Below are 112,391 nucleotides of genomic sequence, written 5' to 3'. Positions count from 1 at the left end.
GCCGAACATATTGCCGACGCCGACGCATCCTGGTTCGGCCATCCGCGCCAGCTTGCCAGATTGTTTACCACCGAAATGTGGGAGCGATTCGGTTTCTACGGCATGCGGGCCTTGCTGGTCCTCTATCTGACGGACCATTTCCTGTTTTCCGACACCAGCGCCGGTGGAACCTATGGCGCTTACATGTCGTTGGTCTATCTGACCCCCTTCATCGGCGGCTTCATCGCCGACCGGTATCTGGGGTCAAAACGGTCGGTGAAGTTCGGCGCGATCATCATGGCGATCGGCTATTTCACGCTGTGTTTCGGCGGGGAGGCGGCCAAGCCCTATGCCCTTGTCGATGGCCAGCGCTATGAGGTGCAGGTCGCCAAACGAGGCGACGCACGCCAGCAATATCTGATCGACGGTGACGCGCGCCTTGCCATTCGCGGGCATGAGGATGGCTCGGTCGATCTGGTGAACGACGCGGGCGCTGTCGAGCGCAAAGTCGAAAAGGGCGGCTTTGTCGCGGGCGGCGAACGCAGCCCCTTCTTCACCATGCTGATGTTGATCGCCCTGTCGGCCATCGTCGTCGGCAATGGCTTCTTCAAACCCAATATCTCGACCATCGTGGGCGAACTTTATGCGGTCGGCGACCGTCGCCGCGATGCCGGCTTCACCATCTTCTACATGGGCATCAATCTGGGCAGCCTGTTTTCGCAGATACTCTGCCCCTGGCTCGCGACGTCGGTCGGCTGGTGGGCGGGCTTCCTGCTCGCGGCGATCGGCATGCTCTGTTCCTGGGCGCTGATCCAGTTCGATGGCGGAAAACTCGGCGGCTATGGCGAACGGCCCGAAGGGGCCAATCCGCGCAAGGACCTGCTGATCTACGCGCTGTCCATTGCGGCCATTCCCCTGATGTGGTTCCTGTTCGTCAATGTGATGGACGCTGCGCAGGCACAGGCGGGCGCTGGCATCATCGGTTATCTGATGGCGCTGCCGATCCTGGGCAAATTGCTGTTCATCACCTTCCTGATCGCCGTGCCCGCCATTCTCATCTGGTCCTGGCGCGCGGGCAGCAAGGTCGAATTTCAGATGATGCTGGCGGCGATGGTGATGATCGTCTTCAACGTCGTATTCTGGACCCTGTTCGAGCAGGCCGGATCGTCGCTGACGCTGTTTGCCGATCGCAATACCGACCTGTCGGTCTTCGGCCTGTTCAGCCTGTCGGCTGGCCAGACGCAGTTCTTCAATGCCTTCTTCATCGTGACGCTGGCGCCGCTGTTCAGCATCGGCTGGAACGCGCTGGGCCGGCGGGGGCTTGAGCCGTCCATCCCGGTCAAGTTCGCCATCGCGCTGGTGGGCGTAGGCCTCGGCTTCCTAGTCCTCGTCTGGGGCAGCGCCTTTGCCGGCGCGGATTTCAAGGTGTCGATCTGGTGGCTGGCCTTGCTTTACCTGATCCACTCCATGGCGGAGCTGTGCATTTCGCCGGTCGGCCTGTCGATGATCACCAAATTGTCGATCGTGCGGATCGTCGGTCTGATGATGGGCGTGTGGTTCATGTCGATTTCGGTCGCCCAATATGTCGGCGGCATGATCGCGCAGGTCGCCAGCGTCGAAACGGTGGGCGGGCAGGTGACGAACCTGGCCGTCAGCCTGCAAACCTATGTGGACGTGTTCCGCACGATCGGCCTTGCGTCGATTGGTCTTGGCGTCCTCCTTTTCATCCTCGCATTTCCGATCAAGAGGTGGATGCATGGCGTTCAGTAACAGGGGTGTTTCACTGACGGTCGCGGCCGTCCTGCTGGCGAGCGGCACCACGCCGCTGGCCGCGCGCAAGGGCAAGGAGGAGCGACCCGCCTCGCAAGGGGCGTCGGCGGAGCCCGAAAATCCCTATCCTTCGACCTATCGTCCCTATGGCGGCCGACCGACGGTGCTGCGCGGCGCGACCATCTTTGACGGGGAGGGCGGACGCATCGACAATGGCATCGTCTTCCTGTCCGACGGCAAGGTCACTGCGATCGGCGGGGCGGACACGCCGATTCCCGCCGATGTGGTCGTGATCGACGCGCAGGGCAAATATGTGACGCCCGGCGTCATCGATATTCACAGCCATCTGGGCGACTATCCCTCGCCCGGCGTTGATGCCTTGTCCGACGGCAATGAGGCGACGTCGCCGGTCACCCCGCATGTATGGGCCGAACATAGCGTTTGGCCGCAGGACCCCGGCTTTTCCCGCGCGCTCGCCAACGGCGGCGTGACCACGCTCCAGATTCTGCCCGGATCGGCAAACCTGTTTGGCGGGCGCAGCGTAACGCTCAAGAATGTACCGGCGCGCACGATGCAGGGGATGAAATTCCCCGGCGCGCCGCAGGGCCTCAAAATGGCGTGCGGCGAAAATCCCAAGCGCGTCTATGGCAGCAAGGGCCGCGAACCCAGCACCCGCATGGGCAATATGGCGGTCAATCGCCAGACGTGGATCAAGGCGCGCGAATATCAGCAGAAGCGCGCCGCCGGGAAGGATCAGACGCGCGACCTGGGCATGGAGACGCTTGCCGACGTACTTGAGGGCAAGATCATGGTCCACAACCATTGCTATCGCGCCGACGAAATGGCCAACGTCATCGATATGAGCAAGGAATTCGGCTACAAGGTGTCGACCTTCCACCATGCCGTCGAAAGCTACAAGATCGCGGACCTGTTGCGCGACAATGGCATTTGCTCGGCCCTGTGGGGCGACTGGTATGGCTTCAAGATGGAGGCCTATGACGGGATCAAGGAGAATATCCCGCTGGTCCACAAGGCCGGAGCCTGCGCCATCGTTCATAGCGACGATCAGGACGGTATCCAGCGGCTCAACCAGGAAGCGGCCAAGGCGCTGGGCGCGGGGCGGCGCATGGGCATTGACATCAGCGACGAGGTCGCCTGGACCTGGCTCGCCATCAATCCGGCGCGGGCGATGGGCGTTGCCGATCGCACCGGCAGCCTGAAGGTCGGCAAGATGGCTGACGTCGTGCTGTGGAACGGCAATCCGTTCAGCACCTATACCCGCCCGGAAAAGGTGTGGATCGACGGCGCGCTGCTCTATGACGCATTCGACCCCAAGCGCCGACCGGTGAGCGATTTCGAACTGGGCCAGATCGGCGCGGGAGACGTGAAATGACAAAGATATGTTCCGTTCGCGCCCGCGCATGCCGGATGGGGGCAGCGGCGCTGCTGGCCCTGATCGCGGCTGTCCCCGCGCTGGCCCAGCCGATCGCCATTACCGGCGCGACGCTGGCGATCGGCGACGGGTCGGAACCGATACAGAATGGCACGGTCGTGATCGACGCTGGCAAGATCGTGGCCGCCGGCGCGGGCATCGCCGTGCCCGCCGGTGCGAAGATCGTCGACGGATCGGGCAAATGGGTGACGCCCGGCCTGGTGTCGGGCTTTTCGCGCGTGGGGCTGGCCGAAGTGCCGGCGGTGCGCGAAACCAATGATATCAGCGCCAACTCTCCCTTTTCGGCCGCGATCGACGTTGCCCCCGCCATCAATCCGCTCGCCAACCCGGTCGCGATCAGCCGCAATGGCGGCGTGACCCGGGCAGTGGTCGCTCCCGCGGCCTCCAGCGGCATATTCGCCGGGCAGGGCGCGGTCATCGATCTGGGCGCGGACATGAGCCCAATCACCAAGGCGCGCGCCTTCGAATATGTCGAAATGGGGGAGGCCGGCGCGGCCGAGGCGGGCGGTAGCCGCGCCGCGATGATCCTGACGTTCAAGATGATGCTGCGGCAGGCGCAGGACTATGCCAGGGCGCCGGCTGCCTTTGACGGCAATTCCAAGGATTCGCTGCTGAACCGCGTCGACGCCGAGGCGCTGGTGCCGGTCGTCACCGGGGCGATGCCGCTGATGGTCCATGCCGAAAGCGCGCGCGATATTCTGGCCGCGCTTGCCCTGCGGCAGGATTTTCCGGCGCTGCGGCTGATCCTGGCTGGGGCTACCGAAGGCTGGATGGTCGCGCCGCAAATCGCGGCGGCCAAGGTGCCCGTCATTACCGCGGGGCTGGAGGATTTGCCGTCCGCCTTCGAAAAGCTCGCCGCGACGCAGAGCAATGTCGGGCGGATGGTGCAGGCGGGCGTTTCCGTCTCGATGGGCATGCTGACGGGAGACGACGCGCTCCAGTTGCGTGTCGCCAACCAGCAGGCGGGCAATATGGTGGCGCTGACGAAGGTGCCGGGCGCGACCGGCTTGAGCTGGGGGCAGGCGCTGCGCACCATCACGCTGGCACCGGCCGAGGCGATGGGGCTGGGGGACCGGCTCGGCTCGCTGCAATCGGGAAAAGCCGGCGACGTGGTGATATGGGATGGTGATCCGCTGGAAATGACGTCCGCGCCGGTGGCCGTCTGGATCGACGGCGTGGCCCAACCGATGACGGATCGCCAGACGCGTTTGCGTGATCGTTATGCAACGCCGGACGAGGGCAGCCTTCCCAAGGCCTATGAATGGTGAGAACCGGGGCGGAGCCTATGCTCCGCCTCACTATGCCAGCGCTCAGCCGTCGATATTGCCCCAGATATCGCTGGCCTTCACATAGCCGCGCCGGCCTTTGACGTCGAACGCGCACCAGCCGCCCGAACAGTCGGAAATCCGCCCCACGACTCCCCGTTCGGCGCGAAACAGCGTTGCCGATCCGTCACTGGGCGATCCATGCAGCGGCGCGATGGCCGATCGGACGATGGCGGTCGGCGTATCGCTGAGCAGGCGGACATGCATCCACCCCTGCGCGCCATCGGGGTCCTGCACCTTGCGCCACAGGCCGAGGACTTGCACCACTTTCACCGGCAGGTCGCGGCGGCGATAGACCCAGTTGGACGGGTAATCCAGGCTGGGGCCAACGCGCATGCGCGCTTCGTCATGCGACAGCGACGCCCAATAGGGGGTCTTCTTGCCGGGCGCGGCATTTGCGGGCGCAGCTGCAAGGCCCAGCATGGTCGCGCCGGCCACGGCCAAGGCGATGTGAATAGTCGAAATCCTGTTACCCATGGCCGATCCATAACCCGTTGATCGTCGGCGCGACAGTCTTTCCTCGCCTTGACAGGCCTTATCCGCTTGACCCGCACCCTGCCGCGCAATAGCGCCACCGTCATGGCCCAAGAACCGCGCAAGACTCCGCCGCGTCCCGCCAAGCCGCGCGTCATCGTCACGCGCCGCCTGCCGCCCGATGTGGAAGCGCGCATGGCGCAATTGTTCGACGCCAGTTTCAATGTCGCCGACGCGGCGATGGACCGGATAGCCATGGCGCGCGCCATGGCCGATTGCGACGTGCTGGTGCCCACCATCACCGATCAGATCGACGCGGACCTGATCGACGGCGCGCCGGACAGGCTGCGCCTCATCGCCAGCTTTGGCAGCGGCGTCGACCATATCGATCTTGTCGCCGCGCGGAAGAAGGGGATCATCGTCACCAATACGCCCGGCGTGTTGACCGAGGACACGGCCGATATGACGATGGCGCTGATCCTGTCGGTGCCACGCCGACTGGCCGAGGGCGAAAAGCTGGTGCGCTCCGGCGCGTGGCAGGGGTGGAGCCCGTCAGGCATGCTGGGCCACCGGATCGGCGGCAAGACGCTCGGCATCATCGGCATGGGACGTATCGGTCGCGCCGTGGCGCGCCGGGCGCGCGCCTTTGGCCTGTCCATCGCTTATCACAATCGCCATCGCCTGCCCTTCGAGGTCGAGCAGGAGCTTGAGGCGCGCTGGCAGGGCGATCTCGATGCCTTGCTGACGGACAGCGATATCCTGTCGATCCACTGCCCGCTCAATGCCGACAGCCGCGGGCTGGTGGACGCGCGCCGGATCGGCCTCCTGCGGTCCCACGCCTATGTCATCAACACATCCCGCGCGGAAATCATGGACGAGGGCGCGTTGATCGACGCGCTCGAGGAAAGCCGCATCGCGGGCGCGGGGCTGGACGTCTATGCCCATGAGCCGGCGGTCGATCCACGTCTGCTCGCCCTCTCCAATGTCGTGCTGCTGCCGCATATGGGGTCGGCCACGATAGAGGGGCGCCATGCCACCGGCGCCCGCGTCATCGCCAATATCCGCACCTGGGTGGACGGCCACCGGCCACCCAATCAGGTGCTGGAAGGCTGGGTATAAGGGTCAGGCGGCAACCTGCTGCTTCAACTGATCGACCAGGGTCAGCCCGTGGCGAACGGATTCATGTGCGCGGCGGACGATGGACTGCGTTTCCGCGTCGATCGCATCGTCCTTCAACACGCGCTCGAATTCTTCATTCAGATAATCCTCGCCCCGGTCGATCGCCTGGATGATCGCCTTGTCGCCGCCGCCCAGCGCGACATGGATATCCTCAATCCACCGGTGAACCGTTCCGGCCGCAGAGCCAAATTCATTGGGCTTGCCGCCAAGCTGCCGGCTGCGTTCCTGCAGCATCGCGACCGCCGCTTGCCGTTCGGTCGCGAGATCGCGGAACAAGGTTTCAAACGGCGCGGACTTGGCCTTCTCCGCACTATGCGTATATCCCTTCACGCTGTCGATCAGCGTGGTGATAAGGTCGTCCAGCTTGCTGATGGTATGATTGTGCATCACCGTCTCCATTCTGAGGCCCGTCGGGCAATCTGCCGTCCCAACGGTCCTACGTCGCTCACGGTTCAATCAACTATCTGATATTCAACCTTAATGTCTCGTTAGCGATGACAGATGGTCCGCTACGCATGTGGAACAAGCCAGCCGGTCATGGGTTTGAGACATATCTTTCTCTCGCATTTCAAGGATCCTGATCATGATCAAGCTCGCGATCATCTCGCTGGTCATCGCCGCCGTGCTGGCGCTGCTCGGCTTCGGCGGCGCCGCCGGCACCTTTGTCGGCATCGCCAAAATCCTGTTCTTCATCGCGCTTGCCGTGTTTGTCGTCTTTCTCGTTCTCGGCATTCTGGCGGGCAAGGGCGTCAAGGACGCTATTGACTGACCATCATGACCATGGTGGGCGCCACTGTCGATGAAACTGGGAGGCTGGTGCGCGACGCGGCCGGCTTCCTGCTTCGGCGCGACGATGGTGGCAGCTACAGGCTGGTCCTGCTGCGAGTCCCGGTCGACCTGGTGGAAAAGCAGGTCCGCGTACGCGGTATCCATGTGGGCGAAGACGTGGTCGAAGCCGAAGGCGTCGCGCCCGCCTGATTCCCCCGATCAACGCACTTCTGGCGAGACGATTTCACAATCGGGCTTGCCAAGAGCCCCTGCGCGCGCGAACCATCGCCGCTATGCGTAAGATACCCTGCACCGCCCTTATTCCGCTTTATCTCGCCATGATCCCTGCCGCCGCACAGGCGCAGGATGCCGGCGCATCTAGCCAGGCGGCGACGGCAGAAGCGCAACTCGCCCGCATCCTGGATGATCACTGGACCTGGTATCTGTCCGTCCACCCCGTCGAGGCAACCGCGCGCGGTGTGCGCGACTATGACGACCGCATCTACGACATGTCGCTCGCCGCGCGAGACGAGCAGATCAAGGCCCAACAGCAATTCGTCCGCCGACTGGAAGCCGTGCCCGAGGCAGAATTGAGCGCGGCGGACCGGGTCAATCGCAATGTCCTGCTCTGGATGCTGCGCGATGATATCGCCAGCAACAGCCATCAGGCGGAACGGCAGATGCTGTTCACCACCTATTATGGCTGGCATCAGGGCTTTTCGGGCATGGCCGACGGACTGCCATTCTACAATCGCGCCGACTATGAAAGCTATCTGGAGCGCCTTGCGCTTTACCCCAAACAAAATGGCGATGCGCTGGCCATCACGCGGCAGGCGATTGCGGGCGGTTATGTTCAGCCCTGTTCCGTCCTGCAAAACTACGCCGGCACGATCAGCGGGATCGTGGAAGGGCCTCCGCAGGAGACGCGTTTCTACGAACCGTTCACGCGCACCAAGCCGCGCGACATCAGCGACGCGGACTGGGCAGCGATGCAGGCGCGCGCGGTGACGCTGATCCGCGACGTCCTGACGCCTGAATATCGCAAATGGCATGACCTGTTCGTCGCGGACTATCTGCCCCATTGCCGCAAGAGCGACAGCGCCTCATCGCTGCCGGGCGGCGCCGCCTGGTATGCCAGCCGGGTGAAGGCGCACAGCACCACAGACCTTACGCCCGACCAGATCCACCAGATCGGTCTGGACGAGGTCGCCCGGATCGGCAAGCGTATGGACGATATTGCGACCCAGGCGGGCTACCCCAGTCGCGCCGCCTATATTGCCCATTTGCGCACCGACCCATCCTATTATGCCAAGACGCCGGAGGAATTGTTGCGCGTCGCAGCGCGGCAGGCCAAGACGATCGACGGTCTGTTGCCGCGCTATTTCGGCACGCTGCCCCGTCTGCCCTATGGCCTCAAGCCCATCCCGGCGGCAGAAGCCGAAGGCACCACGACGGCCTATTATGGGCCGGGCGCGCCGGAAGCCGGCATTTCGGGCACCTATTGGGTCAACACGTCCAAGCTGAATCAGCGCCCCTTCTGGGAAGTTCCGGCCTTGACCGCGCATGAGGCGGTGCCGGGTCATCACAACCAGATTGCGTTGCAACAGGAATTGCCGCTACCGCCATTCCGCAAATATCTCGCCGGGTTCACCGCCTATGTCGAGGGCTGGGCGCTCTATACCGAATATCTGGGCGAAGAAATGGGCCTGTATGACACGCCCGAGAAGATGATGGGCCGCTTGTCCTATGAAATGTGGCGCGCCTGCCGGCTTGTGGTCGATACCGGCATCCATGCGAAGGGCTGGGACAAGGCGCGAGCCGTCGCGTTCATGAAGACGAACAGTGCCCTGTCCGACGCCAATATTGATGCGGAAGTGAACCGCTATATCAGCTGGCCGGGCCAGGCGCTCGGCTACAAGCTGGGTGAAATCAAGATACGGGAATTGCGCACCAGAGCCGAAAAAGCCCTGGGGCCGAAATTTGACCTGCGCCGTTTCCATGACGCGGTGCTGGCGCAGGGGGCAGTGCCGCTGACCGTGCTGGAAAGCCAGATGGACGCCTGGATCGCGGCTGAAAAAACGCGAAAAGCCTGATCAGGCGATCGGCAACCGCTCTGGCCGACGGAAGGATGCGCCCCCGCCCGACCAGCCGCGATAGGCGCCATCGATCGGCATGGCTGCGTCGCAACAGGCGCATTGCGCCATGACCCGGCCGACCAGCCACTGGCTTTCGCCGCAAGATGGGCAGGGCATCGCCCGGCCCGGACGATAAAAGAGCAGGGACATGGCGGGGTCGTTCGCGCTGCTCGGCAAGGGCAATGGCATAGAGGCGGTTCCCTGTTGATCGCCATCCAAACGCCGTCCGACCTGCTTGTTTCCTGTTGCGAACCATTAGCAGTGAAAATCGCGGGAAAGCTGAATAATCCGCGATTTTGTCCATTTGACACCGCCGCCCCATTCTGTATGGCGCTGCACCATCGGGACATACCTGCTTCGACCACCGGTTGAGGCGCATCCCTGACCTTCGCCGTCCAGTCCGTTCGCTGTCCGGCGAGGCTCCGGTGGAATCGCGTCATCCTCTGGCGAAGCGCCATGCGAGGAGACGCACATCTTATGACCGCCATCGGACAGGACACGCTAGGCACGCGCGACATGATGAATGTCGGCGGCAAGGACATTGCCTATTATTCCTTCAAGAAGGCCGCTGCGAAACTTGGAGACGTTTCGCGCCTGCCTTTCTCGATGAAGGTGCTGCTCGAAAATCTCCTGCGCTTCGAAGATGGCGTGACCGTCACCACCGATGACATTCAGGCAATCGTCGACTGGCAGAAGGATCGCGGTCAGGCGCAGCGCGAAATCCAGTATCGTCCCGCGCGCGTGCTGATGCAGGATTTCACCGGCGTGCCCTGCGTCGTCGACCTTGCCGCGATGCGCGATGCGATGACTGCGCTGGGCGCCGACGCCGCCAAGATCAACCCGCAGGTTCCCGTTCACCTCGTCATCGACCATTCGGTCATGGTCGATGAATTCGGCACGCCCCAGGCGTTCGAGCAGAATGTCGAGATCGAATATCAGCGCAATATGGAGCGCTACGACTTCCTGAAATGGGGCAGCAAGAGCCTCGCCAATTTCTACGCCGTGCCTCCCGGCACCGGCATCTGCCACCAGGTGAATCTGGAAAATATCGCGCAGGCCGTCTGGTCGAGCGAAGGCCCTGACGGCGTGACCGTCGCCTATCCCGACACGTGCGTCGGCACCGACAGCCATACCACCATGGTCAACGGCCTTGGCGTGCTGGGCTGGGGCGTTGGCGGGATCGAGGCGGAAGCCGCGATGCTGGGCCAGCCCGTATCCATGCTAATCCCCGAAGTCGTCGGTTTCAAGTTCACCGGGACGCTCAAGGAAGGCGTGACCGCGACCGATCTGGTGCTCACCTGCACCCAGATGCTCCGTGCGCGCGGCGTCGTCGGCCGCTTCGTCGAATATTTCGGTCCCGGCCTTGCCACCCTGTCGCTCGCCGACCGCGCGACGCTCGCCAACATGGCGCCCGAATATGGCGCGACCTGCGGCTTCTTCGGCATTGACGACAAGACGCTGGACTATATGCGCCTGACCGGCCGCAGCGACGAGAATATCGCGCTGGTCGAAGCCTATGCCAAGGAACAGGGCTTCTGGATCGACCCGGCGGTCGAACCGGTCTTTACCGACACGCTGGAACTGGACCTGTCGACGGTCGTCCCCAGCCTGGCCGGTCCCAAGCGCCCGCAGGACCGCGTGTCGCTGCCCGACGTCGACGACGTGTTCAACGCCGACATGGAAAAGACCTACAAGAAGGCGCAGCAGCGCGTACCGGTCGACGGCAAGGATTTCGACATTGGCGACGGCGACGTCACCATCGCCGCGATCACCAGCTGCACCAACACGTCGAACCCCGGCGTGCTGGTCGCGGCCGGTCTGGTCGCCAAGAAGGCCAATGAACTCGGCCTCAAGCCCAAGCCTTGGGTCAAGACCTCGCTCGCTCCGGGCAGCCAGGTCGTGACCGATTATCTGGAAAAGGCCGGCCTCCAGTCGCATCTCGACGCCATCGGCTTCAACCTGGTGGGCTATGGCTGCACCACCTGCATCGGCAATTCCGGCCCGCTGGCCGAACCGATCAGCAAGGCGATCAACGACAATGGCTTGGTTGCCGCCGCCGTGATTTCGGGCAACCGCAACTTCGAAGGCCGCGTGTCGCCCGACGTGCGCGCCAACTTCCTCGCCAGCCCGCCGCTGGTCGTCGCCTATGCGCTCAAGGGCACCGTGGTGGAAGATTTCATCACGACCCCGATCGGCACCAGTAAGGATGGCGAAGCGGTGTATCTGAAGGACATCTGGCCCAGCAATGACGAGGTTTCGACCGTCATGGCCGGCTGCATGGACCGCCAGATGTTCCAGGCCCGCTACGCCAATGTCTACAAGGGCGATGCGCACTGGCAGGCGATCGAAGTCACCGGTTCGGACACCTATCAGTGGCGCGCCGGTTCGACCTATGTCGCCAACCCGCCCTATTTCGAGGGCATGTCGATGACGCCCGACGCCGTGACCGACATTCAGGGCGCCAAGCCGCTCGCCATCTTCGGCGACTCCATCACCACCGACCACATCTCGCCGGCCGGCTCGATCAAGGTCGACAGCCCGGCGGGCAAGTGGCTGATGGAGCATCAGGTGAGCAAGGCCGACTTCAACAGCTATGGCGCGCGCCGCGGCCATCATGAAGTGATGATGCGTGGCACCTTCGCCAATATCCGCATCAAGAACCAGATGCTGGACGGCGTCGAAGGCGGCATGACCAGCTACAATGGCGAAGTCATGCCGATCTATGACGCAGCGATGAAGCATAAGGCGGACGGCACGCCGCTGGTTGTCATCGGCGGCAAGGAATATGGCACCGGATCGTCGCGCGACTGGGCGGCCAAGGGCACCAACCTGCTGGGCGTGCGCGCGGTCATCGTCGAAAGCTTCGAGCGCATCCACCGCTCCAACCTGGTCGGCATGGGCGTGCTGCCCTTGCAGTTCAAGGACGGCGAAAGCCGCGAGACACTGGGCCTCAAGGGCGATGACAGCTTCACCATCGAAGGCGTCGCTGACTTGAAGCCCCGCCAGGATGTCGAGGTGAAGGTGACGCGCGCCGACGGCTCGACCTTCAGCTTCACCGCGCTTTGCCGCATCGATACCGTCAACGAACTGGAATATTTCCTGAACGGCGGCATCCTGCAATATGTGCTGCGTAAACTCGCCGCCTGATCGGCCGTCGCGCTAAAATAAGAGACAGGGCTTCTCCCCGGCGGGAGGAGCCCTTTTTCTTGGCATCGCTGATCGGCAGGCTGAGGCCTCAAGGGCGATAGGCGGTGGTGGAGAAGGGGCGCGCGCCCGGCTTCGTCGCCCATGACATGTTCGGCGTCGCCTGCATGGTGAAGCGCAATTCGCCGCCCGCCCGGATTTCCGCGTCTGTGATCGCGCTGCGTTCCAGCGGCTTGCCGTTCAAAGTCACGCCACCGACATAGCGGTTCGCGTCGGACAGGCCGTCAGCAATCACGATGAAGTGCTGCCCGTTCGGCAAGGTCATCTCCGCCCGCGCCACGAACGGCCGCCCGATCACATATTCGTTGCTGCCCGGCGCCACCGGATAGAAACCGAGCGCCGTGAACACCAGCCAGGCGGACATCTGCCCCAGGTCGTCATTGCCGGAAAGGCCATCGGGCGTGGGCTTATACTGGCTCTCGACAATCTGTTTCAGCCGTTCCTGGGTCCGCCATGGCTGTCCTGCATAATTATAGAGATAGGCGACATGGTGGCTGGGTTCGTTGCCATGGATATATTGGCCGATCAGGCCGGCAATATCCTCGGCATGGCTATAGTCGATCTTGCTGTTGTCATAATCGAACATCGCGTCCAGCTTCGCCACGGCCTGGGCGTCGCCGCCCAGCAGGCGGAACAGCCCGCCCTGATCGTGCGGCATGAACCAGCTATATTGCCAGGCATTGCCCTCCGTATAGTCGCTGCCATAGTTGATCGCGGTCGGATCGAACGGCGTGCGAAAGGACCCATCCGATTTTCGCGCGCGCAGGAATCCGGATTTCGGATCAAAGCTGTTGCGCCAATTTTGCGCCCGCTTTTCGAACCGCGCCGCGATCGCCGTTTCGCCGAGCTTGCGGGCGAGGCGCGCGATGGTCCAGTCGTCATAGGCATATTCGACCGTCTTGGACGCGGCTTCGGGTTTGCGATCGATGGGGACATAGCCGAGCGACATATAATCGCTAAGGCCGCCATAGGGCGCATAGTCGGCGCTGGCGACCATGGCCTTGAGCGCGCCCGCGCAGTCTATGCCCCTTATCCCCTTGAGGCAGGCGTCGGCGATGACCGGCACGGCATGATAGCCGATCATCGTCCAGGTTTCCTTGCCCGCAAACTCCCAGACGGGCAGGATACCGAACGGGCTGGCCTTCTGGCTGGCGACCAGCGAATTGACGAAGTCGGCGTTGCGCTCTTCGGGCTGGATGAGCGTCAGTAGCGGGTGTTCGGCGCGGAACGTGTCCCATAGCGAAAAGGTGGAATAGCGGGTGGTCCTGCCGCCGGCATGGACCTGATCGTCCGGCCCCCGCCAGCGTCCGTCGGCATCGCTCCACACGCTCGGCGCCATCAGGCTGTGATAGAGCGCGGTGTAGACATTGGTGCGCATCGGCTTTGGCGCATCGATCGTCACGCGGCCCAGCGCCTCGGCCCAGGCGGCACGGGTTCTGGCGCGGATCGCATCGAAATCGCCCGGCCCGCTGTCGAGGTTCGCAATCGCGCCATCCTCGTCCACGCCCGACAGCGCGACCTTCACCTCCAGCGGCTTACCCAGTGCGCCGAAGTCGAACTGCGCGATCAGCGCCCGGCCAGACAGGGAATCCAGCGTTTCGGGTCCGCGACCCGGCCCCTTGAACCCCTTATAGAGGATATTCTCCTCCGTGCTGATCAGTTTGTGGCCTGTCACCGGCGCGGAAAAGCGCATGGCGAAGAAGATGCGGCGCGGGCTCGCCCAGCCGCGCACCTCGCGCGATCCGGTGATCGTGCCGTCGGGCCGAATTCGCACCGACGACCACAGGATCTTGCCGGGATAATCATAGATGATGCTGCGCAGGTCGATGAGCAGATGTGCCGCCTTGCCGGCCGGAAAGGCGTAGCGATGAACGCCGACGCGCGTTCCTGCGGTCATTTCCGCCCGCACGCCGGGGTCTGTCAGCGTCACCGCATAATAGCCCGGCGTCGCCGTCTCATCGGCCTTGTGCGACCGAAAGCCCGGTGTGTCCGCGTCGCCCGCTTTGACAGGCACCGTGTCGCCGCTGACCGGCATGACCAGAAAATCACCAAGGTCGCTATGTCCTGCGCCCGAAAAATGGGTGTGGGAAAAGCCCAGTATGACGGGGTCTTCATGGCGATAGCCCGACGCCCAGTCATAGGTTTCGCGTGCAGGTCCTACATGGGTATCGGGCGACAATTGCACCATGCCGAAGGGTGCGACCGCGCCGGGGAAGGTGTGTCCCTGACCGCTTGTGCCGATGAACGGATCGACGGCTTCTACCGGATCGGATGCGGGCTGCTGGGCGGAAAGGGCGGTGCTGGCGAGCAGGCCGGCCGCGACGGCCAGACGGAGGAAGCGACAGGACATGAAGACAGTTAAACCATGGCTGTGACTGTCCGCCAAGCGCTTAGCGCTTGATCTGACAGGCTGGCTGCGGTTTACTCCTACAAATGAAGAGGATGCATTTGCAAACAAGCCGCCGCACGATGTTGGCGGGCAGCATGGCCGGGTTGACGGCGGCCGCAGTCGCGCAAGCCCCACAACGCCGCGCCGCCGATGGGGCATCGCTGCTGGCGCCCCGTCCGCCGATGGGCTGGAACAGCTGGAACAGCTTTGCCACCACCATCACTGAAGCGCAGGCGCGCGAAACCGCGCGGATCATGGCGGATAAGCTGCTGCCCTTCGGCTATGACATCTTCACGGTCGATATCCAGTGGTATGAACCCGAAGCATCCAGCTACAGCTATAACGCAAAGCCCAAACCAGCGATGGACGCCTATGGCCGGATGATCCCCGCGCCCAATCGCTTTCCCTCCAGCGCAGGCGGCAAGGGCTTCGCGCCGCTGGCGCAGGCAGTACATGCGCTGGGCCTCAAATTCGGCATTCATGTCATGCGCGGCATTCCGCGCGCGGCGGTGGAGGCAAACCTGCCGATCCTTGGCACCAAATATCGCGCCGCCGACATTGCCAACCGGACCAGCATCTGCTCCTGGAACCCGGACATGTATGGCGTGGACATGGCCCGTCCCGGCGCGCAGGCCTATTATGACAGCATCTTCCGCCTCTATGCCGACTGGGGCGTCGACTTCGTCAAGATGGACGATATGAGCCGCCCCTATGACGCGCATGCGGCGGAGATCGAGGCGGCGCACAAGGCGATCCAGGCGACTGGACGTCCCATCATCCTCAGCCTCTCCCCCGGCGAAACACCGGTGATCCGGGGCGGTCATGTCCGCAAATATGCGCAGATGTGGCGCATCTCCGATGATTTCTGGGATGAATGGCCGATGCTGGAGGCGCAGTTCACGCGCCTGGAAAACTGGACGCCCTGGCGTGGGCCGGACAGCTGGCCTGACGCCGACATGCTGCCGCTCGGCCGGCTGGCGCTGGGCGAACGCGATACCCGCTTCACGCCTGACGAGCAGCGCACGCTGATGACGCTCTGGGCGATTGCCCGTTCGCCGCTGATCATGGGCGGCGACCTGCGCCATCTCGACGCCGCGACCCTGGCGCTGCTCACCAATCGGGAGGTGATTGCGGTCAACCAGGCGAGCCGCGACAATCGCCCGCATTTCATCGAGGATGGCACGCGCATCTGGTCCGCCACGGCGGAGGATGGTGGCGGCCGCTATCTGGCGCTGTTCAACACCAGCGACAAGACGCGCGAGGTCGGCATCGACCTCAAAACTCTCGGCCTCAGCCAGCCCGTCGCCGTGCGCGACCTGTGGGCCGGAAAGGCGCTGGGGTCACAAGCAGAGCGCGTCGCCGCCGCTTTGCCGGCACATGGTGCGGCGCTCTATCTATTGCGTTGAACCGGCCCGACGCCGGTCACTGCCGGACAGCTGCGCTTTTGTCGCGGATGGCCTTGAACTCGGACCCCGGCTTCCATTCGGGCCAGCGGTCCGACGTGGCGAGCTCCCGGCCAATGTCGAGCATCAGGTCGATGTCCTGCGCCGCGCCGTCCAGGTTCCAGCTATCGTCCACCGCATCACAGGCCTGGTGATAGCATTTGCCGGTATAGGCATCGACCCAGGCCTGACCGGCGGTCCGGCCACCCTCAACCAGGTCCGACGCCCCGGCAATGCCCATCATCAGCAGCACAGGGACGCCGCGCTTGGCCATGGAGAAATGATCGGCGCGATAGAAAAGCCCGCGTTCGGGCAGGCTTTCCTGCGTCACGACGCGCCCCTGCTTCGCGGCGAAGCGGGCAAGGTCGTCCTCCAGCATATTCTGCCCCTTGCCGACCAGAATGACATCCTTCGCCTTGCCGGCGGTCTGAAGAATGTCGATGGTCAGGTTGGCGACCGTCTTGTCGAGCGGATAGACGGGATTGAGCGCATAATGTTCGGACCCCAGCAGGCCGCGTTCCTCGGCCGTCCAGGCGGCAAACAGGACCGAACGGTCTGGCCTCGGCCCGGCCTTGAACGCGCGGGCGATCTCGAACATGGCGGCGACGCCCAGCGCGTCGTCATTGGCCCCGGCGCGATAGATCCGGCCCTGCGCATCGGGTTCGCCCTTGCCATAAGCATCCCAATGCGCGCCATACATGACGGTTTCGTCAGGGCGCTTGGCCCCCGGAATGCGCGCGAGCACATTGGCGCTCTGCACGACATCCTGCGTTACCGGGAAGCTGGCTGAAAATGTCGTGCCCTTGAGTTCGACCGGCTTGAAAGCGGCGGATCGCGCCTGCCTGCGCAGCGCGGCCAGATCCTGACCCGCGCCGGCGAACAGCGCCTTGGCCGCATCACCTGCGATCCAGCCCTGTAACTGAAGGCTTGTCAGCCTGTCGGCGGGGCGCACCAGATCGTAATTTTCGCCGGCCGGACTTATCACCACATTCCAGCCATAGCCCGCACCGGGCGTATCATGCACGATCAGCGCGCCGATCGCACCGCGCCGCGCGGCTTCCTCGAACTTGTAGGTCCAGCGGCCATAATAGGTCATGGTCTTGCCGCCGAACTTGCCGACCGCATCCTCCCCCTTCACCGCTTCGAAATCGGGGTCATTGACCAGGAAGACCGCCACCTTGCCTTTGAGGTCGACGCCTTTGAAATCGTCCCAGCCCCGTTCCGGCGCGGACACGCCATAGCCGACAAAGACCATCGGCGCCTTGTCGATGCTGACTTCATTCCTGGGTTGCAGCGTCGATACATAGACATTCTCGCCAAAGGTCCAGGGCGTCGTTTCGGCGCCTTGCGTCACGGCCAGCCGCGACGGCTTGCCCAGGCGAGTGTGCAGCAACGGCACGGTCTGCACCCATTGGCCGTCAGGGCCGCCCGGCTCCAGACCCAGCGCCTCGAACCGGCCGATCAGATAGCCGATTGTCCGTTCCTCCCCGATCGTGCCGGGCGCACGGCCCTGAAACAGGTCTGACGCCAGCGTGCGGACGGACGATTCCAGCCGATCCGGCGCGATCGTCTGAGCCTGCACGATGGTGGGGAGGAGAGGGGCGGCGGACAGGCCTAGGGCCAGGATCAGTGTGCGAACAGTCATGGCCTTAGCCTTAACTGCCCAAAGACGAAGGCGAAAGGCCCTAGAACTCGGTTTCCAGCTCGATCATTTCGTCCGGTTCCTGGCGGGCGGCGTCGATCCATTCGCGCATCAGCGTCCATTCATTGACTGTCTCGCAATAAGCGGCGGACGTCGGATTGACGGCCACCGCATAGGTCAGGAACCGCTGCACAACCGGGGCGAACATGGCGTCGGCCACGGTGGGCGATGCGCCGAACAGCCAGGGGCCGCCATAGTCGCTCAGGCATTCCGCCCATATGGTTTCCACCCGCTCGATATCGGGGCGGGCGCCGGGGAAGATCGGGAAGCGGTCGTGCCGGACTTTCAGGTTCATCGGCAGCGCGGAGCGCAGATTGATGAAGCCCGAATGGATTTCGCCCGATACCGACCGGCAATGCGCGCGGGCGATACGGTCAGCGGGATACATGCCCCGGTCCGGATAGAGTTCGTGCAGATATTCCGCGATCGCCAGCGTGTCCCACACGCTTGCGCCCTCATGCGTCAGGCGCGGCACCAGAACAGAGGGGGAGAGCAGTAGCAACTCCGCGCGATTGTCGGGATCGTCCAGGGCAACCATCTTTTCCCGAACCGTCAGCCCCGCGAGTCGGCACAATAGCCAACCGCGCAGCGACCAGGACGAATAAGTGCGGCTGGAAAGAGTGAGTTGCGCATCGGCCATGGCTTTACCCCTCGCTATCGGCCATTAACTCCCATTTATGATGATGCAGTGCAATAGAAAATGCCTGTATAGCGTTTCAGGAAAGAACCGATTCGGGTCACAGGGTCAATATAAGGCAAAAGTGCGATCATGCGGATGCTCTACAGCGGCTATCAGGCCTGGAACGACATGCTGGCGCCCGCGCGCCTGGGCACGGAATGGGCGCTCAGCCTGCGCAAGACCATGGGACCGATGGCCGAATGGGCAATGCCGCGTCGCATGTTTGCGCTGATGGACGTGTTTCAGGGCGCGAAACTGACGCACAAGCGCCCGGCCTATGATATCCAGATGGTGCAAAGCGGCAATGCGGATGTCGCCGTGCGAGAGGAAATCGCGCTCGACCTGCCCTTTGGCGACCTGCTGCATTTCGTGAAGGATGATGTCTCGGTCGAGCAGCCGCGCGTGCTGGTCGTCGCGCCCATGTCCGGCCATTTCTCCACCTTGCTGCGCAGCACGGTCGCAACATTGCTGCGCGATCATGACGTCTACATCACCGACTGGAAAAATGCGCGCGACGTGCCGCTGTCTGCCGGCCGTTTCGGCTTTGACGACTATGTCGACTATGTGATCCGCTTTCTGCAGGAACTGGGGGAGGGCGCGCATCTTGTGTCCGTATGCCAGCCCTGCGTGCCGGCGATGGCGGCAGTTGCGCTGATGTCGGAAGATCAGGACAAGGCGACTCCGCGATCCATGACGCTGATGGGCGGGCCGATCGACCCCAATGCCGCGCCCACCGTCGTCAACGACCTCGCCAATGAAAAGCCGATTAAATGGTTTGAGGAAAATCTGATTTCGGTCGTCCCGTTTCGCTATGCCGGACGTGGGCGTGAAGTCTATCCCGGCTTTCTGCAATTGTCCGCCTTCATGTCCATGAACATGGATCGGCACGGGGCGCAGCATCGCGAACTCTACCAGTTGCTGGCTGACGGCAAGACGGAAGAAGCCGACAAGATCAAGACTTTCTACGAGGAATATTTCGCGGTCCTCGACATGACCAAGGAATTTTATCTCGAAACCGTCGACATGGTGTTCCAGCGCGCCCTGCTGGCTAAGGGGGAACTGACCGTGCGCGGCCGCAGGATCGATCCCGGCGCTATCCACAAGACGGCGCTGCTGACGGTCGAGGGGGAGCGCGATGACGTTTGTGCGGTCGGGCAGACATCTGCCGCGCATGCATTGTGCACCGGCCTGCGCCCACATCTCAAGCGCCATCATCTTCAGCCCGGGGTCGGCCATTATGGTGTCTTTTCCGGCAGCAAATGGGAAAAGCAGGTCTATCCCCAGGTTCGGAACATGATCCTGGCGATGAATTGACGCCGATCGCCTTTGGCCTCCTCATGGCCAGACTGTTTCTATTTAGCGACCTCTCGCTGATCCCCCTTGATGGCTGATCCGCTGTACATTGCCTGTGCGCTTGCTGCCGTCATCCTGTCGGGACTGGCGAAAGGGGGCTTTGCAGGCATTGGGGCGCTTGCCATGCCGGTGATGGCGCTCGCAATTGACCCGGTTCGCGGCGCGGCGATCCTGCTGCCGATCCTGATCTTGCAGGACGCTGTCGGCGTCTGGGCCTATCGTCGCAGTTGGGATGGTCATATTCTGGCCGTCATCCTGCCGGGTGCGGCCGTTGGCATCCTGCTGGGCTGGTTTTTTGCCGCTCAGGTGTCAGAGGTGGCGGTTCTGGGCGTACTGGGCGCCATTTCCGTCCTGTTCGGCCTGCAAAGATTATGGGTGGAACGCGGCGGGGCGATCACGCTGCCGTCCAACTCCCCTGCCTGGGTCGGTTTTTTGTTCGGCATCGCCAGCGGCTTTACCAGTCAGATCGCCCATGCCGGTTCGCCACCGTTCCAGATGTGGGTCCTGCCCAAGCGACTGACCCGCGACATGCTGGTTGGCACCACCGCCTTCGCCTTTGCGGCGATGAACTGGATGAAGGTGCCGGCCTATGCCGCGCTCGGCCAGTTCAGCCGCGACAATCTGATGGCCACCGCGATGCTGGCGCCGGTCGCGATCCTGTCGACATTTGCCGGCGTCGCGCTGGTGCGGCGGGTCGATCCGGCGCGTTTCTATACGCTCATCTATATTTTGATGATCCTGCTCGGCCTCAAGCTGATGGCCGACGCGTTGCTGGCGTGAGCCAGAAAAAAGGCCGGCGCTGTTGCCGGCCTTTGCCTTATTCCTTTTCGCGCTTCTTGCGATGCGTGTCGAGGTCGAGGACAGTGGTGTCCAGCCCCTCGGGTAGCAGCCCCAGCCGCCGCGCGACCTCCTGATAGGCTTCGACTTCGCCGCCCAGGTCGCGGCGGAACCGGTCCTTGTCCAGTTTCTCGTTGGTGGCCATGTCCCACAGGCGGCAACCGTCCGGGCTGATCTCGTCGGCCAGGATGATGCGGCTGTAATCGCCGTCATAAAGCCGTCCGAACTCCAGCTTGAAGTCAATGAGGCGGATGCCGATGCCCGCAAACAGGCCGCACAGGAAATCATTCACGCGGATCGCCATGTCGGCAATATCGTGCATTTCCTCCTGCGTCGCCCAGCCGAAGCAGGCGATATGTTCCTCGGACACGAGTGGATCGCCCAGCGCGTCGTCCTTGTAGCAATATTCGATCAGTGTGCGCGGCAGCTGCGTGCCTTCCTCGATCCCCAGCTTCTTGGAGAGCGACCCGGCGGCAACATTGCGCACGATCACCTCGATCGGCACGATTTCGACCTGGCGGATCAGTTGCTCGCGCATATTGAGGCGGCGGATGAAATGCGTCGGCACGCCGATCTGGCCGAGCAGGGTGAAGACATGCTCGGAAATGCGGTTGTTCAGCACGCCCTTCCCGGAAATCGTGCCCTTCTTCTGCGCGTTGAAGGCGGTGGCGTCATCCTTGAAATATTGGATGATCGTGCCCGGTTCGGGGCCTTCATAAAGGATCTTTGCCTTGCCTTCGTAAATCTGGCGGCGACGGGCCATGCGCGTTCCTGACCTTTTTTCTCAAAAACAATGCGCCCCGGCAATCGCGAATCGAAAAGGATCAGCGGGTGCCGGGGCTGTTCGCGCAGGCCCATAGAACAATCTCACCGCCGGTGCAATTGGCGGGCGGGAACGCTATCCCCCGGCTAGAGCACATCGCCAAACATGAACCAGAGCAGCGCGACCCAGGCAACCAGTCCCACTGCGGCGATGATGACGCCCGAGCGCGCCTGAATGGCGGCCCACGGCCCGCCCGCCTCCTTGTCATCATCCCGCTGCATCAACGCAGCCTAGCGAGCGCTGTGAAGGCGCTCAACCCTCCGCCCGTGCGATGGCGGCCTCCTTGGGAATCGGTTCGGCCGCCGTCAGCCGTTCCGTAAACGTCTGACGCCACCAGCTGATATCCTGTGTTTCCACGCTGTCCATCATCGAGCGCCAGCGGCGCTTGCGTTCGTCCAGCGGCATGGCCAGCGCGCGGTTGATCGCGTCCGACATTTCCTCGCTGCTATAGGGGTTGATGAGCAGCGCGTCGCGCAGCTGGATCGCCGCGCCCGCAAAGCGCGACAGCACCAACACGCCAGGATCTTCCGGGTCCTGCGCCGCGACATATTCCTTGGCGACCAGGTTCATGCCGTCGCGCAGCGGCGTCACCAGCCCGATCCGCGCCGCGCGGTAGATGCCCGCCAGCTTATCGCGCGGATAACCCTGGTTGACGTAGCGGATCGGCGTCCAGTCGACATCGCTATATTCGCCATTGATCCGCCCGGCGAGCGAATCCAGCGTCGCGCGAATGTCGCGATAGCTTTCGACTTCCCCGCGCGACGGCGGCGCGATCTGCGTCAGCACGACCTGGCGATGATGTTCGGGATGGTCTTTCAGGAACCGGGCATAGCCGTTGAAGCGCTCCTCCAGACCCTTGCTGTAATCCAGCCGGTCGACGCCCACGATCAGCGACCGATCCTGCAAGGACGCGCGGACCTGCCCGTACATATCCTTGGCGGCGTCGCTGACGGCGGCGTCGGCAAATTCCTCCGCGTTGATGCCGATGGGGCAGGCGATCGCCTGGATTGTCCGGTCGCCGACCGTGACGAAGTCGCCATCGACCTTGCCGCCCATTTCCTTCTCGACATAATGGCGGAAGGATTCGAGCCATTCCTCGGTATGAAATCCCACCACATCATAGGCGAAGAGCGAACTCACCAGCTTGGTGTGATGCGGCAGCGACACCAGAAGGCGCGTCGGCGGCCAGGGGATGTGGAGGAAGAAGCCCATCCGGTTTTTAAGGCCGCGGTCGCGCAGCATCTGGCCCAGCGGGATCATGTGATAATCATGGACCCAGATGATGTCGTCCGGTTCGATCAGCGGGCTGGTCGTCTCGGCAAAGCGCTTGTTGACGCGATTATAGCCCCCTTCGAAATCGCGCGCATATTCAGCGAGGTCGATGCGGAAGTGGAAAAGCGGCCACAGCGTCTTGTTGGCGTAGCCATTATAATATTCGTCGACATCCTGTTCTTCCAGGTCGATCGTCGCGGTCTTGACGCCGTCATATTCGGCAAAGCCGATATGCCCGGTAAAATTGTTCGTCACTTCGCCCGACCAGCCGACCCATATGCCCCGGCTCTCGCGCAGCGCTTGCGATAGCGCGACGGCCAGCCCGCCCTGATTGCCGTTCTTGCTGGGGCGACTGACCCGGTTGGAGATGATAATCAGGCGGCTCATCGCATCGCGCTCCAAGGTTTGCTCAGCAAGACGGCGCAATTGATGATGCCGACCAACGAGTAGGTTTGGGGATAATTGCCCCATAATTCCCCGGTCACGGGGTCGATATCCTCCGACAACAGGCCCGCGGCGGTGCGCCGCGACAGCATGACTTCAAACAATTCGCGCGCTTCTTCGGTGCGGCCGGTGCGATGCAGCGCCTCGATCAGCCAGAATGTGCAGACGTTGAACGCCGTCACCGGCTCGCCAAAATCATCGGGCGCGCTGTAGCGCAGCATGTCGTTGCCGCGCCGCAAATCGGCCTCCAGCGCCGCCAATGTACCGATGAATTTGGGATCATCGGCGCTCAGGAAGCGCAGGTCAAGCAGTTGCAGCAAGGACGCGTCGCGCGAATCATCCTCGAAATTGGCCGATATCGCATTGCTGTCGCTGCGCCAGGCTGCGTCCAGGATGCGCGCCCGCATCGTTTCCGCGCGATTTTCCCAATAGGCCGCCCGCATCTCCAACCCGATCGCCTTGGCCGCATGGGCCAGCCGATCGCACGCCGCCCAGCACATGACCGCGCTATAGCTGTGCACATGGGCGCGCGTGCGCAATTCCCACAGACCTGCGTCCGGCTTGTCATACACTTGCCAAGCGCGCTCGCCGACCGCCTCCAGCGCCTCGAAATCGGCGTGGCCCGCCATCCGCAGCAACCGCTGGTCGATAAAGCCCTGCACCGATGACAGGACGATCTGCCCATAGGCATCATGCTGTATCTGTTCATAGGCCGCGTTGCCGACGCGCACTGGCCCCATGCCGCGATAGCCCGGCAGGCCATCCGCCTCCCATTCGGTCAGCGTGGCGTTGCCGCGCACGTCATAGAGCGGCTGGATATGCCCGCCCTTGGCGCCATCGACGATGTTGCGCAGATAGACGAGGTAGGATTCCAGCACGTCGAGCGCGCCGAGCCGGTTGAGCGCTTCGACCGTATAATAGGCGTCGCGCACCCAGCAGTAGCGATAGTCCCAATTCCGGCCGCTATCGGCATGTTCGGGAATGGACGTGGTCAGCGCCGCGACGATCGCGCCGGTTTCCTCATGCTGGCACAGTTTCAGAGTGATGGCGGAACGGATGACCGCCTCCTGCCACTCGGCCGGGATCGCCAGCCCGCGCACCCACACCTGCCATTCCAGGATGGTGTCGTCCAGCATCCGCTCGATCGCGGGGCGCAGCGCGTCGGAAAAGCCTTCGTCCGGGCCCATGAAGAAATGCATGTCGGCTTCCAGCCGGAACCAGCTTTCCTGGCTGATGAGGCCGATGGGCGCATTGGTCGACACCCGCATCGCCATATAGGACAGCACCATGCGGATATGGTTGGAGCCGTAGCTGATCGGCACCTTTTCCGCGTTCCAGCTGGTCGTCGGGCGCAGCCGCACGCGAATGCGCGGGCTGCCCGCGACGGGGCGCACGATGCGTACAAAAGCGACCGGGCGATACATGCGCCCCTTGTGCCGATGGCGCGGGCAGAAATCATAGGTTTCGATGGCATTGCCCTGCGCGTCGCGCTGGCGCGTCACCAGGATCGGCGTGTTGCGGATATAATGTTGTTCGACCGCGACGACATTTTCCAGCTCGATCGCCCAGAAACCGCGCGCGTCCGGATCATCCCAGGCTTGGTCGTCGAGCAGGGCGGAAAAGACAGGGTCGCCGTCCACACGGGGCACGCAGCCCCAGACCATGCGCCCGGCGCGGTCGATCAGGGCCGACGCCTGGCAATTGCCGATGGGCCACAGGTCCAGCGTCTGTTCGTTCGCGTGCGTCTCGCCGTTGCTGTTGCTGATGTTTCTGCCCCCTTTTGACCGCAACCCAAGCCGATAGGCCGCCGTTCAGCCGAGCCGGGCAGCCCCTTCCGCCAGATAATGCCTGACGGCGGCAACCTGTTCCAATCCGAAGGCGGCAAAAGTCGATCGCGACGGGCCGACCAGGATGCCCGCGCCGCCTTGCTCGGCAGCGGCGGCGAAGCCCTCCTCGTCCGTCACATCGTCGCCGATGAAGACAGGAACGCCGCCGGCCATGGGCGCCTGCGTCATCAACCGGCGCACCGCGCTGCCCTTGTCCGCTCCGCCCGGTCGCAATTCGAACAGCATCTTGCCCGGTTGCACCGCCAGATCATGGTCGGCGGCCAGCGCCATGGCGAGCGCGCGAGCTTCATCGCCCCATTGCGGCGCACCGCGAAAATGCAGACCGACGCTGATGGTCTTGCGTTCGACGAGCATGCCGGGCTTGTCCGCGACAAAAGCGTTGAATGCGTCCTCAACCGCATCGATCGCCGGCAGGCGCGCGGGCCCATCGATGTCCGCGCCAGGCGCGGCAAATTCCAGCCCGTGCGTCCCGGCAATCAGGAAGTCGGTAAAGCCAAAATCCCGCAGCGTCGCGACCGACCGGCCGCTGACGATCGCCAGCCGCCCGTCCAGCGCATCGCGCAGCCGCAGCAGCGTCGCGATCAGATCGTCATCCACCTGAACCCCGCAGGGCGTATCGGCGATCGGCGCGAGCGTGCCGTCAAAATCCAGAAAAAGCGACGCGCCATCCAGCAGGCCGACGGACGGGGCGGGGAGCGGGGCGGGGTTTGGGGAGGAAGCAGAATCAGACACGGGGGCAAAGTGGCGCTTCCCGTTCAAACCGCAACCCCTCTTATGGTGCAGCGCACGCAAAAAATATCCTCAGATCACCATGGGGAATGGACGATGCCTGTGCGACGGACTGCCATCTTTGCCAAAGCGGCGGGCGCTGCTATCCCGGAGGGAATGACAGACTTTCGCGACCCGTTCGACGCCATCAAGGACCATCCTTTCGATGAAGCGCTCTCGCAGCGCTATCTCGTCTATGCGCTCTCGACCATCACCGCGCGGTCGCTGCCGGACCTGCGCGATGGGTTGAAGCCCGTGCATCGCCGCCTGCTCTGGGCGATGCGGCTGCTGCGGATGGAGCCGGGCGGGGCCAGCGCCGACATACTCTCGGCCAATCCTGCGCGGAACACCACCGCCTACAAGAAATGCGCTCGTGTCGTGGGCGACGTGATCGGCAAATATCACCCCCATGGCGACGCGTCGGTCTATGACGCCATGGTGCGGCTGGCGCAGGACTTTTCCCTGCGCACGCCGCTGATCGACGGGCAGGGGAATTTCGGCAATATCGACGGCGATAATGCCGCGGCCATGCGCTATACCGAAGCGCGGTTGACCCAGGCGGCGGCCGACCTGATGGCGGGGCTGGACGAAGGCACGGTCGATTTCCGACCGACCTATAATGGCGAGGACGAGGAGCCGGAGGTGTTTCCCGGCCTGTTCCCCAATCTGCTCGCCAATGGCGCCAGCGGCATCGCGGTCGGCATGGCGACCAGCATCCCGCCGCATAATGTCGCTGAACTGATCGACGCCGCCAATCTGCTGATCGACGACCCCGATGCCGATCATGCGGCGTTGATGCAGATCGTGCGGGGGCCTGACTTTCCGACCGGCGGCGTGCTGGTGGACAGCTCGTCGATCATTGCCGAAGCCTATGCCACCGGACGAGGCGCCTTCCGCACGCGCGCGCGCTGGCACAAGGAGGATCATGGCCGCGGCACCTGGATCGCGGTCGTCACCGAAATTCCTTATCAGGTGCAGAAGTCGAAGCTGATCGAGCAGATCGCGGCGCTGATCAATGACAAGAAGTTGCCGATCCTGGCCGACGTGCGCGACGAATCCGACGCCGAGATTCGCATCGTCATCGAACCGCGCGCCCGCACGGTCGACGATCAACTGCTGATGGACAGCCTGTTTCGCCTGACCGACCTGGAAAACCGCTTTCCGCTCAATCTGAACGTGCTCGACGCCACCCACACGCCACGGGTGCTGGGCTTGAAGCCGTTGCTGGTCGAATGGCTGCGGCATCAGATCGACGTGCTGGTCCGGCGCGCGCGTCACCGGCTCGACAAGATCGCGGCCCGGGTCGAACTGCTTGACGGCTATATCATCGCCTATCTGAACCTCGATCGGGTTATCGAGATCATCCGCACGGAGGATGAGCCAAAGGAGGTGATGATGGCCGAATTTAGCCTCACCGACCGCCAGGCCGAAGCGATCCTCAACATGCGGCTGCGCAGCTTGCGCAAGCTGGAGGAAATGGAGCTTCGCCGCGAACATGGCGAATTGCTGAAAGAGCGCGATGAGCTTGAAAAGCTGGTCGAAAGCCCGGCCCGGCAGCGCACCCGGCTCAAGAAGGACCTTGCCGCCCTGCGCAAGCGCTATGGTCCCGACACCGATCTGGGCCGCCGGCGCACCCTGGTCGAGGAAGCCGCGCCCGCGCGCGAAATTCCGCTGGAAGCGATGATCGAGCGTGAGCCGATCACCGTGATCCTCTCCGAACGCGGCTGGATACGCGCGATGAGCGGCCACCGCGACCTTGCCGCCGCCGATACGCTCAAGTTCAAGGAAGGCGACGGGCCGCAATTCGCCTTTCACGCCTATACGACCGACAAGCTGTTGCTGGCGACCTCCACCGGGCGCGTCTTCACCCTGTCGTCGGACAAATTGCCCGGTGGTCGCGGCTTTGGCGATCCGGTGCGCTCTCTTGTCGATATGGACAATGAAGGCGCGATCGTGGCCCTGATGCCCGCACGACCCGGCGGAGAATTATTGCTCGCCTCCTCCGATGGGCGCGGATTCATTGCCGCGACATCCGACATCATGGCCGAAACACGCAAGGGCAAGCAGGTGGTGAATGTTCGCGCCGGCGCGCGGCTGGCCGTCGTCTATCCCGTGCCGGCCGAAGCCGACAGCATCGCGGTCATTGGCGAGAACCGCAAATTGCTGGTGTTCGCCATCACCGAAATGCCCCGCATGGCGCGCGGGCAGGGGGTTCAGCTTCAGCGATATCGCGACGGTGGCCTGTCGGACGCCATCGCTTTCCGTCTCGCCGACGGGTTGACCTGGGCCATGGGGGGCGACTCCGGTCGAACCCGCAATGAAACCGACATGACGCCGTGGAAGGTTGCCAGAGGTGCTGCCGGCCGGATGCCCCCCAATGGATTTCCGCGCGATAATCGCTTCTAAATTGTTCTAAATCGGAATTTCGTTTTCGGAATATTTACCTAATCGCCCTAGCCCGGTGCCATGGAATCCGCGTCCGTGCGTCCTCGGCTGGCTCAGACGATCCGTAGCGAAGCTAGCTGCGGTGACGCGGGCCCTTGCGTTTGCTCGCTTGAAGATCCCGCCGAGTTCCTCATGGCGCTGCCGCAGGCGGCTGCAATCGTGGCCTATCGGGGGGCCGGGCTTTCGGTGATCGCGGGCAACGCCCGCTTCAATCAGGCGATGGAACAGGGGCGGGTCAGTCCCGCCGATATCCTGCCAAACTCGGTCTGGGCCGAACGCATCCGCGACTTCATTGACTCGGGCAAGGACAATGTAATTTTCGAAACGCGGCGCGACGGAAAGCTCGGGCCGGAATATCATATGTGCACCATCGGTCGGTTGCACAGCGACGACCCGGCGCAGCATTTGCTTTTGTTCACGGCGACGGACCGGACCAACGAACGGGCGATTGAAAAGAATCTTCGGCGCGAATTGCTGGCCGACGGGCTGACTGCGCTCCCCAACCGCACCGGCTTTGGCGAGGAAATTGACGATCGCCTGAAAAATGGCGTCTGGCCCGACATGGCGCAATTCGGCATCATCGCCATTGACCTCAGCCGCTTCAGCCGGGTCAATGAATCGCTGGGGCCGATGGCCGGCGACGAATTGCTCATCACTGTGGCGAAGCGCCTCAAATCCTGCCTGCGCCAAGGCGATGTTCTCGCCCGAATCGGCGGCAATGATTTCGCGATTTTCGCTCGCCTCAACAATGGCTTGTCGGACGCTCTTCACATCGTTCAGAGAATTCAGGAAGCGATGGGATCCCCCATTCGACTAAGCGACCTGCAAATTCGCGTCGATTGCGCCATCGGCTGTGCGCTGTCGCTGGACCTCGAAGAAGACCCCGATGATGTCGTTCGCAAGGCGCAGGCTGCGGTCAAGATCGCCAAGCGGACGGGCAAGGTCGAAATCTATCGCAATGGCGTGCTCAAGGAGGCGCAACGTCGCTTCTCGATTGAAAGCCGCCTGCGCGACGCCTTGTCGCAGGGTGGATTGTCGCTCGCCTATCAGCCGCTCATTCACCTTCAGACCGGCGAAATCACGGGTTTTGAAGCCCTGGCGCGCTGGAACGACCCGGAACTGGGCAATGTGCCCCCGACCGAATTTATCGCGGTTGCCGAAGAAAGCGGGCTCATCACCTCCCTGGGGCGTTGGGCCGCCTATGAAGCCGCGCAGGCCCTGTCGCGCTGGGACGCGAAATATGGCCAGCCGCTGCCCGTGGGCGTCAACGTCAATGTGTCGGCCATCCAGATTGCGCGCGATGACGTGGAGAGCATGTTCGAAGAAGCGGTCCGCTATGCCGGGATAGATGGTCGGCGCATGACCGCCGAACTGACCGAGAGTGCGATCGTGGCCGATCCTGACAAGGCGCGCAAATGGCTGGTCGCGCTAAAGGATCTCAATATGTCGATCGCGATGGACGATTTCGGCACGGGCTTTTCGAACTTGGCAAGCCTGCACAGCCTCCCGATCGATATCCTCAAGATCGACCGCAGCTTCGTGTCGTCCATGCTGGAGGATCATGACAAGATGGTGATCGTGCGGACCATCCTGTCGCTCGCGGAATCGCTCAATCTCAAGGTTACGGCGGAGGGCATCGAAACCCAGGCGCTCGCGCTCCAGCTTCAGAATATGGGTTGCTGGCAAGGGCAGGGCTATTATTTCGCGCGCCCGATGAACGAAACCGACGCCTTCGACTATTGGCGCGCGCGCTGGAATTTCGAAACGATCTGATCGGCCAGTTGCTGCACCCGGTCCTCATCGGGAAAATCTTCCGCCACCCATTGCCGCTCAACCTGTTGCAGGGCCTTGGCCACATCCGGCCCCGGCGTCAGGCCGCGCTTGATCAGGGCGCCGCCGCTGATCGGCAGCTTGGGCGGCGTCCACCCTCGCAACTGCTCCAGCGCCTCGACCGGCCGGGCGCTCTCCAGCAGCAACCGGTCGATCGCGCCTTCCGTCCCGATGCGAAATGCCAGAGCCTTCATGCTCTCTCCCGCGCCATCCCGTGCCAGCGCCACTGCCAGCCGCTTGCGCGCCTTGTTTGACAGCTTCAGCCGCGCGCCGACCTGATCGGCCACCGCTGCATCCGGCGGCAGCAGCGCGGCAAGCCGCCGCACGGCCGACGCGGGCAGACTGGCCTTGGCCTCCCGCGCGATCAGCGCTTCTACCCGATCGACGCCGTCCATCGCGACTTCCGGCAGCACCGGCCGCAATATGCCGCCTTCGACCATCAGGCGCAAGGCAGTGACCGGCGAGGCTACCGCCAGCAGCTTCATCAATTCGTCGGCGATCCGTTCGCGTGACAGCGCCATCAGGCTGTTGGACGCTGCCACGCACGCGGCATAGGCATGGCTGTCCACCTCATTGTCGCCATAGCGCGCCAGAAACCGGAAATAGCGCAGGATGCGCAGATGATCCTCGGCAATCCGCGCCTCCGCGTCGCCGATGAAGCGCAACCGCCGCGCCTCCAGGTCGGCGATACCGCCGAAATAATCGCTGATCGCACCTGTCATCGGGTCGGCGTACAGCGCGTTGATCGTGAAGTCGCGGCGCGCTGCATCCTCGCGCCAGTCGTCGGTATAGGCGATGGTCGCGCGCCTGCCGTCCGTGCTGACGTCGCGGCGCAATGTCGTAATCTCGACCGGACCATCGGCCAGCACGGCCGTCACCGTGCCATGGTCGATCCCGGTCGGCACAACTTTGATTCCCCCATCCTGCAGGCGTTCCATGACCGCCGTAGGCGGCAGCGATGTGGCGATGTCCAGATCATTGACCGGCAGGCCCAGCAATCCGTCACGCACGGCCCCGCCGACATAGCGCGCCAGGCCATCCTTCGCCTCCAACGCGAACAGCAACGCGTCTAGGCCCGGCCGATGACGCCAGGGCGCGTCAGGCAGCAAGGCGGTCATGGCCGAGTCTGCGCGACAGATTGGCGAGAATGGCGGCGGTGATGCCCCATATGCGGCGGCCTTCCCAATGGATTTCATAATAGGCCCGCATCGCGCCGGCATATTCGACTTCGCGGCGGATGCGATTGGCGGGATCGAGCGCGAAGGCGAGCGGGACTTCAAACCAGGAGGCCACTTCGCTTTCCTGCGCGCGTAGCGGCAGGTCGGGCGGAATCACGCCTAACACGGGCACGATGTCGAAACCGGTAAAGGTCTGATAACGATCGGATATGCCAATCAAGTCGACCTGATCGGGCGGCAGCGCGATCTCCTCCTGCGCCTCGCGCAGCGCGCCGGCGACCTCATCGGCGTCCGACGGGTCGACGCGGCCGCCGGGAAAGGCGACCTGCCCGGCATGTTTGCGAAGCGCCGTGGATCGTTCGGTCAGGATCAATCCCGGCTCCGGCCGATCGGTGATCGCCACCAGCACGGCGGCCGGGGCCAATGCTATCTCGCCTTCTATCCGCGGATCGCGCACGTCGGACAGCGGCAGCAGATCGGCCCGCCGATGCCCTTCCTCCAGCGCGGCGCGTAGCCGCAACGCCAGTGTCATCGGGCGCGGTCCAGCGGGAAGAAGGCGCCATGGCTCCAGAGGCCAACGGGCTCCCCGCCGTCCTCCAGCGCCAGGTTCATCAGCTCATAATAGACGCTGCGCGCAATCAGCGCCTCCAGCCCGCCACGCACATGCAGATAAGGGCGGGGGCCATCGTCCGTATCGCGCAGGGTCAGGTCATGGTCCGGCCCCGCTGTCACCAGGTCGCCGGTATTGAGCCGGAAGGCGAGCGCGCGATCGCGGCCTTCGCCTTCGCTCTTGAGTTCGACGGCAACGAAGGGCGCGTCCTCGACCGCAATGTCCAGCTTTTCGACCGGCGTCACCAGCACATGGCTGCCATCGTCCTCGCGCCGCAAGATGGTGGAAAATAGCCGCACCATCGCTTCGCGGCCGATCGGCGACCCCTGATGATACCAGGTGCCGTCCCGCGCGATCCGCATCTCGCTGTCGCCGCAATGGTCGGGGTTCCATTGCTCGACCGGCGGCAATTTCTTCTCGGCGAGCAGCCGGGCAATGTCGGACAGCGACAGGGTGGCAAGATCGGGCAGGGGGTCCATAGGCATGTGTTCGAGATAGGTGCCCATCGTGCGGAAGGCAAAGGGGGAATCAGGCCGTGATCGTGACCCGGGGCGTCAACATGCCTTCGCCCTCAACCGGTCGCCCGTCGACCGACAGCGCGAGCAGGCGGCGCTTTTCAAACGGTCCGGGCGCGTCCCATCCGGCCGTGCCATCGGCGGAAAATCCCCAGAAACGGCCATAATATTCCGGATCGCCGATCATCATCAGCGGTTCTGTGCGCAATGCGCGAGCCTTGCCGATCACGGCATCCATCATCGCCCGGCCATGCCCGTCCTGCTGATGCGCGGGGGCGACCGCGACCGGCCCGATCATGATGAGCGGCATCTGCCGACCGTCGGACTGCGTCAGGGCGACCGGCCAGCTTTGCAATGTGCCGATCAGATCATTGTCCGCATCGACGATGGCCACAGAAAGATCGGGAATGAACGTCATGCCTTCCCGGATGCGATAGGCGGTCCGGCCATGGCGATCGGGTCCGAAGGCCGCGTCCAGCAGGGCTTCCACGGACTGCGGCGCGATGGCATCCAGGGGGATAATATCAGACACGACTTGCCGATCCGCAATCTATGGCGCATGGGGCAGCGCCGGAAGCGGGGGCTTTAGCGCCCGCCCCGCAAAAGGAAAGAAAATAGTCCCCGCCTGATGTCAGGCCGCGGGCGATGGTTGGCAGGCTATGCACACGGGTTTTGACGATTTTCTGACGCTGGAGGTCAATAACCTCCATGTCGACGTGCTCACCGGCATTTATTCGGAAGAAACGCATCTTCCCCAGCCGTTGCGCATCTCGATCCGCGCCCGGTTGCGAATCGCCAATCATTACGAGCCGGAAACGCCGCTCAGCCAGTCCAAAAACTATATGGACCTCAAACATGCGGCCTCGACCGCCTTACCCGAAGGCGTGCATTTCACGCTGATCGAGGCGGTCGCCGATCATATCATCGACACCATCTTCCTTCAGGACGACAAGGTCAGCCATGTGGAGGTGAAGATCGTCAAGCTGGCGCTAAGCGAACGCGGCGAGGAAATCGGCATTACGCTCGGCCGCGGGCGCAGATAGGCGCTGGCTCGGCCGGCCGATATTGTCGGACCCGACCGGAACCAGCGCCATGGGCAATCACGCCTTGATCAGCCCGATCTCGATCAATCGCTCGGTCAGATAATCATGCGCGCTGATTGGCGGGTCGCGGCGCGGATTGTCGGCGCTCACGCACTGGGGCAGCGCGTCGATCATGAAGTCCGGGCGCAGATGCAGGAAGAAGGGCATCGAATAGCGCGAATGGCCGCGCCTTTCGGGCGGCGGATTGACCACGCGATGGCTGGTCGATGGCAGCACATGATTGGTCAGCCGCTGGAGCATGTCGCCGACATTGATCGCCAGCGCGCCGGGCGGCGGCACGACCGGCAGCCAGTTGCCATCGCGATCCTTGAGTTCCAGCCCGCCTTCCTCGGCGCCCAGCAACAGGGTGATGAGGTTGATATCCTCATGCGCGCCTGCGCGGATGCCCGGCGCGTGGGGCGACACCGGCGGATAATGGAGCAGCCGCAGGATCGAATTGCCATTTTCGATCGGTCCGTCGAACCAGCGTTCGGGCAGCTCGAGATAAAGGGCGATGGCCGACAGAAGCTCCGCGCCGACCCGGTCGAACTCGCGATAGAGACTGGCGAATAGCGGCTTGAATTCAGGCAATTCGTCCGGCCAGACATTGGGCGGCATGCTTTGCGCCAACGGGTCGCCTTCCGGCAGGTCGCGGCCCACATGCCAGAATTCCTTCAGGTCATTCTCGCTCGCGCCCTTGGCGATTTCCGTTCCGAACGCGGTATATCCGCGCTGCCCGCCATTATATTTGGCGTCATAGCGCTGTTTCACCGCTTCGGGCAGATCGAAAAAGCGCCGCGCCATGGCCCAGCTATCGTCGATCAATTTGGGGTCCATGCCATGGTCGCGCACCATCGCGAAGCCGAACCGCTGAAAGGATTGGCCGAAGGCTTGGGCGAAATCCGCCTTGGGCATGTCCGCCATGGACAGGACAGGCACCTGATCCAGCACCGTTTGCGACACTTTCTATCTCCATAGTCTTCAAAATGGCCCCTGTCCGCCATTGGGGCAGGGGCGTGCATGGCGGCATCCTTGATCGTCCCGGGCCGCTGTTGCAAGAAGGCATGATGCACTATTGGCTCATGAAATCGGAACCCGATGTCTTCTCCTATGACGATCTGGTCGCCAAGGGGCAGGCGGAGTGGGACGGGGTGCGCAATCACGCTGCTCAGGGGCATATGAAGGCCATGCGCAAGGGCGATCTGGCCCTGTTCTACCACAGCAATATCGGACTGGCGGCGGTCGGCATCATGACCATCGTTGGGGAAGCCGCGCCCGACAGTACCGACGATTCGGGCAAATGGATCGCCGTCCAGGTCGCGCCTAAGGAAAAGCTGGCCAATCCGGTGCCGCTCAAGGCGATGAAGGCGCAAGCCTCTCTGTCCGACATGGCCATCATCCGGCAGCCTCGCCTGTCCGTCAGCCCCCTGACCAAGGCGGAGTTCGACCAAATCGTCGCCATGTCAAAGACCTGAGGCATCTAGCGCAAGCGATTGCATCCAACGCAACCGGAACGACATTTTTTGCGATTGTCCTTCTGCTGCGCCGCAGCATATCACCGGGGCAACCAGATAATAATATGTTCAAGAGGTGTTTGATCGGCATTCACAAGGAGAAACCCTATGCGAATGCTGTCCAAGTTCATTGTCGCCGGCGCCGTCACCGCCATCGCCGCCACCGCTGCCCAGGCTGAAGACACGGCCAAGCAGCGCTTCACGCACGAAGGCTATACCTACGTCTATGACGTTCAGGATACTGCCGCGGGCAAGAAGATTTCCGGTCGTCGCTACCCCGGCGCCGTCGCCTTCAACCTGTCGGTCAAGGACGGCAAGGTTTCGGGCGTATCGAATGGCCGTCCGGTCAGCTTCCCCGTCGAGGAAGCCCGCGGCGCCGCTTCCAACTGACACCTGCGTTCAAGCAAGAAAAAGGGACGGCATCCGGTCAGGACGCCGTCCCTTTTTTATACCTGTGTTGCCGGGCCTGGCCCGGCAACATCCAATCAGCGGCAGCGACGCTTGCTGTCGATTTCCTTGCCCAGCAGCGCGCCACCGGCTGCGCCCAGGATCGTTCCCGTCGCGCGATCACCGCGCGTGTCGATCGCCCGGCCCACCAGGGCGCCGCCGACGCCGCCGATGATGAGGCCAGTGGTGCCATCGGACTTTCGGCAATAGGTGCGACCGTCGCGGCCGCGCCATTCCTTGTAGCGATGATGCTTGCGTGCCTGCGCGCCGTCGGTGGGTACAGCCATCGATACGGGAACCGCCAGCGAGACGGCGGCAAGGGCCATAAGAGCTTTACGCATGAGTATCTCCTCCTTTAGCGTGATTTGACGCTTGAACCCCTTTCTATTGATCGAGGTTGCATGAACGTGCGGCAACAGCCCAAGCCTCTGTTTCCACAGCCATAAAATTTGAGGTGAAAGGATGCGAAGCGTCGATGAACAGGATGGAAAGGCGCTGATCGCGGCGCTCGACCTGTCGCCCCATCCCGAAGGCGGTTGGTATAGAGAGACGTGGCGAGCGCCAAGTGAGGCAGGAAAGCGCGCTGCCGGCACCGCGATTCTGTTCCTGCTCGAAGGCCACCAGCGCTCCCATTGGCATCGTGTTGATGCCGACGAACAATGGTTCTGGCATGCCGGTGCGCCGATCGTTTTGTCCATCGCGCCTGCTGACGGTCCCGCGTCCGACACCATATTGGGGGCGGATGTTTTAGAGGGGCAGACGCCGCAGATGCTGGTCCCCGCGCATCATTGGCAATCGGCCACCCCACTGGGCGGATGGACCCTGGTCAGTTGCACTGTCACGCCGGGCTTTGAATTTGCCGGCTTCACCCTCGCGCCGCCCGGTTGGTCGCCCGGCGGCTGAAGCGCGCCTGTTCGCCAGACGCCACATCGGCATTTCGCCGTTGACCGCGATGCCGCCCGTCATTAGGGCACTCGCCATCCAGCCGGCTTAGCACAGCGGTAGTGCAGCGGTTTTGTAAACCGAAGGTCGGGGGTTCGATCCCCTCAGCCGGCACCATTTCCTTCTCAGGCAATGTCACACCACCCCGAAGGTCCATCCTTCGGTGCGTGCTACCTCGCTAGTCAGCGCGGTCGGTGCCCAGAGCGCGGGGTTCGTCGCCGCCTGGCGCATCCAGGCGGCGGTGACGATGGCGTCCGCGCCATGGTCATCGGGCATGGGGCCGTCATGCGGCCTCGATCCAAGCGCCGCCAGCGCATCATTGAGCGCCAGGGCATCGCGCATCTTCGTCCGCCCCTTGGGCCGTCCGGCGGCGCGCGCGGCGATGCTGGTGTAGATTTCGACGATCAGCGATCCGGCGGCGGGGAAGGGGTCGAACGGCCAAACCGGCACCTCCGGCCGCACATGGTGCAGCATCCGCATGCCCGCGAAACTCGCCTTGGCCACCTGCGCCGCGCCAATGGCGTCATAGACGGTGGACGGCTTGCCGCCGCCGCCCGCATTATAGAGCGCCTCGCACACGCGATGATGCAGAAAGGCGGCCTTCAGCCCATCCGCCTTGCCGAAATAGAAATGGCGGCGATGCGCCACTTCCAGCAGGCTCGCCCCCCCCAGATCCATGTCGTCGCAGATCGCATCGACATAGGCCCAGAAGGCCGGCCCGTCATCGGGCACATCGTCTCCGGGCAGATAGCCGCCACGGCGCACGAAAGGTGGGGCGAAGCTGAAATCGAACCCGAACAGCGTGTCCGCGCTCTCGGCTTCCATCATCACCCAGTCCGCCACCTGCCGCCGCGACCATGGGCCTTCCGGACCGCTCACCAAGTGCGGGACCGCGTCGCCCGCCTCGCAAAGCGCGATGGCTATCCCCTTGTGGCGCGCGCCTTTCGCGCCGGACCAGTCAATGGCGGCAAATCGCGCGAACCGGGGCATCACCCCGCGTCTCGCTCCGAACGCAACCTGTCCCAATAGGCCATGCGTTCCGCCACGCGCGCCTCGAAGCCGCGATCGGTGGGCGCGTAGAAAGTCTGCGCCTCCATCTCTTCGGGCCAGTAGTTCGCGCCGGAAAAGCCTTCCGCCGCATCATGGTCATATTGATAATTTTTGCCATAACCCACCTGCTTCATCAGCTTGGTGGGCGCATTGACGATGTTCATCGGCGGCATCAGCGATCCCGTCTCCCGCGCAGATCGGAACGATGCCTTCATCGCCATATAGGCCGCGTTGGATTTTGGCGCGGTCGCGCAATAGAGGCACGCCTGCACGATCGCCAGTTCACCTTCGGGACTGCCCAGAAAATCATAAGCGTCCTTGGCCGCAAGGCACTGCACCACCGCCTGCGGGTCGGCGAGGCCAATGTCCTCCGTCGCAAACCGAACCAGTCGGCGCAGCACGTACAGCGGTTCCTCGCCCGCCGTCAGCATCCGCGCCAGATAATAGAGCGCCGCTTGCGGATCGGACCCGCGCAATGACTTATGCAACGCGGAAATCAGATTATAATGCCCCTCCCGATCCTTGTCATAGACGGCGACCCGACGATGGAGCAGCGCCGACAGCCCGGCGGGGTCGAGCGGCTCTGGAATGTCGATGGCGTACAGCGTTTCGACCTGGTTCAGCAGGAACCGCCCATCGCCATCGGCGCTCGCCAGCAACGCCTCCCGGGCGGCCGGATCGAGCGGCAGGGGCCGGCCCATCAGCCCTTCGGCGCGGTCCAGCAATTGCTCCAGCGCAGCCGCATCCAGCCGGCGCAGGATCAGCACCTGCGCGCGGGACAAGAGCGCCGCATTCAGTTCGAAACTGGGATTTTCCGTCGTCGCGCCGACCAGCGTCACCGTGCCATTTTCGACAAAGGGCAGGAAACTGTCCTGTTGCGCGCGATTGAACCGGTGAATCTCGTCCACGAACAACAGCGTCTTTTGGCCGTGGCGTGCATGCTCCTTGGCCGCCGCAAACACTTTTTTGAGGTCGGCGACGCCTGAGAACACCGCGGAGATCGGCTCGAACCGCATGCCGACCGCATCGGCCAGCAGGCGCGATATCGTCGTCTTGCCCGTGCCCGGCGGCCCCCAGAAGATGATGGAGGATAGTCGCCCCGCCGCCACCATCCGGCCGATCGCGCCATCCGGCCCGGTCAGATGCTCCTGACCCACGACATCGGCCAAATTGCGCGGCCGCAGCTGGTCGGCCAGCGGAGCGGTATCGGATGCGCCAGCGGCATCATCTTGGGAAGCGAAGAGGTCGGCCATCGCTAGCGATATAGGAACGCCCGCGCGGTCAGGGAACAGGGCTGGAGCGAGGAGCCAGTCCCTGGGCGCGCTGGCGAATGACGCGCAAATAGGTGTCGACCAGTGCCTGATTGACCTGATCCCAACCGTTGCGTTCGGCCCGCTGCTGCGCCGCCTTACCCGCCGCTGCGCGCGCCTCGGGGTCCTCGCAATAGGCTTGCAGCGCGTCGGCGAAATCGCTGATCGCGCCGGGCCGGATCAGTCGCCCGGTCACGCCCTGCGTCACCAGGCTTTCGCTGCCCGTGGCGCGAGCGGCGACCGTGGGCAAGCCGCACGCCATCGCCTCCAGCGTCACATTGCCGAAGGTTTCCGTGACCGACGGATTGAACAGCATGTCCATGCTGGCCACCGCGCGGCCCAGGTCCGCGCCCTTCTGAAAGCCGGTGAAGACCGCGCTGGGCAGGCGGTTTTCGAACCATTCGCGCGCCGGGCCTTCGCCCACCACCAGCACCTTGTGCGCGACCTGCCGCTGGGCCAGCTGGTCGACGGTGTCGGAAAAAACGTCCAGCCCCTTTTCCATGACCAGCCGGCCGATAAAGCCGATCACCGGCATGTCGTCGCCGATGCCAAGCGATCGCCGCCAGGCCATGTCACGCCGCCCGGGGCAGAAAATCTCGCGATCAATTCCACGGGTCCAGATGCCCACATCATAGCTCATCCGCTGATCGCGCAGCAGCTGCGCCATGGATTCGGACGGCGCGACGATCGCGTCGCATCGCCGGTAGAACCGCCGTAGCATCGATTCGATCAGCGGCTCCAGAAAGGCGAGGCCATAATAGCGCGGATAGGTTTCGAACCGCGTATGCACCGACGCGACCGTGGGCAGACCTTGGGCGCGCGCCCAGCTGACCGCGCGATGCCCCAGCGGATCGGGGCTGGATACATGGACCAGATTGGGGCGGAACGCTTTGAGGTCGCGGCGCAACGCCCCGGACAGGCGATAGGGGACGCGATATTCCTTCCGCCCCGGCACAGCGAAGGACGGGGCGCTCACCAGGTCGCCGGCCGGCTCGAACGCGGGCGTTTCGACCGTTGGCGAATAGACGCGGACAGCGGCCCCCTGGCGCAGCAGATAGGACACGAACCGGTTGAGCGCCTGGTTCGCGCCATCACGCACATAGTTATAATTGCCGCTGAACAGGGCGACACGAAGGCCGGTAGCATCCATCGCAGCGCCTTAGCCGAACCAAAAAGAAAACCCAAGGGAACCGCGCAAGCCCTTGGGAATTTTGCTTTCGCACGATGATGAACCGGCCGGCGCGGCATGCGCCCGAAATGGAGAGGATGCCCTTATGACCGACAGCTTCCGCAAGGGAAAAAGGGTCAAGTGGAACTGGGGGCAGGGCGTCGGCCGGGGGCGCGTCGAAGAACGGTTTGAGCGCCACGTCGAACGCACCATCGAAGGCTCCAAGATCCGCCGCAATGGCAGCAGGGACAATCCCGCCTATCTGATCAAGGTCGATGATGGCGGCGAAGTGCTCAAGCTGGGATCGGAATTGAGCGCCAGCTAACACGTGGTCGCAGAGGCCGATCCGTCCCGATCGGCCATGGCGTCCCGCCTGCCATCATGGCATCTGGACGCGATGACTGCGGACTTCATGACCATCGACGCGCTGCTCGTCGGCACGCCCGTGCCCTTTCGCGGGGACGCCTACAGCGCAATCGCCAAGCAGCCCGTGACGGGGCCGGTCCGCATCGGCTGGGGCGGGCTGGAAGGGGACGCCGTCGCCGACCGCGTGCATCATGGCGGCTGGGACAAGGCGATCCACCTCTATGCGCAGGATCATTATGCTTGGTGGCGCGCGCGTCTGCCAGGCCACCAGTTGCTCGATGCTCCCGGCGCCTTTGGCGAAAATATCGCGGCGCGGGGCCTCACCGAATCGCAACTCTGCCTGGGCGACAGCTTCACGCTCGGCAGCGCCGTGGTGGAAATCAGCCATGGCCGCCAGCCTTGCTGGAAACTCGACCATCGCTTCAGCGCCCGCGACGTCATGGCGACGGTCGTCAAGACCGGCCGTTGCGGCATCTATTTCCGCGTCATCCAGGAAGGCGAAGCGGAAGCGGGGACCCGCATGACCCTGCTCGAACGACCCTTTCCGCAATGGCCCATCGACCGGCTGTTCCGCCTGCTGATCGGCGGTGGGCACAAGGACGATCCCGCCGGCCTGCGCGCGCTCGTGGATATGCCGGTGCTGGCCGAAACATGGCGCGACCGCGCGCGCAAGCTGGCCCCCACCGGTTAGGCTGTCGGCATCTTACCAAACGCGCCTGATAGTGGCAGCACCATGGCTTCTCTTGTAAGCGGAAGGCCATCATGCAGAAAGACGCCATCAACTCCATCGTCATCCTGACCGGCGCCGGCATCTCGGCCGAAAGCGGCCTTGCGACATTCCGCGGTCCCGATGGTTTGTGGTAGGGGCATCGGGTCGAGGATGAATGTTCACGGCGATAGATCGCCGTCTGAGGTGAGTTGCTGGAACTATACAAATCGATCAAAGGATTAGCGATGCGTAGCAAAGCCCTTTTTCTTTCGATCGCGGCCGTGGCACTGTTATTTGGTTGCCAACCTAAAGAGCCGACGCCTTCGTCATTGCCCGTGCCGCCACCGGAGCAATGTGTTGCGGCCGGTGGTTCAATCGAAGGAGTAGGGTTATTACGAACACCGGCCTGTGTGATCCCCACGCCGGATGCGGGGAAGGTCTGTCGTGATAGTGGGGACTGTCAGGGACGCTGCCTAGTAGAGGACTGGGAGGGAGATCGACCACCTTCTGTTGGGACTGTAACCGCAGGCAAGTGCGAAGCATCGAATTTGACATTCGGCTGCTTTGCTGAAGTTCGCCGAGGCCGTATTTCAAGCGTTTTTCTTTGTGTCGATTGACCAATGGATAGGACTTTGCTCCCCAATTTAAGGCGGTGATATGACGCATAATATACAGAACATCGTCATTCTGACAGGCGCGGGCATATCAGCAGAATCCGGCATTTCGACCTTCAGAACGAAGGGCGCGGTCAGCTACTGGGAAACCGCTGACGAAAGCGGCGTTCCAATTTTGCATCGGGTGGAGGATGTCTGCACCCCCGAGGCGCTGGCGCGGGACGCGGTGCTGGTCCACCGTTTCTATGACGAACGGCGCGCCAGGCTGGCGCAGGTGTCTCCCAACGCCGCGCATCAGGCGCTGGCGCGGCTGGATGCGCGTTGGGCTGGCGATCTCTTGATCGTCACGCAGAATGTCGACGACCTGCATGAGCGGGCGGGGGCGAAGCGGTTGCTCCACATGCATGGAGAATTGAAGTCCGCCCTGTGCGCCGCCTGCGGTGAGGCCGCGCCCTGGTCTGACGCCCTGCCGCCCGCATCGGCCTGCGCCAAGTGCAACGAGCCACGATTGCGTCCCGACATCGTCTTTTTCGGCGAGATGCCCTATCAAATGGATCGGATCTACGACGCGCTCGAAAACGCAGACCTATTCGTGTCGATCGGCACGTCGGGCGCGGTCTATCCCGCCGCCGGCTTCGTGCAGACCGCCCGCGCCGCTGGCGCGCGTGCGATCGAACTCAATCTGGAGCCTTCGGCAGGCAGCGCGCTGTTCGATGAAACCCGACTCGGCCCCGCGACGCGACTGGTGCCCGATCTGGTCGACGCGCTGCTGGCCTGAACGCCCACCGGAAACGGTCGCCTAGCTCGACCGTGCTCAGGCCAGGGGCGGGTGTTCGCTATCTTCCGCGCTGTCGCGATACAGCAGCATCACTGATCCATCCTCGCCATCCACGACCCGGATCGGCAGCGTCAGTTGCAGCGCCGACAGAAATTCCTGGCTATCGGTGGTGCGGAACCGACCGCCGATTCGCAGCGCCGATACGCGGGTATCGCCGATCAGGATGGGCGCCTTGCGATAGCGATTGAACTCGTCCGCCGCCTGCTCCACGGTTTCGCCGTCCAGTTCGACCATCTGCTCGCGCCAGGCGGTGCGCTGCTCGACGATCCTGGATCCCAATCGGGTGAGCGAGATGCTGCGCGGCTGGATCACCGCGCCGCTGCCGGCCGCCACCTTTTGCAAGGGGCTGTCGCCACAATGGACGCTCACCTGGCCATGGGTGACGGTCAGTTCCACCAACGATGGCCGCATCCGAACGTTGAAGGCGGTGCCGACGGCCCGGATAACCGCGGCGCGCGCCTCGACGTCGAAGGGGCGGGCGGGATCATGGCTGATCTCGAACGATGCCTCGCCCTTCATCAGGCGCACCTTGCGGCCATTGCTGGTGAATCGCGCCTCGACCTCGCTGTCGCTGTTGAGGTGGAGAATGGACCCGTCCTCCAGCGCGATGTCGCGCATCTGGCCCACGCCCGTTTCGTATCGTTCCACCCCACTGAATGTGCGCACGGTCACGATCGCGGCGAAGACGAACAATAATATGGCGACACCGGCGGCGACCATGATGTTGCGCGACAGGCGGCGCTGGTCGGCTTCGCTGATGATCTGCTGCATCGGCGGCAGCGTGATGTCGGCGGCTGCGCTTTTCAGCCGTTCCGACGCGTCCCAGGCGGCTTCCGCGCGGGCAAAGGCGACGGCATGACGGGGATCGGCCTCGATCCAGGCGCAGATGGCCGCTTCGTCGTCCGGGCTGGGGTCGCTGTTAAGCCTGGCCAGCAGGCGCGCGGCTTCCGCCTCGATCGCGTTCCTGTCCGCGTAGCTTGAACCTGGTTCCGACGCCTGCACGTTCGAAGTCCGTTTCCTCACGTTCCGCCCAGGCCCGCATAACTATTGCGATTGCTTTGGCCAGATGTTTTTCAACTGTTGAAACGGACAGGGACATTTCGTCCGCTATTTCCAGCATCGATTTTTCGTGGATGCGTCGCAGGATGAAGACGCGCCGGCATTGCGGCGGCAGCGACTCGACGATGGCTTCCACCTGGCGCAGCGCCTCGCGGGCATGGAGCTGCGCCTCGATATTATTCTCGCCGCCCAGCAGTTCCAGGTCGGCAATCGTCTCGAAGCTCACCACCTTGTTGCGGCGGGCGGTGTCGATGACCAGGTTGCGGGCGATCGTGAACAGATAGGCCCGGCCCGTCGTTACATTTTCCCAATTTTCCGTGGCATAGGCGCGGGCCAGAACCTCGGCGACCATGTCTTCCAGTTCATGCGTGGACGGCAATATCCGCCGCAGACGGCCGCGAAGCGCAGCCTCCTGCGGCAAAATGACCGTCTTGAACCATTCCAGTTTGGCGCGAACCCGTTGCACATGGACCCCCTGATCATTGTCAGCCGCGCCTCTCCCGATTTCTTTTATCTGTCATAGTTCAATCATGGATGCAGGGGCCTGTCCACCCGATCGGAAGCCTATTTTTAACGATCGACCCAAAAGTTCCAAATCCGAGTAAATTTATTATTCCGCTGTGGCATATGGCGCACAGTTGATGCGCCGCGGCTCAATCGGGCGGCGGCGGCAGCTCGGTCGGCGCCCGATCGGGCTGGTCATAATCGGGCGCGACGGGCGCGATTTCGTCCGGCTCCGTCATCGGTGTTTCGGCAGGCCGGTCGGGCACGGGCATTTCATCGGGCGACTGCGGTTCGATCCGGTCGGGCGGCGGAACGGCGGCGGGGTTCGGGTCGGGTTGGGTGGCCATGTGACTCTCCTTGTCGATAGCTGTCATCACCGTTACGCATGGCGCGTTCAGCCAGTTCCGCCGTCTGATCCACTATCCCTTGCCACTGCCCCCGCTTTTCTCTATGCCGCGCCGACCGGCGACCGATGCGGGCGTGGCGAAACTGGTAGACGCGCCAGATTTAGGTTCTGGTATCGCAAGATGTGGGGGTTCGAGTCCCTTCGCCCGCACCAGTGCGCCAGGCTTTCGGGCCATCGCAGGCGCCACCGAAATTCAGCTGAAGAAAGCGTTTGAGAGAAGAGATGCAGACTGTCGAGACGTTGAACGAGGGCCTGAAGCGCGCCTACACCGTGACCATCACGTCGAAGGATATCGACGCTCGCGTTGACAAGGAAGTGAAGGCGATCGCGCCGCAGGTGCGGATGCCCGGCTTTCGCCCCGGCAAGGTGCCGGCCAACCTGGTCAAGAAGATGCACGGGGAATCGCTGCAGCGCGATGCGCTCAACAACAGCATCCAGGACAGCATCCAGAAGCTGATCGCCGACCAGAAGCTGCGTCCCGCGATGCAGCCTTCGGTCGAGCTGGACGAGAATTTCGAATTCGGCAAGGACGCGCAGGTCAAGGTCGAACTGGAAGTGCTGCCCGAAATTACGGCGCCCAGCATCGAGGGGTTGAAGCTGGAGCGGCTGACCGTGGACGTCGCCGATGACAAGGTCGCGGAAGCCGCCGCCCGTATCGCCAGCCAGCAGGGCGCTCTGGAAGAGCACGCGGACGACCATGCAGCAGCCGAAGGCGACACGCTGGTCATCGATTTCGTCGGCAAGGTCGACGGCGAAGCCTTTGAAGGCGGCAGCGCGGAAGATATCCGCCTGAAGCTGGGTTCGGGCCAGTTCATCCCGGGCTTTGAAGAGCAGCTGACCGGCGTCAAAAAGGGTGAGGAAAAGACGATCGACGTCACCTTCCCCGAAGATTATGGCGCTGAACATCTTGCCGGCAAGGCCGCGACCTTCGACGTGACGGTCAAGTCGGTGCTGAACGGCGACAAGCCCAAGGTGGACGAGGAATTCGCCAAGTCGCTCGGCCTGGAAAGCCTCGACAAGCTCAATGAATTGCTTAAGGGGCAGATCGAGCAGGAGCATAACGGCCTCACCCGCACGCATATGAAGCGCAAGCTGCTCGATCAGCTGGCCGCCAATCATGATTTCGACGTGCCGCCCAGTATGGTGGAAGCCGAATTCAACCAGATCTGGCAGCAGCTTCAGCATGAAGCCAGCCATGAGGAAGACACCGAAGCGGCGCTCAAGGAAATGGAAGCCGAAAAGGACGATTATCGCGCCATCGCCGTGCGCCGCGTCCGCCTTGGCCTTTTGCTTTCGGAAATCGGCCAGGCCAATGGCGTGACCGTGTCGGATCAGGAAATGAACCGCCTTATCATGCAGGCCGCGCAGCAGTACGGCCCGCAGGATCGCGAGCGCTTCGTCCAATATGTCCGCCAGGACCCGATGGCCGCCGCGCAGCTGCGCGCGCCGCTCTATGAGGACAAGGTCGTCGACTTCCTGTTCGAAAAGGCGGACATTACGGATCGCGCCGTGACCCGTGAAGAACTGGAAGCTGCGATCGAGGCGGAGGATGGCGACATCAAGCCGCATGTCCATGGCCCCGACTGCGGTCACGACCATGACCACGACGAAAAGCCTAAGGCGAAGAAGGCGGCGCCCAAGAAGAAGGCCGCCGAGCCCGCCAAGGCTGACGAAGACGCAGCGCCCGCCGCCGAAGAAGCGCCTGCCAAGAAGCCGGCCGCCAAAAAGGCTGCGGCCAAGAAGGACGAGGCCGTAGAGGCCGACGCCGCGGCGCAGGAAAAGCCGAAGAAGAAGGCTGCTCCCAAGAAAGCCGCTGCCAAGGCTGAATAAGGCTTTCGCATAGCAGCGGATGCTCAAGCGCCTGCGCTTCCTCCATGGAAGCGCGGGCGCTTTTCATTTCGGCACTGGCATGGCAGATGAAATCTTAATCATGATGCGCCATGGCTGTCGCACGCATCATACAGGGCATGATCAGGCGATGAAGGAATTTCCCGCAGTGAACAGCGAAACGGGCGCGGCCGCCCCGCGCGTCGCCGTGCTTCTGCCCTGCTATAATGAGGCTGGCGCCATCGTGCAGACGGTGGAGGATTTCCGCCGCGCCTTGCCGCATGCCGACATCTATGTTTTCGACAATAACAGCAGCGACGGCAGCCGCGAACTGGCGGCCGGGGCAGGGGCCATCGTCCGCCGCGTGGCGCAGCAGGGCAAGGGCCATGTCGTGCGCCGGATGTTCGCGGATGTGGACGCCGACATATATGTCATGGCCGATGGCGACGCGACATATGAGGCGGCCGCCGCGCCACGCATGGTGGCGGCCATGCTGGAGGATAATCTCGACATGGTCGTGGGCAGCCGCCGGGACGAGGTGGAGGCCGCGTATCGCCGCGGCCATCGCTTTGGCAACTGGGCGCTCACCACCCTGCTCAAGCAGCTGTTCGGGCGCAGCTTCACCGACATCTTGTCGGGCTATCGCGTCTTTTCCCGCCGCTTCGTGAAAAGCTTCCCCGTTCTGTCAGCGGGCTTTGAAATCGAAACGGAAATGTCGGTTCATGCGCTGGAACTGGCCATGCCCGTCGCCGAAGTCGTCACCGCCTATGGCGCGCGCCCGGAAGGATCGGTCAGCAAGCTCAGCACCTATCGCGACGGCTTTCGCATCCTGCGCACGATCATCACGCTCTACCGGATAGAACGGCCCATTCTCTTCTTCGGGATCATCGCCGCGCTGCTGGCCGTGCTGGGCCTGGCGCTCGCCGCGCCGCTCATCGTCACCTATATGGAAACCGGCCTTGTCCCGCGCTTTCCGACGGCGATCCTGGTGACGGGCCTCATGATCCTCGCCACCCTGTCCGCCATGTGCGGCCTCATCCTCGATACGGTCGTGCGTGGCCGGCGGGAGGTGCGCCTGCTCTCCTATCTGGGCTTCCGCGCGCCGTCCGACTACGCCCGGCCCTGAACCGTCCTGCGCAGGCGAAAAGCCAGGACGATCAGCACCACGCCGGACAACAAGGCATAGGCGCCGATCGCCCATCCCAGCGACAGGATGCTGACGACCGGATTGAGCGTGAAGAGGATGATGATGCCGATGCCCAGCGCCAGCGTCAAAAGCCCGTTGAGCGCCAGCAGCCATTCGCCCTCGATCTCGTCGCGCAACCGGATCGCCGCGGCGATTTCCAGCATCCCCGCCAATATCGCCCAACCAGCGACGAAAAACAGCGTCAGCATCGCGTAGCTGACCGTCGCCGCCAGCGGCATCACCACGAACAATACGCCCAGCGCGATGCCCAGCAAACCGCGCACCAGCATCGCGATCCAGTGCGCGCCTTCGCCTGCGCGCCGGATCGCGGCGATGGCCGAAAACACGCCGTCGACAAAGGCATAGACCGCAAACACCATGGTGAAGGCGACCAGCGCCGTGAACGGGTAGAGCATCGCCACGATGCCCAGCAGCACGCCGATCACCCCGCGCGCCAGCAACGCCTTCCACCGCGACGAATAGGGCCAGCGCCCGCCGGCCATGGTGGCAAAGGGTGGGGACGGATCGGTCACGCGCTGTTCCTTTGGTTATATGCTGGCCGATCAATAGATGGCGCGATGGTTGGTTCCCCCTTGAACCCGCCGCTTTTTGTGCCGATGTAGGGCTTGGGCAAAAGCAACTTCCCGGAAAAGAGAAAAATGACCGATATCATGTCCGACCCCATGGCCGCGCTGGTCCCCATCGTCATCGAACAGTCGAATCGCGGCGAGCGCAGCTTCGACATTTATTCGCGGCTGCTGCGGGAACGGATCATCTTCGTGACGGGCCAGGTCGAAGATCATATGGCCTCGCTGATCGTCGCGCAGCTGCTGTTCCTGGAATCGGAAAATCCGAAGAAGGACATCTGGATGTATATCAACTCGCCTGGCGGGGTGGTGACGTCCGGCATGGCGATCCACGACACGATGAAATATATCCGGCCGCAGGTCGGCACGGTCTGCATCGGCCAGGCCGCATCCATGGGCAGCTTCCTGCTCGCCGCCGGCGAACCGGGCAAGCGCATCGCGCTCAGCAACGCGCGCATCATGGTGCACCAGCCTTCCGGCGGCGCGCAGGGCATGGCCTCGGACATCGAGATCCAGGCCAAGGAAATCCTGCGCATCCGCCGCCGCCTCAACGATCTTTATGTCAAATATACCGGACGGTCGCTGGAAGAGGTCGAGAAGGCGATGGACCGCGACACCTTCCTCGAAGCGGACGAGGCCAAGGCTTTTGGCCTCGTCGATGAGGTGTTTGATCGCCGCCCGCAAATGGCGGACCCCAACGAGGCCTAAAGACTATCTTTACCGCGGTGCGTCACTTTCCCCCCTTGTGAAACGGACGTGCCGCGGGCTAGAAAGGCCTTTGGACCAGAAAAATCCCCCGCCGGCGCGGATCTGGTGATTAACTTCCGGGGGGGATAGAGAGAATGGCGAATGACTAAGCTTACCGGTTCGGACTCGAAAAGCACGCTCTACTGCTCCTTCTGCGGCAAATCGCAGCATGAAGTGCGCAAGCTGATTGCCGGGCCGACCGTTTTCATCTGCGACGAATGCGTGGAATTGTGCAACGACATCATCCGCGAAGAGACCAAGGGCGGTCTTGTCGGCAAGAAGGATGGCGGCGTTCCGACCCCGCAGGAAATCTGCGATGTGCTCGACGACTATGTGATCGGCCAGAGCCGCGCGAAGCGCGTCCTCTCGGTCGCGGTCCACAACCACTATAAGCGCCTCAATCACGGCTCCAAGCCGGGCGAGGTGGAGCTTGCCAAGTCCAATATCCTCCTCGTCGGCCCCACCGGCTGCGGCAAGACCTTGCTGGCGCAGACGCTCGCCAAGACGTTCGACGTGCCCTTCACCATGGCGGACGCGACGACGCTGACCGAAGCGGGCTATGTCGGCGAGGATGTGGAAAATATCATCCTAAAACTGCTCCAGGCGTCCGACTATAATGTCGAAAAGGCGCAGCGCGGCATCGTCTATATCGACGAGATCGACAAGATCAGCCGCAAGGCCGAAAACCCCTCGATCACGCGCGACGTGTCGGGCGAGGGCGTGCAGCAGGCGCTGCTCAAGCTGATGGAAGGCACCACCGCCAGCGTCCCGCCCCAGGGTGGCCGCAAGCATCCGCAGCAGGAGTTTCTCCAGGTCGATACGACCAACATCCTGTTCATCTGCGGCGGCGCCTTTGCCGGCCTCGAAAAGATCATCGGCGATCGTCTGGAAGCCAAGTCGATCGGCTTCGGCGCGCATGTCGCCGCGCCCGAGGAGCGCAAGACCGGCGAATTGCTGCGCCAGAGCGAGCCGGAGGATCTGCTCAAATTCGGCCTGATCCCCGAATTTGTCGGCCGCCTGCCCGTCATCGCGACGCTGGAAGACCTCGACGTGTCCGCTCTGGTCAAGATCCTGGTCGAGCCCAAGAACGCGCTGGTGAAGCAATATGCCAAGCTGTTCGACATGGAAAATGTCGAACTCAGCTTCACCGATGATGCGCTGACCGCGATCGCGAAGAAGGCGATCGAGCGCAAGACCGGCGCGCGCGGCCTCCGCTCGATCTTAGAAGCGATCCTGCTCGACACGATGTTCGACCTGCCTTCGATGGAAGGCGTGGGCGAGGTCGTGGTGGACAAGGATGTGGTGGCCGGCACCAAGGAGCCGATTCGTGTCTTCAGCGAAACGAAGAAGCGGGCCGACGACGCCGCCTGATCGCCCTCAGCGCTGATAAGCCATAAATTTACGGAAAGCCGGCAAGCGATTGCCGGCTTTTCTCATTTCGCTTCGCCCTCGCACAAATAATTCCGCTGCGTTGCAAAATTGCATCATACGCCTGATACTGCTCTCAGTTCCCATAATGTCACTAAATTTCAATATATTGGCGCAATAGGAGCGATGCCGCTGACCCAGTCCGGGCGGGCGGCAGGGGGATTGTGACAATCCTGATGATGCGCTGTAACAAAACTGCAAAAGGAGCATCACAGGGGCGACGCCAGAAGCCGTAAAGAGCGGCGTCAGCTTGAGAGAGCAAAGCAGTTTGAAGCGTGGCGGACGCCACTCTTGCAAAGGGACAAGGGTCAAATGAAACAGTTTCTCATGGGCAGCGCGGCGGTTCTCGCCGTGGCCATTCCTGGCGCTGCGTTCGCGCAGTCGACCGGTTCGCAGGATTTCGAAGATACGATCGTCGTTACCGGCGCGACCGTCGACCAGGGTGTCGGCGGCGTGAAGATCCCCGACTCGCCCAAGGCGAAAGTCGTCCTGACGCAGGAAATCATCGAACGTCAGCGCCCCGGCCAGTCGGTCAACGAAATCATCAACCTGGTGCCAGGCGTCAGCTTCACCAACAACGACCCCTGGGGCTCCTCGGGCGGCAACTTCACCATTCGCGGCTTCAACTCGGACCGTATCGCGCAGATCCTTGACGGTATTCCGCTGAACGATTCGGGCAACTATGCGATCTACACCAACCAGCAGGTTGACCCCGAAATCGTCGAAAGCATCAACGTCAATCTCGGCGCGACCGATGTCGACAGCCCGACCGCCGCTGCGGTTGGCGGCACCGTCAACATCAACACCATGGTGCCCAAGGATGACTTCGGCGCGATGGGCAGCGTCAGCTACGGTAACATCGTTGCCGATGGCTCTGGCGATCGTCCTTTCCATCGCGTCTTCGGCATGATCCAGACCGGCGATTTCACTGGCCATGGCACCAAGGCATGGGTGTCCGCCTCGCGCGCGTATAACAAGGCGAGCTTCGCCGATTATGGCAAGATCGAAAAGGCTCAGTATAACGGCAAGATTTGGCAGGATATCGGTTCGAACGGCGACTTCATCTCGCTTGCCGGCCACTATAACGTCAACCGTAACAATTTCGGCGGTTCGCCTGCCTCGGCTGCGGCGTTCAGCGGCGACAAGAGCGCGCGCTTCTACAATGTCTCGGGCGGCATTCCGTGCGAAATCAACACCGAAGCCAATCCGGCGATCGCGGATCAGACCAACAGTTGCGGCACGCAGTTCGAACGTCGCTACAATCCGTCCAACACCGGCAACGCGCGTCTCAGCACGCGTCTGACCCTGACGGATCGCCTGATCTTCTCGGCGGACGCAGCCTATCAATATGTGAAGGCGAATGGTGGCGGCACGACGTCTGCTTATGAAGCGCCCTTCTATTCGGGCACGGACGCCCTGACCGGTTATTTCAACGGCAGCGCCTATTTCGGCCGGGATCTGAACGGTGACGGCACGCTCGGCGTCGACGCCAACGGCAACGGCCGCATCGATCCGGCGGAATCGGACCGCGTCCTCATCAACAACCCCAGCCAGACGCAGACGAAGCGCTATGTCGCGATCGCCAACCTCTCCTACGAGATTGACGACAATAATCGCGTCCGCCTCTCCTACAGCTTCGACCGTGCCCGTCACCGTCAGACCGGCGAAGGCGCGCGCGTGCTGTTCAACGGTGAGCCGACCGACGTCTTCCCGGTCAATGATCCGCTGACCGATGCCGACGGCAATGTCCTGCAAAAGCGTGACCGCAAATCCTATGCGACGCTGAACCAGGTCGCGGGCGAATATCGCGGCACCTTCTTCGACGACCTTCTGACCGTCAACCTTGGTGTCCGTGCGCCCTTCTTCAAGCGTGAGCTGAACCAATATTGCTTTACCTCGGCGCCCAATGGCAACGTCAACTGCGTCGCTGGTGGCGATGTGGCGGCCTATGCTGCGGCCAACCCCACCTTTGCCGCGCCGCAGTCGCGCACCTACAAATATGACAAGCTGCTGCCGAACGTCGGTGCGATCTTCAAGATCACGCCGGAAGTCAGCATCGCGGGCAGCTATGCCGCGAACATCTCGGTTCCCGGCACCGACACCCTCTACAACTCGATTTATCTGCCGGCCGAAAATGCCGCGTCGAAGCCGGTTGCAGAAACGTCGGACAGCTTCGACCTCGCCCTGCGTTATCAGAACAACATCGTGCAGGCGGCCATCAGCGGCTGGTATGCCAAGTATAAGAACCGCATTGCGTCGGCCTACAGCATCGAATGCGATTGCTCGATCGACACCAATCTGGGTGGCGTGAAGAAATACGGCATCGACGCCAATGTGTCGGTCCGTCCGCCCCTGGCCTGCTGGTCTACGCATTCGGTTCGTGGATCGAATCGGAAATCGGTTCGGACGTTCAGACCGGTGTGGACACCTTCGCCGCGACCAAGGGCAATCGTGAACGCGGCGCCCCGTCCTATCTGGTCGGCGGCCGTATCCAGGGCACGCTGGGTCCGGTGGACCTTGGCGCCCAGATCAAGCGCACCGGTTCGCGCTACCTGAATGATATCAACACGTTCAAGGTCGCTGGCTACACGGTCGTCGATCTCGACCTGCGCTACAATCTGGCGAACCTGGGTCTGGAAAAGTCCTTTGTTCAGTTCAACGTGTCGAACCTGTTTGATAAATTCTACATCGGTTCGTTCAGCGGCGGCCTGACGACGGCGTCCAGCACCTTCGTCAACTATGGCGCCCCGCGCGCCATCAGCGGCTCGCTGGTCGTCGCTTTCTGATCGATCAAAACACTAAAAAAGACAGGGGCGGGGAGAAATCTCCGCCCTTTTTCTTTGCCCATCCGACCCGGCCGTTCGCACGGAATCCGCTCCCTTTTCCTATTCGCTGGAAATGTAGGAGATTTTGCGATCTATCCTGTCGGATGCGCCATCCCGCGATGACTTTTACCCCTGTCAGCGGGGGCAAAAAGCGCCTTCTGCTGCTGTCGCCTGCCGGTCGCTTCGGTGCCGCTTCGCAGCCGCCTCTTGGGCGCTTCGGGCCTCAAAACCCCCGACCACACTGTGAACTTTGACAGGTCGATCCTGCTACCGGACGCACCGGTCCAGCCCTTCGCGTTGCACCACGCCGATTCGCGCGGCGATCGTGTTGCCGTAGCGCCGGGTGAAGCCGCTTGGCGCCACCGCCGCGCGCTTCTTGGGCAAGGGCAGCACCGCCGCGATCCGCGCCGCTTCCGCGCGGCTCAGCCGATCGGCGCCATGGCGGAAATAGCGGATCGCTCCGGCCTGCACCCCATAGGTGCCGATGCCCGTTTCCGCGACGTTCAGATACACCTCCATGATCCGCCGCTTGCCCCAGATCGCCTCGATCAGCACGGTGAACCAGGCCTCCAGCCCCTTGCGGACGAAGCCGCCCCCTTGCCACAGGAACACATTTTTCGCCGTTTGCTGGCTGATCGTCGATCCGCCGCGAATGCGACCGCCGCTGGCATTGTGCATCGCCGCCTTGGCGATGGCGTCGACGTCGAAGCCGTGATGGCTACAGAATTTGCCATCCTCCGCCGCGATCGCGGCGCGCGCCATGTCGGGGTCGATCTCGTCCAGGCTCGTCCAGTCCTTGGTGATGCCCTTGGGGTCGAGCAGCATCGTCATCGTGACCGGCGGCGGCACGAAGCGATAGATCGTCACCAGCAGCAAAGAGAGCAGGACGAAGCCCAGCATGATCCGCAGGGGGATGGTGATCCAGCGGGATCGGCGGTAACGGGCGGTGGCAGGCTTGGCGGTCATGCCCCTATCGTTAGCGCGCCCTTCGCACGCTTCAAGTGCAAGGCGCGCGGCCATGCTTGATCGTCCCCGCGCCCACGCCTACACCCTGGCCATGACCTATGCCCCCTATCCGGCGCTGCGCCTGCGCCGCACCCGCGCAACGGCGTGGAGCCGCGCGATGCACGCGGAAAATCGCCTTTCCCCCAGCGACTTCATCTGGCCGCTCTTTGTCACGGACGGGGATGGGGTGGAACAGCCGATCGCCGCGCTGCCCGGCGTGTCGCGCTGGTCGGTCGACGGCATCGTGGCGCGCGCCCGCGAAGCCCGCGATGCCGGCATCCCGTGCCTCGCCCTTTTCCCCAACACCCAGGCGGACCGGCGCAGCGATGACGGCGCCGAAGCGCTCAATCCCGACAATCTCATGTGCCGCGCCATCCGCGCGATCAAGGATGCCGTGCCCGACATCGGCGTGCTGACCGATGTCGCGCTCGACCCCTATACCGTCCACGGACAGGACGGCCTGCTTGATCCCACCGGCTATGTCATCAACGACGCGACGGTGGACGTGCTGATCGGCCAGTCATTGAACCAGGCGGCGGCGGGCGCGGACATCATCGCGCCCAGCGACATGATGGATGGCCGGGTAGGGGCGATCCGCGAGGCGCTGGAGGAAACCGGCCACGCCAATGTCCAGATCATGGCCTATGCCGCCAAATATGCGAGTGCCTTTTACGGCCCGTTCCGCGACGCGGTGGGATCGCGCGGGCTGCTCAAGGGCGACAAGAAAAACTACCAGATGGACCCCGCCAATGGCGAAGAGGCCCTGCGTGAAGTGGCGCTGGACCTGGCCGAGGGCGCGGACAGCGTGATGGTGAAACCGGGTCTACCCTATCTCGACATTGTGGCGCGGGTGCGAGACCGGTTCTCCGTCCCGGTCTTCGCCTATCAGGTGTCGGGCGAATATGCGATGATCGAACATGCCGCCGCTGCGGGTGCTGGCGATCGTGACGCGCTGATCCTCGAAACGCTGATGGCGTTCAAACGGGCGGGCTGTTCGGGCGTGCTGACCTACCACGCGCTCCACGCGGCGCGGTTGCTGGAGAGCTGACATGACCATACATCCAGATACCAGCATCATCCCCTTCAACGGCAAGACGCCGGTCATCCATCCCAGCGCCTTTATCGCGCCCGGCTGCCGGATCATCGGGGACGTGGAAATCGGGGAGGATGCCAGCATCTGGTATAATTGTGTCATCCGCGCGGACGTGAACCGCATCCGGATCGGCGCGCGGACGAACATTCAGGACGGAACCGTCCTGCATTGCGACAGCGCGGGGGATCGGGCCGACGGGCGGCCGCTTGAGGGCTGGCCCACGATCATCGGCGATGATGTGCTGATCGGCCATATGGCGATGGTGCATGGCTGCGTGCTGGAGGACCGCGCCTTTGTCGGGCTGGGCGCGATCGTCATGAGCGGCTGCACGGTGCAAAGCGACGCCATGCTGGCGGCGGGTGCGATGCTGACCTCGGGCAAGACAGTGGGGCACCGGCAGCTATGGGCGGGCCGCCCGGCCAAATATATGCGTGATCTCAGTGATGAAGCACTGATCGACATGCGCGAAGGCGTCGATCATTATGTTCATAATGGAAAGGCGCACAAGGGCGCGGTCAAGGCGGCCGTGGATTAGGCGATCAGGGTTGCGGCAGGCGCGCCTTGAGCGCAACGATCCGGTCATTCTGCTGATCGACCAGCGCCAGCGCGGCGCTGCGGGCCGCGTCGATATCCTCAACGCCGCCTGCGGCCTTCCCATCGGCCACGGCGTTGCTTTGCTGGACATAGAGCGTGTCCAGGCTGGCGAGCGCCGACACGCTGTCATTGCGCGCCGATTCGAGCGCGCTGATCGCGACTTGCGCGCTGACCCAGGCATCGCTCGACACGCCGGCATTGCGCGCCGCACCGACCAGACGATCCGCCTTGGCATAAGCCGCGTCGAACGCCGACGCGCCCCTGTCGGCCTGTTCGACATAGCGGGCGATCTCAGCCGACAGGGCAGCATCTGCGGGCTGCGGCGTCGGCGGCGGCGCGACCTCCGCCACTGGCGCGCTTTCGATCGGCCTTTTGGCGAGCGAGGGATAGCTTTGCGGCGCGCTGGCGCAGCCCGACAGCATCAGGGCGAGGGCAGCAAGCAGGCGTCTGGGTGTCATGCTCTGCATCTAGGGCGCGCCGCGCACCATGGCAACCGCCTCAGCGCGGCAGCGCCGCCGCCTCCCGCGCCAGCGCCTCGATCGCCAGCGGGTCGACCGGTCCCTTGGGCACGACCCAGCTGCCGCCGACGCATTTTATGAAGGGCTGCACCAGCCATTCAGGCGCGCTTTGGGGCGTGATTCCCCCGGTCGGACAGAAGCGGGCGGTATGAAGCGGCGCGGCCAGGGCCTTGAGTGCCGGCAACCCACCGGACGTTTCGGCGGGGAAGAATTTGAAATGCGACAGTCCCATGTCCATGCCGCGCATAATGTCTCCGGCCGTGGCGGTGCCCGGCAGGAATGGCACATCCGCCGCGATCGCCGCCTTGCCCAGCGGCTCGGTCAGGCCGGGACTGACGATGAAGCGCGCGCCCGCCTCCATCGCCGCGTCGAGTTGCGCCGGGTTGAGCACGGTGCCGGCGCCCACCACCGCGCCTTCCACCTGCGCCATCGCCCGGATGACGTCCAGCGCCGCGGGCGTGCGCAGCGTGACTTCCAAAGCGGGAAGGCCGCCCTTCACCAGCGCCTGCGCAATCGGCAGCGCGTCCTCGACCCGCTCGACCACCAGCACCGGAATGACCGGTGCAAGCTCCATCACCTGCTCGACCGTCAGCTTGCTCATTCTCATTTCTCCCTGAAGGCCGCGGCAGCGCCGAATAGGCCGATTTCGTCATGGACGGCGCAGCGGATCGGCACCGTCGCCATCAGGCTCTCGAACCGGCCCTTGGCCTTGAACCGCGTATGAAAACCGCTCTGCGGCAGGAAATCGCGCATTCGCTGGGTGAGGCCGCCAGCCAGCACGACGCCGTGCGGGCCATGCGCCAAGGCCAGATCGCCCGCGACCGACCCATAGCATAGACAGAAACGCTCCAGCGCGCGCCGGGCGAAATCATCCGTCCCGTCGAGCGCCGCCTGCCACAATTCGGGGTCTTCCATCAGCACGACACGTTCATGCCCGATGGTCGCCATCGCCTTGTAAATATTGTTGAGGCCCGGTCCGGACACCATACGCTCGGTCGACACGCGCAGAAACTTGTCGCGCAGATAGGACAGGATGCGCTCTTCCATATGGTCCAGCGGCGCGAAATCCAGATGGCCGCCTTCGGTCGCGACCACATGGGGATGGCCGTTGTCGAACGCGATCATCGCCACGCCAAGGCCAGTGCCTGGTCCCATCACGGTAACGCCGCCGTCGAAGGGAAAAGGCTTGTCCTCGCCAAAGAGCAGCGGCAGATTTTCCTGCGGCAGGCGCGAGACGGCAAAGGCCACGGCCTCGAAATCATTCACCAGGCGCACGGTGCGCACGCCAAGGTCGGAAGCCAGCGTGTCGGCGCGGATCACCCAGTTGCTGTTGGTCAGCTTGATGACGTCGCGGCCGATGGCGGTCGCAAATGCAATGGAGGCAGCGTCGGGCAGATCGCCTGCGCCCTCTTCACGTTCATCGGCGGCAAAAGCCGCCCAGCAGGCGGTCAGGGTAGGATAATCCTCCACCTTATATTTGCGTACGGTGCCAAGCGTGGGCACGCCCTTTTCGTCCAGGGTGGCGCGAGCGAAGCGGGCATTGGTGCCGCCAATGTCGGCGGCGATGATATCGGTCATGTCACTCTCCCTCCGTTCACCTCGAAGATCATCGAAAGGCCTTGCTTCTCTTCAAAGCGAGAAGGGCATCGACGGGGTCGTGGCGAACGGAATCAAATCAAATTTCGCTGTCCATCGCCGCCAGGATCGGCGACGCACCCTGTTCGGCAAGGTCGCTCTGGTGGCGGAACAGCGCGAACAGCTCGCGACCCGTGTCATAAGGCGGGGGCGGGGCTTCAGGATGGTCGCGCCGCTCCCATTCCGCCTCATCCACCAGGGCCTCGACCGATCCGGTCCGGGCGCAGACGCGCACCATGTCGCCATCGCGCAGCTTGCCGATGGGACCGCCGCCCAATGCTTCGGGGGACAAGTGAATGGCGGCAGGCACCTTGCCGGAAGCACCGGACATGCGACCGTCGGTCAGCAGCGCGACCTTGAACCCGCGATCCTGGAGCACGCCAAGCGCCGGCGTCAGTTTATGCAGTTCCGGCATGCCATTGGCGCGTGGCCCCTGAAAGCGCACGACCACCACCACATCGCGCTCCAGCTCGCCCGCCTTGAACGCGCGCAGCACATCGTCCTGGTCATGGAACAGCGCGGCCGGCGCTTCGATCGTCCAGCGTTCGGGATCGACTGCGCTTGTCTTCATGACGCAGCGACCCAGATTACCCTGCAACAGCTTCATGCCGCCATCGGGCTGGAACGGATTGGACACCGGCCGCAGCATGGCTTCATCGCGTGACGACGGCACGTCCTTCCACGCCAGCGCCTCATTTTCCAGCACCGGTTCCTTGCCATAGTCGGTCAGGTCCTGCCGCGCGACGGTCCGGATGTCCCGGTGGAGCAATCCGGCATCCAGCAATTCGCGAATGACAAAGCTGATGCCGCCGGCCGCGTGAAAATGGTTCACGTCGCCCGATCCGTTGGGATAGACGCGGGCCAGCAACGGCACGGCATCGGAAATCTCGGCAAAGTCGGTCCAGTCGATATGAATGCCGGCCGCGCGTGCGATGGCGGGCAGGTGGATCGCATGATTGGTCGATCCGCCCGTGGCCATCAGGCCGATCATTGCATTGACGATCGCCTTTTCATCGACGCAATGGCCCAGCGGCCGATAATCATCACCGTCCCATCCAATCTGCGCAACCCTGTGCGTCGCCGCGCGAGTAAGCTCTGTGCGCAGCTTGGTGCCCGGATTGACGAAGGAGGCGGCGGGCATGTGGAGCCCCATCATCTCCATCATCATCTGATTGCTGTTGGCGGTGCCATAGAAGGTGCAAGTGCCTGCGCCATGGTAAGAGGCGCTCTCCGATTCCAGCAACTCGTCGCGCCCGACTTTCCCTTCCGCATAGAGCTGACGGATGCGCACCTTCTCCTTGTTGGCCAGGCCCGACGGCATCGGCCCTGCGGGAATGAGGATGGTCGGCAAATGACCATAGCGCAGCGCGCCGATCAGCAGCCCCGGCACGATCTTGTCGCAAATGCCGAGCAGGAGCGCGCCCTCGAACATCGCATGGCTGAGCGCAACGGCGGTGCCCAGCGCGATCGTGTCGCGGCTGAACAAGGACAGGTCCATGCCTGCCTGCCCCTGGGTCACGCCATCGCACATTGCTGGCACGCCGCCGGCCACCTGCGCCGTCGCGCCGACTTCGCGGGCGGCGATCTTGATCTGTTCAGGATAGCGGCCATAGGGCTGATGGGCCGACAGCATGTCATTATAGGCGGTGACGATGCCGATATTCATCGCCTTGCCGGTGCGGATCACCGGCTTGTCCTCACCACTGGCGGCAAAGCCGTGGGCCAGATTGCCGCAGGACAGCTGATCACGATTGGTGCCCGCGTCGCGACCCCGTTCGATGAGGTCGAGATATTTGCGTCGGCTCGCAGCGCTCCGCTGAACGATGCGCTCGGTCACCTTGGCGATTGTGGGGTGCAGATCAGTCATGCCAGCTTGCTCCGTCGCGTTCGATCAGGGCAATGGCCGAGGACGGACCCCAGTTCCCCGAACTATAGGGGGCGACCTTCATATTCGCCTCTTTCCAGCCATCGATGATGCTGTCGATCCAGGTCCACTGCGCCTCCACCTCGTCACGGCGGACGAACAACGTCTGGTCGCCTGCCAGCAGGTCCAGGATCAACCGTTCATAGGCGATGCGACGTCGCTGCCCGGCGAAGGCGGCAGTCAGCGACACGTCGAGCGTCACTTCCTCCAGATGGACCTGCCGTTCCAGCCCCGGCCTTTTGCTCATGATGAGCAGGCGGATATATTCCTCGGGCTGGAGGCGGATAATCAGGGTATTGGGCTCCAGGCCGGTGCCATGCCCCGCGCGCCAGAAGATGGAGTGGCGTACCGGCTTGAACTGAATCAGGATTTCGGACTGGCGCGCCGGCATGCGCTTTCCGGTACGCAGATAGAAGGGCACGCCCTGCCAGCGCCAATTGTCGATATAGGCCTTGAGCGCGACGAAGGTTTCCGTGTCGGACGGCTGGCCGAGTTCATCGGCATAGCCGGTAACGATTTCGCCCTGCACGGCGCCGGGCGTATATTGGCCGCGCACGCTGTTCGTCTTGACCGTTTCCGCCGTCATCGGCCGCAGCGACCGCAGCACCTTCACCTTTTCATCGCGCACCGCTGTCGGGTCCATGCGCGCTGGTGGCTCCATGGTGATGATCGACAGGATCTGGAGGATATGGTTCTGCACCATGTCGCGCAGCGCGCCGACGCCGTCATAATAAGACACGCGGCCCTCCAAACCGACGGTTTCCCCCACGGTGATCTGCACATGATCAATCGCTCCGGTATTCCAGAGCGGCTCGAACATCACATTGCCAAAGCGCAGCGCCAGCAGGTTCTGCACCGTTTCCTTGCCCAGATAATGATCGACGCGGAAAATCTGGTCTTCGGCGAACAGGGCGCCAATCCCGTCGTTCACCTGCTTTGACGATGCCAGATCCTTGCCGATGGGCTTTTCCATTGCGATGCGCGTATTGGCTGCAATCAGACCGGCGTCGGCAAGCCCCTGGGCCGTCGGGGCGAACAGGGAAGGGGGCGTGGACAGATAGACGGACAGGCCACGCTCCAGCCTCCCATCGATCCGTTGCGCCAGCGCTGCAAACTGATCAGGCTTGGCGGCATCCACCGGCTGATAGCCGATCATGGTGCGGAACTGTGACGCGACTTCGTCGTCATAGCGATCCGCCGGCAGAAACTGCCGCAATGCCGCGCAAACCTCTTCGCGGAAGGCATCGTCCGACATTTCGGACCGGCCGGACGCGACGATCAGAAAATCGTCGGGCAGCAGGCCATCGGCCAGCAGATTGTAGAGCGAAGGAAAGATCATGCGCCGGGCAAGGTCGCCGGTGGCGCCGAACAGCAGGAATGTGGCAGACGGTTCGGTCAAAGGATGATCCTTCTCCGTTTGGTGTTTGTCATGTCTGCACGATGGCGCCCTTATACCGAGCGCGGATCGTTACGCAAGCAGGCTATCGCCCGAAGGGCGCTGTCGCAACATTACGTCTGATGGCAGGCTTTGGTTGCCCGGGAACTTACCCAGTCGCGCTGCGCTTGGTCCCAGATATAGGAGATTAGGATGCTGAAAGCCCAGCCGCTAAACTGCACGCTCAAGCGGGATGCCTCCGCGCCGAGTTCCACCGATGCGATGATCGCCGTACTGACGCGGGAATTGACGGCATTGGGCGTTGAGGTGGCCGATACGATCCGCCTGGCCGCGCACAATGTCCCGCCCGGTGTTTCGTCAGATGAAGGCGACGGTGATGAATGGCCGGCCATCCGGGAAAAGATATTGGCTGCCGACATCCTGATCTTTGGCACACCAATCTGGATGGGGCAGGCTTGCAGCGTCGCCAAACGGGCGCTGGAACGCATGGATGCCTTTCTTTCGGAAACAGATGATCAGGGGCGTATGCCAAGCTATTCCAAGGTGGCAGTCGCGGCGATCGTCGGGAATGAGGATGGCGCCCATTTCGCGTCGGCCCAGATTTTCCAGTCGCTCAACGATGTAGGATGGACCATCCCCGGCGTCGCCGCCTGTTACTGGGTAGGGGAGGCGATGGGGTCGACCGACTTCAAGGATTTGGACCGCACGCCCGACACCGTCGCCAAAACGGCAAAGATGGTTGCCGGCAATGCCGCGCATCTGGCTCGCCTGCTGGCCGCCGATCCTTTCCCCGGACAGAAGCAGGAATAGATCATAAATTGCGCCGTTGATGTCCGGATGGCCGGCCGAGCCAAGCGCTATGCCTGCGGCCATCCGCATATCCTTGTCGCAAAGGATGTTTTTCGGCTGGACGGCGGGATCGGATTTTGCCATCTGGCGGACCCGGCGTAGTCCTGCGGCCTTCATCAGGCCTTGGATGACGCCGATTGCATCGCGAATGGTCTGACTATCGCGGTGCGCAGATGATGCGGGTGTGGTGAAATTGGTAGACGCGCCGGACTCAAAAAGCGGTGTTGCGATGGTCTGTTCGTTCTATGCGGTGAAAGGAGTTTTTGTTTGTTTTGAGCCTCTTAGAGGCGCTAAATGCTGGAATTCGAAATCGGCTGATTTTGGGCTAGGAGCCACATAGGAGCCGGCAGAAATCCAGCTGCAGCGAACTCGATCGTACCTCGGATGGCACGCTCCGTTTAAGAGATGTGCGAAACTCTCTTCCAGTGTGCTTGGCGAATGAGTAGGGTCAAGCGAGTGGAGGCTTTGTCGCAAGCATAGGCTTAGCGAGCTTATGGATCTGAAGAAGTATTTTCGACAGGTCTGTAAAGTATTAGAAGTCCACGTGCGGGCGTGGCGAAATGGTAGACGCAGTGGATTCAAAATCCACCGGAGAAGTCCATGTCGGTTCGAGTCCGACCGCCCGCACCAACTTTCTGTATTTTCAGACTCATTTGCTAAGATTGAACTCGCTTGTGTTGCCGTATGTGCGTTTTTCAGCCCAATCTTGTAGGTCAGTTTGAGCGTATAGAACTCTGCGGCCGAATTTTCTGTACGGAGGGCCACCACCCACCACACGTTGCTTTTCAAGTGTCCGGGGCGACAGCCTTAGGAAGGCAGCAGCCTCGTCGTTGTTGAGATATATCGGTAGGGGTGCTCTTTGATCAGTCACTTGCGGGGGCTTTCTTGTTTCATTGCCGCCACGGCCCGCCTTTCGTGGCGATTTTGTTATACGCCCGTCTGCCACTTGCGAAATGGGTAAGGCATTGAAGTGCCGATTGTGCGTGATTTGAAACTTTTGCACCCATATATAGCTATGTTGCGCCGTACTGACGCTGTTTGACAGTACGGCGAGCGATAGGTGCTCGTGGCGCCTTCGAGGCCCATCGGTTCGAATATGACCGGAAGTTAGGTAGATGCTGCCGCTTTTATGGGCTTGGGGGCCCACATAACCACCGTCAGTATCAATTACTCGCATTCTGATTTAAGCTGTGTGAACTTGTCGCTGGGCGGGTAGTATAGACGATCTCCCGCACAGCGAGCGGATCACGTCGGAGGCGACCATTCGCTTCTCTTCCAAATCCTCCTGGAGCGCCGCATATAGTTCGTCGACCTGGACGCGATAGTGATCGCCATGTTGGGATGCGGGAGTTGCGGCGGCTCTTCCGCCTCTTGCAGGAGCGCCTTCAATTCCGCTTGGCGAGCCTCAAGCTCTTTTCATCTGCTTCATCATCCTCGTGGGCGCGTAGTCGCTGCCCGACGCGGGGATGAGTTTCATCAGCTTGTTGAGTTCACCGTCGACCCGCTTGCTCCGCTTCGGCCGCGTGGATCGACGCCCGCCCTTCCATGTGAAGCCGGTTCATCTGGCCAATGAGCTCCTTGAACAGCGTCGGGTCCATTAGGCGGTGGCGCAGGGCGTTGGCGGACTCAACGCTGGTCGCAGGCAACACGCCATCAATCCTGCGCCGTCGGTCGTATGACGATACTGCCGACATCAACATCAGCCGGTTGCTCGATCGCGAAGGCAACGCCGCGAGCAATGGCGTCGGGTGAAATGGCGACGTCGCCGATGCGTTTGCTCATGGCCTCCTTGATGGCCGGATCGGTCATCGAGTCCGCGAAATTTGTCGAGATCATGCCAGGCGATATTTCGGTGACCCTGAGGTGCGGCCCTGCCTCCTGCCGCAGGGCCTCCGTGAGGGTTCGCACGGCGTTCTTGGTCGCGGCATAAACGCCCATTGTCGGCCGGATTTTGATGCCTGCAGTCGACACGACATTGATGATCTGGCCCGATTTCTGGCGCTGGAAGACCGGCAACGCCGCAGCGACGCCATACAGTGTACCGCGCAGATTGACGTCGACCATGGCGTCCCAATCGTCCACGCGCAGAGCATCGAAGCGTGAGATGGGCCCAATTCCGGCATTGTTCACGAGAACATCGAGCCGCCCTCCTTCTTCGATAGCCAGTTTGACGAGGGCCTCGAGATCGCTGCGCTGACGAACCTCAGTCGTCCTATAAGCGGCCTTGCCACCTTTGGCCGTAATCTCTCCGACTACGGCGGCGAGTTCCTCCTCGCGTCGGGCGCCCAACACAACGAACGCGCCGCGCTCGGCAAGGAGTTTCGCTGTCGCTCGTCCGATGCCGCTGCTCGCGCCCGTGATGACGACGACCTTGCCTGCAATGTTCATTGCCGTTCTCCTTCACCAGGGATAGAAGTCCAACTTACAAGACGATCGACAGCAAAGGCTCTATGGATTTATCGCAATCGTCTAAATTCTCGGCTGATCCGCTCTCAGACGTTCTGACGGCGCTCGGCGCGACAGTCACTCGTCGCACGCGTCTGGAAGCCTCTGGGCAATGGACGCTTTCGTTCCCGCCGCTTGATCGCCTGAAGTTCGTCGCCCTACTGAAAGGAACCGCTTGGTTGATAGTGCCGGAGCGGAACCCGCAACTGTTGAGCGTCGGCGACGTCTGCCTGATCGGACGCACAGCCTATACCGTGGCGAGCGATCCGAGCCTGCCGCTCCGCGACGGCCCGCCCTTTTACGACGACTGCGACGTGGCCCGGCTTGGCGGCGACGATACGATCGGGCTTGGGGGGACAGTGACCTTTGCACCGGGAAACGCCGACTTCCTGCTCGACATGCTGCCTGACTTCCTGCTGGTTCCCCGGTCCTCGCCGGGGTCTGGCGCCGTGAGCACCATCCTGGCCCTGTTGAACGGCGAGGCCGAGCGAGGCTCCATGGGCAGCCAGATCGTCAGCGCCCGACTTGCTGATGTGCTGCTGATCGAGGCGATCCGCGCCTATGCGGAAGGCGACGAGCGTCTGCGGACGGGATGGCTGGGGGCGCTCGTGGATCCTAGGCTCGGTTGTGCGCTTCGCGCCCTTCATGAGGATATCGCCCGCCCCTGGACAGTGGCGGAGCTCGCCAGCGCCGCGGGCATGTCGCGTGCGGCCTTCTCCGCTGCATTTGCCCGCCAGGTGGGGCAGCCACCACTAACCTATGTTCGGGCGTGGCGTCTTACCCTAGCGCGCGCGGTGCTGACGAGTAGCGATGCTGACATTGCAAGCATCGGCGGCAAGCTCGGCTACACGTCCCAGAGCGCTTTCACCTACGCGTTTCGACGCGCATTTGGCACAACGCCAAAGGGCCTGGCCCGATCTTGAAGGCTTATCGTCGGATGCGTCTTCATCAAGGAGCACATCAACCGTCCGACTTGGTCGGACCCTGCCGTGGGGTTCAACGCACCGCTGGCCACCGGAGCATATGCAACAGACAGTCTTCAAATCTCGATCCGAGGGGGAGCTCGCCGTTGGGTGCGAGAGATCGCACCGCAACCTTGTGTTCGGTTGGCCCTGGAGGGCCTGAACGATGAAAGCAGCCATTCGCTTCGATTGCGAAGCTCCGAGGCGGCGGGCACATTCTTCCCTCGGCGTATTAGCCACGGCGTTCCTCGAGTCACCGCCACCTCGGATCTTGATCGACGACATGCGCGACTTGGCATCGCACAATTGATGCGCACCAGCTGGTTCCGTGCGGTTAACGTCAAGTCGAAAGAAGCGCAGGCGCTCAGGGGGCTGCTCGCCGGGCGCAAGCCCCCTGAAGCGACTGTTGGCTCTCGTGGATGGTTGGTTCCGCTTCGTTGAGCAGCGCACCTTGCCAGGTGGCTGCTTCATCAACGCCGCCAGCAGCAAATATCGGGCACGTCCTGGGCGTATCCGCGATCAGATCAACGAGCATCGCGCCGCGACGCGCGAGCGCTTCCGCAAGCTGATCCGAGAGGCTGTAGAGGCTGGGGAATTGCGGCCTGAGGTGGAGGCCGATCAGCTTGTGTTCGAATTGGTCGCCTGCCAGGCGGCTGCCAACGTCGCCGCACTCATGAATGACAGGAACGAATTTGTTTGGGCGCGGATCGGCCCCAAAAGGTCGAGCCATCGCAGCTCAACGGTGGAGATGGCGGTGGCGCTCGGCTCAAAAGTCAAAACTGACTCCATGCCCCTCGTCCGGAGGAGCGAGGTGTCGCAACGTCAAATGTCCACTACATGTAGCTCATGAGATCCGCCTAGGCAGGCCTCTTGCTAACCGACCTCAGAGAGGCGGCTTGTGGCCAAATCGCCATCAGCCGATCGACTGCCTTTATCAGGACATCCCGTGATACGCCGTCGGTCGCCTGGATCGACAGGCCATTAAGGAAGGTCACACAGAGCGCTGCTAGCGCCTCCACCTCCGTTTCCTCGGGCAACTCGCCGTCCTTGACAGCCCGCGTCAGCCTCCGAATAAAAGCTTCGCTAATTTCGCGGCGGCGGCCGCGCAGGAACATTTGTATCGCGGCATGGTCGTCCGCGACGTTCCCGGCGCCGAGCACGATTAGGCAGCCGCGCGGTCTATCTGACCCCGTGAAGAGTTTGACATTTTCCTTGAGCAGGACCTCGATCGCGGCCCGGGCCGATAGGTCGCCGGTCAAGGCTCGCAGCGTCGCGCCGCCCTCGGCGTCGGCATAAAGCGCAACCGCCTCACGAAAGAGATCCTCTTTGCTGCCATAAGCGGCATAGATACTGGGCGAGTTAATCCCCATCGTGCCGACCAGATCCTGCATGGATGTTGCTTCAAAGCCCTTCGTCCAGAACAGCGTCATGGCCTTTCGCAGCGCAACTTCGCGGTCGAACGTCCGTGGACGCCCTCGCGGCGCTGCCGCCACCTCGGTTTGCATCGTGCTGGCCGCGCTCGACAATAGACACACTCCCTCATTGTATGCCGGTCAGGACGATCCTCGCGAACGCTGGGCCGCTCATTCCGAGCGTCGCAATCGGCCCCAATAGCTCTATGCACGCACATTTCTATGCTGGATGACACGTAATCTACGTGAGCACGAAGCGCAAGCCGCATTAAAGGTTAGCACGTTGGGGCATATCAGAACTTTGCTCGCCCGGCCCCTCTGTCCGAGCGCATACGCAGAAAATAGAAGATTTGTCTGACGGAGTACTTTTATGCCTCCTGACAAAAAACATTTCCTTTCCTGGCGGCCAGATATATGTGTCGTGCATCACATATTTGGAGACTGTCAAATGTCTGTCGTAGAGGGATCTGGTCGCACTCGCGCCGGAGGGTTCGGTTCGGTGCATGACGTTCCCCAGTTACCCGCCGGCTTCACGGCCTTTTTTGAAAGCTGGCTTATCGATGCCAACGGCCTTCGGCTTCATGCTGTCATTGGCGGAAACGGTCCGCCGCTTCTTCTGCTCGCGGGTTGGCCGCAGAACTGGTTTGCCTGGCGCCATCTGATGATGCCTCTTGCCGAGCGGTTCACGGTTGTAGCTGTCGATCCGCGTGGCGTTGGACTCTCCGACAAACCAACCGCAGGCTACGATTCAGATACGCTTGCTTCCGACATGTTCGCCCTGATGTCGGCGCTCGGTCACGACCGGTTCGCGATGGTCGGCCACGACATCGGCATGTGGACCGGATACGGGATGGCGGCAGACCAGCCCGACCGTATCGCGCGGATTGCGCTCGGCGAAGCCATCATCCCTGGCCTTTCGCCTTCACCGCCGCTGCTCAGCGACGATCGCTGGCTGAGTGATTTCCTTTGGCACTTCAACTTCAACCGAGCCCTCGACATCAACGAACGGCTCGTGGAAGGGCGCGAGGAGATCTATTTCGGTCATCAGTTCGCGACCAAGGCGGGCACGCCGGAGGCCGTGGCCGCCGATGCGCGCGCGTTCTATATCGAACAACTCAAGCGCGATCCCGAGGCGCTGCGCGCCAGCTTCGACTATTACCGCGCAATCGATCAGTCGATCCCGCAGAACCGCGGCCGGATGGCGCGCAAGCTGACCCTTCCTATCCTGTCCTTCGCCGGGGCGCTCGCCTGCGGTGACAGCGTGGAGAAAGAACTGCGCTCGGTCGCCACCGACGTACAGTCGGTCATCATCGCAGGCAGCGGCCACTACCCCGCCGAGGAAAAGCCCGCGGAACTGCTGGCGGCGCTGCAACAATTCCTGGCCCCCTATGCCGCCAGCCGGTTGGCGTGAAGGAGACTTTCAATGACTGTTGACCTGACACTTTCGCACAACGTCGCGGAAGTCGGAGACGTGCGCCTTCATTACGTACGCGGCGGGCAAGGCGAGCCGGTCCTCCTCGTCCATGGCTGGCCTCAGACATGGTTCAGTTGGCGCCACGTCATTCCCCGCCTCATCGCAGCAGGCCATGATGTCATCGCCGTAGACATGCGCGGGACCGGCGACTCGTCCAGACCGAAGACCGGCTATGACAGCGATACGGTAGCGGCGGACCTGCATGCCCTGGTACAGCATCTCGGCATCCCCCGGATTCGTCTGGTCGGCCACGATAACGGCGGCCGCGTCGCCTATGCCTATGCCGCAAATTATCGTGAGGAGGTCGCAAGCTTGGTTTTCCTCGAGAGCAAGGTGCTCGGCATCGAAAGCGATGACGACGCGCAGAAGGAATATTGGCACTTCGGATTCCATCAGGAGGCGGACTTACCCGATCTTCTGCTGGCGGGGCGTGAACGCGAATATCTCAGCTTCTTCTACAAGCGGTACGCCTTCGATTCGCGTGCGATCAACGCGGAGGACATCGACGAATATGTTCGCTGCTACGCATCCCTCGGCGGCATGCGGGCAGGGTTCGAGTATTATCGGGCCTTTCCCGAAACCGCATGTCAGAGCCGCGAGTTGGCGAGGACCAAGCTGACCATTCCTGTCCTAGCCTATGGCGGATCGCATTGCATGGGCGAGATACCGCTCCGCTCGATGCAGCGTGTCGCCCAGCATGTGGAGGGCGGCATTATCCCACAATGCGGACACTGGATCCCAGATGAAAAACCCGAATGGCTGGCGGAGCAAATCGTTGCGTTTCATGGCGCAGTGATCTCCAAGCGGTGATTGTCGGTTCGACCTTTGAGCCGGTTGTTCCTAGGGAGAAGACCGAGAACGCCGCCCACTGCCTTCACAGCAAAGCCGCGGAGAGCGAACCGCGCGGGACCATAGCATCGCTGCCGAACCGGCCCGTCTTCTCGGCCAGATACAGCAAGATGGCGTTTGAATCGAACACGATCTCGTCCCCATCGACGATGACCGGCACCTTGGCGTTCGGATACAAAGCCTTGAACTTGGGCGCGTGTTGCTCGCCCCTGAAGATATCGACGGGAACTACGCGGTAAGAGAGGTCGATCTCTTCCAACATCAGCCCACTTTCATCGGGTTTGGCCCGGAGTAGAAATAGAAATCGATCATAGCGCGTCCCCGCATGTGTTGGATGAAACAGTCGGGCAGTTGCACTCATACCCATCTTTGATAGCGCAGCTTTCTGGATTTCGAATGATCAAGCGGTCCCAAGCTTCTTGTTCGATGAATTGCTAATAGGAGTTGTCTAATGCGTGAACGTAGCGTTGCCGCCCTTCATCCGGCTTATCGGGACGATATCAGCGACCTGACAACGCGCCGCCCCGTGCCCGGACCGGGCATCGCGCAGATCGATCCGTTCCTGTTCCTCAACCATCATGGCCCCCAGATCTATCCGCCACACAATCGTGGACTACCCTTCGGGCCGCACCCCCATCGTGGTTTCGAGACGGTCACGTTTATCCTGGACGGCAACCTCGCCCATCACGACACCGGCGGCCACGAGAGCGTTATAGAGGCCGGCGGGGTGCAGTGGATGACCGCCGGCTCCGGGTTGATCCATGCCGAGGTCTCGCCGCCGTCATTCAAGCAGATCGGCGGACCACTCGAAATACTGCAGCTGTGGTTGAACCTGCCCTCACGGCTCAAGATGACATCGCCGCGTTACACCGGAGTGCAGGCCGAGCAGATCCCTGAGATTCCGATCGCCGGTGGCGTAGGCGCTCTGAACCTCGTGTCAGGCACATTCGAGGACCAGACCGGACCGATCAAGTCGCTGACGGATGTGTTCATGTCCACGGTGCGGCTTTCGGCGGGGGCCAAGACCGCGCTGCCCGCGGCGGCAGGTCGAAGCGTCTTCCTCTATGTGGTTGCTGGCACGGTCACGATCGGGAACAGCGTGGTGGAGCCTTGGCACCTGGTCGCGCTGAACGACGATGGCGATACCGTCGCAATCGAGGGGCGCACTGGCGCCGTACTGCTGTTCGGTCACGCCGATCCGATCGCCGAACCGGTCGTTGCGCAGGGGCCGTTCGTCATGAACACACGCGAGGAGATCGCCGAAGCCGTGCGCGACTATCAGGCCGGCAAGTTCAACGCTGCGGGCAGGCTTCTCGACGTCGGCCTGTGACGCGATCGAAACTCCCTGGGATCTCGGATGGCCTGAGTCCGGTCGTTCACCATCCAGGCGACGCGGCCGAGGCGCTGATCCGGGCGACCAGCATCGACTTCGCATCGGCGGCAACCGCGCCTTCTATGCACTTGCTTCTAACGCGCGGATACTGCGCGTCTGCATCGAAGCGCGCGCCCTTCTAATGGACCAATCAATGTGAACCGCGAAACGTCGCAGGTTGTTGAAGGCATTCATCCATCCAGAAAAAGCGCAAGATCGTGCTCACGTCTGAGGGCCGCGGCGTGGTTCTCTCGGTTTCCAAACTAGGAGCCGAACGATGGACGACAAAACGACAGGAAAACTCCACTACAGAATTCCCAGCCCGGACATTTCGCGCGCTCACCCTGCCGCCGTCGACCTTCTTCTGCGATGTTTTGATGGAAAGAACTCGCACGAAGTTCCGCACTTCCTCGCATCGTTCTCCAAAGACATGGCTACCTATAGCGATGCAACGCTTGGCTGGAAGATTCCCGGCTGGCAGTCTCTGCACGACCTTCTTCTTCAATACATGCCCCGTTGGGGCGCCGGCGTATCCTATGCGACCCGGATATTGGCCGGCCCAACGAGCGCAATGGTTGCGGTAACCGATACACCCGAGCTATTTGGCGGAGAGATCCATGCCTTGGCTTCCGTCGACTTTCGCGATGGCCAAATTGTTCGCTGGATCGACTATTGGGACAGCACCAGCTTCCAGCCGGCGGTGCTGGAAGCTATGGCCGCCGGCGTACAGGCTTATCCGGAAGAGCTTGGCGAACGAGAAATCGAATGTGCCGCGGATCCTGCGATCGAAGCCGCTTGCACGCGTTTTCATGAGGCGCTCGCGAGCGGCGGCGAGGGTCTGTCGGATCTGCTGACCTATGACGTCGTATATGAGGATATGGGTGCTCGCCTGCAATTAATCGGGCGATCCGCGGTTTTAGGTTACCTGACCCGAGTGATCGACCTGGTTCCCTTCGGGCCTAGGGCCGGGCTTCTTCACGTCGTCGGCGGCCCGTCGGGGGGCGGCTATGAGTGGAAAGGCGCACCAGCCAGCGAAGTGCCAAGAGGCCTTTCGGCGCTCGAGCTAGACGAGATCGGCGCCATCTCGCGCATAACGACGGTCTACGATTCTGCCAGATTCGGACCGATGCGTTGCCGGAAGCTTCGCGAAGCGACGAGCGCATGAGCAACGGCTGCAATTCGCTGTCGAGACGGGGCCTCACGCCAAAACGCGATTCCTCAATATGTCCGGTGTCAGGCCAATGAAACGACGCATGGTCCGCGCGAGGTGACTGTGGTGAACGAAACCGAGGCTTTCGGCGACATCGCCTACGGACAAGCTCTCGTCCCCAAGCAATTCAACGGCCCGGTGGATGCGCTGGCGCAAGACGAAACGATGTGGAGCCCAGCCGGTTGACGCAGCGAAAGCCCTGGCAAAATGGAAGACACTCAAACCGGCTTCATTCGCCATCGCTGCCAGGGAGATCGGGCCGCCAGGGTTCACTTCGAGCTTCCGTACGACACGGCGCAGCCTGGCGGGCGGCAGGCCGCCTCGTACAACTCGCGACGGCTCGCCCGCTTGCGCAAAGCAATCGACAGCAATCAGCCGCTCGGTAATGGCGTCAAGTCCCACGCGCTGCGCCGCGGCGGTCGCCGCTGCAGCCGTCGTGAAGATCAGCCGCGCCAATATCGGATCGTCGACGTTCACACGTGGCCGAAGCCGCATCGTACCGTCGAACACCCATTGGTCACCGCGAAAATCTTCAGCAGACAGCTGAAGCGCGACGATGCGGCATTCGCCGACGACCTGGAAACTGAACGTGTGATGAGGAGGCATGATGGTCACGGTCCCGACGGACGGCTTTTCTACATTCGAAGCGTCGTTCACCTGCCCGATAACGCGATGTGTGCTGCTGAGGTTGAGGACCACTCCGGTTTGCTCGTCCGAACGCAGCGTGAAGGATAGGTCTCCGTGGCGCAAGCAACGTACACCCCCGGTGTGGCTACGCAGTGCAGTTGTTGCACAGTCGAATATCTCGAAAAGGCTATTCACGCTTCCCCGTCTCTCTTTTGTCGAGACAAAATCCCTGCGCTCTCAGCGCATCCGAAAATAGATTCACATCGGGAGTGTAACAGAAACGGAAAAGGAAGATAGCAGATGGAATGCACTGGTGTCTATGCAACCCTCGCCGACCGGATTTTGCGTTTCGTGCTTACGGCATTTTTCCTGATTGGCGGCTCGATCAATCTTGCTGGACCATTGGCTGTCCTGTCCGAATACCAGAGCTGGGGCTACCCCACGTGGTTTCACTGGCTAACAGGTTTCCTTGAACTGGCGACAGCTTGCCTGCTCATTCCTAAGACGACGCAGCTCTACGCTGTGGTACTGGGCTCTTGCGTCATGATCGGCGCGGCGGTCACCCTAGCGGTTCATCAGTCATGGGTTCGCACCGCGCTGCCAGTCTTCATTTTTGTTCTGTTGGCCAGCTTATTTCGCACCGCACTCTCGGCTCGTTCGAGATGATTGTACCGCTGAATGCGGTGAAAATCTGAGCATATCGCAGAACATTCCAACGGCAACCGAACCCGCGTGATCCTGCGCCATGCGACCCTACCGCTTTCATGATCCAGATGCGGTGAGCACCTCGCGAAACGTTCGCGGCGGGCGGCCGAGTAGCGTCTCCAGCGCCGGATCGGTAGCGGCGAAGTCGCCGCGACGAGAAGCGCGGAAGGTTCCCAACAGCATTTCAGTATAGATGGCGGGCATCCCTGCGGCGATCTTCGCCTTGCTCCATTCTGCATCGGGAACAGTAACGTGCCGCACCTCGCGGCCCATTACCTCGGATGCGAGCGTGGCGATCTCGGCCATCGTCACCGCCCGCGACGCCGTCAGCGGCGGTGTGATACCATCCCACTTTCCCATCTCGGCCAGGATCGCCGCATCTGCTTCCGCCAGATCATCCCGCGACGTCCAACTGACCGGGCCATCTTCGGGCACACGCAGTTCGCCGGTCCTTATTCCATCCCCGATCATATGCAGGCAGCTCTCGGCATAGAAGCCGTGACGCAACGACGTGTAGGCCAGTCCGCTCGCAGCAAGGTCTGCCTCGGTACCGGCATGCTGATCCGCCGGTGCGAAGGGCGAGCCCGCGCGCGCGCCCATGTGGCTCGTGTAGAGAATGCGGCCAACACCGGCCTCCCGGGCAGCCTCGATCTCGGTGCGATGCAGCCGCAATGCCTCGTCACCGAGCTTATCGGCGGAAACGATCAAAATTTGCTCGGCCCCCGCAAAGGCCGCCTTCAGGCTTCGCGCATCGGCGAAGTCACCAGCGCGAATCTCAAAGCCCTGCGCGCCGAGGGCCGACGCCTTTGCGGGATCGCGGACGCTTGCAACGATCTGATCCGAGGGAAGACGTTGAAGGAGGTGTTTTATGATTGCTTTCCCGAGGTGCCCGGTCGCTCCGGTGACGACGATCATCCTCGCCTCCTTTTTTGTATCAATGGCAACCCTAAAGCGTTACCATTGATTGTGGCACTTTGCAATCAATGATACCAAATCTATCGTAACGGTGATAATGTAGCGTTATGGCAGCGGAAACGGACAGCGAGACAGAGGCTCTTGACGTACGCACAAGGATTATCCAAGCGGCGTCGATGCTCGTCGCGAGTGGGGGCATTACGGCGTTGACGACCCGGGCCGTGGCAGCGGCGGCTGGAGTGCAGCCGCCGACGCTTTATCGCCTGTTTGGTGAGAAACGCGGATTGCTCGACGCTGTGGCGCAACATGGACTCGTAGCTTTCATCGAGCAGAAGGGTGCGGCAGAGCCTCATTCCGACCCCGTCAAAGACTTGCGCGAAGCGTGGGACGCCTATGTTGCATTCGGTCTCGCCAACCCGGCAGTGTTTGCGATCATGAACGAAATTGGCGCGGCAGGCGCCCAGTCGTCGGCCGCACTTGACGGCATCGCTATCCTGAGGGTGCGCATCGAGCGGATCGCCAGGGCGGGGCGCCTGAACATTCCGATCGAGCGCGCGGTCGGTTTGGTTCACGCGACTGGGGTGGGAACCGTGGCGACCCTACTCGCCACGCCCAAAGAAGAACGGGATCCACATCTTTCGACCACCGCCCGAGAAGCCGTTCTGGCTGCGTTGGTGTCCGATTCATCCATGTCGCGGAACGAGGGCTTCGCGCCGCTTGCGATCGCCCTGCGCGCCCACCTCGGCAGCGCGGATGCACTGACACCCGGCGAGCGTCTGCTGCTGAGCGAACTGCTGGACAGACTTGCAGGCCCGGACGGTTGAGGCCGTTGAAATGATGGTCCTGTGGGCCTGCGTGGATGGATCGCTCGAAACGAAGTGGCTTCCGCCCGAAGCGCTCGAAACCACGCCATTCAGCCCTGCCGCGCGATCAGGATTCAGCATCGAAGCGAGTTTGGGCGGCGGTAATGGCAGGATGATTGTTGAGCGCCCATTGTCCGAGCGCGTTCACGGGCCCGCGAAGCGTGCGCCCCAGCGAGGTCAGCTCATAGTCCACTCGTGGCGGGATCGACGGCGTGACAGTCCTGGTAACGAGGCCGTCGCGCTCCAGACCTCGCAAGGTACGAGCAAGCATGCGCTGCGAAATGCCCGCTATCGCGCGCATGAGTTCTGTAAAGCGACGCTGTCCGGCGTCCAGTTCCATGATTATCAGGACAGACCATTTGTCGCCGATCCTGGCGAGAACAGTGGTGACGGTCTTGCAAGGCTCCGGCGCAACATCCAGCGGCCTGGTAACATTCGTGTCCGTCGATGACATTGTTGTGCCTTCTTGAAGGATGATCCCGGTTACCAAATGTATGTCGGTAACAAGCGATTACCATCAATGAAAGGACGTACGCATGAACATCCTCCATCTCGATACGAGCATCCTCGGCGGCAACAGCGTCAGTCGAATGCTGTCGAAGGCGGTCGTCGACAAGCTGGCGGCGGGGCGCCGCATGGAAGTGACCTATCGAGACCTGTCCGCCCAGCCGATCCCGCACCTTTCAGGTGAGTATCTGGGGGGGCTCAGCGCGGACACGGCACAGTTCGAGCCTGCGCTCCAACAGGACATTGCGGCCGGCACGCGCATCCTTGAGGAATTCCTGGCGACCGATATCGTGGTGCTCGGCGTGGCGTTCTACAATTTCGGCATCCCCAGTCAGCTCAAGGCCTGGATCGACCGCATTACGGTCGCCGGCAAGACGTTCCGATACGCGGAGAATGGCCCTGAGGGCCTGGCCGGTGACAAACGTCTGATCCTCGCCATCGCCCGCGGCGGCTTCTACGGACCGGGCTCGGATCGGGCGGCTTTCGAGCATGCGGAAAGCTATCTCAGAACCCTGTTCGGCTTTCTCGGGGTGACCAATCTCGAAGTTGTGGCGGCTGAAGGTGTCGCCCTTGGTCCCGATCACAAGCAGCAGGCGGTCGACGCGGCCCTACGCGAAATCGATCGGCTGTCCGCCTGACACATTGATACGTCCTTGGGTGCCTCGACCTTTGAAGGGCTGATCACCATGTGCGCCCCAATGGATCACCAGAACGCGGAGGGCGTATCCGATCAACTCAGGCGGACGGCGTGGAAGAGCTTGACCAGCCTAAAACCACCAGCCGGTACGATCCTCAAGCGGTCTCCCTTAGCCACCAACCCTGGCGAAGGACCTCTTCGATACCCTGGCCAAAAGGTGAGCGCTCCAGTTGCTCGGCGGGAGGAGTGTCTGCCCGACGGTAACCCCCTTTGCGTGATTGAAAGTCCAAAGCCATATCGCCCGTGACATGCAACCATATCAGACCGCCAAGTTGCCCGGTGGCTACCGTCACAAATAAGCGGTCTTGTGTGCTCTAAGCCATTGAACGTACCTTTCTTCTGTTCCGGCGCGGAAATTGGCCCTCAAATCGTCAGACAAATCTTTCCGAAAAGCATGGCATCCAGAAAACCGCGCACCGGCGCTTTCGGCTTTCCTTGCTACAATTTAGCCTGAATAATCCGATGCGCTCGGCGATGCGTAATACCGCGCTTGCATGTTGACACGGCCGGAGGCTGTGCGGTCAAGCGGAACCGTTCCGTCGAGCCGTACCTTCAAGAACGCCACAAACGCCCGCACTGCTGCGGACTGGCCCCGGCGGCTCGGGAAATAGAGGTAGACCGCATCGAGGGGCGAAGACCATTCGGGGAGAACGCGCAGCAATCGTCCAGCGCTGAGGTGATCGGCGAGCATGGCGGCCGGCGCGTTGACGATCGCCAGCCCCCGGGCCGCCAGATCGATCTGGGACGCGAGGTCGTGGACGATCGTTGCCGCCGATGGAGTGATCTGCACGGCGTCGCCGGCGCGGTGCAATGTCCACGGCATGATCGAGCCGGATGCCTGACTGCGGCACATCAATGCGCGGTGATCGAGGAGATCCTCCGGGACGTCTGGTGCGCGGCGTTCATGGAGATATGCCGGCGAGGCAGCGAGGATCGCCTCGGATTTAGGTGCCACCGGGATCGCCACCATGTGCTTGTCAAGATGGTTCCCGTAGCGCAGCCCCGCGTCATAACCCTGCTTGACGATGTCGATCAGGCGCGCCTCGACCGCGATTTCCACCTCGATCTCGGGAAAGGCGCCCTGAAAGTCGACCAGCATCGGAGCGATTAATAAATCGAAGGGCGCACGAGGCATGGTCAGGCGCAAAGGGCCGGCCGGGCGTCCGCTCCGCCCCGTCACTGCATCCGCGGCCCGCCTCAACTGCGATAAAGCAGGGGCTGCCGCCAGCAGATAGTCATTGCCGGCATCCGTCAGGCTTAGGCTACGAGTGGAGCGCCGGAAAAGCGGCGCACCGAGCCGCTCCTCAAGGCCGCGAATGGCCTGACTGACCGCCGAAGGCGATATGCCTAGACGACGGCCGGCCTCGGAAAAGCTACCCGCATCAGCCGCTGCCACGAACACGGCAACGCCATCGAGAATGTCTTGTTGTCGCATATGCCACTTTGAAGTTTTTCTTCAAGCTGTTTAGCCGACAAAGCGGCTTATGGCCAGCAATCCACCATCTTATGAAAAGGGGTGCCATCAACTGACCATCTTGCCGGGGACGGCCTTTCTTTGCCGAAATCCGGCCCAAGCAACTCGGTCGATCGACGCGCCGTCCTTGCCGGAATGGGAGCAATGGCTGCCCTGCCCGGTCATGCCTGGGGAACTTCCTTGAACGCACTAGCGTCCCACACTTTCAGCACGCTTCGTCATACCACGCATTATCTTGAAAGCGGGCCGGTCGACGGGCCGCTGATGATGCTGCTGCATGGCTGGCCGGAACTGAGTCTGATCTGGCGCGCTCAGATGGATGCCTTCGCTGCCGAGGGCTGGCGCTGCGTGGCACCCGACATGCGCGGTTATGGCGGCTCCTCCGCTCCAAAGGCGACCAGTGCCTATACCAACCAGCAGGTCGTGGCGGACATGGCGGAACTCCACGGCCATCTTGGCGGCGAGCCGGCCATCTGGGTTGGACATGACTGGGGAAGCGTAATCGTTGGCGCTCTTGTCGCTCATCAGCCGCAACGCAGCCGGGGCGCGGTGCTGGTGTCCGTTCCCTACTTCCCCGACGCCAATGCCCTGCCGACACTCATTCCGCTCGTCGACCGGGCGATTTATCCAGCCGATCAGTATCCGGACGGTCAGTGGGACTATTATCGCTACTATAACACGCACTTCGCATCGGCCGTCGCCGACCTGGATGCCGACAAGGTGGCTTCGCTGGCGTCGATCTTCCGGTCCGGCAACCCGGCGAGCATCGGCACGCCTTCCGCCAATGCAAGCGTCACCCGCAAGGGAGGGCGCTTCGGGTCGGCGCATCGTGCGCCGCCCGGCCGACCCGACCCGGCCCTTTGGCCGGCAGCGGACTTCGAGGCGCTTGTGCGAGCCTTCGACGCCCGCGGTTTTCGTCCACCCTGCGCGTGGTATCTGAACGACGACGCCAACATCGCCTATGCGCGCGAAGCGAGAGATGGCGGCCGCCTGTCGCTCCCGGTCCTGTTCGTCAATGGCGCCTATGACCAGATCAACAGCATCGTCGGCAATCGCATGGGGGACCCGATGCGCGCGGCGTGCGCGGACCTGACCGTCACGACCCTGTCGGGCGCGCATTGGCTTCCGCTCGAGCGGAAGGTGGAACTTGCTTCCGCCATCCGCGACTGGCTGCGGGCCAAGCAGCTTTGACCGAAGGAGGGAGCGGCCAATCGCCGAGTGCTGTCGGGTCGGGCCTAGTCATCGCCGGCGTGGGCTATCAGTGGCTCTACAACGGCCTAAACTTCCTCGCATTCAAAGTCGGCGGTGATGCCTTCCACCCGCTCGTTCTGGCGGCGCTGCGGTTCGGGATCGCGGCGATCCTGATCCTGCCCTTTGCGGCTTGGCGCTGGCAGCGGCATCCGGCATCGCTGCGCGAACTCGCGGGTGCCGCGATGCTGGGGCCGGTCATGCTGATCGGCAGCCAAACCTTGGCGATCTGGGGAACGCACTTCCTGCCCGCCGGGGTCGCGTCGGTATTCGGCTCGTCGGCGCCGGTGTTCCTGGCGCTGTTCGCGTGGATGTTTCTTCGTCAGCCTCCCGGTGCGCGGCAACTCGCCGGGATCATGCTCGGCTTGATCGGGCTGATCACGATGGCATGGGCATCCTCGTCCAGCGCTGGTTTCCGCCCCATCGGCGCCGGCATGATGCTCATGGCTGCCGCGCTGTGGGCGGCTGGCTCGCTCGTCGCGTTACGACTGCGGCTGCCGGACGACCCAGTGGTCGGTCTGGCCGCTCAACTCCTGCCGACGGGAATCCTGCTCGCGCTCGTGGTGTGGACTGCCGGGATCGGCTCAGCGCTGCATCCGGCTTCCGTGCCGCTCCAGGCTTGGTTCGCACTCGCGTTCCTGATCATCGCGAGCACCCTGATCGGCTATGCGATCTTCCTCGCCCTGAACCGACGCGCGTCATCACTGCTCGCCAACAGCTTCAACTATGTCGCGCCGGTGATTTCCCTGATCCTGTCCGCGTGTTTTCTGAAGGAACAGCTTGGCTGGGGTAAGTTATTCGGCGCGGGCGTCACGCTGGTCGGTGTCGCCATCATGGTCGGCGCGCGGAAGGCGCCTCATCAGTCGTCCGCTACGCTCCCTTCGAAGCCTCGGGGCAATCCTTAGCTGATTGATACCTTGATGCTGGATGCCATCCGCGTCGGCGTAGCGACTCCGGTACGCGTTCTCGCAGAAAACCATCAAGTTGGTTCAAGGCTGATTCGGTTATCATGTGGTAGGGCTGGTCAGTCCGCGAAGCAGAGGAAGGCTGGTCAGCGAGCCAGGCAAGTGCGCCGATAAGCGCAAGCAGATCCGTACCTACACCCCCGCCTGGCGACGCACGACGTGCGCAGGGCAGACGTAGGACCTCGATAGCCGCGATCATCGCACCGGCTCGGGCTCTCGGCGCATGGTCTCACGTCGGCCTGCCCGTACTTACGTTCTTCCAGCGCCCCAAAACCCGGATGGTGTCACCATAGCGCCAATCCGAAGATCAGCCGAGTCTAGAAGTACCGCCGTCTTCATGCCGGACAACGGGATGGTTGAGCGCTTCAACGTTCGCGTCGCCAGCGAGATGCTCGGCATAAACGTCGGCGGGCACGTCGATCTCGAAATCCTGCTGACCGGCTTCAACCGCGCCTACAAGCAAAGGGGACAGCGCGTGCTTCACGGCAGTTCACGATGCCAGAATGAAGGAGCGGATCGGGCATATACCCTCACTCGCCAATCCTCTTTACCAAAGACACCAGACAATCTCATGATGAAAGTCGATGACGTCTTAAATTATGCCAATGATGTGTCGCAACCACACAGGATATTGACCTGGTGGCCTTCAACCAGGCGCTCCGCTGTACCGATGTAAAAGGCACGCCAGCGGGAGACTCTGCCCCTCTGGCAGCCAAGGCCTTGCGAAGGTCAGGGTCCTCGTCAATGTCCGCTCAAAGCGCGGAGCATCATGCCTTGAAGACATGATCGAGAAGTCGAATCATCGCATCGAGAGCCAGCCTGGCCTGGGGGACTGGCCCGGTGTGCGTGAAGAAATGATCGACACCCGGAACGATCACATGCTCGAACAACAGGCCGTCGTCACGAAGTCGACCGGCAAATGCGTCTCCCTCGTCGCGCAATGTGTCCAATTCCGCCGTGATGATGAGCGTTGGCGGCAGCAGAGTCATATCGGTCGCGAACAGCGGCGAAGCGAGCGGATCGAGGCGCTTTGAACGGTCAGGTATGTAGCTATCGGTGAAAATCCGGGACAGAAACGGAGTGATCAGCGGTCTTGGCAACCGCCTGTGCTTCGTCCGAGGATCGGCAGCAAGATCAAGGATCGCATAATCCACGATCAATCCGATTATCTGAAAGGCTTCGTCCTGCGCGGCCCGCAAAGCGACGCCAGCCGCCAGCGCGCCACCGGCGCTATGGCCACCCACTGCCAGCCTTGCCGGATCGAGGTCGAGCTGATCGCCATTGAGCGAGAGCCAGCGTGCCAGGCTGAAACACTGTTCGGGCGCAGTGGGATAGCGGGCCTGCGGCGCGGTATCATAGTTGATGTTGACCACCGCGCAGCAGGCCCGATTGGCAAGATACCGGCAAATATGGTCATCTTGATCGGGACAGCCCATTACATAGCCGCCGCCATGAATGTTCAGGAAAACGGGCAATGGACCTGGAGGGGTGGCCGGGCGATACAGCTTGAACGATATGGGACCGGCATCGGTCGTAGCCCGATGCGCGCTGACGTTGCAGGGAAGGCTGAACTCTTTGCGCACGTCGCCCGCCGGCTTGGTCAGGAACGGCGCGATCGTTTGGATCCCAAGAGCGACGATGTCTGTCAGATAACCCATATCACTCCATGATCCTTTGCATTTCGACGGTCCGTGAACCACATCATGACCGGTGAGCTACGTTGCCCCGCGGCGCCCCTTGCCGCTGCCATCACTGGACGAACGCAGCCAGGGCGTTTGTCCCGCGCGGCCGCGGCATTGGCATCTGTTTCCAGCAGATATGGTTGATCAATAGCGATAGGAAAGGGTCAATCCATAGGTTTGTGGTTGGCCGGTGAAGCGGATCGCCGCATCAGGTCCTGGTTGACTGACCAGAGTGGCATAGAATTTGTCGGTGAGGTTCTTCACATAGGCGGTCAGACGCCAACGGTCGTCTTTCAGCGCTACGCCTGCTCGCAGGTCGATCAGCGTGTAGGAATCGATCGCAAACTGGGACAACTCTCCGAGCCCTCCGTTCGTGGCGGCCTGGTAGGTTGCGCCGCCGCCGACAAACCCGTTCATGCTGTCGCTTACCGAAAACTGATAGTCGATGTCCGATGTGACCTGCCAGTCGGGCGTCAAAGGGAAAGCTTCGCCGCTCAGACGTACCTGCTGGGCGAGAGCGTCAAAATTGACGAAATTGCCAAGAATCTTCGTTCCGACATAGGTGACGCCGGTATTGATCGTCAGCCCCGAAATTGGTCGCAGCGTTGCCTGGATTTCGCCGCCGGCGACACGTGACTTGGGGACATTGATCAGGGCGCTCTGCGGCCCGATCACGGGATCGACAATCCTTCCGCGGAACTGCTTGTCGCGGTAATCATAGTAGAAGAGCGCACCATTGAGTTGCAGCTTCCTGTCGAAGAGCCCAAGCTTGAATCCGGCCTCATAGGCGGTGAGCGATTCCTGCGTGGCGGGTGTGAGCTGGAGCGCAAACGTTGCTCCAGCCGTCGGAAAGGCACCATTCTTGTAGCCCTTGCTGATGTTCGCATACAGCAGGGTGGATGGGTTCGCTTGCCAGTTCACGCCGCCACGCCACGAAATATTATCCTCGTTCAGCTGGCTGCGGACCTGTGCAGGCTCAAAATTCGCATTGAGCGTGAGGCATGCTCCGGGCGCTATCGTGATGGGGCGTCCGGCGCGCGCTGTAGCGATACGTGATACCACCGCCGAAAAATCGCCGGCACCCGAATCATAGGTGCAGCCGATGAAGCGCCGATGCTGGTCGGTATATCTCACGCCGCCTTGGAGTGTCAGGGTATCGGTCAGCTTGTAGTCGAGGCTCGCAAATGCCGCATAGGTATTGATATGTTGATCGGAATGCGCGCTCGCCCTTTGAAAGGGAAAGCTCGAGGTCCGTGCAAGGGGGTCCGACTGGTCGAAGACACTCTCCCAAGCGTAATTCAGGCCAACGACATAATGGAGTTGCCCGGAATCGCCTGATAGGCGCAACTCCTGCGAGAAGTCTCGCGAGCGGCCCGGGTTGATCAGCGCATAGGCCTGGATCGCCGTGCCGTCTGCATCGACAGCGCTTAAACGCTTGAGCTTTGAATAGGCCGTTATCGATGTGACCGTGATAGAGTCCGACAGATCATAGTCGGCGCGACCGGAAACCTGAGCGAACCAGGAGTTCCGCTTGAACGAAAGGTCAGGGTCAAAATCGGCGGCGCGATTGTCGCGCGGGGGCAGGGGGTATGCGCGCAACGCGGCGGGAGACGCGGCTCCCGTGATTGCCGCAAGCTGCGGCGCCTGGCTTTCGGAACGATCGCGCCATCCGTGAACCATGAAACTGAAGCGAAGCCGGTCACTTGGCTTCCAGTCAACGATTGCGCGGCCGGTGAAGATGTTGCCTTCGCCGTTGGTTGCATCGCGTGTGTAGCTGCGCTGCCAGTCGTCATTTCGATCAAACCGCGCGGCGATACGGGCGGTCAAGGTGTCGGTGATGGGGCCGCTGACGAACCCTTTCAACTCGACCCGGTTGAATCTGCCGTAGGTGAGATCTGCCCCGCTGTGAAAGCTGTCTGTAGGCCGTGCCGAGATGTAGTTGATCGCGCCACCCGTTGCATTCTGCCCATAAAGGGTGCCCTGTGGGCCTTTCAATATCTCGACGCGATTGAGATCGAGGGTGGCGCCCAGCGCCATGATCGATAGCGGTAGCGGGACTTCATCGACATAGACGCTGACGGCCGAGGCTGCGCCGATTGCCGTGTCGTAGAATCCGACCCCGCGCAGGGTCAGTACGGGTACGCCATAGGCGCTCTGAACAAAATTGAACCCTGGCGCGATCTTGATGAGGTCGGCGGTATCGACCACGCCGCGCTGTTGGAGCGCGTCGCCCTGGACCGCTGTAATCGAAACGCCGACCTTGTTGACGTTTTCGGATCGCTTTTGCGCGGTGACGATGATGTCGCCGAGCGATTCAACGGGTTCCGGCGTAGAGTCAGCTTGTGTCGGCGGATTGGCCGCTTCCCGATCGTACTGGTTCGTCTGGGCAACGCAAGGCGCTGCTATCGCCATCAGCGAGGTTGCTGAAAGCGCATACGTGATCGTCCTCATATTCCTCTCCCCTTGGATCGCCCTGTTCGAGCTTGTTTGTTTAAACATACGTAAGGGTATGTAATTTGCAATATGGGAGTCGAATTTTGTCGAGATTTCTAACATATTGTAATTAAACGATAAAATAGGATGTAAAGGCAGAAAATCACGCCGTTGATCTTTGGATTTAAGAAAATGACATTCGAATACGAATGGTGAAATGAGTCCGGCGATTCGCTTGAAGGGGGCGGGCGGCCTGGAAAAACGCGCTTGCAAAATTAGATACGAATCCATACGGTAAGGTATGGAGAGCCTATCATGACGCACAAAGCCGCTGATTTGGTCGACTGGACGTTCGGAACCGTCGATCGCCGTATTTTCTGGGATCCTGCTATATATGAGCGTGAACTCGAGAGGGTTTTTGCGCGCTCATGGTTGTTCGTCGCGCACGAGAGTCAGGTCGAGCTGCCCGGCAGCTTCATCACCACCTATATGGGCGAGGACTCGGTGATCGTCGCCAGGGCAGACGCGGGCACGATCAACGTGTTCCTGAATTCCTGCCCGCACCGTGGCAACCGCGTCTGCTTTGCTGATAGCGGAGAAGGTCGGCAGTTTACGTGTAATTATCATGGCTGGGCATTCGGCCTCGATGGTGCGCTCAAGAAGATGCCCAAAATGGGCCTCTACAAGTCCACCCCCGGCTTCCGGATGGAGGATTGGGGGCTGAAGCGCGCCCGCGTGGCGAGCTACAAGGGGCTCGTCTTCGCGACCTTCTGCGAGGAGGCGCCTTCACTCGACGAGTGGCTGGGCGACTTCCGCTGGTATCTCGATGCCGTGCTGGACGCGGAAGATGGTGGCACCGAATTCCTTCCTGGCGGCGCGACGCGCTCCGTGATGAAGTGCAACTGGAAGTTTCCGGCCGACAATTTCGTCGGCGATATCTACCACGCCCTGTGGACCCATCTTGGTGGCTCGGAGCCGACATTGGGGCGCCATGGCGGCGTCAAGGTTGACAATGCCGGCAGCTATCAGGTGTCCGTCAATGGCCATGGCTGGGAATTCAACGACAGCTTCCTTGGCAATGCCGCGACGATGGGCGATCGCGAATTGCTGCGGTATATGCGCTCGCGACAGGACGCGATCACCGCTCGCCTGGGGCAGTTCCGCGCCAACATGTGGGGGTCGGTCGCGTCGGCAACCATTTTCCCGAACTTCTCGTTCCTGCCCGGCTATTTCACCTTCCGCACGTTCCAGCCCAAGGGGCCGACGCAGACGGAAATCCATGCCTGGACCCTCGTCCCGAAGAACATGCCCGAGGAGATCAAGGACAGGTTCCGGCGCGGCTCGATGCGCACTTTCTCGCCATCCGGCCTGCTCGAGATGGACGACGGCGAGAATTGGGAGCATTCCACCACGGCCAATGCAGGCTGGGTGACGCGAAACCAGCGGCTTTGCTACGCCATGGCGCCAACTGGTGAGGTCGAGCAGGAAGGTCTCCCCGGTTCGGTCAGTGCGGGCCAGCTTTCCGACGCCAACCAGCGGCTGTTCTACAAGCGCTGGGCGCAAATGATGGATGCCGAGACCTGGGCCGATATTCCGGTGGAGGTTCCCGTAGCGGAGCCGGAGGCAGCGGAATGACCAGTGTGCTCGACCGCAAGCCTGATTATTCGACCTATCCGACGCTGACTCAAGACGAAGCGCGCGCCGCAGCGGCGCAGCTTCTTGCCATGCGGGGGCAGGGCAACCCCGTTGACGATGCGGTGCTGGCAAAAATCGAACGATTTGGCCGGCTCGAGGCGCGCCTCCTCGACGAAGAGCGATATGATGACTGGTACGCGCTTCTGGCCGACGATCTGTTTTACTGGATGCCGCTGCGGCAGAATCGCTTCCGTCGTGACGCAAGGCCGGAACTGGATCCCGGCAATATGGCACTGTTCGATGAATCGAAGGCTGATATTGCCGTGCGCATCGGGCGGATTCATTCCAATCTGGTGTGGACGGAAGATCCGCCGACCCGCCATGTCTATCTCGTCACGAATGTCGAGGCGTTCGAGACGGACGTCTCCGGCGAGTATGAAGTTCATTCCGCCTTCGTCCAGTACCGTAATCGGTCGGAACATGACGAAGCCACTTTGTTCGGACGTCGCCGTGACTTGTTGCGCGTCAAGCCCAATGGCGGTTTCGAGATTGCGCGGCGGATGATCTTGCTGCCCCAGTCGGTGTTGCTGACCAAAAATCTCTCTGTCTTCTTCTGATGGCGCGCCTTGAAGGATATCGCGCGGTCGTGACCGGCGCCGGTTCCGGTATCGGGCGTGCCGTCGTGCGCCGCTACCTGGCCGAGGGAGCGAATGTTGTTGCGGTCGTGCGCCGCGATTCTGATGTTGCCGCGCTCGAAAGCGAGGGCGCCATCGTCGTCGGCGGCGACGTTGCCCATTTCGCCACCGCGGAGCGTGCAGTCGCCGCGGCGGTAGAGCGCTGGGGCGGTCTTGACGTCTATGTCGCCAACGCTGGCTTGTGGGACTTCCACAAGCGTCTGGAAAAGCAGGAACCGGCGGAGATCGACAGGGGGTTCGAGGAGATCTTCGGCGTCAACGTCAAGGGGGCTCTCCACGGCGCGCGCGCCAGCCTGGCGGCATTGCGCATGAGCCGGGGCAGCATCATCGCGACCGGATCGAACGCATGCTTTCTCGCTGGCGGGGGAGGGGTGCTCTACACAGCCTCGAAGTTCGCCTTGCGCGGTCTTGTCATGCAACTCGCCAAGGAGTTTGCGCCCGAGGTGCGTGTGAACGGGGTTGCTCCCGGCGCGACAGACACCGGCATCTCGGGCCCCGCTGCGCTGGGACAGGGGGAGCGGGCGATGAATGCGGATGCCGACCGCATGGCCGAAATGCAACGCCATATGCTGCTTGGGCGCGTATCAACTCCTGAGGATCATGCCTCCCTTTATGTCCTGCTCGCAAGCCGCGAGGAGAGCGCGTACGTCACCGGGGCGATGCTTCTGTCGGACGGTGGGCTCACTATTTCCGTTTGAGGTCCGAAATGCCGACACTTACAATCATCAATCGTGCCGGGGATGCGCAACGACTGGAGGCCGCATCGGGCCTCTCTGTCATGGAGATCATCCGTGACGCCGGATATGATGAGTTGCTCGCGCTTTGCGGCGGATGCTGCAGTTGCGCGACCTGCCACGTCTACGTCGAAGGCGATGTCGATCCGGGCGTGCCCGGCGACGATGAAGATGACCTTCTCGAAAGTTCCGACCACCGCACCGAACGATCTCGCCTGGCGTGCCAAATAAGGTTCGCTGACGAACTTGCGGGGCTGACGATACGGATCGCGCCGGAAGACTGAAAAAGAGTTGGAGGGGATTATATGATAGCGAGTGATTTGAAAGTTGCAGCGGTCGATGTGCAAGTAGAACGCCGTAGCGATGGCTCTATCCTGCTCGACAACGGAGTCGCCCTGCCGCCCGTGATCGGCACGATCCCGCAGCGACTCGCGCATTGGGCAAGCGTTCAGCCCCAGGCCTTGTTTCTGAGCCAGGGTGACCGGGAACTCACTTATGTCGAGGCCGAGGCCGAGCGCCGTCGGATTGCCGCACGATTGCTGGCCATGCCGCTTTCGGTGGAACGCCCGCTGATGATCCTGGGGCAGAACAGTATCGACCATGCGCTGGTCGTCTTGGCAGCCACCAGCGTCGGCATTCCCGTGGCAATCGTTTCGCCGACCTACGCCGCGCCTGAAGCCCGGCCCTGGGCAAAGCTGCTGCGCGTCATCGGCGAGATTGATCCTGGGCTTGTCATCGCGGACCACGCCGATCTTGCCGTGTCCATGCTTGCGGAAAGCGGGCGTCCCGGGCTTGAGGTGCGCTCGCTCAAGGATCTTGGCTGGATCGATGTCGTTCAGCCCATGAGCGATACAATAGTCGATGCCATGGAGGCCGACGTCGGTCTCGACACCGTGGCGAAGCTTTTGTTCACGTCCGGATCGACGGGCCATCCCAAGGCGGTTGCAAACACGCAGCGCATGATGGTGTCGAACATGCTGGGTTTGTCGGCAATCTGGCCCTTCCTCAATGACCGTCCGCCCGTTTCCGTCGATTGGCTGCCCTGGAACCATACATTCGGCGGCAATTGCTGCTTCAATACGACCCTCTGGTTCGGTGGCCATTCGCATATCGACGACGGCCGACCAACGCCCAAATCGATCGCGAAAACGGTAGACGCTTTGCGTCGCTGGAGACCGACGCTTTTCTACAATGTGCCGGTCGGTTTTGAGGCGCTCCTGCCATTTCTGGAAAGTGATCCCGTCTTCGCTCGTCATTTCTTTGGCGATCTGGACTTCATCTTCAATGGCGGTGCACCGCTGCCTACGGCCCTGAGGAAGAGGGTGGAAGCCGCGGCCCTTGCCAGCGTCGGGCGGGTGCCGATGATCGTCGCGGGATGGGGGTCCACTGAAACGGCCCCTTTCTCGAGCATCCTGTATTTCGACCAGCCCTATGCCAATAATCTGGGGGCGCCGATGCCCGGCACGACGATCAAGATGGTGCCAACCGAGGATCGCTACGAATTGCGCGTGCGTGGCCCCAATGTCATGCCGGGCTATTGGCGGGATCCCGCGACCACGGCCAATGCATTTGATGAGGAGGGGTTCTACAAGATCGGCGACGCGGCCAAGTTCGCGGACCCGGATGACCCGTCGGCTGGAATATTGTTCGATGGTCGCGTCGCGGAGAATTTCAAGCTCACTTCGGGAACCTGGGTCAATGTCGGAGCCCTGCGGCTGGCCATCGTCAACGCCGGGGAGAAACTTATCTCCGATGTGGTCATCACAGGCCATGGTCGCGGCGAGGTCGGCGTTCTGTTGTTTCCGAACCAAGAAGCCTGTCGTGCGCTGCTGGGCGAGGATATGAGCGCGATGTTCGGCACGGAAGCCGTTGCCGAACATCCCCTCCTGCGCGAGCGGCTGAGCGCGATTCTTCGCAGGCACAATGATCGGCAGATGGGGTCGAGCACCCGAATCGCGCGTTTCATGGTGCTTGCTGAACCGCCAAGTGCCCATCATGACGAAATCACCGAGAAGGGGAATGTCAATCAGCGCCGTATCCTCGAGCGCCGAGCAGATCTTGTCGAACGTCTTTATGAAGACGCGTACGCGCTATGATATCCTGTGGGTCGCCTCCCAGGCATGATGTCCTCATCGTAGGCGGGGGCCATGCGGGCGCGCAGGCCGCTGTGACGCTGCGACAGCGAGGATTTTCCGGTACGATCGGCCTCCTGAACGGCGAGCCTGAACTGCCCTACGAACGACCGCCTCTGTCGAAGGAATATCTTTCAGGCGAGAAATTGTTCGATCGCATTCTCATCCGCCCCGCCACCTTCTGGGTCGAAAAGCAGATCGATGTGATGCCCAGGCATCTGGTGACCGCGGTAGATGCAGCCGCGCACTGCGTGAAGCTGGCTGACGGCAGCGTCCATGGCTATGGCACGCTCATTTGGGCGGCCGGCGGCGATCCGCGCCGCCTCAGTTGCCCTGGGAATGCGCTTGGCGGCGTCCATGCGGTGCGGACCCGCGCCGATGTGGACAAGATGTTGGTCGAGCTGGGTGACAATCCTCAGGTGGTGGTCATTGGCGGCGGATTTATAGGCCTGGAAGCAGCGGCCGTGCTGATCAAGCGGGGGCTTGCAGTGACCTTGCTCGAAGCCCTTCCCCGCGTTCTTGCGCGTGTGGCCGGCGAGGATATTTCCCGCTTCTACGAGGCGGTCCATCGAGGCCATGGCGTTGACCTGCGCACGGGCGTGGCGGTCGCCTGCCTGGAAGGGCAGACCCGCGTGACCGGTGTGCGACTGTCTGACGGGACGCGCATTCCAGCCGATATGGTTATTGCAGGCATCGGCATCCTTCCGGCGGTCGAAGCCCTTTTCGCGGCAGGCGCGGAAGGCGGAAATGGGGTGGCAGTCGATGCCTATTGCCGCACGAGCCTGCCCGACATCTATGCCATCGGTGATTGCGCCCTGCATCCCAACCCTTATGCTGACGGTGCTTTGATCCGGCTGGAATCGGTTCAGAACGCGCATGATCAGGCGATGGTGGCGGTTCGTTCGATCATGGGCGATCCGATTCCATACGATGCCGTACCCTGGTTCTGGTCAAATCAGTACGACCTCAGATTGCAAACCGTGGGCCTTTCGATTGGATATGACGACGTCATAATCCGGGGCGCTCCGGCAAGTCGGAGCTTTTCGGCCATCTATCTCAAGAACGGTCGGGTCATCGCACTCGACTGTGTCAATGCCATGCGCGACTATGTGCAGGGCAAGGCCCTCGTGACTGCCCGCGTCTGTCCCGACCCCGTGCGGCTGGCTTGTGCCGAGGTCCCGCTCAAGGCGCTTGTTCAAGAGGCGGTCTGATGCCGATCAGAAGTGCCTCGCATCTGTCCATCGTTTCGCGCGCTTCGGTTGCGACGAGAGTCGCTGCGACCCGCATATAGGAATAAGCGAGAATGGCGCGTGCTTCCGCTTCCGGCGCATCGGCGCCGCACTGCATCATCAGGCCGGAAATATAATGAAGGCGCAGCTGATCAATCTCTTCAAGTGCCGCCTGCGCTCGCGGTTCGCGACGTCCCCAGAGGCGTACCGCCAGCTCAACGTCGGCTGCCCGCGCCGAGCGTTGCCCCATGATGGGCAAGCGCAAAAGTCGTTGCAGCCTCGCTTCGGGCGAGGCCTCACCGCGGTCCAGGCGTTCGATCAGCGCCAGCGTTGCGCTCTTGCGCCATTGTTCGAGCATCGCCTGGTGCAAGGCATCGCGATCCTTGAAATGCCAGTAGAAGCTGCCCTTCGTCACTTCCAGCCGCTTGGCCAGCAGCTCGATCCGAACGCCGTCGATGCCGTTCGATGCCAGAAGTTCCAATGCGGCGTCCGTCCAGGCCGCAGCGTCCAGTCGTATCGCTTCCGTGCTGCGCGTTTTTGTTGTGGTCTTCATATGAGCACTTCTTGCCGAGCGACGTCATTTGTCAATCGAACTGTGGAATGCCATCGCAAACAGGCATCTACCATACGCTACCGTATTGACATTCGCGCTCAAACCGTTCACCACGGTTCGCAGCAATGAGAGGATTGTGATGTCTGAAATCGCCGAAATTGGACGCGGAAAATCGGTTGCCGCGCTTGGCCTCGAAACGAATGTCCACGACATGGGTGAGGGGCGGCCGGTGGTGCTTCTCCATGGCTCCGGGCCGGGCGTTTCGGCATGGACCAACTGGAAGCGGGTCATGCCCGTGCTTGCGTCCGACTTTCGCGTGGTCGCTCCCGATATGGCCGGTTTCGGCTACACGGAGCGCAATCCCGATCTCTCCTACGACATCAAGCTCTGGGTGAAGCATCTCGTCGCGATCCTCGATGCGCTCGAGATCGAGAAGGCCAGCCTTGTCGGGAATAGCTTCGGTGGCTCGCTCGCGCTTGCGGCCGCCGCGCGTCATCCCGCCCGGTTCGACCGGCTCGTGCTGATGGGCACGCCATGCGACAAGTTTACGATGACGCCCGGCTTGCGCGCCGGCTGGGACTATACGCCCAGCCGCGAAGCAATGCGCGCGGCGATGGCGCATTTCCCCTATGATCCCTCGTTCATCACCGACGAGCTGGTCGAGGATCGCTTTCAGGCAAGCCTCATTCCTGGCGCTCAGGAGGGATTACGCAAGCTTCTCGTCAAGCCGAGGGATGAGGGGGATACCCCCCTTTCGGGCATGCCCGAGAGCGTGGTTTCGGGCATCGAGCATCAAACGCTCGTTCTGCATGGCCGGGAGGACAAGGTCATTCCCGTCGAGATGGGTCTGCGCCTGGGTCGTGCGATGCCGAACGCGGAATTCCATATGTTCGGTCGCTGTGGACACTGGGTCCAGGCCGAGCGCTTCGACGCCTTCGTGGCACTCTCGCGTCGTCACCTGGGGGCGGGTGCATGAGCAGCGAAGTCGAGGCGCTCGGTTACATCGGGCTCGAGGTTTCGGATCTGGTTGCATGGCGCGTCTTTGCGGAAGAGGAGCTTGGGCTTCAATGGGTGCCGCGCGATGATGGCACCATCGATCTGCGAACCGATCAATATGCCACGCGAATTCGCCTTCATGTCGGGCCGCGGGATGATCTGGCCTATGCCGGATGGGAAGTGAAGGATGGCGCGGCCTTGTCAGCGCTTGCCGCGCGACTGGAGCGGGCCGGCGTGACGGTCGATCGTGCAGACGCCGCGGTTGCGGCGGATCGGCGCGTCCATTCGCTCATTCGTTTCACGGACCCCGAGGGCAACGCGCACGAGGCCTTTTTCGGCCCCTTGCAGAAGACCAATGATCCATTCGTCAGCCCGGCCGGAGCGCGCTTCAAGACGGGGCGGCAGGGGCTGGGGCATCTTGTGCTCGCATGCCGCCAAAAAGCCACGATGATGGAGTTTTTTACAGAGACGCTTGGCTTTCGGCTGTCCGATCATATCAACACCGAAGTCGTGCCCGGGCGCCCGATCGAGATCAGCTTCCTGCGCTGCAACGGTCGGCATCACTCGCTCGCCCTCGCGCCTGTCCCCATCCCCAAAAAGATCGTGCATCTCATGGTCGAGGTGACGACGATCGACGATGTGGGGCGCGCGCTCGATCGCTGCATGAAAGGCGGCAGGCATTTGACCTTCACGCTGGGGCGCCATTCGAACGATGAGATGCTGAGCTTCTATCCGCTGACCCCGTCCGGGTTCGACGTCGAATATGGCTGGGGCGGTCTCGAGGTGGACGACGAAAGTTGGCATGTCCTGACCCATGACACCAACTCCGCCTGGGGCCACATCTATCAGCGCCCCCCGAAGCCCGCCAAGCTGGAGTCCGTGGCGTGAGCAATTATGAGGATGTGGCAGCGCGGCTGCGCGCCGCCTATGCGGGACCTGCCCTTGATCCGCTCCGGGATGTGCTCGATCCAACCGATGCGGCCGGCGCTTACGCCGTTCAGGCGATCAACACGGGGTTCTGGGCGAACCAGGGGCGCCGTATCGTCGGCCGCAAGGTCGGGCTGACCGCCAAGGCAGTGCAAGCGCAACTGGGTGTCGACCAGCCGGATTTCGGCGTGCTGTTCGAAGACATGGCAATCGAGAATGATGGCCTGCTTTCGCCCGAACAGGTCCTGCAACCAAAGGCCGAAGCCGAAGTCGCCATCGTGCTCGCCACGGATCTCGACAATCCCGACGCGACGGCCGCTGACGTGGCGGCGGCAACCGCCCATGCGATTGCTGCCATCGAGATCGTCGACAGCCGCATAGCCGATTGGAAGATCAGCTTTGCCGATACGGTCGCCGACAATGGGTCTTCCGCCTTCTTCGTGCTGGGCGAGACCAGGAAGCCGCTCGATGGGCTCGACCTCTACACCTGCGGGATGGCGCTCGAAGTGAACGGGCAGCTTGCTTCGCTCGGCGCAGGGGCAGCCTGCCTTGGCCATCCGCTTGAGGCGGCCGCCTGGCTGGCCCGCACATTGGCGGCGGCCGGTGATCCGCTTCGTGCCGGCGACATTGTCTTGACCGGGGCACTTGGCCCCATGGTGGCTCTCAAGCCCGGCGACCGGGTGGAAGCGAAAATCGGCGGCCTTGGCAGGGTTGCATTCAGGTATGGGAATTAACGATGGCCAAGGTGAAGGCAGCAATCATTGGATCGGGCAATATCGGTACCGACCTGATGATCAAGATCATGCGCAATTCCGACGTCCTTGAAATGGGCGCATTCGTGGGGATCGATCCGGAGTCGGATGGTCTCAAGCGAGCCGCTCGGATGGGCGTCGCAACGACCGCGGAAGGAATCGACGGCCTGGTCGCGCTTCCTGTGTGGCCTGAAATCGGCGTCGTTTTTGACGCAACTTCGGCGGGAGCCCATAAGCGCCATAGCGACATCGTCACCGGTGCCGGCAAGGTCATGATCGACCTGACCCCGGCAGCCATCGGTCCTTATGTAATACCGGTGGTCAATGGTGACGCCCATCTCGATGCGTCGAACGTCAATATGGTCACTTGTGGGGGGCAGGCGACCATTCCAATCGTTGCTGCGGTGTCATCGGTCGCCACGGTTCATTATGGCGAGATCGTCGCATCGATTTCGTCCAAGAGCGCTGGCCCCGGGACGCGTGCCAATATCGACGAGTTCACTGAGACCACCAGTCGCGGTATCGAGGAAGTCGGCGGTGCCGCCAAGGGCAAGGCGATCATCATCCTCAACCCCGCCGAGCCGCCACTGCTCATGCGCGATACCGTTTTCACTCTGTCCTCCGGCGCGGACGAATCGGAAATCGAAGCTGCGATCCTCGCAATGGTTGCGAAGGTCCAATCCTATGTGCCGGGTTATCGCCTCAAACAGAAAGTGCAATTCGAGCGCTTCGGGTCCAACAATCCCGTCAAGATCCCCGGTCTCGGTAGTTTCGAGGGGATCAAGACGAGCGTCTATCTAGAGGTGGAAGGCGCTGCACACTACCTGCCTGCCTATGCGGGCAATCTTGATATCATGACGTCGGCGGGCCTCAAGACGGCCGAGAAGATCGCGACCCGACGCTTGCAGAAGGAGGCCGCATGATGGGCTTCGATCCGTGCACCACAAAGCTTTATATTCAGGACGTCACGCTGCGCGACGGCATGCATGCCATTCGCCATCAATATGGCATCGACCATGTCCAGAAGATCGCCAGGGCCCTTGACGAGGCGAAGGTCGACGCGATCGAGGTCGCCCATGGCGACGGTCTCAATGGCTCGTCTTTCAACTATGGTTTTGGCGCGCATACCGACTGGGAATGGCTGGAGGCGGTTGCCGATGTGCTCGAGCATAGCGTCCTCACCACCTTGCTGATCCCCGGAATCGGGACCATCGAGGAACTGAAGCACGCCTACAATCTGGGGGTGCGGTCAGTGCGCGTCGCGACGCACTGCACTGAGGCCGACATTTCCAGGCAGCATATCGAGGCGGCCCGCAATCTGGGCATGGATGTGTCGGGCTTCCTCATGATGAGCCATATGAGCGAGCCGGATGCACTGGCCCGGCAGGCCAAGCTGATGGAAGATTATGGCGCCCACTGCGTCTATGTGACCGATAGCGGCGGCGCGATGGACATGGACGATTATCGCGCGCGGTGCGAAGCCTATGACAGGGTGCTCAAACCCGAAACCCAGCGTGGCATCCATGCGCATCACAATCTCAGCCTTGGTGTCGCGAATTCGATTGTCGGCGTTCAGTCGGGTGCGATCCGTATCGATGCGAGCCTGGCCGGCATGGGCGCGGGCGCGGGCAACGCCCCGCTCGAGGTGTTCATCGCCGCGGCCGAGCGCAAGGGATGGCTGCACGGCTGTGATCTCTACAAGCTGATGGATGCGGCAGAAGAACTGGTCCGCCCTCTGCAGGATCGGCCTGTCCGCGTGGATCGTGAGACATTGTCCCTTGGCTATGCCGGCGTCTATTCCTCCTTCCTGCGTCATGCCGAGAAGGCGAGCGAAGACTATGGTGTCGATACGCGCGCCATCCTCGTCGAGCTTGGTCGTCGACGGATGGTCGGTGGCCAGGAGGATATGATCGTCGATGTGGCGCTGGATATGGTTCAGGCCGATGGCTGACCGCTCTCTCGTCGATACGCTCTATGGCGAACTTCGCCTTCCTGTGTTCGCTGCGCCGATGTTCCTCATCTCCGGCCCCGATCTTGTCATCGCGGCCGGCAAGGCAGGCATCATAGGCGCCTTTCCGGCGCCGAATGCACGGACAATCGAGGATCTCGCCGCCTGGCTCCCGCGCATCACGTCGGAGCTCAAGGCAGCCGGTCGCGAGGGGATGTGGGCCATCAATATGATCGTGCACCCGACCTACGAGCGGTTCGACGCCGAACTGGACCTGATCTGCGAATATAAGCCGCGCATAGTCGTCACCGCCCTGGGTAGCCCTGGACGCCCCCTGGAACGGGTTCATGCCTATGGTGGGGCGGTCTTCTCGGACGTCATCACGCCTGATCAGGCGCGCAAGGCGGTGGATGCGGGGGCCGACGGATTGATCCTGGTGGCGAGCGGTGCCGGCGGGCATACCGGCCACTATAGCCCGTTTGCCTTCGTCGAGGAGGTGCGCGGCTTCTGGGATGGTCCTCTGATTCTGGGCGGCGCAATAGGCGGGGCTCGCGCAATCCGCGCCGCGCTCACCATCGGCGCTGATTTTGCTTATATGGGCACGCGCTTCATCGCGACGCGCGAGAGTCTCGTCTCGGACGACAATCGCGCGATGCTCGTGCGTGCTACCATGCGTGATATTGTCACGACCACGGCGGTAACCGGCATTCCATCGAACTGGATGCGCGAGAGCCTCGATGCGGCCGGCTTCACCCCCGACATGCTGGAAATCAAAAAGAAGATCGATTTCTCCAATCTTCATGGTGATTCCAAGGCCTGGAAGAACATCTGGGGGGCGGGGCATTCGGTCGGTCGCACGCGCGCAGTTCAGAGTGTTGCCGAATTGGTCGACGAACTCGTGGAAGAATATCGTCTGACCGGCTCGGACCTGACGCGGATCACCGATTGGCCGCACGACATCGAGGCGGCCCGAGCGGATTTGGTTGCGGGGTGACGAGCGAGTCCATTTGGCATGGGGGACATGTCGATCTTGTCGGGCTCAACCGCCTCGGTGAAGGATCCTTAAATTCCCATGTTGGAATCGAATTCGTCGAGGCGGGGCCTGACTGGCTCGCAGCCCGCATGCCGGTCGACCGACGCACGGTGCAGCCTTTGGGGCGCCTGCATGGAGGCGCATCCGTGGTGTTGGCTGAAACGACAGCCTCTGTGGCCGGCCTGCTGACGCTGGATCCCGCGCGTGAAACCGCGGTGGGCATGGAGATAAACGCCAATCACATGCGGCCGGTTGCCGATGGCTGGGTGACGGCGACGGCGAGGCCTGAGGCTCGTCAGCGGACAACCCAGGTCTGGACGGTTCGCATCGTTGACGATGCCGGCCGTCTGGTCTGCATTTCCCGCGTGACGCTTGCAGTTATTCCGTTGGAGCGCGGAGCGCCTGCGAGCAAAGGGTGATATCGAGGATCGGCGAAGTCGGCCGGTTTTTCACGGCCCTCCGCTTTCGCTCCGACCGCTCATGCGAATGAAAGCGCGGCGTCCCGGACAGCGCTTGGCGTCGTCCCGAACTCCGCGCGAAAGGCCCGGCTGAGCGCCGCCCCGTCGTTGAGGCCTGCGCGCAACGCGATCTCGCCGAGGCTGAGATCGCGTTGACTGTCGTCCATCAGGCATCGACGGGCCGATTCCAGGCGCACCTGGCGGATGAGCTTGGCGGGACTTTCTCCCTCTGCTGCCAGGGCGGCATATAATGCGCGGCGAGACATTCCCATATCGCGGGCAAGATCGTTCGGAGTGTAGCGATCGGCGAGATGTTCCTCGATATGGTGTCTCGCTCGCCGGGCATAGCGTCTTTCGACAATCGTCCCCCACCCGTCCGACAGGGTGCTACGGATCAGATCGAAAGCCGCTTGCAGGAGATGCGGACCACAGTCCTCCTGCTCGTTATCGTCGAAAAGGCAGCCGACAACGGCGCCGGCGGCTTTCATCGCGCTGTTGCTGGTTATGAAGCGTATGTCACGGCCGGAAGGAAGCGAGGCGAGTATCGTATGGCGCTCAGGTATCACCAGCATGACAGCCCGATAGCCCGCCAGAACATCCAGAGAATAAGCTTCGCCCAACGGTACAAGGAGTGCGTCACCCGCCGAAAGGCATACCTGCCGCTGGTCGTTCCTAAAAACCGAACTCCCCTCGATCTGCCAGACGATCTTGCAGCGGGCCTCTAGCCTCGCAGACCGCTTCCGGCTTGCGCGACCGAGCAGAGCCGGGCTTTCGATACGAATGGCATCCATTCCAGCGACGCGTCGCTGAACGACGTTCCCTGCGAGATCGACATCATTGGCGATGTCGATCTCGAGGTTGGGAAAAATTCTGTCGCACTCACGCAGAAAGAGGTCGGACGCCACTGGGATTCACCTTTTCCCATACGGTAGCGTATCTTGCAGGAGGCGGCAAGATTTGCGTCGAGCAGGTCTGCGTTCGACGCTGTTCCCTTTGTCTCTTGAGAACCGATCTGCTAGAAATTCACCTGCAGCCCGGCGTTCACGACCAGCGGGTCGAGCGCGACACGGGCGGTGCCGGGGACCAAACCACCCGGTGTTGGCAGATTGTACCGCGAATTTGTAGACACCCAGGCCTTGGACACGGAACCGAACAGGCTGAAACGCTGATTGAATGGCACTTCGACACCGGCGACAAGGGCGGGCCCGAAGGTATTGGATGTTTTGAAGTTTTGCAGCGCACGATCGTCCGTATCGAAGATGATCGTCCAGTTTACCCCGGCGCCGACATAGGGTCTGATCGGACCGTTCGGATTGAGGTGGTAGCGCACCGTGTAGACCCCAGGGCCGTATGTCACAGTGCCCAGGTCGCCGGCCGAACTCAACGTGCCCGCGCCCCTGAGCGTGGTCTTCGGGGGCAGGCCGATGGTCGCCGCAACGGATATGTTCGGCAATATGAAATAGCCTACCTCCAGCGAGGGTGGCGTGTTGTCCTTTATCGTCGCGTTGCCTCCCGCGACAGGCGCGCCGCCCAACTTGATCTTTGCATTTTCGTCAAAGAAGAAATGCGCGACACTGACACGGACATAGACACGCCCCTTGGCACCATCGGGATCAGCATTTTGCGCGACGGCGGCGGTGGAGCCCAAGCTGAGGGCAAGCGCAGACGCGATCATCAATTGTCTTTTCAATATTCCTCTCCTTCTATGATTTTTCTTGTTGTCAGTGCCCCTTGAGCAGAGCCTCCTCCAGAAACTGGCGGGTCTGCCCACCATAAGGCGCGCGCATCAGCATCACGGCTTCTGGGGCTTTGCTTTGTCGATAGATGGAACGCGCGTGGCTGAAGGTTCGGAAACCGACATGGCCGTGATAAGCGCCCATGCCAGACGCGCCGACGCCGCCAAATGGCAGACCTTCGGCAAAAACATGGGCCATAACGTCATTGATCGTCACCCCGCCCGAGGCGGTGCCATCGATGACTTCACGCGCGGTCGCGTCGTCCTCGCCGAAATAATAGAGCGCGAGGGGGGAGGGGCCTGAGCGGATTTTCGCGATGACCGCGTCGAGTGAATCATAGCCTATCACCGGCAAGACCGGGCCGAAGATCTCCTCTTGCATCACCATCATGTCGTCGTTCACGCCGACCAATATCGTTGGCGTCATCCGACGATCATTGGCCTCGGGTGCCGTTGCGAGCACTTCGACCACCTCGGCGCCCTTCTGTCGGGCATCTTCCACGATCTGCTGAAGGCGCGCGAAGTGCCGTTCGCTTATGATCGCGGTATAATCGTCCGAGAGCGTGCCATCAGGGTACATTGTCCGCGTGGCAGCTACGCATGCATCAGCAAACGCCCGCTCTGTGCCGCGCGGGACATAGACATGGTCCGGTGCGAGACAGATCTGCCCTGCATTGTAGGTCTTGACTGTCATCACGCGCGCAGCCGCCTCGGCCATGTCGAACTGGTCCGTCAGGATCACTGGGGATTTTCCGCCAAGTTCCAGCGTCACAGGCGTGAGATTGGCCGCCGCCGCGCGCATGACGTGCCGGCCGACCGTGGTCGACCCGGTGAAGATCAGGTGATCCCATTTGGCGCCGGAGAATGTCTCGCCCTCCTCCGGCCCGCCTTCGATCACGGCGACTTCCTCCACGGCGAAGTAGCGGGCGATCAGATCGGCCATCAGCGCGGACGATTTCGGCGTGAATTCCGAGGGCTTAATGACAGCGCGGTTGCCCGCGGCAAGAATGCCGGCGAGCGGCGAGAAAACCAGATTATATGGAAAGTTCCAGGGGCCGATAATGCCGACCACACCGAGTGGATGATATTCAATCCGGGCTTCGGCATCGGGGACGAGACTCTCGCCGAGCTCCGATTGCATCCACCGTTCGACTTGGGTACTTGCGAGCCGTAGCGAGCCTACAGCGGCAAAGATGTCAGCGATGATCGTCTGAACCCTGCTTCTGTGGCCGAAATCCTCCGACAGGGCCGTGGCAATCGCGTCCCTGTTTTCCACAAGCAGCGCTGTGGCGCGGCTCAGGCGATCGATCCTGGTGGCGGCGGAGGGGAAACCATCGGCGATATAGGCATGCCGCTGACGGCTGATGATGGTTTCGAGCCGGTTCTTGAAGTCCATATTCGGGCGCCTGTCAGTCATGCCGGGGTTCCTGGCAGATGTGGAGAGATCACAGCGCGCCGATGCGGAGCACGGGTTTCAGCGTCTTGCCGCTTTCGCTATCGGCCACGGCTTCATTGATCTGGTCGAACTCATAAAAGCGGATCAGTTTGTCGAAGGGGAATTTCCCTTGCTTCCACAGCGCGATCATGTGCGGGATGAAGCTCTTTGGCGTGGCCTCACCCTCAAGCGCACCGCCGATCGACTTGCCGAACAGCATGTCCATGACCGAAAGAGTGAATTCCGCGCCCGGCTTCGGCACCCCAACCAGCATCGCGCGCCCCCGCATCTTGAGGACATCGACGCTCTGGCGGATCACCGCAGGTACAGCGGTCGTATCCAGCGTGTAGTCGACGCCCCCCGCGGACAGTTCGCGAATGGTCTCCACTGTATCGGTTCCGGCTTTCACCGCATGGGTCGCGCCGATCTGCCTGGCGAGATCAAGCCGATTGTCATGCAGGTCGACGGCGATGATCGTCGTACAGCCCACTGCGGAGGCTGCCATGATAGCGGCAAGCCCGACTGCTCCGGCGCCGAAGACCACGATCGAACTGCCGACTTCCGGCCGGAGCACGTTGATGACTGTCCCGGCGCCGGTCTGGATACCGCAACCCAGAGGGCCGAGCAGCGCGAGATCGACATCCTTGACCACCTTCACCGCATTGCGTTCACTGGCGAGGGCATATGTTGCAAAGGAGGATTGGCCGAAGAAGCTCCCGCTGATCGCTTCTCCGCGACAGGTGATGGTTGGGCTGCCATCGAGCCGACGGCCACTGAAATTCAGGGGCATGACATTGTCACAATAGACGGTGTGCCCTGTCACGCAGTTGGTGCATTTACCGCAATGGGTCATGGTGAGAACGACATGGTCGCCGACCGCCAGCGTCGTTACATCCGGCCCGACCTGTTCAATCACGCCGGCGCCCTCATGGCCCAGCACGGCGGGGAGAGGCGTGGGGAGATCCTGGTCGCGTACGCTCATATCGGTATGGCAAACACCCGTCGCCACAATCCGGATGAGCACTTCGTCGCCCCGAGGGGCGTCCAGTTCAGCAGAGGCCATTTCCCAAGCGCCACCATGGCACGGCGTCAATGCTGCAACGATATCGGTCACTCGATCTTCTCCCATTCGATCAATTTTTGTCTGAAATCGGCTCCATGTCGCTATCCAGGGAAGTCCGATCGCGGCACGCGGCGGCTATGGTCGCGGTGCCTGAATTACGTCACCAATGTCCAATTGCCGATCGGGCCAGGACCATTGAGTACCGACCCTGTCGTGAAACTCGCGATTGCGGATAGATAGCGCGCCCGATCCCGACCGGCCATTCTGTCGCCAGCAACAAACATATTGGCTGAACTGGCATTGCCAGTATCCTCTCAAACTGCTTCATGTCTTTGACCTGAACATCACGGCGGCGGCGCGCTCGGTCCCCTGTCCATCAGGCTAACAGCGCGGCCCTCAGCTTAGCGCTTCTGGTGATGGCGCGTTTGCGCCTGCGTGCAGACAATTGCGTATCCGTGCTCTTCTTTCCGCGTGGAAGACCGAAATGACGCCGCCGTTTCCGGATGCGATGAAGGGCGACACGAGTTGGGGATTGGCCCGAAGCAAAAGGGACGAAGATCAAATTGTAATGCAACTGACCTCCACCTTGCCGATTGCGTCACGAAGAGGAGTAGCTCGATCCTGTCACGGGAGAGAGCCTGGGCCTGAATATTCGCACGATGAAGGTAGTTCGGCGACCGACAGGCTGAACTGGCCTGCAGGAGGCGAGATGCAAATGCGCGACACATCCCGGGACTGGACAATCGATGTCGTCGATCGATAGGATTTTTATGCGCGGCCGAAACCTCTGCGGTGTCGCTGCGTCAGATTTCATTGCGTCTGCACAAGTGCCGGCCCTCTGGGGTGGAGGCGGCACGCGCCTGGTGCCGATGACGATCCTCTGCGCAGGGCACACTCCGGCACGAATGCTTGCCGAGCACGTTGCTGTTTTCCTTGAGAGATACCATTGAGACGCGGACGGGTCGGACAGGCCTGCCCCAGGAAGGGCTGCGGCTCGTGCTGCCTTAACTGCTATGTCGCTGCCGAACGCCGACTAGCTGGGCAGGCCCTTCAGAAAAAGATCGACGACCATGTCGGCAAGCTGGTCTCCATTGATTTCTCCGGCGGGATCGAACCAGGTATGTGTCCAATTGATCATGCCAAAGTACAGCATTGTCAAGGCTCGTCGCTTTCCCTTGTTCTTGTCAAGTGTGGTGGCGCGATCGACGATAATACCGTCAACAATATCGAGAAGCCTTCTCTCGGCCTCTATGATGGCAGATCGCCGCTCGACGGGTAGCTTGTCGAGATCATTGATGAGAACCTTGTGTCGATCGGATGCGTTGGCATAGAGCTTCATGAAGCCATGGGTCAGGGCCTTCAAACGATCGGCGGAATCCGGCAGGTCAGAAACTTCATCGGCGGCGGCGCGCAACGCTTCGACATGTCCGATCATGATCTCGAACAGTATATCCTCCTTGGAGGAGAAATAATGATACAATAACGACTTCGAGATACCTGATGCCTTGGCGAGATCTGCGATAGAGCTTCCCAGAAATCCGGTTTCACCGTACAGCCGCGCGGCTATTTCGACGATCGCTTCGCGCCGGTCGTCATAGTCTGCCGCTTGTGTCCTCGCCACGCATATGTCTCCAGAGCCAAATCCTGCCTCGGCTATGCCAGAGGGCGCGCGCAAGGCCAAGCAGATGGTCAGGCGTCGAAGTCCACCGAGACGTCATCGGTCAAGGGCATGGCCTGACAGGTGAGGATATAGCCCTGAGCGATCTCGTCAGCCGAGAGGCCGTAGTTCGCTTCCATATGCACATCCCCGGTCACAAGCTTGGCCCGGCACGTCGCGCAGACACCTGCCTTACAGGCATAGGGGGCGGACATGCCGGCGGCGCGGGCATTTTCCAGGATGCTCCCGCGCGCGCTGTCGAAGCTGATCGAGCGCCTGCGTCCATCGAGCGTGACGCTGACCTTGCGACCTTGCGACTGGCGCTCCAACGCTGCCCGCTGTTCCGCGTTGCCCGCGGGCCTGTCAGCCGTGAAACGCTCGGCCAAAATGGATGATGAGGGCACATCCTTGGCGAGGAGCGCTGCCTGGGCTGCATCCATCATAGCGCCAGGTCCGCACAGAAATGCTGCCTCGATCGTCGAGGGGTCAACCAACCGTTCGAAAATGTCAGCCAGTTTCTCAGCTTCAAGACGACCGTTGAAGAGTTCGATATCCTCGTCCTCGCCGCTCAGGAAATGATGGACCTGAAGTCGCCCCATATTGCGGTTCTTGAGGGCCGAAAGCGTCTCGAGAAACATCACCGAGCCGCTATGCCGATTGCCATAAAGCAAGGTGAAACGGCTCTCGGGCTCTTGCGCCAGCATCGTCTTGATGAGTGACAGGATCGGCGTGATGCCCGATCCCGCCGCAACACCAAGATAGTGTGCGCGGCGCGCAGGCGTGAATTTCCAGGTGAAGCTGCCATGGGGAGACATGGCCTCAAGGCGATCGCCCTGCTTGAGTTCGCTGTTCGCCCAGGATGAGAACTGCCCGCCGGGAACCTGCTTGATCGCGACCCATAGCGCGCCTTCGTCTGGCGAAGCGCAAATCGAATAATTACGCCGTACATCGTCATTTTCGAACAAGCGTCGAAGGGTCAGGTGTTGTCCAGGACTGAAAGCGAACGCATCGCCGCAATCTTCCGGCAAAGCGAGGCGAACCGCGACGGCGTCGTCGGTCTCGCGCCGAACCTCGGCGACGGTCAGTTCGTGAAATGCGACGGACAAGGGTCTCTCCTTAATGACATTTGAAGCGGTCGAACGGCTCCAGGCAGTCTTCGCACTGCCAGAGCGCCTTGCATGGCGTCGATCCGAAACGGCTGACTTCATGGGTTGCGGCGGATCCGCATCGGGGACACGCAGCAGCCTCCCTATTGCGCAGCGAGGACATCGCAGCGCCGCGTGGCGGAGGCGCAATGCCATATGCCTTGAGTTTTTCACGGCCCGCGTCGCTGATCCAGTCGGTCGTCCATGGCGGCGAGAGTACCGTCCGGATGCCGACCTCACCGAAGCCCGCGTGATCCAGAGCGTGCCGCACGGCCTGCTCGATCACAAGAGTGGCGGGACAGCCGCTATAGGTCGGGGTGAGCAGGACGGTTGGGGGTGAGCTTTCTATAGCCCTGACGATTCCCAGTTCGACCACAGAGATTGCGGGGATCTCAGGGTCGGGCACATCGCACAGGACATCGCGCACCCGGTCCTCGAAGCTGGGCGAAGAGATGTCACCAGCGCGCATCGGGGAAACTGCGTGGGATATGCTGCATCACTGCAAGCAGGTGACCGAGATGTTCGCTGTGCTTGCCCTGGCGGCCGCCGGTGACGGACCTGTGCTGCGCAGGCAGGTCCAACGTCGCTTCAGCAAGTGATTGCGCGACGATAAGGTCGAACGGCGCGCGAAGTTTGGCGCGGTCGATGCCGATGCCAGTCTCGATCATCGCTTCGTCCACCGCATCATTGACGAACAGTTCGTCGATGAACCGCCAGTTCCATTCCAGCCCGTCGATCATGCGCCGACGGCTTTCCTCGGTGCCATCGCCCAAGCGGATCACCCACTCGCGTGCGAGACCTGCATGATATTCGGTTTCCTTGACGGCTTTCGCGGCGATTGCTGCAAGTTCGGAATCCGCCGATGCCGTCAGCGCCCCGTAGAGCAGGTTCTGGAACGTCGAGAAGAAAAATTGCCGCGCCATTGTGCGAGCGAAATCGCCATTGGGCTGCTCGACCAGCAGGCAATTGCGAAAGTCGAGTTCGTCCCGGTGAAAAGCAAGGGCGTCAGCATCCCGGCCGCCATTCTCGATCTCAGCGGCATGCGACAGCAGGAGCGTCCCCTGGCCAATCAGGTCGAGGCCAAGATTGGCAAGCGACAAGTCGACTTCGACCGAGGGTGCGTGCCCGCACCATTCGGACAGGCGCTGACCAAGGATCAGAGCGTCGTCGCCCAATCCGATCAGATAGGCCACATGTGCTTCGCGGGCGATCACAGCGTTGTCCATCACATATGCCTCACGGCGTCGGGCAGGTCATAGAAAGTCGGATGCCGATAGACCTTGTCCTCGGCCGGCGCGAACAGAGGGCCGGCTTGTGCAGGGTCGGACGCGACTATGTCGGTCGAGCGTACCGTCCAGATGCTTACCCCCTCCATGCGGCGGGTATAGGTGTCCCGAGCATGGCGCAGCGCCAGTTCGGCGTCGGGCGCGTGGACCGAGCCGACATGCTTGTGGGACAGTCCGCCACGCGCGCGGACGAAAACCTCCCAGAGAGGCCAATCATTACTCATCGTTAAGTTCCAATCAGGCTGCGAGGCGCTGGCGCCGCTTCACTTCATAGGCATCGGCAGCTTCACGCACCCAGGCGCCATCCTCCCATGCCTTGCGTCGTGCCTCGATCCGCTCCCTGGCGCATGGACCTTCACCACGAACGACGGCAAAGAACTCCTCCCATTCGATGGCGCCGAAATCATAGCCACCACGCGCCTCGTTCCAGCGAAGGTCGGGATCCGGGATCGTGAGACCAAGCAATTCCGCCTGCGGCACGGTCGCGTCGACGAACTTCTGGCGCAACTCATCGTTGGTGTCGCGCTTGATGCGCCAGCGCATCGATTGTTCAGAATTGGGCGACTGGTCGTCAGGCGGACCGAACATCATCAGGGCAGGCCACCACCAGCGGTCGAGCGCATCCTGTGCCATGCGGCGCTGCGCCGGCGTGCCGGCCGCCAGCGTCATCATGATTTCATATCCCTGGCGCTGGTGGAAGCTCTCCTCCTTGCACACCCGTACCATGGCCCGTGCATAGGGGCCGTAGGACGTCCGCTGGAGGGGCACCTGGTTCATGATGGCCGCACCGTCCACCAGCCAGCCGATCGCGCCGATGTCAGCCCAGGTCGGGGTCGGATAGTTGAAGATCGTGCTATACTTGGCTTTGCCCGCATGCAGAGCATCGATCATCTCGGCGCGGCTCGCCCCGAGCGTCTCGGCGGCCGAATAGAGATAGAGACCATGGCCGCCTTCGTCCTGCACCTTGGCGAGGAGGATGGCTTTGCGGCGGAGGGAAGGTGCGCGGGTGATCCAGTTGCCTTCAGGAAGCATGCCCACGATTTCGCTATGGGCGTGTTGTGAGATCTGCCGGATCAGCGTGCGCCGGTAAGCTTCGGGCATCCAGTCCTTGGGCTCGATGAATTCGTCCGCGGCGACGCGCGCCTCGAACGCCGCGACAAGATCAGCCGGCTCGACGCTGCGGACCCCGGGGTCGGCCTTTTGCAATTCGGTCGTGTACATGGCTCAAAATCTCCTCGAACAAGGTGATATTATTAATCGACCGCTCGGTCAACTAATAACTGCGATCAAGGTTGCGCGAGCAGCATGGCGATGCCCTGTCCGACCCCGATACACATCGTGCACAGAGCGTAACGTGCGCCTCTATCCGCCATTTCGATGGCCGCCGACTGCGCAAGACGCGCGCCCGACATGCCCAGTGGATGCCCAAGAGCAATCGCCCCGCCATTTGCATTCACATGGTCTGCTTTGTCAGGAAGGCCAAGTTGGCGCAGGACAGCGAGGCCCTGCGAAGCGAATGCCTCGTTGAGCTCGATGACGTCGATGTCCTTGAGCGCGATACCGGTCCGCTCCAGAAGGCGCTGTGTAGCCGGTGCAGGCCCGATCCCCATGATCCGGGGCGGGACGCCGGCGACGGCCATGCCGACGACCCGCGCGATCGGATTGAGGTTATATTTCTCGACACTGGCCTGCGATGCGATCAGCAGGGCTGCAGCACCGTCGTTGACGCCGCTGGCGTTGCCCGCGGTGACGCTGCCGTCAGGACGAACGATCGGCCTGAGTTTCGCGAGCGCTTCCATGCTGGTCTCGCGCGGATGCTCGTCGCGATCGACGACGATCGGATCGCCCTTCTTCTGCGGGATGGTGACGGGCACGATCTCGCGCGCGAGGCGGCCGTTCTCCTGAGCCCGCGCCGCGCGCGCCTGACTTTCCACGGCGAAGCGATCCTGATCCTCGCGCGAGACCTGGAAGTCGTCCGCGACGTTCTGGGCGGTCTCCGGCATCGAATCGACGCCGTATTGCGCCTTCATCAGCGGGTTGACGAAGCGCCAGCCGATGGTCGTGTCGAATATCTGTGCTTCGCGCGCAAAGGCGCTTTGCGCCTTGCCGGTCACGAAGGGCGCGCGCGTCATGCTCTCGACGCCACCCGCAACGATCAGATCTGCATCACCCGACCGGATCGCTCGGGCGGCGTAGGCCACCGCATCCAGGCCCGACCCGCACAGCCGATTGAGCGTGGTGCCGGGGGCGCCTTCGCCCAGCCCGGCAAGTAGGGCGGCCATTCTGGCAACGTCGCGATTGTCCTCGCCCGCCTGGTTGGCACAGCCGAGCACGACATCGTCGATGCTGTTCCAGTCGATCTGGGGATGGCGTTCCTTGAGCGCGCGAATTGGAATGGCGGCCAGGTCGTCCGCGCGCACTTGCGCCAATGCGCCGCCATAGCGTCCGATTGGCGTCCGGGCGGCGTCACAGATAAAAGCTTCAGGCATCGGATTGAAGTCCTTCGATTACAGGCCTGCCGAGCGATCGGCTCAGGCCTTGCATGGTAGCGACGACGCGGCCGTCCTCGCCAAATACAGTGATCGCGTAGCTGCCTGTTCTTCCACGCACGGCCAGCTCGCGTGCTTCCGCCACCAGCCGCTCTCCGGGGCGGCCGGCATCTATGAACGCAATCGCACAGCTTTGAGCGACGGCAGCGACGTTGCGGGAGTTGCAGGCGTAGGCGAATGCCGAATCGGCAAGCGCGAAGATCATCCCGCCATGAGCAGTGCCATGGCCGTTCGTCATCGCCGACGTCAGTCGCATCGACACGCGGCTCATTCCTGCATCCGCCGCTTCCAGGGTCAGGGCCCAGGCGGTCCCGGTTCCCTCTTTCGACAGCAGGTCAATGGCGACGCGCCAGGCGAGATGCTCGCTGGGAGACCGGGAGAGATTTCGGTGGCTCAACATCATTCCACCTTAGCCGCACGATTAGGACTTGCCAATAATAGTTCGACCGGTCATTCTGCGAATTAAGGGCAGCATGTCCGCCGGAGGATGCATGGCATATCAAACGATAATTTTCGAAGCGCAGGACGGCGTTGCGCGACTCACGCTGAACCGGCCCGACCGCCTCAACAGCTTCACGGTACAGATGCACGAGGAGGTTGCCGAAGCGCTCGGACGCGTGGCCGGCGACTCCTCAACCCGTACGCTTTTGCTCACGGGTGCGGGCAGGGGATTTTGCGCCGGGCAGGATCTGGGCGACCGCGCGGTCGCACCGGGCGCCGAGCCGGTCGACCTCGGGGACTCGGTCGAACGCTATTATGCGCCCTTGATCCGCAGTCTTACGTCGCTGCCGATGCCGGTCATCTGTGCTGTGAACGGTGTCGCGGCGGGTGCTGGGGCCAATATCGCACTTGCCTGTGACATCGTTCTTGCCGCTCGCAGTGCGAAATTCATCCAGTCTTTCGCCAATATCGGCCTCATCCCGGATTCAGGCGGGACATGGGTGTTGCCACGTTTGATCGGACAAGCGCGAGCGCTTGGCCTGGCGCTCACAGGTGATCCGTTGCCTGCGGTACAGGCGGAAGCCTGGGGACTCATCTGGCGCTGTGTCGATGATGACGTCCTCGCCGGTGAAGCTGCCGCTTTGGCGTCGCGTTTTGCGAACGGCCCCACTTCCGGGCTCGCAGCGACCAAGCAGGCCTTGCGGGAATCCTCATTGAAGTCACTCGACGCCGCGCTCGACAACGAACGCGACCTCATGCGCAGGCTCGGTCGAACCGCCGACTATGCAGAGGGCGTTGCCGCCTTCTCGGCGAAACGCAAGCCAGCATTTACGGGCCGTTGACGGCCAAGAAGGAGTTCATCTCATGGCCGTTCGTGCCGTACAAAGTTATACCGAAGGACATTGGTACACCAGTTCGGGCGGCCGCGAGGCCGTTGCGTCGGCGGTCACCGGTGAGATCGTCGCCGAGATTGGCAGCGACGGGATCGATTTTGGCGCGATGTTGCGCTTCGCACGAACGACCGGCGGACCGGCGCTGCGCGCGATGACCTTTCACGAGCGCGCGTTGATGCTCAAGGCGCTGGCGCAGGCTGTCATGGCGCGAAAGGAGGAACTCTACGAGCTTTCCTACCCCAGCGGTGCAACGCGTTCGGACAGCTGGATCGACATTGAGGGCGGGGCCGGGACGCTTTTCGCCTATGCATCGAAGGGGCGGCGCGAACTGCCCAACGAGCGGCTGTTGATCGACGGCGACACCGAATTGCTGGGCCGTGCCGGCACCTTTGTCGGGCAGCATGTCTACACGTCGCTGCAGGGCGTTGCCGTTCACATTAACGCTTTCAATTTTCCGATCTGGGGAATGCTCGAAAAACTCGGGCCCACCCTGCTCGCGGGTGTGCCGGCTGTCGTCAAACCCGCACAGTCAACCGGCTACATCGCCGAGGCCGCTTTCCGGATCATGATCGAATCCGGCGTACTCCCTACAGGTGCGCTGCAACTTGTCTCGGGCAAGACAGGAGATCTTTTCGATCATCTTACCGCTCAGGATGTCGTGGCCTTCACCGGGTCAGCGCGCACAGCCATGCTGTTGCAAAACCATCCGGTGAGAACGGCGGAGCAATATTCGACCACGGTAGCGGCGGGATAGTCCTGCTGCGGGCGGCGTAAAAGTCGTCCACCTTGAAGCCTTTCTGCCGAGTCAGGGAGGTGTGGGGATCTACAGCGTGGAACTTTATCTTCAGGTCCGTCTGGCTTGCGCGGATGGCATGAGCCAACGGGCGGCGGCGAAGCGTTTCAATGTGTCGCGCGAAACGGTACGCAAGATGCTGTCGTTTTCATCGCCGCCGGGTTACCGGCGCCAGTCCGTACCGCAGCGCCCGAAGCTGGACGGGTTTGTGGCGATCATTGATGGATGGCTTGAGGGTGACCGCAGTGTCCCGCGCAAGCAACGCCATACGGCGAAGCGGGTATTCGACCGTTTGCGCACCGAGCATGGTTTCACCGGCGGCTATACGATCATCAAGGATTACATCCGGGAGCGCGAACAGCGCAGCCGGGAGATGTTCGTGCCGCTGGCGCACCCTGCGGGAGATGCGCAGGCCGATTTCGGGGAAGCGCTGGTGGAGATCGGCGGGGTGGAGCAGAAGGCCTACTTCTTCGCGCTCGATCTGCCGCACAGTGATGCCTGCTATGTGCGGGCCTATCCGGCGGCGGTGGCGGAGGCCTGGGTGGACGGACACGTGCATGCCTTCGCGTTTTTCGGCGCGGTACCGCGCTCGATCGTCTATGACAACGATCGCTGCCTTGTGACGAAGATCCTGCCCGACGGCACGCGGCAGCGTGCCACGCTGTTCAGCGCTTTCCTGTCACATTACGTGATCCGCGACCGCTATGCTCGCCCGGGCAAGGGGAACGAGAAAGGCAATGTGGAGGGGCTGGTAGGCTATTGCCGGCGCAACTTCATGGTGCCGATCCCGAAGTTCCCGACCTGGGAGGCGTTCAACCTGTGGCTGGAGGAGCAATGCCGCAAGCGCCAGCAGGACAAGGTGCGCGGGCAGAGCGAGACGATCGGTGAGCGGCTGCAGCGCGATCTCGCGGCCATGCAGCCTCTGCCCGCTACACCCTTCGAGGCCTGCGATCAGAAAGGCGGGAGGGTCTCCTCGCAATCCCTGGTGCGCTACAGGACCAACGATTATTCGGTTCCGGTGGCCTGGGGCCATCAGGAGGTCTGGATCAGGGCCTATGTCGATGAGGTGGTGATCGGCTGCCGCAGCGAAGTCATCGCCCGTCATCCTCGTTGCTATGCCCGCGAGGAGGTTGTCTTCGACCCGCTCCATTATCTCCCGCTGATCGAGCAGAAGATCAACGCATTCGACCAGGCTGCGCCTTTGCAGGGCTGGGACCTGCCCGAAGCGTTCACGACACTGCAGCGGTTGATGGAAGGGCGCATGCACAAACATGGCAGGCGCGAATATGTGCAGGTACTGCGCCTGCTGGAAACGTTCACCCTCGCCGATCTCCAGGCGGCGGTCGAACAGGCCATCGATCTTGGCGCCATCGGCTTCGATGCCGTCAAGCACCTCGTCCTGTGCCGGATCGAACGCGTACCGCCCAGGCTGGACCTGGACGTCTATCCCTTCCTGCCACGCACCACGGTCGAGAAGACCTTTGCCAGAGCCTATCTGAGCCTGCTCTCCGACCGGCAGGAGGCCGCATGAGCGATCAGGCCCCGGAGATCCTTCTCGCTCACCATCTCAAGGCGCTCAAGCTGCCTACGTGCCTGCGTGAGCATCACAAGCTCGCGCGGCAATGTGCCGCTGAAGGCGTCGATCATATCCGCTTCCTCGCCCGCCTCGTCGAGATGGAAATGATCGACAGGGAGCGTCGCATGGTCGAGCGGCGCATCAAGGCCGCGCGCTTCCCCGCCGTCAAAAGCCTCGACAGCTTCGACTTCGCCGCCATCCCCAGGCTCAACAAGATGCAGGTGCTCGAGATGGCGCGCTGCGAGTGGATCGAGCGGCGTGAGAACGCCATCGCTCTGGGGCCATCAGGCACCGGAAAGACGCACGTAGCGTTGGGGCTCGGACTGGCAGCATGCCAGAAAGGACTGTCGGTGGGCTTCACCACCGCGGCAGCGCTGGTCAGCGAAATGATGGAGGCCCGCGACGAGCGCCGTCTTCTGCGCTTCCAGAAGCAGATGGCCGGATACAAGCTGCTCATCATCGACGAACTGGGCTTTGTGCCGCTCTCCAAGACCGGCGCCGAACTGTTGTTCGAGCTGATCTCCCAGCGTTACGAACGCGGCTCCACCTTCATCACCAGCAACCTGCCCTTCGACGAATGGACCGAAACCTTCGGATCTGAGCGTCTCACAGGCGCGCTCCTCGATCGCCTGACCCATCACGTCAGCATCCTCGAGATGAACGGCGAAAGCTATCGCCTCGCGCACAGCCGGGCCCGCAAGGCCAAAACCAGACCCTGAAAATTACACCAATGCCGGGGGGAGTGGCCCTCGGGCTACGCCCTCACGCCACTCCCCCCGGCATGTAACACGATGGCCTGGTTTTACGCCGCCGAATGGCCGACTTTTGCTCCGCCGTTGACA

Annotated in this window: 109 protein-coding genes, 3 tRNA genes and 3 pseudogenes (1 of these 115 running past the window's edge); 61 read left to right on the top strand and 54 right to left on the bottom strand. The window is 62.2% G+C overall.

Going from position 1 to position 112,391, the window contains the following annotated elements; genetic code table 11:
* The 3 genes in view from RLDS_RS33345 to RLDS_RS33335 are tightly spaced (each overlapping or abutting the next) and all read left to right on the top strand, a layout consistent with a single transcriptional unit that may run on beyond the window.
* Positions 1–1,749: the 3' portion of a peptide MFS transporter gene (locus RLDS_RS33345; protein ID WP_021224771.1), read on the top strand. Its footprint begins 42 nt before the window's first position; the window shows 1,749 of its 1,791 coding nt (coding positions 43–1,791); its start codon lies beyond the left edge, outside the window; its stop codon occupies positions 1,747–1,749.
* A complete protein-coding gene (locus tag RLDS_RS33340; RefSeq protein WP_021224770.1) occupies positions 1,736–3,142 on the top strand; it encodes an amidohydrolase in 1,407 nt (468 codons plus the stop codon). Before RLDS_RS33345 ends, RLDS_RS33340 begins: the two co-directional genes overlap by 14 nt.
* The gene (locus RLDS_RS33335; RefSeq protein ID WP_031297483.1) at positions 3,139–4,470 is read left to right on the top strand and encodes an amidohydrolase family protein; all 1,332 of its coding nucleotides are present in this window, start codon (positions 3,139–3,141) and stop codon (positions 4,468–4,470) included. The genes RLDS_RS33340 and RLDS_RS33335 overlap by 4 nt, the downstream gene beginning before the upstream one ends.
* A 42-nt stretch (positions 4,471–4,512) precedes the next feature.
* Here RLDS_RS33335 and RLDS_RS33330 read toward each other — a convergent pair whose 3' ends face one another.
* Entirely contained in the window at positions 4,513–4,950 is a 438-nt protein-coding gene (locus RLDS_RS33330) for an SH3 domain-containing protein (protein WP_040603592.1), read from the bottom strand.
* 156 nt (positions 4,951–5,106) lie between these two features.
* Here RLDS_RS33330 and RLDS_RS33325 point away from each other — a divergent pair, with 156 nt between their 5' ends.
* Entirely contained in the window at positions 5,107–6,120 is a 1,014-nt protein-coding gene (locus RLDS_RS33325; protein ID WP_031297481.1) for a 2-hydroxyacid dehydrogenase, read from the top strand.
* 3 nt (positions 6,121–6,123) lie between these two features.
* Here RLDS_RS33325 and RLDS_RS33320 read toward each other — a convergent pair whose 3' ends face one another.
* Entirely contained in the window at positions 6,124–6,567 is a 444-nt protein-coding gene (locus tag RLDS_RS33320; RefSeq protein ID WP_021224766.1) for a PA2169 family four-helix-bundle protein, read from the bottom strand.
* 196 nt (positions 6,568–6,763) lie between these two features.
* Here RLDS_RS33320 and RLDS_RS33315 point away from each other — a divergent pair, with 196 nt between their 5' ends.
* The 3 genes from RLDS_RS33315 (at position 6,764) to RLDS_RS33305 (ending at position 9,041) form a co-directional block, all read left to right on the top strand.
* Positions 6,764–6,949 carry a DUF1328 domain-containing protein gene (locus tag RLDS_RS33315; RefSeq protein WP_009821964.1) on the top strand — a complete coding sequence of 62 codons (186 nt, stop codon included), beginning with the start codon at positions 6,764–6,766 and terminating at the stop codon, positions 6,947–6,949.
* Positions 6,950–6,954: 5 nt separating this feature from the next.
* The gene (locus RLDS_RS33310; RefSeq protein ID WP_021224765.1) at positions 6,955–7,158 is read left to right on the top strand and encodes a DUF5818 domain-containing protein; all 204 of its coding nucleotides are present in this window, start codon (positions 6,955–6,957) and stop codon (positions 7,156–7,158) included.
* 83 nt (positions 7,159–7,241) lie between these two features.
* On the top strand, positions 7,242–9,041 hold the full coding sequence (locus tag RLDS_RS33305; RefSeq protein ID WP_021224764.1) for a DUF885 domain-containing protein: 1,800 nt from the start codon (positions 7,242–7,244) through the stop codon (positions 9,039–9,041).
* Here the strand turns inward: RLDS_RS33305 and RLDS_RS33300 are convergent, their stop codons facing one another.
* The gene (locus tag RLDS_RS33300; protein ID WP_152527997.1) at positions 9,042–9,233 is read right to left on the bottom strand and encodes a hypothetical protein; all 192 of its coding nucleotides are present in this window, start codon (positions 9,231–9,233) and stop codon (positions 9,042–9,044) included. It lies immediately after the preceding gene.
* A 327-nt stretch (positions 9,234–9,560) separates the two neighbouring features.
* Between RLDS_RS33300 and acnA the strand changes: the two genes are divergently transcribed.
* The gene (acnA, locus tag RLDS_RS33295; RefSeq protein WP_021224762.1) at positions 9,561–12,230 is read left to right on the top strand and encodes an aconitate hydratase AcnA; all 2,670 of its coding nucleotides are present in this window, start codon (positions 9,561–9,563) and stop codon (positions 12,228–12,230) included.
* 88 nt (positions 12,231–12,318) lie between these two features.
* Here acnA and RLDS_RS33290 read toward each other — a convergent pair whose 3' ends face one another.
* Positions 12,319–14,637 (bottom strand): GH92 family glycosyl hydrolase, encoded by a 2,319-nt coding sequence (locus RLDS_RS33290; protein WP_021224761.1) that lies wholly within the window; start codon positions 14,635–14,637, stop codon positions 12,319–12,321.
* 92 nt (positions 14,638–14,729) lie between these two features.
* On the opposite strand from RLDS_RS33290, the gene RLDS_RS33285 reads away from it, so the two are divergent.
* On the top strand, positions 14,730–16,082 hold the full coding sequence (locus RLDS_RS33285; RefSeq protein WP_021224760.1) for an alpha-galactosidase: 1,353 nt from the start codon (positions 14,730–14,732) through the stop codon (positions 16,080–16,082).
* Between the two features lie 16 nt (positions 16,083–16,098).
* Here the strand turns inward: RLDS_RS33285 and RLDS_RS33280 are convergent, their stop codons facing one another.
* Positions 16,099–17,763, bottom strand: coding sequence for a M28 family metallopeptidase (locus RLDS_RS33280; RefSeq protein ID WP_021224759.1), 1,665 nt, complete (start codon positions 17,761–17,763; stop codon positions 16,099–16,101).
* A gap of 40 nt (positions 17,764–17,803) precedes the next feature.
* The gene (locus tag RLDS_RS33275) at positions 17,804–18,460 is read right to left on the bottom strand and encodes a glutathione S-transferase (RefSeq protein ID WP_021224758.1); all 657 of its coding nucleotides are present in this window, start codon (positions 18,458–18,460) and stop codon (positions 17,804–17,806) included.
* Positions 18,461–18,589: 129 nt separating this feature from the next.
* Here RLDS_RS33275 and RLDS_RS33270 point away from each other — a divergent pair, with 129 nt between their 5' ends.
* Positions 18,590–19,813: a polyhydroxyalkanoate depolymerase gene (locus RLDS_RS33270; RefSeq protein ID WP_021224757.1), complete on the top strand. Its 1,224-nt coding sequence runs from the start codon at positions 18,590–18,592 to the stop codon at positions 19,811–19,813.
* Between the two features lie 69 nt (positions 19,814–19,882).
* The gene (locus tag RLDS_RS33265) at positions 19,883–20,632 is read left to right on the top strand and encodes a sulfite exporter TauE/SafE family protein (RefSeq protein ID WP_021224756.1); all 750 of its coding nucleotides are present in this window, start codon (positions 19,883–19,885) and stop codon (positions 20,630–20,632) included.
* A gap of 37 nt (positions 20,633–20,669) precedes the next feature.
* On the opposite strand, the gene purC is transcribed toward RLDS_RS33265, so the two are convergent.
* From purC to otsB, 5 genes are all read right to left on the bottom strand, one after another.
* Complete coding sequence (gene purC / locus RLDS_RS33260) at positions 20,670–21,452, bottom strand: phosphoribosylaminoimidazolesuccinocarboxamide synthase (protein ID WP_021224755.1); 783 nt, start codon at positions 21,450–21,452, stop codon at positions 20,670–20,672.
* A 146-nt stretch (positions 21,453–21,598) separates the two neighbouring features.
* The gene (locus tag RLDS_RS57170) at positions 21,599–21,733 is read right to left on the bottom strand and encodes a hypothetical protein (RefSeq protein ID WP_021224754.1); all 135 of its coding nucleotides are present in this window, start codon (positions 21,731–21,733) and stop codon (positions 21,599–21,601) included.
* Positions 21,734–21,764: 31 nt separating this feature from the next.
* Positions 21,765–23,171, bottom strand: a complete 1,407-nt coding sequence (otsA, locus tag RLDS_RS33255; protein WP_021224753.1) for an alpha,alpha-trehalose-phosphate synthase (UDP-forming) — start codon at positions 23,169–23,171, stop codon at positions 21,765–21,767.
* Complete coding sequence (locus RLDS_RS33250) at positions 23,168–24,952, bottom strand: glycoside hydrolase family 15 protein (RefSeq protein ID WP_269078209.1); 1,785 nt, start codon at positions 24,950–24,952, stop codon at positions 23,168–23,170. Before RLDS_RS33250 ends, otsA begins: the two co-directional genes overlap by 4 nt.
* An 87-nt stretch (positions 24,953–25,039) precedes the next feature.
* Positions 25,040–25,807 (bottom strand): trehalose-phosphatase, encoded by a 768-nt coding sequence (otsB, locus tag RLDS_RS33245; RefSeq protein ID WP_021224751.1) that lies wholly within the window; start codon positions 25,805–25,807, stop codon positions 25,040–25,042.
* A 153-nt stretch (positions 25,808–25,960) separates the two neighbouring features.
* Between otsB and parC the strand changes: the two genes are divergently transcribed.
* Together parC and RLDS_RS33235 are read left to right on the top strand one after the other, a co-directional pair.
* A complete protein-coding gene (gene parC / locus RLDS_RS33240) occupies positions 25,961–28,249 on the top strand; it encodes a DNA topoisomerase IV subunit A (RefSeq protein ID WP_021224750.1) in 2,289 nt (762 codons plus the stop codon).
* Between the two features lie 171 nt (positions 28,250–28,420).
* Positions 28,421–30,061 (top strand): putative bifunctional diguanylate cyclase/phosphodiesterase, encoded by a 1,641-nt coding sequence (locus RLDS_RS33235; protein ID WP_021224749.1) that lies wholly within the window; start codon positions 28,421–28,423, stop codon positions 30,059–30,061.
* On the opposite strand, the gene RLDS_RS33230 is transcribed toward RLDS_RS33235, so the two are convergent.
* Genes RLDS_RS33230 through RLDS_RS33215 form a run of 4 tightly spaced genes read right to left on the bottom strand, consistent with a single transcriptional unit; the run spans position 30,025 to position 32,953 of the window.
* A complete protein-coding gene (locus RLDS_RS33230) occupies positions 30,025–31,236 on the bottom strand; it encodes a CCA tRNA nucleotidyltransferase (RefSeq protein WP_021224748.1) in 1,212 nt (403 codons plus the stop codon). The two genes, RLDS_RS33235 and RLDS_RS33230, sit on opposite strands and share 37 nt — an antisense overlap.
* The gene (locus RLDS_RS33225) at positions 31,217–31,828 is read right to left on the bottom strand and encodes a CoA pyrophosphatase (RefSeq protein ID WP_021224747.1); all 612 of its coding nucleotides are present in this window, start codon (positions 31,826–31,828) and stop codon (positions 31,217–31,219) included. Before RLDS_RS33225 ends, RLDS_RS33230 begins: the two co-directional genes overlap by 20 nt.
* On the bottom strand, positions 31,825–32,391 hold the full coding sequence (locus RLDS_RS33220; RefSeq protein ID WP_031297475.1) for a DUF1285 domain-containing protein: 567 nt from the start codon (positions 32,389–32,391) through the stop codon (positions 31,825–31,827). The genes RLDS_RS33225 and RLDS_RS33220 overlap by 4 nt, the downstream gene beginning before the upstream one ends.
* Positions 32,392–32,434: 43 nt before the next feature.
* Positions 32,435–32,953 carry a GNAT family N-acetyltransferase gene (locus RLDS_RS33215; protein ID WP_021224745.1) on the bottom strand — a complete coding sequence of 173 codons (519 nt, stop codon included), beginning with the start codon at positions 32,951–32,953 and terminating at the stop codon, positions 32,435–32,437.
* A gap of 127 nt (positions 32,954–33,080) precedes the next feature.
* Here RLDS_RS33215 and RLDS_RS33210 point away from each other — a divergent pair, with 127 nt between their 5' ends.
* Positions 33,081–33,464 (top strand): dihydroneopterin aldolase, encoded by a 384-nt coding sequence (locus RLDS_RS33210; RefSeq protein ID WP_021224744.1) that lies wholly within the window; start codon positions 33,081–33,083, stop codon positions 33,462–33,464.
* Between the two features lie 57 nt (positions 33,465–33,521).
* On the opposite strand, the gene RLDS_RS33205 is transcribed toward RLDS_RS33210, so the two are convergent.
* Positions 33,522–34,466: an isopenicillin N synthase family dioxygenase gene (locus RLDS_RS33205; RefSeq protein WP_021224743.1), complete on the bottom strand. Its 945-nt coding sequence runs from the start codon at positions 34,464–34,466 to the stop codon at positions 33,522–33,524.
* A 104-nt stretch (positions 34,467–34,570) separates the two neighbouring features.
* Here RLDS_RS33205 and RLDS_RS33200 point away from each other — a divergent pair, with 104 nt between their 5' ends.
* Positions 34,571–34,978, top strand: a complete 408-nt coding sequence (locus tag RLDS_RS33200; RefSeq protein ID WP_031297473.1) for an EVE domain-containing protein — start codon at positions 34,571–34,573, stop codon at positions 34,976–34,978.
* Between the two features lie 153 nt (positions 34,979–35,131).
* Positions 35,132–35,407, top strand: coding sequence for a hypothetical protein (locus RLDS_RS33195; RefSeq protein ID WP_031297472.1), 276 nt, complete (start codon positions 35,132–35,134; stop codon positions 35,405–35,407).
* A gap of 95 nt (positions 35,408–35,502) precedes the next feature.
* On the opposite strand, the gene RLDS_RS33190 is transcribed toward RLDS_RS33195, so the two are convergent.
* Positions 35,503–35,805 carry a glycine zipper 2TM domain-containing protein gene (locus RLDS_RS33190; protein WP_031297471.1) on the bottom strand — a complete coding sequence of 101 codons (303 nt, stop codon included), beginning with the start codon at positions 35,803–35,805 and terminating at the stop codon, positions 35,503–35,505.
* A gap of 121 nt (positions 35,806–35,926) precedes the next feature.
* Between RLDS_RS33190 and RLDS_RS33185 the strand changes: the two genes are divergently transcribed.
* Positions 35,927–36,367, top strand: coding sequence for a cupin domain-containing protein (locus tag RLDS_RS33185; RefSeq protein WP_021224740.1), 441 nt, complete (start codon positions 35,927–35,929; stop codon positions 36,365–36,367).
* An 81-nt stretch (positions 36,368–36,448) separates the two neighbouring features.
* A tRNA-Thr gene (locus RLDS_RS33180) sits at positions 36,449–36,523 on the top strand.
* A gap of 18 nt (positions 36,524–36,541) precedes the next feature.
* Here the strand turns inward: RLDS_RS33180 and RLDS_RS33175 are convergent.
* Genes RLDS_RS33175 through RLDS_RS33165 form a run of 3 tightly spaced genes read right to left on the bottom strand, consistent with a single transcriptional unit; the run spans position 36,542 to position 39,916 of the window.
* A complete protein-coding gene (locus RLDS_RS33175) occupies positions 36,542–37,399 on the bottom strand; it encodes a hypothetical protein (protein WP_031297470.1) in 858 nt (285 codons plus the stop codon).
* Complete coding sequence (locus tag RLDS_RS33170; RefSeq protein WP_021224738.1) at positions 37,396–38,709, bottom strand: replication-associated recombination protein A; 1,314 nt, start codon at positions 38,707–38,709, stop codon at positions 37,396–37,398. The genes RLDS_RS33175 and RLDS_RS33170 overlap by 4 nt, the downstream gene beginning before the upstream one ends.
* Positions 38,710–38,737: 28 nt before the next feature.
* Positions 38,738–39,916, bottom strand: a complete 1,179-nt coding sequence (locus RLDS_RS33165) for a glycosyltransferase family 4 protein (protein WP_021224737.1) — start codon at positions 39,914–39,916, stop codon at positions 38,738–38,740.
* Positions 39,917–40,040: 124 nt separating this feature from the next.
* On the opposite strand from RLDS_RS33165, the gene RLDS_RS33160 reads away from it, so the two are divergent.
* The 4 genes and pseudogenes from RLDS_RS33160 to RLDS_RS33150 all read left to right on the top strand — a co-directional run bounded on the left by RLDS_RS33160 (position 40,041) and on the right by RLDS_RS33150 (position 42,401).
* Positions 40,041–40,259: a hypervirulence associated TUDOR domain-containing protein gene (locus RLDS_RS33160; protein WP_021224736.1), complete on the top strand. Its 219-nt coding sequence runs from the start codon at positions 40,041–40,043 to the stop codon at positions 40,257–40,259.
* A 72-nt stretch (positions 40,260–40,331) separates the two neighbouring features.
* The gene (locus RLDS_RS33155; protein WP_031297469.1) at positions 40,332–40,991 is read left to right on the top strand and encodes an MOSC domain-containing protein; all 660 of its coding nucleotides are present in this window, start codon (positions 40,332–40,334) and stop codon (positions 40,989–40,991) included.
* Between the two features lie 71 nt (positions 40,992–41,062).
* A pseudogene (locus RLDS_RS55825) lies at positions 41,063–41,161 on the top strand (Sir2 family NAD-dependent protein deacetylase); the annotation flags it as partial.
* A 505-nt stretch (positions 41,162–41,666) separates the two neighbouring features.
* Entirely contained in the window at positions 41,667–42,401 is a 735-nt protein-coding gene (locus tag RLDS_RS33150) for an NAD-dependent deacylase (protein WP_021224733.1), read from the top strand.
* Between the two features lie 36 nt (positions 42,402–42,437).
* Here the strand turns inward: RLDS_RS33150 and RLDS_RS33145 are convergent, their stop codons facing one another.
* From RLDS_RS33145 to RLDS_RS33135, 3 genes are all read right to left on the bottom strand, one after another.
* A complete protein-coding gene (locus RLDS_RS33145; RefSeq protein ID WP_021224732.1) occupies positions 42,438–43,463 on the bottom strand; it encodes a FecR family protein in 1,026 nt (341 codons plus the stop codon).
* Positions 43,381–43,986, bottom strand: coding sequence for an RNA polymerase sigma factor (locus RLDS_RS33140; protein WP_021224731.1), 606 nt, complete (start codon positions 43,984–43,986; stop codon positions 43,381–43,383). The genes RLDS_RS33145 and RLDS_RS33140 overlap by 83 nt, the downstream gene beginning before the upstream one ends.
* A gap of 187 nt (positions 43,987–44,173) precedes the next feature.
* A complete protein-coding gene (locus tag RLDS_RS33135; protein WP_021224730.1) occupies positions 44,174–44,371 on the bottom strand; it encodes a hypothetical protein in 198 nt (65 codons plus the stop codon).
* Positions 44,372–44,498: 127 nt separating this feature from the next.
* Between RLDS_RS33135 and RLDS_RS33130 the strand changes: the two genes are divergently transcribed.
* From RLDS_RS33130 to RLDS_RS33120, 3 genes are all read left to right on the top strand, one after another.
* A tRNA-Leu gene (locus RLDS_RS33130) sits at positions 44,499–44,583 on the top strand.
* A gap of 69 nt (positions 44,584–44,652) precedes the next feature.
* Positions 44,653–46,260: a trigger factor gene (tig, locus tag RLDS_RS33125; protein WP_021224729.1), complete on the top strand. Its 1,608-nt coding sequence runs from the start codon at positions 44,653–44,655 to the stop codon at positions 46,258–46,260.
* Between the two features lie 148 nt (positions 46,261–46,408).
* A complete protein-coding gene (locus tag RLDS_RS33120) occupies positions 46,409–47,383 on the top strand; it encodes a glycosyltransferase family 2 protein (protein WP_031297467.1) in 975 nt (324 codons plus the stop codon).
* On the opposite strand, the gene RLDS_RS33115 is transcribed toward RLDS_RS33120, so the two are convergent.
* Positions 47,368–47,976 (bottom strand): HdeD family acid-resistance protein, encoded by a 609-nt coding sequence (locus RLDS_RS33115; RefSeq protein WP_021224727.1) that lies wholly within the window; start codon positions 47,974–47,976, stop codon positions 47,368–47,370. The genes RLDS_RS33120 and RLDS_RS33115 overlap by 16 nt on opposite strands.
* A gap of 126 nt (positions 47,977–48,102) precedes the next feature.
* On the opposite strand from RLDS_RS33115, the gene clpP reads away from it, so the two are divergent.
* The 3 genes and pseudogenes from clpP (at position 48,103) to RLDS_RS33100 (ending at position 52,991) form a co-directional block, all read left to right on the top strand.
* Entirely contained in the window at positions 48,103–48,738 is a 636-nt protein-coding gene (gene clpP / locus RLDS_RS33110; RefSeq protein WP_021224726.1) for an ATP-dependent Clp endopeptidase proteolytic subunit ClpP, read from the top strand.
* A gap of 141 nt (positions 48,739–48,879) precedes the next feature.
* Complete coding sequence (gene clpX / locus RLDS_RS33105) at positions 48,880–50,148, top strand: ATP-dependent Clp protease ATP-binding subunit ClpX (protein WP_021224725.1); 1,269 nt, start codon at positions 48,880–48,882, stop codon at positions 50,146–50,148.
* A 369-nt stretch (positions 50,149–50,517) separates the two neighbouring features.
* Positions 50,518–52,991: pseudogene (locus tag RLDS_RS33100) on the top strand (TonB-dependent receptor).
* A gap of 306 nt (positions 52,992–53,297) precedes the next feature.
* On the opposite strand, the gene mtgA reads toward RLDS_RS33100, so the two are convergent.
* Positions 53,298–53,996, bottom strand: a complete 699-nt coding sequence (gene mtgA, locus RLDS_RS33095) for a monofunctional biosynthetic peptidoglycan transglycosylase (RefSeq protein ID WP_021224724.1) — start codon at positions 53,994–53,996, stop codon at positions 53,298–53,300.
* A 91-nt stretch (positions 53,997–54,087) separates the two neighbouring features.
* Here mtgA and hemB point away from each other — a divergent pair, with 91 nt between their 5' ends.
* Positions 54,088–55,083 carry a porphobilinogen synthase gene (hemB, locus tag RLDS_RS33090; RefSeq protein ID WP_031297464.1) on the top strand — a complete coding sequence of 332 codons (996 nt, stop codon included), beginning with the start codon at positions 54,088–54,090 and terminating at the stop codon, positions 55,081–55,083.
* Between the two features lies 1 nt (position 55,084).
* A complete protein-coding gene (locus RLDS_RS33085) occupies positions 55,085–55,663 on the top strand; it encodes a gamma carbonic anhydrase family protein (protein WP_021224722.1) in 579 nt (192 codons plus the stop codon).
* A 4-nt stretch (positions 55,664–55,667) separates the two neighbouring features.
* On the opposite strand, the gene RLDS_RS33080 is transcribed toward RLDS_RS33085, so the two are convergent.
* From RLDS_RS33080 to zwf, 5 genes are all read right to left on the bottom strand, one after another.
* Complete coding sequence (locus RLDS_RS33080; RefSeq protein WP_021224721.1) at positions 55,668–56,180, bottom strand: hypothetical protein; 513 nt, start codon at positions 56,178–56,180, stop codon at positions 55,668–55,670.
* Between the two features lie 40 nt (positions 56,181–56,220).
* Positions 56,221–56,841, bottom strand: coding sequence for a bifunctional 4-hydroxy-2-oxoglutarate aldolase/2-dehydro-3-deoxy-phosphogluconate aldolase (gene eda / locus RLDS_RS33075; protein ID WP_021224720.1), 621 nt, complete (start codon positions 56,839–56,841; stop codon positions 56,221–56,223).
* Between the two features lie 2 nt (positions 56,842–56,843).
* Positions 56,844–57,818 (bottom strand): glucokinase, encoded by a 975-nt coding sequence (glk, locus tag RLDS_RS33070; RefSeq protein ID WP_021224719.1) that lies wholly within the window; start codon positions 57,816–57,818, stop codon positions 56,844–56,846.
* A 97-nt stretch (positions 57,819–57,915) separates the two neighbouring features.
* Positions 57,916–59,742, bottom strand: a complete 1,827-nt coding sequence (gene edd, locus RLDS_RS33065) for a phosphogluconate dehydratase (RefSeq protein WP_021224718.1) — start codon at positions 59,740–59,742, stop codon at positions 57,916–57,918.
* On the bottom strand, positions 59,735–61,198 hold the full coding sequence (gene zwf, locus RLDS_RS33060; RefSeq protein WP_021224717.1) for a glucose-6-phosphate dehydrogenase: 1,464 nt from the start codon (positions 61,196–61,198) through the stop codon (positions 59,735–59,737). The genes edd and zwf overlap by 8 nt, the downstream gene beginning before the upstream one ends.
* 189 nt (positions 61,199–61,387) lie before the next feature.
* Here zwf and RLDS_RS33055 point away from each other — a divergent pair, with 189 nt between their 5' ends.
* Both RLDS_RS33055 and RLDS_RS33050 read left to right on the top strand, forming a co-directional pair.
* The gene (locus tag RLDS_RS33055; protein WP_021224716.1) at positions 61,388–62,005 is read left to right on the top strand and encodes a flavodoxin family protein; all 618 of its coding nucleotides are present in this window, start codon (positions 61,388–61,390) and stop codon (positions 62,003–62,005) included.
* Between the two features lie 585 nt (positions 62,006–62,590).
* Positions 62,591–62,674, top strand: a tRNA-Leu gene (locus tag RLDS_RS33050).
* 19 nt (positions 62,675–62,693) lie between these two features.
* Here RLDS_RS33050 and RLDS_RS57460 read toward each other — a convergent pair.
* The 3 genes from RLDS_RS57460 to RLDS_RS33045 form a co-directional block, all read right to left on the bottom strand.
* Positions 62,694–63,221, bottom strand: a complete 528-nt coding sequence (locus tag RLDS_RS57460; protein ID WP_084514666.1) for a helix-turn-helix domain-containing protein — start codon at positions 63,219–63,221, stop codon at positions 62,694–62,696.
* A 313-nt stretch (positions 63,222–63,534) separates the two neighbouring features.
* Entirely contained in the window at positions 63,535–63,693 is a 159-nt protein-coding gene (locus RLDS_RS56225) for a hypothetical protein (protein WP_021224714.1), read from the bottom strand.
* Positions 63,694–63,697: 4 nt separating this feature from the next.
* On the bottom strand, positions 63,698–64,432 hold the full coding sequence (locus RLDS_RS33045; RefSeq protein WP_021224713.1) for an SDR family oxidoreductase: 735 nt from the start codon (positions 64,430–64,432) through the stop codon (positions 63,698–63,700).
* Between the two features lie 62 nt (positions 64,433–64,494).
* On the opposite strand from RLDS_RS33045, the gene RLDS_RS0127725 reads away from it, so the two are divergent.
* A complete protein-coding gene (locus RLDS_RS0127725; protein ID WP_052034080.1) occupies positions 64,495–65,412 on the top strand; it encodes an AraC family transcriptional regulator in 918 nt (305 codons plus the stop codon).
* A gap of 367 nt (positions 65,413–65,779) precedes the next feature.
* Positions 65,780–66,301, top strand: a complete 522-nt coding sequence (locus RLDS_RS55815; RefSeq protein WP_408021104.1) for a TetR family transcriptional regulator C-terminal domain-containing protein — start codon at positions 65,780–65,782, stop codon at positions 66,299–66,301.
* 7 nt (positions 66,302–66,308) lie between these two features.
* Here the strand turns inward: RLDS_RS55815 and RLDS_RS33035 are convergent, their stop codons facing one another.
* On the bottom strand, positions 66,309–66,977 hold the full coding sequence (locus tag RLDS_RS33035; RefSeq protein WP_021224710.1) for a TetR/AcrR family transcriptional regulator: 669 nt from the start codon (positions 66,975–66,977) through the stop codon (positions 66,309–66,311).
* 256 nt (positions 66,978–67,233) lie between these two features.
* Between RLDS_RS33035 and RLDS_RS33030 the strand changes: the two genes are divergently transcribed.
* On the top strand, positions 67,234–68,274 hold the full coding sequence (locus RLDS_RS33030; protein ID WP_236616799.1) for an alpha/beta fold hydrolase: 1,041 nt from the start codon (positions 67,234–67,236) through the stop codon (positions 68,272–68,274).
* Between the two features lie 12 nt (positions 68,275–68,286).
* Positions 68,287–69,147 (top strand): alpha/beta fold hydrolase, encoded by an 861-nt coding sequence (locus RLDS_RS33025; protein WP_021224708.1) that lies wholly within the window; start codon positions 68,287–68,289, stop codon positions 69,145–69,147.
* A 64-nt stretch (positions 69,148–69,211) separates the two neighbouring features.
* On the opposite strand, the gene RLDS_RS33020 is transcribed toward RLDS_RS33025, so the two are convergent.
* Entirely contained in the window at positions 69,212–69,448 is a 237-nt protein-coding gene (locus RLDS_RS33020) for a glutathione S-transferase N-terminal domain-containing protein (protein WP_021224707.1), read from the bottom strand.
* 189 nt (positions 69,449–69,637) lie between these two features.
* Here RLDS_RS33020 and RLDS_RS33015 point away from each other — a divergent pair, with 189 nt between their 5' ends.
* Together RLDS_RS33015 and RLDS_RS33010 are read left to right on the top strand one after the other, a co-directional pair.
* Complete coding sequence (locus RLDS_RS33015; RefSeq protein ID WP_021224706.1) at positions 69,638–70,516, top strand: pirin family protein; 879 nt, start codon at positions 69,638–69,640, stop codon at positions 70,514–70,516.
* A gap of 319 nt (positions 70,517–70,835) precedes the next feature.
* Entirely contained in the window at positions 70,836–71,723 is an 888-nt protein-coding gene (locus RLDS_RS33010) for a nuclear transport factor 2-like protein (protein WP_152527994.1), read from the top strand.
* Between the two features lie 33 nt (positions 71,724–71,756).
* Here the strand turns inward: RLDS_RS33010 and RLDS_RS54455 are convergent, their stop codons facing one another.
* Positions 71,757–72,590 carry a helix-turn-helix domain-containing protein gene (locus RLDS_RS54455; RefSeq protein ID WP_152527993.1) on the bottom strand — a complete coding sequence of 278 codons (834 nt, stop codon included), beginning with the start codon at positions 72,588–72,590 and terminating at the stop codon, positions 71,757–71,759.
* Between the two features lie 105 nt (positions 72,591–72,695).
* Between RLDS_RS54455 and RLDS_RS54450 the strand changes: the two genes are divergently transcribed.
* Positions 72,696–73,061 carry a DoxX family protein gene (locus RLDS_RS54450; RefSeq protein WP_021224703.1) on the top strand — a complete coding sequence of 122 codons (366 nt, stop codon included), beginning with the start codon at positions 72,696–72,698 and terminating at the stop codon, positions 73,059–73,061.
* A 96-nt stretch (positions 73,062–73,157) separates the two neighbouring features.
* On the opposite strand, the gene RLDS_RS33000 is transcribed toward RLDS_RS54450, so the two are convergent.
* Positions 73,158–74,015, bottom strand: coding sequence for an SDR family oxidoreductase (locus RLDS_RS33000; protein WP_021224702.1), 858 nt, complete (start codon positions 74,013–74,015; stop codon positions 73,158–73,160).
* A gap of 107 nt (positions 74,016–74,122) precedes the next feature.
* On the opposite strand from RLDS_RS33000, the gene RLDS_RS32995 reads away from it, so the two are divergent.
* Positions 74,123–74,839: a TetR/AcrR family transcriptional regulator gene (locus tag RLDS_RS32995; protein WP_031297453.1), complete on the top strand. Its 717-nt coding sequence runs from the start codon at positions 74,123–74,125 to the stop codon at positions 74,837–74,839.
* A 106-nt stretch (positions 74,840–74,945) separates the two neighbouring features.
* Here the strand turns inward: RLDS_RS32995 and RLDS_RS32990 are convergent, their stop codons facing one another.
* Entirely contained in the window at positions 74,946–75,332 is a 387-nt protein-coding gene (locus RLDS_RS32990; RefSeq protein WP_021224700.1) for a winged helix-turn-helix transcriptional regulator, read from the bottom strand.
* An 82-nt stretch (positions 75,333–75,414) separates the two neighbouring features.
* Here RLDS_RS32990 and RLDS_RS32985 point away from each other — a divergent pair, with 82 nt between their 5' ends.
* On the top strand, positions 75,415–76,023 hold the full coding sequence (locus RLDS_RS32985) for an FMN-dependent NADH-azoreductase (RefSeq protein WP_021224699.1): 609 nt from the start codon (positions 75,415–75,417) through the stop codon (positions 76,021–76,023).
* A gap of 504 nt (positions 76,024–76,527) precedes the next feature.
* Here RLDS_RS32985 and RLDS_RS32980 read toward each other — a convergent pair.
* Positions 76,528–77,484 carry a LysR family transcriptional regulator gene (locus tag RLDS_RS32980; RefSeq protein WP_161626712.1) on the bottom strand — a complete coding sequence of 319 codons (957 nt, stop codon included), beginning with the start codon at positions 77,482–77,484 and terminating at the stop codon, positions 76,528–76,530.
* 252 nt (positions 77,485–77,736) lie between these two features.
* Here RLDS_RS32980 and RLDS_RS32975 point away from each other — a divergent pair, with 252 nt between their 5' ends.
* The 3 genes and pseudogenes from RLDS_RS32975 to RLDS_RS55810 form a co-directional block, all read left to right on the top strand.
* Positions 77,737–78,747, top strand: coding sequence for an alpha/beta fold hydrolase (locus RLDS_RS32975; protein WP_031297451.1), 1,011 nt, complete (start codon positions 77,737–77,739; stop codon positions 78,745–78,747).
* 59 nt (positions 78,748–78,806) lie between these two features.
* Positions 78,807–79,709, top strand: coding sequence for a DMT family transporter (locus tag RLDS_RS32970; RefSeq protein ID WP_031297450.1), 903 nt, complete (start codon positions 78,807–78,809; stop codon positions 79,707–79,709).
* A gap of 379 nt (positions 79,710–80,088) precedes the next feature.
* Positions 80,089–80,445, top strand: a pseudogene (locus tag RLDS_RS55810) (hypothetical protein); the annotation flags it as partial.
* Between the two features lie 91 nt (positions 80,446–80,536).
* Here RLDS_RS55810 and RLDS_RS32965 read toward each other — a convergent pair.
* Together RLDS_RS32965 and RLDS_RS32960 are read right to left on the bottom strand one after the other, a co-directional pair.
* A complete protein-coding gene (locus RLDS_RS32965) occupies positions 80,537–81,427 on the bottom strand; it encodes an alpha/beta hydrolase fold domain-containing protein (RefSeq protein WP_021224694.1) in 891 nt (296 codons plus the stop codon).
* Positions 81,428–81,595: 168 nt separating this feature from the next.
* The gene (locus tag RLDS_RS32960) at positions 81,596–84,157 is read right to left on the bottom strand and encodes a TonB-dependent receptor (RefSeq protein WP_161626711.1); all 2,562 of its coding nucleotides are present in this window, start codon (positions 84,155–84,157) and stop codon (positions 81,596–81,598) included.
* Between the two features lie 42 nt (positions 84,158–84,199).
* On the opposite strand from RLDS_RS32960, the gene RLDS_RS32955 reads away from it, so the two are divergent.
* Genes RLDS_RS32955 through RLDS_RS32930 form a run of 6 tightly spaced genes read left to right on the top strand, consistent with a single transcriptional unit; the run spans position 84,200 to position 90,291 of the window.
* On the top strand, positions 84,200–85,519 hold the full coding sequence (locus RLDS_RS32955; protein WP_021224692.1) for an aromatic ring-hydroxylating oxygenase subunit alpha: 1,320 nt from the start codon (positions 84,200–84,202) through the stop codon (positions 85,517–85,519).
* A gap of 5 nt (positions 85,520–85,524) precedes the next feature.
* Positions 85,525–86,136, top strand: coding sequence for a 3-phenylpropionate/cinnamic acid dioxygenase subunit beta (locus tag RLDS_RS32950; protein ID WP_408021103.1), 612 nt, complete (start codon positions 85,525–85,527; stop codon positions 86,134–86,136).
* Between the two features lie 29 nt (positions 86,137–86,165).
* The gene (locus tag RLDS_RS32945) at positions 86,166–86,912 is read left to right on the top strand and encodes an SDR family NAD(P)-dependent oxidoreductase (protein WP_236616798.1); all 747 of its coding nucleotides are present in this window, start codon (positions 86,166–86,168) and stop codon (positions 86,910–86,912) included.
* A gap of 8 nt (positions 86,913–86,920) precedes the next feature.
* Complete coding sequence (locus RLDS_RS32940) at positions 86,921–87,232, top strand: 2Fe-2S iron-sulfur cluster-binding protein (protein WP_021224689.1); 312 nt, start codon at positions 86,921–86,923, stop codon at positions 87,230–87,232.
* A 21-nt stretch (positions 87,233–87,253) separates the two neighbouring features.
* Positions 87,254–89,044, top strand: coding sequence for an AMP-binding protein (locus tag RLDS_RS32935; protein ID WP_021224688.1), 1,791 nt, complete (start codon positions 87,254–87,256; stop codon positions 89,042–89,044).
* On the top strand, positions 89,041–90,291 hold the full coding sequence (locus RLDS_RS32930; protein ID WP_021224687.1) for an NAD(P)/FAD-dependent oxidoreductase: 1,251 nt from the start codon (positions 89,041–89,043) through the stop codon (positions 90,289–90,291). The genes RLDS_RS32935 and RLDS_RS32930 overlap by 4 nt, the downstream gene beginning before the upstream one ends.
* On the opposite strand, the gene RLDS_RS32925 is transcribed toward RLDS_RS32930, so the two are convergent.
* Positions 90,263–90,862 (bottom strand): TetR/AcrR family transcriptional regulator, encoded by a 600-nt coding sequence (locus tag RLDS_RS32925; RefSeq protein WP_021224686.1) that lies wholly within the window; start codon positions 90,860–90,862, stop codon positions 90,263–90,265. The genes RLDS_RS32930 and RLDS_RS32925 overlap by 29 nt on opposite strands.
* A gap of 139 nt (positions 90,863–91,001) precedes the next feature.
* Between RLDS_RS32925 and RLDS_RS32920 the strand changes: the two genes are divergently transcribed.
* Genes RLDS_RS32920 through RLDS_RS32890 form a run of 7 tightly spaced genes read left to right on the top strand, consistent with a single transcriptional unit; the run spans position 91,002 to position 96,937 of the window.
* Positions 91,002–91,838, top strand: coding sequence for an alpha/beta fold hydrolase (locus tag RLDS_RS32920; protein WP_021224685.1), 837 nt, complete (start codon positions 91,002–91,004; stop codon positions 91,836–91,838).
* A complete protein-coding gene (locus RLDS_RS32915) occupies positions 91,835–92,746 on the top strand; it encodes a VOC family protein (protein ID WP_021224684.1) in 912 nt (303 codons plus the stop codon). The genes RLDS_RS32920 and RLDS_RS32915 overlap by 4 nt, the downstream gene beginning before the upstream one ends.
* Entirely contained in the window at positions 92,743–93,519 is a 777-nt protein-coding gene (locus tag RLDS_RS32910) for a 2-keto-4-pentenoate hydratase (protein ID WP_021224683.1), read from the top strand. The genes RLDS_RS32915 and RLDS_RS32910 overlap by 4 nt, the downstream gene beginning before the upstream one ends.
* A gap of 2 nt (positions 93,520–93,521) precedes the next feature.
* Positions 93,522–94,460 (top strand): acetaldehyde dehydrogenase (acetylating), encoded by a 939-nt coding sequence (locus RLDS_RS32905; protein WP_021224682.1) that lies wholly within the window; start codon positions 93,522–93,524, stop codon positions 94,458–94,460.
* On the top strand, positions 94,460–95,488 hold the full coding sequence (dmpG, locus tag RLDS_RS32900) for a 4-hydroxy-2-oxovalerate aldolase (protein ID WP_021224681.1): 1,029 nt from the start codon (positions 94,460–94,462) through the stop codon (positions 95,486–95,488). Before RLDS_RS32905 ends, dmpG begins: the two co-directional genes overlap by 1 nt.
* Before the next feature lie 58 nt (positions 95,489–95,546).
* A complete protein-coding gene (locus tag RLDS_RS32895; RefSeq protein ID WP_236616797.1) occupies positions 95,547–96,479 on the top strand; it encodes an NAD(P)H-dependent flavin oxidoreductase in 933 nt (310 codons plus the stop codon).
* The gene (locus tag RLDS_RS32890) at positions 96,476–96,937 is read left to right on the top strand and encodes a hotdog fold thioesterase (protein WP_021224679.1); all 462 of its coding nucleotides are present in this window, start codon (positions 96,476–96,478) and stop codon (positions 96,935–96,937) included. Before RLDS_RS32895 ends, RLDS_RS32890 begins: the two co-directional genes overlap by 4 nt.
* A 59-nt stretch (positions 96,938–96,996) precedes the next feature.
* On the opposite strand, the gene RLDS_RS54445 is transcribed toward RLDS_RS32890, so the two are convergent.
* From RLDS_RS54445 to paaI, 12 genes are all read right to left on the bottom strand, one after another.
* Positions 96,997–97,881, bottom strand: a complete 885-nt coding sequence (locus RLDS_RS54445; RefSeq protein WP_021224678.1) for a helix-turn-helix domain-containing protein — start codon at positions 97,879–97,881, stop codon at positions 96,997–96,999.
* A 110-nt stretch (positions 97,882–97,991) separates the two neighbouring features.
* On the bottom strand, positions 97,992–98,666 hold the full coding sequence (locus RLDS_RS32880; RefSeq protein WP_161626710.1) for an OmpW/AlkL family protein: 675 nt from the start codon (positions 98,664–98,666) through the stop codon (positions 97,992–97,994).
* Between the two features lie 31 nt (positions 98,667–98,697).
* Positions 98,698–100,128 (bottom strand): coniferyl aldehyde dehydrogenase, encoded by a 1,431-nt coding sequence (locus tag RLDS_RS32875; protein WP_021224676.1) that lies wholly within the window; start codon positions 100,126–100,128, stop codon positions 98,698–98,700.
* Positions 100,129–100,156: 28 nt separating this feature from the next.
* Entirely contained in the window at positions 100,157–101,260 is a 1,104-nt protein-coding gene (locus RLDS_RS32870; RefSeq protein WP_236616795.1) for an NAD(P)-dependent alcohol dehydrogenase, read from the bottom strand.
* A 982-nt stretch (positions 101,261–102,242) separates the two neighbouring features.
* Positions 102,243–102,830: a TetR/AcrR family transcriptional regulator gene (locus RLDS_RS32865; protein WP_021224674.1), complete on the bottom strand. Its 588-nt coding sequence runs from the start codon at positions 102,828–102,830 to the stop codon at positions 102,243–102,245.
* A 68-nt stretch (positions 102,831–102,898) separates the two neighbouring features.
* Positions 102,899–103,972 (bottom strand): 1,2-phenylacetyl-CoA epoxidase subunit PaaE, encoded by a 1,074-nt coding sequence (gene paaE, locus RLDS_RS32860; protein ID WP_021224673.1) that lies wholly within the window; start codon positions 103,970–103,972, stop codon positions 102,899–102,901.
* A 10-nt stretch (positions 103,973–103,982) separates the two neighbouring features.
* Positions 103,983–104,480, bottom strand: a complete 498-nt coding sequence (gene paaD / locus RLDS_RS32855; RefSeq protein ID WP_021224672.1) for a 1,2-phenylacetyl-CoA epoxidase subunit PaaD — start codon at positions 104,478–104,480, stop codon at positions 103,983–103,985.
* Positions 104,467–105,237 (bottom strand): 1,2-phenylacetyl-CoA epoxidase subunit PaaC, encoded by a 771-nt coding sequence (gene paaC, locus RLDS_RS32850; RefSeq protein ID WP_021224671.1) that lies wholly within the window; start codon positions 105,235–105,237, stop codon positions 104,467–104,469. Before paaC ends, paaD begins: the two co-directional genes overlap by 14 nt.
* Positions 105,237–105,521: a 1,2-phenylacetyl-CoA epoxidase subunit PaaB gene (paaB, locus tag RLDS_RS32845; RefSeq protein WP_021224670.1), complete on the bottom strand. Its 285-nt coding sequence runs from the start codon at positions 105,519–105,521 to the stop codon at positions 105,237–105,239. The genes paaC and paaB overlap by 1 nt, the downstream gene beginning before the upstream one ends.
* Before the next feature lie 13 nt (positions 105,522–105,534).
* Positions 105,535–106,518 (bottom strand): 1,2-phenylacetyl-CoA epoxidase subunit PaaA, encoded by a 984-nt coding sequence (paaA, locus tag RLDS_RS32840; protein ID WP_021224669.1) that lies wholly within the window; start codon positions 106,516–106,518, stop codon positions 105,535–105,537.
* Positions 106,519–106,583: 65 nt separating this feature from the next.
* Positions 106,584–107,786: a 3-oxoadipyl-CoA thiolase gene (pcaF, locus tag RLDS_RS32835; protein WP_021224668.1), complete on the bottom strand. Its 1,203-nt coding sequence runs from the start codon at positions 107,784–107,786 to the stop codon at positions 106,584–106,586.
* Positions 107,779–108,249, bottom strand: coding sequence for a hydroxyphenylacetyl-CoA thioesterase PaaI (gene paaI, locus RLDS_RS32830; protein WP_021224667.1), 471 nt, complete (start codon positions 108,247–108,249; stop codon positions 107,779–107,781). Before paaI ends, pcaF begins: the two co-directional genes overlap by 8 nt.
* An 88-nt stretch (positions 108,250–108,337) precedes the next feature.
* Here paaI and paaG point away from each other — a divergent pair, with 88 nt between their 5' ends.
* The 4 genes from paaG (at position 108,338) to istB (ending at position 112,268) form a co-directional block, all read left to right on the top strand.
* Positions 108,338–109,129 carry a 2-(1,2-epoxy-1,2-dihydrophenyl)acetyl-CoA isomerase PaaG gene (gene paaG, locus RLDS_RS32825; RefSeq protein ID WP_021224666.1) on the top strand — a complete coding sequence of 264 codons (792 nt, stop codon included), beginning with the start codon at positions 108,338–108,340 and terminating at the stop codon, positions 109,127–109,129.
* Positions 109,130–109,151: 22 nt separating this feature from the next.
* Positions 109,152–109,934: an aldehyde dehydrogenase family protein gene (locus RLDS_RS32820; RefSeq protein ID WP_021224665.1), complete on the top strand. Its 783-nt coding sequence runs from the start codon at positions 109,152–109,154 to the stop codon at positions 109,932–109,934.
* Between the two features lie 76 nt (positions 109,935–110,010).
* Positions 110,011–111,504, top strand: coding sequence for an IS21 family transposase (gene istA, locus RLDS_RS32815; protein WP_011950768.1), 1,494 nt, complete (start codon positions 110,011–110,013; stop codon positions 111,502–111,504).
* Positions 111,501–112,268 carry an IS21-like element ISSsp5 family helper ATPase IstB gene (istB, locus tag RLDS_RS32810; RefSeq protein WP_007686288.1) on the top strand — a complete coding sequence of 256 codons (768 nt, stop codon included), beginning with the start codon at positions 111,501–111,503 and terminating at the stop codon, positions 112,266–112,268. The genes istA and istB overlap by 4 nt, the downstream gene beginning before the upstream one ends.
* The last annotated feature ends 123 nt before the right edge of the window (positions 112,269–112,391 follow it).

The sequence above is a fragment of the Sphingobium lactosutens DS20 genome (assembly GCF_000445105.1).
Taxonomy (GTDB): domain Bacteria; phylum Pseudomonadota; class Alphaproteobacteria; order Sphingomonadales; family Sphingomonadaceae; genus Sphingobium; species Sphingobium lactosutens.
The sequence above is the reverse complement of the archived record's forward strand: the minus strand, read 5'-3'. Positions and strand labels throughout refer to the sequence as shown.

Bases quoted from the DNA above. Each gene is read 5' to 3' on its own strand.
- RLDS_RS32875 (WP_021224676.1), bottom strand. From the start codon at position 100,128: ATGACTGACAGGCGCCCGAATATGGACTTCAAGAACCGGCTCGAAACC.
- RLDS_RS0127725 (WP_052034080.1), top strand. From the start codon at position 64,495: ATGGATTTATCGCAATCGTCTAAATTCTCGGCTGATCCGCTCTCAGAC.
- glk (WP_021224719.1), bottom strand. From the start codon at position 57,818: ATGACCGATATCATCGCCGCCGACATTGGCGGCACCAATGCCCGCTTC.
- RLDS_RS33135 (WP_021224730.1), bottom strand. From the start codon at position 44,371: ATGGCCACCCAACCCGACCCGAACCCCGCCGCCGTTCCGCCGCCCGAC.
- RLDS_RS33290 (WP_021224761.1), bottom strand. From the start codon at position 14,637: ATGTCCTGTCGCTTCCTCCGTCTGGCCGTCGCGGCCGGCCTGCTCGCC.
- RLDS_RS33155 (WP_031297469.1), top strand. From the start codon at position 40,332: ATGACTGCGGACTTCATGACCATCGACGCGCTGCTCGTCGGCACGCCC.
- RLDS_RS33000 (WP_021224702.1), bottom strand. From the start codon at position 74,015: ATGATCGTCGTCACCGGAGCGACCGGGCACCTCGGGAAAGCAATCATA.
- RLDS_RS33010 (WP_152527994.1), top strand. From the start codon at position 70,836: ATGGACGACAAAACGACAGGAAAACTCCACTACAGAATTCCCAGCCCG.
- RLDS_RS32965 (WP_021224694.1), bottom strand. From the start codon at position 81,427: ATGGGTTATCTGACAGACATCGTCGCTCTTGGGATCCAAACGATCGCG.
- RLDS_RS33170 (WP_021224738.1), bottom strand. From the start codon at position 38,709: ATGGCCGACCTCTTCGCTTCCCAAGATGATGCCGCTGGCGCATCCGAT.
- RLDS_RS33015 (WP_021224706.1), top strand. From the start codon at position 69,638: ATGCGTGAACGTAGCGTTGCCGCCCTTCATCCGGCTTATCGGGACGAT.
- RLDS_RS33340 (WP_021224770.1), top strand. From the start codon at position 1,736: ATGGCGTTCAGTAACAGGGGTGTTTCACTGACGGTCGCGGCCGTCCTG.
- RLDS_RS32935 (WP_021224688.1), top strand. From the start codon at position 87,254: ATGATAGCGAGTGATTTGAAAGTTGCAGCGGTCGATGTGCAAGTAGAA.
- dmpG (WP_021224681.1), top strand. From the start codon at position 94,460: ATGGGCTTCGATCCGTGCACCACAAAGCTTTATATTCAGGACGTCACG.
- RLDS_RS33085 (WP_021224722.1), top strand. From the start codon at position 55,085: ATGACCATACATCCAGATACCAGCATCATCCCCTTCAACGGCAAGACG.
- RLDS_RS33225 (WP_021224747.1), bottom strand. From the start codon at position 31,828: ATGACACTGGCGTTGCGGCTACGCGCCGCGCTGGAGGAAGGGCATCGG.
- RLDS_RS33320 (WP_021224766.1), bottom strand. From the start codon at position 6,567: ATGCACAATCATACCATCAGCAAGCTGGACGACCTTATCACCACGCTG.
- RLDS_RS32940 (WP_021224689.1), top strand. From the start codon at position 86,921: ATGCCGACACTTACAATCATCAATCGTGCCGGGGATGCGCAACGACTG.
- edd (WP_021224718.1), bottom strand. From the start codon at position 59,742: ATGACTGATCTGCACCCCACAATCGCCAAGGTGACCGAGCGCATCGTT.
- RLDS_RS33235 (WP_021224749.1), top strand. From the start codon at position 28,421: ATGGCGCTGCCGCAGGCGGCTGCAATCGTGGCCTATCGGGGGGCCGGG.
- hemB (WP_031297464.1), top strand. From the start codon at position 54,088: ATGACCTATGCCCCCTATCCGGCGCTGCGCCTGCGCCGCACCCGCGCA.
- RLDS_RS33280 (WP_021224759.1), bottom strand. From the start codon at position 17,763: ATGACTGTTCGCACACTGATCCTGGCCCTAGGCCTGTCCGCCGCCCCT.
- eda (WP_021224720.1), bottom strand. From the start codon at position 56,841: ATGAGCAAGCTGACGGTCGAGCAGGTGATGGAGCTTGCACCGGTCATT.
- RLDS_RS33190 (WP_031297471.1), bottom strand. From the start codon at position 35,805: ATGCGTAAAGCTCTTATGGCCCTTGCCGCCGTCTCGCTGGCGGTTCCC.
- RLDS_RS32895 (WP_236616797.1), top strand. From the start codon at position 95,547: ATGTTCCTCATCTCCGGCCCCGATCTTGTCATCGCGGCCGGCAAGGCA.
- paaB (WP_021224670.1), bottom strand. From the start codon at position 105,521: ATGAGTAATGATTGGCCTCTCTGGGAGGTTTTCGTCCGCGCGCGTGGC.
- RLDS_RS33150 (WP_021224733.1), top strand. From the start codon at position 41,667: ATGACGCATAATATACAGAACATCGTCATTCTGACAGGCGCGGGCATA.
- RLDS_RS33275 (WP_021224758.1), bottom strand. From the start codon at position 18,460: ATGGCCGATGCGCAACTCACTCTTTCCAGCCGCACTTATTCGTCCTGG.
- RLDS_RS33185 (WP_021224740.1), top strand. From the start codon at position 35,927: ATGCGAAGCGTCGATGAACAGGATGGAAAGGCGCTGATCGCGGCGCTC.
- RLDS_RS33220 (WP_031297475.1), bottom strand. From the start codon at position 32,391: ATGCCTATGGACCCCCTGCCCGATCTTGCCACCCTGTCGCTGTCCGAC.
- RLDS_RS33030 (WP_236616799.1), top strand. From the start codon at position 67,234: ATGCCTCCTGACAAAAAACATTTCCTTTCCTGGCGGCCAGATATATGT.
- RLDS_RS32820 (WP_021224665.1), top strand. From the start codon at position 109,152: ATGGCCGTTCGTGCCGTACAAAGTTATACCGAAGGACATTGGTACACC.
- RLDS_RS33265 (WP_021224756.1), top strand. From the start codon at position 19,883: ATGGCTGATCCGCTGTACATTGCCTGTGCGCTTGCTGCCGTCATCCTG.
- RLDS_RS33310 (WP_021224765.1), top strand. From the start codon at position 6,955: ATGACCATGGTGGGCGCCACTGTCGATGAAACTGGGAGGCTGGTGCGC.
- acnA (WP_021224762.1), top strand. From the start codon at position 9,561: ATGACCGCCATCGGACAGGACACGCTAGGCACGCGCGACATGATGAAT.
- RLDS_RS32990 (WP_021224700.1), bottom strand. From the start codon at position 75,332: ATGTCATCGACGGACACGAATGTTACCAGGCCGCTGGATGTTGCGCCG.
- RLDS_RS32985 (WP_021224699.1), top strand. From the start codon at position 75,415: ATGAACATCCTCCATCTCGATACGAGCATCCTCGGCGGCAACAGCGTC.
- paaA (WP_021224669.1), bottom strand. From the start codon at position 106,518: ATGTACACGACCGAATTGCAAAAGGCCGACCCCGGGGTCCGCAGCGTC.
- mtgA (WP_021224724.1), bottom strand. From the start codon at position 53,996: ATGACCGCCAAGCCTGCCACCGCCCGTTACCGCCGATCCCGCTGGATC.
- RLDS_RS33230 (WP_021224748.1), bottom strand. From the start codon at position 31,236: ATGACCGCCTTGCTGCCTGACGCGCCCTGGCGTCATCGGCCGGGCCTA.
- pcaF (WP_021224668.1), bottom strand. From the start codon at position 107,786: ATGCCTGAAGCTTTTATCTGTGACGCCGCCCGGACGCCAATCGGACGC.
- RLDS_RS33045 (WP_021224713.1), bottom strand. From the start codon at position 64,432: ATGAACATTGCAGGCAAGGTCGTCGTCATCACGGGCGCGAGCAGCGGC.
- RLDS_RS33330 (WP_040603592.1), bottom strand. From the start codon at position 4,950: ATGCTGGGCCTTGCAGCTGCGCCCGCAAATGCCGCGCCCGGCAAGAAG.
- RLDS_RS54450 (WP_021224703.1), top strand. From the start codon at position 72,696: ATGGAATGCACTGGTGTCTATGCAACCCTCGCCGACCGGATTTTGCGT.
- RLDS_RS33160 (WP_021224736.1), top strand. From the start codon at position 40,041: ATGACCGACAGCTTCCGCAAGGGAAAAAGGGTCAAGTGGAACTGGGGG.
- paaD (WP_021224672.1), bottom strand. From the start codon at position 104,480: ATGCGCGCTGGTGACATCTCTTCGCCCAGCTTCGAGGACCGGGTGCGC.
- RLDS_RS33195 (WP_031297472.1), top strand. From the start codon at position 35,132: ATGCTGTCCAAGTTCATTGTCGCCGGCGCCGTCACCGCCATCGCCGCC.
- clpP (WP_021224726.1), top strand. From the start codon at position 48,103: ATGACCGATATCATGTCCGACCCCATGGCCGCGCTGGTCCCCATCGTC.
- RLDS_RS33300 (WP_152527997.1), bottom strand. From the start codon at position 9,233: ATGTCCCTGCTCTTTTATCGTCCGGGCCGGGCGATGCCCTGCCCATCT.
- RLDS_RS33080 (WP_021224721.1), bottom strand. From the start codon at position 56,180: ATGACACCCAGACGCCTGCTTGCTGCCCTCGCCCTGATGCTGTCGGGC.
- parC (WP_021224750.1), top strand. From the start codon at position 25,961: ATGACAGACTTTCGCGACCCGTTCGACGCCATCAAGGACCATCCTTTC.
- RLDS_RS32915 (WP_021224684.1), top strand. From the start codon at position 91,835: ATGAGCAGCGAAGTCGAGGCGCTCGGTTACATCGGGCTCGAGGTTTCG.
- RLDS_RS33270 (WP_021224757.1), top strand. From the start codon at position 18,590: ATGCGGATGCTCTACAGCGGCTATCAGGCCTGGAACGACATGCTGGCG.
- RLDS_RS33315 (WP_009821964.1), top strand. From the start codon at position 6,764: ATGATCAAGCTCGCGATCATCTCGCTGGTCATCGCCGCCGTGCTGGCG.
- paaI (WP_021224667.1), bottom strand. From the start codon at position 108,249: ATGATGTTGAGCCACCGAAATCTCTCCCGGTCTCCCAGCGAGCATCTC.
- RLDS_RS33025 (WP_021224708.1), top strand. From the start codon at position 68,287: ATGACTGTTGACCTGACACTTTCGCACAACGTCGCGGAAGTCGGAGAC.
- RLDS_RS33120 (WP_031297467.1), top strand. From the start codon at position 46,409: ATGAAGGAATTTCCCGCAGTGAACAGCGAAACGGGCGCGGCCGCCCCG.
- RLDS_RS32920 (WP_021224685.1), top strand. From the start codon at position 91,002: ATGTCTGAAATCGCCGAAATTGGACGCGGAAAATCGGTTGCCGCGCTT.
- RLDS_RS33210 (WP_021224744.1), top strand. From the start codon at position 33,081: ATGCACACGGGTTTTGACGATTTTCTGACGCTGGAGGTCAATAACCTC.
- otsA (WP_021224753.1), bottom strand. From the start codon at position 23,171: ATGAGCCGCCTGATTATCATCTCCAACCGGGTCAGTCGCCCCAGCAAG.
- RLDS_RS33325 (WP_031297481.1), top strand. From the start codon at position 5,107: ATGGCCCAAGAACCGCGCAAGACTCCGCCGCGTCCCGCCAAGCCGCGC.
- RLDS_RS32930 (WP_021224687.1), top strand. From the start codon at position 89,041: ATGATATCCTGTGGGTCGCCTCCCAGGCATGATGTCCTCATCGTAGGC.
- RLDS_RS33165 (WP_021224737.1), bottom strand. From the start codon at position 39,916: ATGGATGCTACCGGCCTTCGTGTCGCCCTGTTCAGCGGCAATTATAAC.
- RLDS_RS33285 (WP_021224760.1), top strand. From the start codon at position 14,730: ATGCATTTGCAAACAAGCCGCCGCACGATGTTGGCGGGCAGCATGGCC.
- RLDS_RS33200 (WP_031297473.1), top strand. From the start codon at position 34,571: ATGCACTATTGGCTCATGAAATCGGAACCCGATGTCTTCTCCTATGAC.
- RLDS_RS33020 (WP_021224707.1), bottom strand. From the start codon at position 69,448: ATGTTGGAAGAGATCGACCTCTCTTACCGCGTAGTTCCCGTCGATATC.
- istB (WP_007686288.1), top strand. From the start codon at position 111,501: ATGAGCGATCAGGCCCCGGAGATCCTTCTCGCTCACCATCTCAAGGCG.
- RLDS_RS57460 (WP_084514666.1), bottom strand. From the start codon at position 63,221: ATGCGAGTAATTGATACTGACGGTGGTTATGTGGGCCCCCAAGCCCAT.
- RLDS_RS33055 (WP_021224716.1), top strand. From the start codon at position 61,388: ATGCTGAAAGCCCAGCCGCTAAACTGCACGCTCAAGCGGGATGCCTCC.
- RLDS_RS32995 (WP_031297453.1), top strand. From the start codon at position 74,123: ATGGCAGCGGAAACGGACAGCGAGACAGAGGCTCTTGACGTACGCACA.
- purC (WP_021224755.1), bottom strand. From the start codon at position 21,452: ATGGCCCGTCGCCGCCAGATTTACGAAGGCAAGGCAAAGATCCTTTAT.
- paaG (WP_021224666.1), top strand. From the start codon at position 108,338: ATGGCATATCAAACGATAATTTTCGAAGCGCAGGACGGCGTTGCGCGA.
- RLDS_RS32955 (WP_021224692.1), top strand. From the start codon at position 84,200: ATGACGCACAAAGCCGCTGATTTGGTCGACTGGACGTTCGGAACCGTC.
- clpX (WP_021224725.1), top strand. From the start codon at position 48,880: ATGACTAAGCTTACCGGTTCGGACTCGAAAAGCACGCTCTACTGCTCC.
- RLDS_RS32905 (WP_021224682.1), top strand. From the start codon at position 93,522: ATGGCCAAGGTGAAGGCAGCAATCATTGGATCGGGCAATATCGGTACC.
- RLDS_RS33305 (WP_021224764.1), top strand. From the start codon at position 7,242: ATGCGTAAGATACCCTGCACCGCCCTTATTCCGCTTTATCTCGCCATG.
- paaC (WP_021224671.1), bottom strand. From the start codon at position 105,237: ATGGACAACGCTGTGATCGCCCGCGAAGCACATGTGGCCTATCTGATC.
- RLDS_RS32925 (WP_021224686.1), bottom strand. From the start codon at position 90,862: ATGAAGACCACAACAAAAACGCGCAGCACGGAAGCGATACGACTGGAC.
- RLDS_RS33335 (WP_031297483.1), top strand. From the start codon at position 3,139: ATGACAAAGATATGTTCCGTTCGCGCCCGCGCATGCCGGATGGGGGCA.
- RLDS_RS57170 (WP_021224754.1), bottom strand. From the start codon at position 21,733: ATGCAGCGGGATGATGACAAGGAGGCGGGCGGGCCGTGGGCCGCCATT.
- tig (WP_021224729.1), top strand. From the start codon at position 44,653: ATGCAGACTGTCGAGACGTTGAACGAGGGCCTGAAGCGCGCCTACACC.